We start from the raw sequence: 86370 nt of genomic DNA on the forward strand, positions 1-86370 counted from the left end.
AATGGTACAGCCTTCGCAGGCGGGCAGGCGGCCTTCCAGCGCCACCAGTTTCTTCACCTCCTCAGATTTATAGAGGTCGTACAGGTTGCCGGCAATGGGGAACTTCTGCGCGCCCAAATGGTAACAGGGCAACACCAATTCGTTCTCCGGTGAGATCACCAGCGTGGTGCTGGCCGCTTTACAGACCGGTTGGTTTATGTGGTTGCCGCCGTCTTTCCGCAGTTGCACGAACGCCTCGTTCAAATACACCCATTTCTGCTTACTGAACTTCACCAGATAGTCCAGTTCGGCTTCAGAAAGTTGCGCTCCGGTTTCTACCTGGTTGTACTCAAAGGCCGGGTTCAGGAGCAGCATGAGTTTATTGGGCAGGCAGATCTCCTGGTACACCCGCTCTATCTGGTGCAGGTTGTGCTTGAAGACAGTGAAGAGAATATCGGGCCGCTCGCCCAGGTTTTTGGCCACTTTGATAGATTCCAGCACGAAATCAAAGCACGCCACGCCCCGGCCGGTATCATGCTCGGTTTTGTCAGCGGAGTCCAGGGAGAAATGCAGCATATCCACTTTCCCTTTCAGCCGCTCGGCCCACTTGGGGTACAGCAGCCCGTTGGTGGTAAGCGTGGTGATGAAGCCCAGCTCCTGCGCCACCTCCAGAAACTGATCAATCTGGCGGTGCAGCAGCGGTTCGCCGCCTGTAAAATCCACCACGTTCACGCCCAGCCGGCGCAGGTCGCGCAGGTTCTGCTTCACGTCCTCCAGCTGGATGTACGGCGAAGGCTTCTCCCAAATGTCGCAGAACGAACACTTGGCGTTGCAGCGGTACGTCACGTAATAATTAGCCAGTACAGGATGATGGATTAAGCGCATGCAGATTCATTAACGAAGGCCTTGGCCGATGCAAGGTACGCATTGCTTACGGAATTAAAGCGGTAGCGGTGGCAAGGTCAACGTACGCCATGACTGTTTCTGAGCCATTTTTCAGAAAACAAGCGAAAAGCGCTATACACATTCCATCCCACTTTGAAGGGAGGGCCGTTACGTTCTAAAAATATGACTGGTTCAAGTTTTCTACTTGGATCTAAAATGAACTGAAGTTACAAACTTCAGTGAGGCTATTGCCTCAAATTACGTCAGACCGGCAATGGATTTCTCCGCCGTTTAAGGCTTTTATGTAGAACGTAACGGCCCTACCTCCCGGGAGGGGAGTTACTTTGAGGTACGCTTATGGTGGCGGAGGTTCTGTGGGGGAACTCTAGCTCTATCCATGCCCCATGATTGAATCCTAATAAGTTACAAATCCACCGCAACGTAGCAGATGCATTTCATAACTAAAGGTGGAGAATACGTACACCCACCCCTGCCCCTCCCAGGAGGGGAGTTATCTGCATGAGTATTGTCCTTATCAATCTATCATTATTGTCCCTATCATTCTATCATTCTTAAAACGCATTTCCTGATACTCCCCTCCCGGGAGGGGCAGGAGTGGGTTTGCACGCCTAAAGAAGCACCACACCAGCAACCAAAAGCAACTCCTGTTTCCGGTCTGTTTTGCAAAAAACAGTCCCTAAACACAACTCACTGGTCAATGCCTTTGCTGCGCACCTCGGCGTAGTAGTTGCAGAGGTCCTGCAAGACGCAGACCTCGCATTTGGGGGCGCGCCAGGTGCAGATTTTCTGGCCGTGTTTGAGTAGGTGGCGGTGCAGGTTGTAGAGCACCAAGGGGTCTTTGGGCAGCATGTCCAGCAGAAGCTGGTGGGCTTTGTCGTGGCTGACTTTGGCGCCGATGAGCCCCACGCGCTGGCTGATACGGTGCACGTGGGTGTCTACCGGAAACACGGGTTTGTGGAAGTTGAAGAGCAGCACCAGCGTGGCGGTTTTCAAACCCACACCGGGCAACGCCATGAGCCAGGCCATGGCCTGGGGCACGTCCAGCTCCTGCAGGAAAGCCAGGTTGAAATCGGGGTGCTCCTGCTGGATGATCCGCAGGGCCTTCTGGATGTTCACGGCCTTGGCCCCGGGGAACTCGGCCGGCGCCAGGCACTCGGTGAGTTCCTCCACGGGAGCCGCCATCACGGCCTCCCAGGTGGGGAACTTCTCTAGCATCTGGAAGTAGGCTTTCTCCTCATTGGCGTGGGTGGTGCGGTGCGAGAGCATGGTGGAAATTAGCTCCCGCATGGGATCACGCCGGGGGTGGCCAGAAAGTAGACCAAAAACTTCTTTTAGCCGTATATGAACTTGCCATATTTTTTCAGGGGGAGAAAGCTGCTGATTTGCTTCAGCCATAGTCTTTTATTTCTTCCTCTAAACGAGCCCTCAATGGTAAAGTTTACGTAAGGATTTCTTTCATCAACGCGCGTCAGGAATGATAACAAGTTTGCTTCATGGCTATGAAATTTAAGTTCTTGGGTACGGGCGGCGCCTTTGACACCGCTTATGGCAACTCCGCCGCCCTGGTGGAATACAAGGGCAACACCCTGCTGCTGGACTGCGGTTTTACGGTGTACCCGGTGCTGCGGCAGCACCAGCTGACCCGCGACCTGCAGTACGTGCTGCTCACGCACCTGCACAACGATCACACCGGCAGCCTGGCCAACGTGTTGCTGCACTGCCACTATTTCAACCCCGACTGCCGCCCCACCATCCTCTACCCCGACGATGATTTCCGCGATGAACTGTACGAGTTCCTGCGACTGCAACTGCAGAAGCCCGAGAAGTACGCCGACTTTATGCCCCTCTCAGAGTTGCCGGGCATTACGGCTATTGACACCTTTGGCCTGCACGCCGAGCGCCTGCAAACGTACGCCTACATCTTTGAGGAGAACGGCGAGCGCCTGGTCTACTCCGGTGACATTGGCCAGCCCGAGGCCCTGTTCGCCAACCTGCGGGGCCTGCCGCCCAAGGCCACCACGGTTTTCCATGACATCACGTTCTCTGAGCAGAACACGGCGCATACCTACTATAAGAAACTGATTCCGCTGGCCCAGGACTACCACATCTACGGCTACCACTGTGACCCCACCGCTAACCCCGTAGACAACCCGTTCCCCCTGGTGTACCACCACCCAGAACTACTGCTGACCCCCGTGTACCAGGATGCCGTGCATTAGTTCTTCCCCAACTACCCCATAATCCCTCAAAAGCAAGTACCCCAGGAGTGGCCGGCGCTCTCCCCCAGGCGCGCAATCCTGCACGTGCTATCTTGTATAGCTTTTAGCCCAGACCTGCATGACCTTCACTTACGCCACAGACCAGGAATTCTCAAGTTTTCGTAAAAATCCGCTTTTGATTGCCTATGTGCTCCTGTTCGCGGTATTCTGGACGTACGCCGGTTTCCACACGTCTGACCTCAAGAACTGGTGGATGGAGAACTCGCTCACCTTTACGGCCATCATCTTTCTGGTAAGCTTCTACAAGTACTTCCGGTTTTCAGACTTCAGCTATACCTGCATGTTCCTGTTCATGATGCTGCACGTGTACGGTAGCCAGTACACCTACGCAGAGAACCCCTTCGGTTTCTGGATGCAGGAAAAATTCAACCTGGAGCGCAACCACTATGACCGGCTGGTGCACTTCAACTTTGGCTTTCTGCTGGCCTACCCCATGCACGAGGTTTTCTGGCGCGCCACCCGCATGCGGGCTTTCTTCACCTATGTGTTGCCCATTGACCTGACCCTGAGCCTGAGCGCGGTGTACGAGTTGCTGGAGTGGGCCGTGGCCGATGTGTTTTTCCCCACCAAGGGCATGGCGTACCTGGGCACCCAGGGCGATGTGTGGGACGCCCAGAAAGACATTGCCCTGGCGCTGCTGGGGGCGCTCATCGCCATTCTTGCCGTGGTGGTCACCCGCAAGCGGCAACGGCGCTAGGCCGTTTTGAGGGCCATTTAGAGAAAACAGCCCTGAAACCATCTGGTGGCTATTGGTTTACCCGGGTGCAGGCGAGAATTAATCGTGCTTGATCTTCACGTCGTTGCCTTCAATTTTCACCTTGCCCAGGCGGGTTTCTATCTTGGTTTCCTCAGGGGAGATCTTGATTTTGGTGGGGCCAGACACGTACTTCACTTCTTTGGAGGCCCTGCGGTAATAGTGCTGCCGCTTCTGCCAGTAGTTCTTCAGCTGGGGCAAGCTCATTTGGTTAGAGCGCCGGGCATCTACGGCCAGGGCCTGCTGCAACTGCTTCTGAGTGGGCCTTACATATTTCTTCTTAGCGGCGGAGGTTTTACTAGTTGCCGACCTAGAAGTGGCAGTGGTGGCTTTTGAAGTTCCGCCGGAACCGCTTACCAGTTCTGATGGGGTACCCTCGGAGTTGGAGCGAGGTGCGGCCGGGCCACCGGTCTCTTCCGAACTTTCTTCTGAGGTTAGGTCTTCCTCAACGTCAATGGCGCCTTCCTCGGTCAGCGCGGTGTCTATTTCCAGGGTGTCTGGGGTGAGCACCAAGGTGTCTTCCACCGAGGTCTGGGGCAGGCTGGCCACCGCTTCTTTGTCCTTTACCTTTTCACAGCTTCCCAGGCCTAACACAAAGGGTAGGAAGAAGAGGGCTTTGCTAATTCTATCCATCGCTACAAACCGTTGGTACCTTCCCCTAAACGCGAACCAACCGCTTAGGTTAGCCCCGCCACCTGCCTCCCCGCGCCGCCAAAGCCTCTTGTTCCTGCCTTCCGGGGCCGGTTGGTTTTAGAACGTTTTCCCAGAAACGGCCCATTTTCAGCCTGGCCTTACCCTTCATACAACCCGCCCAAAAACAAAAAAGGCCAGCCCTGGGGCCAGCCTTTTGTAAGCGTTATTGTGGATCTTGCTTATTTGATCTCGCCGCGCTCCGCAGCTTTCTTCAGTTCTTCGCTGGCGAAGATGGCCACCTCTACCCGGCGGTTTTGCTGACGGCCGGCGGCAGTGGAGTTGTCGGCTACGGGCTGGGTTGAACCATAGCCACGGGTCTGGATGCGGCTTGGCTCCACGCCCAACGAAATGGCGTAGTTGGCCACCGATTGGGCCCTGCGCTCAGACAGGGGCTGGTTAATGGCGTCGTTACCGGTGTTGTCGGCGTGGCCTTCAATCAAGACGTTAGTGCCGGGGTACTTTTTCAGGGTCTCGGCCAGTTTCTGGATATCGGCACGGGAGTTACCTTGCAGTTCAGCGGAGTTGGTGGCAAACAAGAGGCCAGCGTCAAAGGTTACTTTGATGCCCTCGCCCACGCGCTCTACCTGGGCGTTCTGCATTTCACGCTCCAGCTCTTCGGCCTGCTTGTCCATGCGGCGACCAATGATGGCCCCGGTGGCGCCCCCAACGGCGGCCCCAATGATGGCCCCACGGGCGGTGTTACCAGTGGCTTTACCAATGATACCGCCCAGCACAGCCCCACCGCCGGCGCCCAGCAGGCCACCTTTAGTGGTTTTGTTCATGCCTTTTTTCTGGGTGGTGGAAGTATCTGTACCAGCCGTTTGAGTAGACTTGCAGGAAGAGAAGAATAAGCTTCCTACTAACAGGGCAGTGAATGTTCCTTTCAAAAATTTCATAGTTTTTGTTTTTTTGGGTGTTAACGTAGCTTAAAGTTGGTTAGTATCGGAAGTACATACTGAATTATCCACAAAATGTTCAGCAGGGCCTTCTTTCTGATTCTACTGCAATAATAATCGTGCCAGACTAGAAAAAGAAAAGACCGGGCGTTGGGGCCAGGTCTTTTATACGTTTTTATTCAACGCAGGGGCTTATTTCACCGGTACGGCTTTGCCGCTTACTGCCTCAGGAACCGGCACTTCTGCGGGCTGCAGCATGGTGATCAGGTCCGCAATTCTCTGTTTCAGGGCCTTGCGGTGCACAATAAAGTCCAAAAAGCCGTGCTCCAGCACAAACTCGGCGCTCTGGAAGCCTTTGGGCAGGTCCTTGCCAATGGTTTCCTTGATCACGCGCGGTCCGGCAAAGCCAATGAGGGCGCCCGGCTCAGAGATGTTGAAGTCTCCCAGCATGGCGAACGAGGCGGTCACGCCCCCGGTGGTGGGGTCAGTGAGCAGGGAAATGTACGGCACTTTCTCTTCACTCAGGAGCGCCAGCTTGGCCGAGGTCTTGGCCATCTGCATGAGGGAGTACCCGGCCTCCATCATGCGGGCTCCGCCCGATTTGGAGATCATCAGGAACGGGATTTTGTGGGCGCGGCTGTAGTCAATGGCGCGGGCAATCTTCTCGCCCACCACAGAGCCCATGGAGCCGCCAATGAAGTTGAAGTCCATACAGGCCACCACCAGGTCCAGGCCGTTGTTCTTGCCGTGCGCGGTGCGCACGGCGTCTTTCAGCTGGGTTTTGCGCTGGGTGGCCGCAATGCGGTCTGGGTACGGTTTGGTGTCCACGAAGTGGAGCGGGTCTGAGGAGCTCAGGTTCTCGTCCAGCTCCTGGAACTCATTGCCGTCAAACAAAATCTCAAAGTACTCATGAGAGTTGATGCGGTCATGGTGGTCACACTTGGGGCAGGTATAGAACTGTTGCCTATGCTCTGCCGTGCTGATGACGGTCTTACACTCGGGGCACTTGTGCCACAGACCATCGGGGGTTTCTTTTTTCTGCTCCGTTGGGGTGACGATCCCTTTTTCTACTCTTTTAAACCAAGCCATATGATGCTCTAAAGGTTTTTTTCAACAATGAAGCCTCCAGTGGGGAAACCGCAAGCAGTTACTGATAACCGTGCAAAGATAAAAAAGAAAAGGAAGCACCCTACTCTGCGGCACAAAACCCTGTTTGCTCCAGTCCCCCAGGGGTGTACTCGCGCGGCCAGGTTTTGTTGTGGCCCCTTAGGAACGGACTGCCCCAGCCAGGCCCAAGGCGCAAATAGGGCCGCAAAAGAAAGCCCTTTTTGGTACACGCGTTTCGGGCCCTTTTTCCTGAAAACTCCGCCAAAACAGGCTTTCGCCCAGGGGCAGTATCCAGTTCCGGCCGGTGCATTTTTGCGGCGTTGCCCAGGCGCGGCGCCTGGTTCAATGCTCCAGGGGGGTAGCACTTTGGCAACAGGCACTTGCACTCTCTTGCCATGTTATCACATAACCTAGGCTGCGTGTAAGAATTCTGCAAGAAAACCCTTATTTTTATACGGCTTTTAACGCACAGCAGGCCAGCCATTTGCACGCGGGCAAAAGTAAATTAGCTTTGCAAGGGCAATTATTCTTTATTTGTAGCCGTTTCCCTGGCAAGTTCTGCAAAGAACCGCCTTTGCTCCTGATGAGCCTTACCATTGTCACTAAAACCCTTTTATAACCGCTAATAACCAACCTATGAAGAAAACACGTTTCGCCTCTTCCGCCGCTGCCTTGATCCTGGGAGTAGCTGTCCTTGGTTCTTGTGTGTCGTCTAAGAAATACAAAGAGCTGGAAGCAAGCAAAAATGCGCTGGAACAAGAGAAAGCCGCGGCACAGCGCAGCCTGGAACAAGCTAACGCTGATCTGCGTGACCGTGATGCCAAACTGGCCCAGTACCAACAACAGATTGCCCAGAAAGAGAGAATTCTCAATGAGCTGAGAGCCTCTGTGAACGAAGCCCTGAAAGGGTTTGAGGAGCAGGGCCTCACCGTTTCTATCCGCGACGGAAAAGTGTACGTGACCATGCCAGAGAAACTCTTGTTTGCCACCGGCAGCACCAAGGTAAACCCCAACGGACAATCTGCCCTGGGCAAACTGGCCGCCGCCATTAAATCGCAGCGCGACACCGAGATCATGATTGAGGGCCACACCGATGACGTAGCCGTGGCCTCTGGCAACGTGACCTACAAAGACAACTGGGACCTGAGCGTGCTGCGCGCCACTGAGATCACCCGCCTGCTCATCAACAACGGGGTGCCGCCGCAGATGGTGGTTCCGGCCGGCCGTGGCCAGTACACGCCGGTAGCCATGACCCGCACGCCTGAGGCGCGCCAGAGCAACCGCCGCACGGAGATCATCCTGGCCCCTAACTTTGAGAAGATCCTGAAGCTGATCCAGACCAACGGGTAACGGCTTTCCTCAGGCCCTTCCGCGAGTGGGGTGCCTGTTCAAATAGCATAAATCAAAGAAGCCGGGCCCTCTGCCCGGCTTCTTTTGTTTTGGGGCTTTTTTGGGCCAGACGGCTCTAAAACACCGGGTTATATTTGGCCAGCAAGCGCTGCTGACTATCTTTGCAAGCCACCCCGCTCCAGAAAGCCGGGGTGCACCGGGCAGTTTTGTCCCACCCATAACCCTAAAACACCACCACCCTTTGAACCTGCTTATTTAACTTTATAAAGTTCTGCCATGTCAAAAAACTACTTTATCCGGTACGCCGGCGTAGCCCTGCTAGGCACCTGCCTACTGGGTTCCTGCACCACCACCAAGAAATACAATGCGCTCATGGCCCAGAAAGTACGGCTGGAACGGGAGAAAGCCGATGCCCAGAGCGCCCTCTCCAAATCAAAGAAAGAAGGCACCGACCTGGCCAGGCAAGTGGCCGACCTGACCGAGTACCGCGCCCAGTTGGCCGCCGACACGGCCTTGCTGGGCAGCACCCTGCGCAAGACCCAGGGCCTGTACGCCGACCTGAGCACCACCTATGACAAGCTCATCAAAAACCACGACCGGCTCATGGCCAACAGCGCCCTGGAGTCATCCAAGCTCTCCAAAGACCTGGCCCGCCGCGAAGATGAACTCAAAAAGCTGAACGACGCCCTCACCAAAAACCGCTCCCAGCTGGACCAGCTGAGCACCGACTTAAAAGCCCGCGAAGAGCGCCTCAATGAACTGGAGCGCATCCTGGCCGAGAAGGACAAAGCCGTGAACGCGCTGCGCACCAAGGTAAGCAACGCCCTGTTGGGCTTTAACAGCAAAGACCTCTCGGTGGATGTGCGCAACGGCAAGGTGTACGTGTCGCTCTCTGAGCAACTGCTGTTCAAGTCGGGCTCTACCAAGGTAGACGTGAAAGGCCAGGATGCCCTCCGTAAGCTCGCCACCGCCCTCAAAGACCAGCAAGACGTGAACGTGCTGGTGGAAGGCCACACCGATGACGTTCCGGTGGCCCGGGGCACTGCCGGCATGCAAGACAACTGGGACCTGAGCGTGCTACGCGCCACCGAGATCACCCGCATTCTTACCACCGCCGGGCTGGCCGGCACCAAAATCACGCCCTCCGGCCGCGCCGACAACGTTCCGCTGGATGCGGCCAAAACCGCCGATGCCCGCCAGAAAAACCGCCGCACCGAGATCATCCTCACGCCGAAGCTAGACGAGCTGTTCCAGATCTTGGAGGCCAACTAAGCCAACGTATTAGAAAACCGCTAAGGGGCCTTTGTCGTTTCCGGCCTGTTTTCTGAAGATACTCCCCAAAACGCCGGTTCCCAGAGCCGGCGTTTTGGGTTTTACCTTGTCTGGCATTTGCCCCATACAATAGCTACTGCTGCCCCGGTGCGGAGCCTGGTAACGGCGCCCCTCTGCTTCTCCTGCTGGCCTGCTTTTACAATCAAGGAAAAGAGGCTACCTTTAACCGCCCTCCCTTAGCTATGACCGAGGGCACGCTAACCCAATTATATTGTTTCCATGAGCAAGATCACCATCCGCAGCTTTGCCGACCTTCAGCACTATGAAGGCACCGAAATAGGCGTTTCAGACTACCATACCATCACCCAGGAGCAAATCAACCTTTTCGCCGATGCCACGCTGGACCACCAGTGGATTCACCTGGACGCGGAGCGGGCGGCCACTGAGTCGCCGTTCAAGAGCACCATTGCGCACGGCTACCTAACCGTATCGCTCCTACCTTACCTGTGGGGGCAGATTATCTCCATTGAGAACCTCAAAATGCAGGTGAACTATGAAATTGAGAGCCTCAGGTTTAACCAGGCCGTGGCGGTAAACAGCGCCTTGCGCCTGCGCGTGAAGCTTCTTTCGGCCAAAGACCTGCGGGGCGTGATCAAGGCGCGGCTAGAGGTAACCATGGAAATAGAAGGCAGCAAGAAACCCGCCTTCACGGGCATCATCACGTTCCTGTACCATTTCAACTAATATTTCCCCTTATTAACAGGCCCCGGCCTGGCATGAACCACCCGTTTTTGCATTGATTTTACCTAAACGCTGTAAAATCCATAGCAAAGGGTGGTTCATTTTTGTATATTAGTTTTTCAGATTGCTCAACCCCCAAACTCATTTCGCACCATGAACAAATTCTTAACCGTAGCGGCAGGTATAGCATGCTGCGTCTTTACCTGCACCTTAGAGGCAGTGGCCCAGGGAGTGGAGGTGTCTGCCAGCCCCCAGAACATAGGGTACGTGGGCAGAACCTACAACGGCATTGCGGGCAGTCCCTACCTGTTCCCCGACTGGGCGAACGGCCGGGTGAAAATGGCAAACGGAACCGTGTACGAGGGCCTCAAGCTACGGTATGACCAACTCAACGACGAGCTGATCTTTACCCTGGAAGACGGCCGCCCCAAAGCCTTCATGCACCCGGTGCAGGAATTCACCATCAAAAACGAGAGCACAGCCGGGGTAATTGATGAGCGCCTGTTCAGAAACGGCTTTGCCGCCATAGATGGGGCCACGGAGAAATCGTTCTACGAGGTGCTCCAGGAGGGAAAAACCTCACTGGTGAAAAGAACCACCAAGGCAATAGTGGAAGAACGGGCCGCAGGCAACCGGTACGCCACCAAGCAGATTAAACCCACCGAACGGTACTACCTGGCCATCGGCCCTACCCTTACCAAGATCAGGAAGGACAAAAAAGCCCTGCTGGGGGCCTTGCCAGACCAGGCCAAAGCCAAACAGGTAGAAAAATTCATCTCAGACAGAAAGCTCAACCTGAAGCATGATTCGGCACTGGCCCAGGCCGTTGCGCATTACAACTCCCTATAAGCCTGTAAGAGAACGCTACCCCGCCCACGCTTGGTAGCGTTTTTTGTTTCCTGGCCTTCAGGCGCCGGTAACGCCCCGCAGCGCAAGTCCCGGCACCCGCCGTTTGGGGGCCGTTTTCCCAAAAACAGGCGAAAACCCAGCACCTCGCCCCAACCCCGACTGGCTGGCCACCGGTAAACCCTTGGGGGCAGGAAGAAGTATGAAAAACCTGGCAAAAGACCCTATACCTATGAGCAAACTCTTCACTCCTCTTCAGATCAAAAGCATTCAGCTGAAAAACCGAATTGTGGTATCGCCCATGTGCCAGTACTCCAGCCAGGACGGCTTTGCCAACGACTGGCACCTGGTGCACCTGGGCAGCCGGGCAGTGGGCGGCGCCAGCCTGATCATCCTGGAGGCCACCGCCGTTTCGCCCGAGGGCAGGATCACGCCCGGCGACCTGGGCATCTGGAAAGACGAGCACCTGCCGGAGCTGAAACGGATTGTGCGCTTTCTGGAGTCGCAGGGGGCGGTGGCGGGCATCCAGTTGGCCCACGCCGGCCGCAAGGCCAGCCACCGCGCGCCCTGGGAGGGTGGCACCGCGCTTCACCCTGGTGAGGAAGGCGCCTGGACCACCGTAGCCCCCAGCGCTATCCCGTTTCAGGAAGGTGGCATCACGCCCCTGGAGTTAGACCAGGCGGGCATCCAGAAGGTAGTCTCAGATTTCAGGGCGGCCGCCGCGCGGGCCCTGGAGGCCGGGTTCAAGGTGGTGGAAATCCACGGGGCGCACGGCTACCTGCTGCACGAGTTCTACTCGCCGCTCAGCAACCACCGCACCGACCAATACGGCGGCAGCTTTGAGAACCGCGTGCGCCTGCTGCTGGAAGTGGTAGCTGGCGTGCAGGAAGTCTGGCCCAAAGAATATCCCTTGTTTGTGCGCATCTCGGCCACCGACTGGACCGACGACGGCTGGACCGAAGACGACTCCGTGGCCCTGGCCCGCCTCCTAAAGGAAAAAGGCATAGACGTGATAGACACCTCCACGGGCGGCAACGTGCCCAAAGTGCGCATTCCCATTGCCCCGGGGTATCAGGTTAGGTTTGCGGAGAAAATAAAAAGGGAAACCGGCATTATGACCGGCGCCGTAGGCTTGATCACCACGCCCAAGGAAGCCGAGATCATTGTTGCCTCGGGCCAGGCAGACCTGATCCTGCTGGCTCGCGAGTTCCTGCGCGACCCGTACTTCCCGCTGCGGGCCGCCAAGAGCCTGGGCGTAGAGGTAGAATGGCCGGTGCAATACCAACGGGCCAAGAACTAACCGCCTGGAACAGGATTGGGAAACCTCCCTGGCTGGGAAGCACCTTGGGAAAATAAGCGCTCTGCCCGTTTCGGGGCTGATTTTACGGAATCAGCCCCGAAACGGGCAGAGCGCTTTCAGAACTTCAGCATAAAGTCGGTGAGGTTGTCGCTGCGGTCCAGGTGGAGGCGTTTTCTGAGGCGGTACCGGCTTATTTCCACCCCGCGCACCGAGATGTTGAGCAGCTGGGCAATGTCTTTGGTGGTGAGGTTGAGGCGCAGGTAGGTGCTGAGCTTGATTTCCTGCGGCGTAAGGTCTGGGTAATGCTCCTGCAGGCGGTGAATAAAGTCGCCGTGCACGTGGTTGAAGTGCAGCTCAAACTGTTTCCAGTCTACCTCGCTGGTGATGTTCTGGTCAATGCTGCGGATGATCTTTTTGAGCTCTTCCTGCGGGGCGGTGCGGCCGCCGTTCTTCAGGATTTCCTGCAGCTCCAGCTTCACGCTGTTGAGCAGCTCGTTCTTGTTGATGAGGTGGATGGTGGAGTAGGTCAGTTCGCGGTTTTTGTGGTCCAACTCGGCCTGGAACTTCTCGTTGCGCAGCCGGTCAATCTCCTGCTCGCTCTGGTTGGTGATCTGCCTGATCTCAATTTCCTTCTGGCCCAGCTTGCGCTCTTTCTCCAGCAGGATTTTGCGTTTCTCGGTCTTAAACCGCTTGTCTACCTGGTAAAAGGCCGCCCCCAGCAGCAGGAGACCCAGCAGCGTGTACAGGGCATAGGCCCAGCTGCTGCGGTAAAATGGCGGCTCCACCACAAACGCAAAGGGTCTGGCCTCGCTCACCTGCCCGTAGATGTTGCGGGCCCGCACCTTGAACACATACTTGCCTTCGGGCAGGTTGGTGTACTCCTTCTCGGTTTTGGTGGTCCACTCAGACCAGCGGCTGTCAAAGTTCTCCAGAAAGTACTGGAACTGCGTTTTCTCGGGCTTTTCGTAAAAAGAGGCCGCATACACAAAGCGCAGCGAGTTGAACGCGTACGGCAGCTCCGTATGGGTGGCCTTGTCTAGCCGGCGGCCCGAGAGCAAGAGCGAATCTGCCTCCTGCGCGATGGAAAGCACCTGGGCCAGCCGCGTATGGAACGGCACCAGGCGCTTAGCCTTGCCGGCGTTGTAATGGATGAACCCTTCCTTGGCCCCGAAGAGCACATTGTTGAGGTCCAGCACCTGGATAAAGCTGAGGTCATCGTTCAGCTGCTCGCGCAGGTTCTGGAACAGCCGGTCTTCCAGCGTGGGTTTCCCGAACTGGTCGAACTGGATTTTGCCTACCCGCTGGTTGGAGATGAAATAGATGGTGCCCTGCACGTCTTCCTCCATCTCAATGATGTGCTCATCGGGGGCAAACAGGGCCGAGTACTGCGGGTCCAGCACAAACCGGTCTTTGCCCTGGTCAAAGCGGTACACGCCGTACAAGGCCGGGAAAATCAACTCGTTCCGGATCTTCTCCATGTTCACCAGTTGGTCTGAGGGCAGCCCGTGCCGGGAGTTGTAGAACTTCACCCCCACAATGTGCTCGTAGCTGGGGTCAAACTTGATCCTGAACAGGCCCTTGTAGCCGTGGGCCATCCAGAGCTCGCCGTTCTTGTCAAACTCCAGCACCCTGGACGACTCCTCCAGCCCTTTGTACTGCTTCCGGAAGGCAAGGCCGTCTGCCGTGACGTCAAACAGGCAAATGCCCTTGTAGGTGCCCACCATCACCTTGTCGGGGTGGTTGGGCACCGGCACAAACTCCCAGGCCCCGCTTTCAGGAATGACCAGACTGGCCTGCCCTTCCCTGAGCACGTACGGGCCGTTGTGGTGCCCCAGCAGAGTATGGCTTCCGATCTGGTTGAGGTGGTAAACCTGCCCGGTACTGTGGGGCACCGGCAGAAAGCTTTTCCTGGCCAGGGCTACGTCTGACCTGAACAGCCCGCTGTTGGTACCTAAATACAGCGCATTTCCCCGCTGCAGGGCGGCATACCCGGTGCCCGACAAGCCCATGGTTCCGTCTAGCCGACTGAAGGGCGAGCTTAGCTCTACCATGGAAATGCCGTTGTTCATGCCCAGCCAGAGGTTGTCCTGGGTGTCCTGGTAAATAGAATGGACGGTGTTGTCCAGCAGGCCCTCGCGCAGGGTAGTGTTCAGCAGGACCTTGCCCCTGGCATCCATCAGGACCAGGCCTTTGTTCTGCGTGGCCAGGGCAAAGGTACCGTCCCGGAGCAGGAGCGCCTGGTTAATGATCAGGCCGTCATACAAGGGGTCCTCGGCCAGCCTGAACGGGGTCACCGCGTGCTGGTCGTAGAGGTACACGCCATCTTTAATGGTAAAGATGATGAGCCGGGTTTTGTCATAGGGCAAGATGGAGGCAATCTGCCGGTGGGCGAAGAACTCCCCGCTGGGCAGCAGCCGCAGCCGGTGGTTCTCCAGCAAGGAAAGGCCTTTTCCCCACACCAGAGAATACAGCTCCTTGTTTACCTGAAACGAAAACTCCAGCGGGTGCGCGGGGGCAATTACCTGCACAGGCTTGCCGGGCCGGTAGGCGTAGATATTCTTGAAGGTGAAGAAGTAGGTGGTGCCACCCTGCTCATAGATGCGCCAGACCTCGTCAAAGTTGCGGTACTTCTGGGGCAGGCTGTCGGCCAGCGAGAAGTACTGCAGCAAGCCCCGTGGGTCGGGCTCAAAATACCCAAAATCGGCCTGGCAGCCTACGTAGATCCGGTCATTGGCCCCCACCAACACAGAGCGCACCTTGGTGCCCCGCTTGGGGCTGTGCAGGCTCCAGGTGGCCCCGTCAAACTCCAGCAGCCCGAAGTTATTGGCGATGTAAAGCAGCTCCCGGTCGTCTTGCACAATGCCCCAGCTCTGGATGCCTCCCTTGAACTCCTCGGGCTTGAAATTGCGGAGCATGGGGTTGCCAAAGAAGTAGTGCTGCGCCTGGCTTGTTGAGGTTAGTGCACCCAGCAGGCAAATCAGAAAAAGCCCCCAAAAAGCCCCTTGCTTTAGCATGACAAATACAAGTTTATCATATACAGGTTTAAATATAATGATGTAGTTGACAAATATTAATTGCTTACCGCATATTTTTAAAAAAACGGCATAAAAACGCTACACAAGGCATTTTACCGCCTTTGATGTAATCCTGATGTAGTGGTTTGCACCCATCTGATGTAGTATTGATGTATTCTAAGGTTAGGCAAGAAGCCCTCCTTCCGCCTACTTTTAGGGCAGCATACCCGCTAACTCCTAAAAACCTAACACATGAAGAAAAAACTACTTACCCTATTGCTGTCTCTCTGCTGGGGGATAGCGCTGGCCCAGACCTCCATCACTGGGCGTGTCACCTCGGCCAGGGGCGGCGAGCCGCTTCCCGGCGTCAGCGTGGTGGTAAAGGGCACCACGGCCGGCACCTCCACCGACGTGGACGGCCGGTTCCAGCTTCAGGCGCCCGCCACCGGCACCACGTTAGTTTTCTCTTATATAGGATATGTCTCCCGGGAAGAGCCCATTGGCGGAAGAACCACCATTGATGTCACCCTGCAAGACGACCAGCAGGCCCTGGAGGAAGTAGTGGTGGTGGGCTACGGCACCCAGTTAAGGAGAGAGGTAAGTACCGCTATTTCATCAGTATCTGCCGAGGAAATTACCCAGACCCCGGTTACTCGGGTGGAGCAGGCCCTGCAGGGCCGCGTGGCCGGGGTGCAGGTCACCAACCTCTCGGGCCAGCCCGGCGACGCGCCCACGGTGCGTATCCGGGGGATCGGTTCTACCGGCAACTCCAGCCCTATCTTTATTGTGGACGGATTTCCGGTGGGCGGCATTGACTACCTCAACCCCGGCGACATTGAGTCCATTGATGTATTGAAAGACGCCGCCTCTGCCGCCATTTACGGGGCCCGGGGTGGCAACGGGGTGGTGATCATCACCACCCGACAAGGCCGTCGAGACGGTACCATGCACGTGTCTTATGACGGCTACGTGGGCATCCAGAACCCCTGGCGCCGGCTGGAGCTGCTCAACGCCCGCGAGTATGCCACCCTCATGAACGAAGGCGCCGCCAATGCGGGCATGGCCCCGCCCTACGCAGACCCCAGCCAGTTTGGCGAAGGCACCGACTGGCAGGACGCCATCTTTGAGAAAAACGCCCCCATCCAGAACCACCAGATCACCGTGACCGGCGGCACCGAGAAGTCGGCCTACTCGGCGGCCCTCTCCTACTTTGACCAGGACGGGATTGTGGGCGGCGACAAATCTAACTTCCGGCGCTACACCGCCCGCGTCAACGCCGACAACCAGGTAAAAAGCTGGCTCAAGTTTGGCACCAACCTGGCGTACACCCATCTGAGGAGACGGTCCTTTGACCCCAACCAGGAGTTTGGCGGTATTCTGAACAACGCCCTCAACATAGACCCGCTCACGCCCGTTTATGAGACAGATCCTGAAAAACTGGCCCAAACCACGTACACCCTCAACCCCGTGGTGCGCGACGGCCAGGGCCGCGTGTTTGCCATCTCGCCCTACGTGTCGCAGGAAGTGGTGAACCCCCTGGCCCGCCTGCAGGTGATGAACGGCCTAACCAACGTAGACAAGTTTGTAGGCAACATCTACGGCGAGGTGAAACTGCTGGAGGGCCTCACGTTCCGGTCTACCCTGGGCATTGACCTGGCCTACGTGGTTACCACCAACTACAACCCGGTGTACTTCCTCAACGCCGCGCAGCAAAACGCCACGGCCCTGGTATCAAGGGGCACCGACCGCTACTACACCTGGCAGACAGAGAACTACTTTAACTACAACAAGACCTTCGGGGACCACAGCCTGGGGCTGACGGCGGGTACGTCTGCCCTCAGAACCCGCAACGAGACCCTGTTTGCCTCCAATACCGGGCTGGTGACGGAAGACCCTAACATGGCCTTTCTGAACAACGCCGTGGGCGTGACCAACGTGCGGGCCACTGGCGGCATTGGCGAACGGTCACTGCTCTCCTTCTTTGGCCGGGCAAACTACAGCTATATGGGCAAGTACCTCTTTACGGCCACCGTACGGCGAGACGGCTCCTCCCGGTTTGGCCGCAACAACCAATTTGCCACGTTCCCTTCTTTCTCAGTGGGCTGGATTCTTTCAGATGAGGCGTTCTTCCCGCAGGGCAATCTGGTGAGCCTGGCCAAGGTAAGGGCCTCGTGGGGCCAGAACGGCAACGAGGAGATAGGGGGCACTTTCTATCCCTGGGCCGCCCAGATAGGGGTAGGCAGAGGATACACTTTCTTTAACCCAGATGGCGGCAAAGGCTACATTAGCGGAGCGGCCCCGGTAGACGCCCCCAACCCAGAGCTGAAGTGGGAGACCTCTGAGCAGACTAACCTTGGGTTAGACCTGGCCTTCTTCAACAGCGCGCTTTCGGTTACGGCCGATTACTACATCAAAACCACCAAAGGCTTGCTGGTGCGGCCGCCCATTCTGGGGCATACGGGCTACAACGCTCCCTTCGTGAACGGCGGCTCGGTGCGAAACACGGGCGTGGAGCTGGCCATTTCTTACCAGGGCGAGGCAAGGGGCCTGGGCTACAACATTGGCCTGAACGGAAGCTTCAACAAGAACAAAGTCACCAGCATTGAGAACGCCGAGAAGAAACTGCTGGGGGCCAACTTCATCACCTACGGCACCGCCTCGCAAAGCACCGTGGGCCTGCCCATCGGGTACTTTTACGGGTACAGAACCGCCGGTATCTTCCAGAACCAGGCCGACGTGGAGGCTCAGTCTTTACAGCCCACGGCGGTGCCCGGCGACGTGCGGTTTGTGGACTTGAACAATGACGGCAAGCTGGATGAGACCGACCGCACCATGATCGGGAACCCCACTCCCAAAACGGTGCTGGGCCTAAACCTGGGGTTTGACTTCAAGGGCTTTGACCTGAGTGCGTTTGCCACCGGGGCGTTTGGGCACCAGATTTTCAACGGCACCCGGCGCTATGACATTACCCGGGCCAACCAGCAGTCCAGGTTCCTGAACCGCTGGACCGGCGAGGGCAGCACCAATGAATACCCCCGGTTCACCTGGAACGACACCAACGGCAACTACACCCGGGTCTCTGACCTGTTCATAGAAGACGGCGACTATGTGCGCCTGAAAACCTTGCAACTGGGCTACAGCCTACCGGCCGGAGTGCTTTCTAAGGTACACATGCAGAAACTGCGCGTCTATGTTTCGGCCGACAACCTGGTCACCTTCACCGATTACTCGGGGTTTGATCCGGAGATCGGGGCCCGGAACAGCTTAGACATTGGGTTTGACCGCGGGGTGTACCCGCAGTCCAGAACGTTCAGACTTGGAGTAAACGCCACTTTCTAAAAGACTTGACAGATGAAAAATATAGCAAAAAAGACCTCTACCCTGTTGCTGGCGGCCTTGTTTCTGGGGGCTTCTACCAGCTGCAACGATTTCCTGGACCTTGACCCCAAAGACACCAGAACCGAAGACAATTTCTACCGCACCCAGGCCGATGCCACCGAGGCCCTCATTGGCGTGTACGACGTGCTGCAGTGGAACACCCTGAGCGGCTTCCATCCTACCCCTATGGTGCTGGACATTCTCTCTGACGACTCCTACTCGGGCGGGCAGCCCAGCTCAGAGCCCAACCTGCTGCAGATGGACCGCCACCAAATGCTCACCACCAACGGCGAGATCTATGGCCTCTGGCGCCGGAACTACATTGGCATTGCCCGGGCCAACACGCTGCTGCATCGCATGCAAAACATAGACGCGCCCGAGGACTTCAAGAAAAGGACCATCGCCGAGGCGAAATTCCTGCGGGCCCACTTCTACCTGGACCTGGTGCGCTTTTTTGAGAACATTCCCCTGCACCTGGAGCCCCTGGCCCCCAGCGACTACAACCAGCCGCAGGCCAGCCCCAAAGCGGTGTATGACCAGATTGCCCTGGACCTGACCGAAGCCATGCCCGACCTGCCGGCTTCTGACCTGCGCGCCAGCATGGGCAGGGCTACCCGGTGGTCGGCCAAAGCGCTGCTGGCCAAAACCTACCTGTTCCACAAAGGCGTGTACAACCAGGACCTGCAAGCCGGGGGCACGGCCGTTACCGCCCAGGTGGCCCTGCAGCACCTCAACGACATCATCACCTCCAGCGGCCATGATCTGCTGCCCAATTACGCCGACAACTTCACCCGGGCCAATGAGTTCAGCATAGAGTCGGTGTGGGAAATCTCCTACTCAGACGACAACCCCTGGTGGGACTGGGGCTACGTGCAGGGCGGCGAAGGCAACATGCAGCCGCAGCAGCAAGGCCCCCGCATCAAGAACACGGCCACCGAGAATTACCTGGCCGGCTGGAGCACCGCCACCCCTACCCAGGAGCTGTATAACGCCTTTGAGGCCAATGACCCGCGCCGCGACGCCACCATCCTGGCCGAGACCGAACTGGCCGGCGGCAAGGACAACCTGAACATCGGCTACCAGCACACCGGGTACTTCAGCCAGAAATACACCACCTCCAAAGAGTACGCCCCGTCGGGCGGGCAGCTGGAGCTGAACTGGGGCAACAACTACCGCGCCATCCGCTTCTCAGACGTGCTCCTCATGGCCTCTGAGCTTATGCTGATGACCGGCACCGGCGATGCCCAGGCCCCGTTGACGAGGGTAAGAGCCCGCGTGGGCCTGGGCCCCGTGCCGGCCACGCTGGACAATATCTTCCGGGAGCGCCGGGTAGAGCTGGCCCTAGAGGGGCACCGCTACTGGGACCTGCTGCGCCAGGGAACGGCGGCGGCCAGTGCAGCCATCACCGTGAACAAGACTACCCTGCCAGAGAACTACGAAGGCTCCCTCACCGACTTCAACCTGCAGTTCAACACCGCCCGAAGAGGCTTCCTGCCCATTCCGCAGAGTGAGATTGACCTTTCAGCAGGAGTGCTCAAGCCAAATGCCGGTTACTAATTCCAAGTCCTAAACCAAACATGACCATGAAGAAATATATCCAGTATATCACGCTCCTGTTTCTGGCCTCTTTTGCGTGGGTGGGCTGCGAACTGGAAGACCCGGAGCTGGGCCTGCCGCCCACTCCCGAGCAGGTAACCTTCACCTATGCGTATGATGACGAGAACCCCAACATTGTGCACTTCAAGAGCACGGCGCCCGGGTTCAAGGCCCTCTGGGACTTCGGGAACGGCAAAACCGCCGAAGGCACCGAGGTAGAAGGCGCCTTCCCGCTCAAGGGCGACTACACCGTTAAACTCACCATCTACACCGCGGGGGGCTCGGCCTCCAACACGCAAACGGTGGCCATTGCCCAGACCAACCCGGCCATGCTCAACCGCGAAGACTACAACTTCCTCACGGGCGGTGCCAACCAGCTGGAGGGCAAAACCTGGGTGTTCAGCCCGGTGGGGCCCATGAACTTCGGCGGTGAGCCGGCCAACGGGGGCAACAACTGGTGGAGCCAGACCCTGGCCCAGCAAGACCCCTGCATGCAGGATGACGAGTACACCTTCTCGCTGGCGGGCTTCAAATTTGAGAACAAGAGCAAAGGCGCCATGTGGGGCATAGACAACGGCACCGAGAACGTCTGCGTGCCGCAGCCCGGCACACCGGTAGCCAGCACCTGGAACCTGTATGAGGCCAACGGCAAAGTCATGCTCTCCTTGAGCAACGGCGAAACCATTGCCTGGGACGACAACGAGGGCGTGTACGAGGTGATGGAACTCTCTGAGAACCGCCTGCACATCAGAAAAGTGTGCTGTGGCGGGGCGGGCGTGCGCAACTACGTGCTGGTGCCCAAGGGCTACACCCCGCCGGTGGTTGAAAAACCCTACAAAGCGGCCGACCTGTTTGACAACTTTGACGATGCGGGCAACTTCACCTGGGTTTTGGACCACGTGCTGTTCAATGAGAGCTTTGACAACCCCGCCCAGCTGGGCAACAACACCTCGGCCAAGGTGGCCCGCTACATCAAAGAAGCCGGTCAGGTGAACGAGTTCGCCAACCTCTCCATTGACCTGGGTTACCGCATGGACCTCACGCAGCGCCATGTCTTCAAGCTGAAGGTCTTCCTGCCCAGCTACAATGACTACGTGACCCAGAACGGTGAAGACTGGTCGCCCACCAAAAGCCTGGCCAAGCAGGTAGCCGTGAAGCTGCAGAACTCGCTCCTGGGCGGCAATGCCTGGACTACCCAGGCCGAGGTAATCCAGCAGGTGACCCAGCTGGACCAGTGGGTGGAGTTAACGTTTGACTTCGGCGCCCACACCGCCCGCACCGACTTTGACAAAGTAGTGGTGCAGATTGGCGGCGAAGCCCACTTCAACCCCGGAATATTCTACCTGGACGATTTCCGCCTCATGCCTTAATGTTTCACAAGGAGGCAGCCCCAGAGCCTCCGTTTTGGGGCTACTTTTCCTGAATCTTCCCTAAAATGCAGAAATTTTACTTTTTGATCTTCTTCCTCTGCCTGCCCTGGGGCTTTCAGGCGGCAGCCCAGACCCCCACCTTCAATGAGCTGGTCTGGAGCGATGAATTTGAAGGCGAAGGCGCCATTGACCCCACCTGGTGGAACTTTGACCTGGGCAACGGCGACAACGGCTGGGGCAACCGCGAGCTCCAGACCTACACCAACAAGCTGGACAACGTGCGCCGATCGGGCGGTAATCTGGTCATAGAGGCCAAGAAACAGAACGGCACCTGGACCTCGGCCCGGGTGAAAACCCAGGGCAAGTTCAAGTTCACGTACGGCCGCGTGGAGTTCAGGGCCAAGCTGGCGCCCGGCGTGGGCACCTGGCCCGCGCTCTGGATGCTGGGCGAAAAAATCACCACGCTGGGCTGGCCCGCCTCCGGCGAGATTGACGTGATGGAATACATTGACCGCAAGCCCGGCGTGGTGCAGTGCGCCCTGCATACCCCCTCCAGCCACGGCAATACCCAGCACGTGGGCGTCACGCCCGTGCCCGACGCCACCACCGCCTTCCATGTGTACGCCGCCGAGTGGACACAGAACGAGATCAAGTTTTTTGTGGACAACACGCTCTACTACACCTACGCCCCTGCCGTGAAAAACCCCAGCACCTGGCCGTTCCATGATGATTTTTTCCTCATCATGAACATCGCCGTGGGCGGAAACATGGGCAGCGAACCCACCCTGGAAACCGGCGGCCTCAAGAACGGCATAGACCCCAACCTCACCAGCACCCGCATGGAGGTAGACTATGTACGGGTGTACCAGCAGTTCAAGAGCCTGACCTTGACCGGGCCCTCGGTAGTGAAGCCTTCGGCGCAGAACCTCACGTTTAAGGCCAGCCGCCTGGCCAATGCCACCTACACCTGGACCTTACCTACCGGGGCCACCCTGGTGAGCGGGCAGAACTCGCCGGAGGTGGTAGTGAACTGGGGTACCAAATCTGGCCAGGTAAAGGTGCAGATGCAGCACAACGGCCAGACCTACACCCAGACCCTGGATGTGAAAACCAAACTGGTACCCAGCGGCAACTCCTTCCTGATTGAGGGCTTCACGCCGTTCCCAGATACGCGCCTCACCCCTTCGGGCGGCACCTTTGAGATGAGCCAGCACCAGGATGCCCTGCGCCTCAGGTACAACATCACCGCGCCCGCCAACCTGCCCCAGGTGGTGTACGCCCTGGAGAGCCCCCTGGACATGACGGGCTACCCGGTACTGGCCGCCGCCGTGAAAACCCAGAACAAAAGCCGAACCGTGGCGTTGCGGCTAGACTTGATGGATGCCGCCGGTAGGGTTACCGGCGGCAATCAGGTGTTTAACCTTAGCCCCCTCATTGATGACGGCGAGTTCTACACCTACTACTTCAACTACCAGCCCCAGTTTGGCACCGGTAACGGCCAGGTAGACCAGACCACCATTGAAAAGATCCGGCTCCTGGTCAACTACGGGCTGCTGGGCAGCCCGGGCCAGGACTCGGTCTGGCTAGACGATCTCCGCGTGTTACCGGCGCTGCCGGCCACGCCCAACCGCGCCTCGCACGTAGCCGCCTCCATGGCGGCTTCTGGCGTTCAGGTAGACTGGCGCGACAATGCCGCCAATGAGCAAGGGTTTAGGGTATTCAGGGCCAGCCAAAGCCACGGTGAGTACACCCAGATAGCTTCTCTTGCCGCCAACACCAGAACGTTTATAGATGCCGCCGGCACCCGCGAAAGTTTCTACAAGGTGCAGGCCTACAACGCCGCCGGCCCGGCCGCGTTCTCCAACATTGGTACGGTGGCGGGCATCATCAACGGCACCCAGGAGGAGCGGCTGGCCCAGCAGGTCCTGTTTTACCCCAACCCCGCGCTGGGGAAGTTCTTCATCGCGTTTCCCGCGGGCCTCAACGTAAAGGCCGTGCGGCTGTTCAACGCGGCGGGCCAGGAAGTTCCGGTGGCGGTTTCGTGGCGCCAACTGGGGAAAACCACCGCGGAGGTGCAACCCGCCGCAACGGTTGCCGGGGGCCTGTACCTCTGCCAGATCCAAACTGAAACGGCCCTGTTTACCAAACGCATTCTGTTTCAGCGGCAGCTGCTGTAAGCCTTTGAAACCCAACTTTCCTTTCTCCTTCCGGGGAGAACAGGATCTCTATTGTCTTTTCTCCACCCAAAACATGCTGTATGAAAAGGTTTCCCCTCTCTGTTTTCGCCCTTGGCCTTCTCCTGTTCACGTTTACCTCTTTCACCCCGCCGCAGAAAAAAGACCCTCCAGAAAAGCGCATTGAAGACTTGCTGGCCAAGATGACGCTGGAAGAAAAGGTGGGCCAGCTCAACTTTGTGGTAGGCGATCTGTTCAATACCGGGCCCACGGTGCGAACGGCGCAGTCAGACAAGTTCAATGAGGCCATTAAGAACGGCCAGATCACGGGCATCTTCAACATTCACGGGGCCGAGTACATTGGCAAGCTGCAGCGCATGGCGGTGAAAGAGTCCCGGCTGGGCATTCCGCTCCTGATTGGGGCCGACATTATCCACGGCTTTAAGACCATTTTCCCCATTCCGCTGGGCGAGTCGGCCAGCTGGGACCTGGCCGCCATTGAAAACGGCGCGCGGGTGGCAGCCCTGGAGTCATCGGCCGGCGGCATCAACCTCACCTTTGCCCCCATGGTAGACATTACCCGTGACTCGCGCTGGGGCCGCACCGCCGAGGGCGCCGGCGAAGACCCGTATCTGGGCTCCCTCATTGCGGCCGCCCGCGTGAAGGGCTTTCAGGGCAAGGACCTGGCCGACCCCAGAACCATTGCCGCCTGCGTGAAGCACTTTGTGGCCTACGGCGCCGCCGAGGCCGGCCGCGACTACAACACCACCGATATGTCGGAGTATCTGCTGCGGGATGTGTACCTGCCGCCCTTCAAAGCCGCTCTGGACGCCGGTTCGGCCACGCTCATGACGTCCTTCAACGAGCTGAACGGCGTGCCGGCCACGGGCAACATGTTCATCCTGCAGCAGATCCTGCGCAAAGAGTGGGGCTTTACCGGCACCGTGATCTCAGACTGGCAGAACATCACTGAGATGGTGCAGCACGGCTATTCCAAAGACCACGCCCAGGCTGCCGAGCAGGCCCTGCAGGCGGGTACTGACGTGGACATGATGGGCGAAGCCTACCTCAAATTTGTGCCCGGCCTGGTACGAAGCGGCAAGCTGGACCAGAAAATCCTGGACGAGTCTGTGCGGCGCGTGCTGTGGCTCAAATTCAAGCTGGGCCTGTTTGACAACCCGTACCGGTATTCAGACTCCAAACGCGAGAAGCGCGAAATCCGGTCCAGGGAAAACCTGGCCGTCGCCTTTGACATGGCCCGCAAATCTATTGTGCTGCTCAAGAACCAGGGCAACGCGCTGCCGCTTTCGGCCAGTACCAAAAAGATTGCGGTCATCGGCCCGCTGGGCAATAACAAAGCCGACATGAACGGCACCTGGTCTTTCTTCGGGGAGGAGCAGCACGCGGTGAGCTTTCTGGAAGGCATCAGGAAATACGCCAAAGGCGCCCAGGTGACCTTTGCCCAAGGTTGCGACCTGTACTCCAATTCCACTGCTGGCTTTGCCGAGGCCGTTACTGCCGCCCGCAACGCCGATGTGGTGATCATGGCCCTGGGCGAGAGCGCGGTGATGAACGGCGAAGGCGCCTCCCGCGCCGACATTGGCTTGCCCGGCGTGCAGCTGGACCTGGTGAAGGAAATCCACAAGACGGGCAAACCCATTGTGGCCCTGGTGAGCAGCGGCCGCGCCCTGGAGCTGACCTGGCTGGACCAGCACATTCCGGCTATTCTGGCCACCTGGTCGTTGGGTTCTGAGGCCGGAAACGCCGCCGCCAGCGTGCTGTGGGGCGAGTACAATCCGGCAGGCAAGCTGCCGCTGTCTTTCCCGCGCCACGTGGGCCAGTTGCCGCTGTACTACAACCACAAAAACACCGGCCGCATGTACGAGGGCGACCACTCTGAGCCGGGCAGCGAGCGGGTGTACAAGTCGCGCTACCGCGATGTGCCCAATACGCCGCTTTACCCCTTCGGTTACGGGTTAAGCTACACCACGTTTGCGTACGGCGCGCCCACCCTCAGCAAGAGCAGCATTACGGGCGCTGAAACCCTCACCGTCACCGTAGAAGTGACCAACACCGGCAAGGTCCCCGGCGAAGAAGTGGTGCAGTTGTACATCCAGGATCTGGTGGGCAGCACCGCCCGCCCCGTGAAACAGCTCAAGAAGTTCCAGAAACTAGCCTTCGCCCCCGGCGAGAAGAAAACCGTCACGTTTACGCTCAACGCCGCTGATCTGGCTTTCTGGCGCCAGGACATGACCTTCGGCGCAGAACCCGGCGACTTCAAAGTGATGGTGGGCGGAAACTCCAGAGACGTACAGGCCCTGCCATTCACCCTTACCTCACTATAGAACCCGGTCTGTTTTACGGCTCTTTTCCTGAAAACCCGCCCCAAACGCCCGCTATGGCTGCGGGTGCTTGGGGCGGGTTTCTTTTGTAGATGGCCGCCGTTTACCAAGGCCCGCGCTCCCTTGCTGCTGCCCCACCCTATGGCCTGGTCATGGAGTCGCCGGCAAGAACGCCGCTGCTGTTTTAAGCGTGTTTTCTAGGATTTAGGCCCAAAACGCATTTCGCCTCTTTGCATCCGCAGTTGGAGTTTGAACCAGATGCGGGCCGCATGTGCCTACAGCGTGAAGGGAGGTTTGTCCTGGGTCTTCCAGATGGTGTGGGCCAGTTCGTTCAGGGCCAGGCGGGCATCCCGGAAGCCTTCGGCCAACAGGCCGTACACCTGGGCCAGCTCCAGTTGATACGCTAGTTTATGGCTGGCCGCCGTTCTAAAGCTAGACCGCCCCACCGATTCGTAGAACGAGGGATCTGGCGCGCCGCGCTGCTGCCGTCGTTCAATCCAGGCGTGGAACATGCCTGACAGGAACAGCGCATAATTGCCGATGTGCACCCGGATGAGGAACGCCTCCGCCGCCGATGCCTTGGACAACGCCTCCAGCATTTCCACGATGTACTGGAACCGGTGCGGCAGCTTCTCATGGGGCGAGTGCATGCGCTGCACGGTGGAGAATTGCCAGAGCAGGGCCCCGATGTAATCGGCTAGTTCGCGGTCTTCTATGCCCTGCCGCCGTAGCACGGTGCGGGCCAGCACGTAGAAATACAACTGCTGCGACACGCCTACCTGGCCTTCCTTGGAGAGCAGGGCTTTGGGCAGGGCCTCATGGTCCAGCATCTCGTCGCGGCACTCGGGGTCGCTGAGCAGCTCCACCAGCCCGATGCTGGGCCCGCCCTGGCGGGACAACACGCTGGCCACAAACTCAAAATCGGTGGCGGTGAATTGGGCTCGGCAATTGGCTAATACCATCGTCACGCTCCTTTCTGTTGGTAAGACTCTGATTAGATTCTAATAAGCGCAGGGGGCTTCTGCTTCTTTCTTTATAGAAACGAAGTAGTATTTTAGAAGGTTATCACCCGAGGGGAAATGCTTGACGGCTTTCTTTTTTGTCTTTGTTTGAGGGGAGGGCGGATGGGTGCTTTTGGTTTGTCTGCCGTTGCTGGCTTGGGGTTATCGCTGGCGTGGTGCCGTTAGCCTATGCTTAGACTGCTAATTCATATATTAGGCCTTTGCTAGCGAAGTGGCGGTTTGTCTATGGACTTAAGGGCTGTGTTGTTTCATCTTCTCTGAAAAGCGCTCATGGCCGCGGGGCCCCGTCTTTGCCCCTCGCACTGCCCTTGCGGCCCACCTCTGTAGTTTGTGCTTAGCTTCTGTTCCTCAGGGGCCACAAGCGAGGCGCTCGAGCCAAAGACTGGAATCGGGATCTTCCAGCTGTGAACTTGCATAGCAGCGGTTTAGCTAATCATTACTTAAACCCTTACTTTCTATGGCGCGGATTTACTTCCGTGACTTACGTTCAAAAGTCACGGAAGTAAATCTACTCCATAGTTGTAGCTAGACCCTATATGCTTTGAAAACCTGTAGGGTCTCCCCCGATTTGCCACGCTGGTCAATTCAAATACCTCGCAGTGTCTTCCAGACCCGCGAGCGTCTATCCGCAATTACTTCTAATACCTTCACTCTTCCCATGGTTCAAGTCTGTGACTTGGCCCCATTCTGTGAGCAGTTTGTAACTGCCAATGCACGTTGTTCCCTTTTGGGCCAACTTTGAAAAAAACAGGCTTCAAACAGACGGTGATGCTATCACACAAAAAAGCCTGCCCGGCACACACCAGACAGGCTCTTTCAGCTATTCACAGGAATTCAGTGCTCCAAATTCACTCATTCACTCCATCACTCATTCACTCAATTTCACATTACCCAATCGCTTGCTCCAAATCAGCGATGAGGTCTTCTACGTCTTCGATGCCTACGCTCAGACGTATTAAGGAATCAGACAAGCCGCCTTTCAGGCGCTCTACCTGCGGGATGCTGGCGTGCGTCATGGTGGCCGGATGTCCGCAGAGTGATTCCACGCCTCCCAGCGACTCGGCCAGGGCGAAGTAGTGCAGTTTCTCCAGTACCTGGATGGCGGCCTCAATGCGGTCTTCCTTCAGCTCAAACGAGATCATGCCCCCGAAATCGCGCATCTGCTCCTGGGCGATCTGGTGGTTAGGATGGTCCTGGAAACCGGGCCAGAACACTTTGCCCACTTTGGGGTGCTGCCGGAGGTACTCGGCAATTTTGCGGCCGTTCTCGCAGTGACGCTGCATGCGCACATGCAGCGTCTTGAGGCCGCGCAGCACCAGGAAGCAGTCCTGCGGACCGGGCGTGCCCCCACAGGCATTCTGGATGAACGCCAGGCGCTCGGCCAGGGCATCTTCCTTCACCACAATGGCGCCCATGACCACGTCTGAGTGACCGGCCATGTACTTGGTGAGCGAGTGCATCACAATGTCGGCGCCCAGGTCCAGGGGCGTTTGCAGGTAGGGCGTGGAGAAGGTGTTGTCCACCACCAGCGTCAACTGGTGGCGCTTGCAGATCTCGGCGGCGCCTTTGATGTCAATGATGTTCAGGAGCGGGTTGGTAGGCGTTTCCACCCACACCATCTTGGTATTGGCGGTGATGTATTGCTCAATGGTGCCAATCTCGCCCATGGGCACGAAAGAGAACTTGATGCCGTAGTCCTGGAACACCTTGGTGAAGATGCGGTACGTGCCGCCGTACAGGTCGTTGGTGGAGATCACCTCGTCGCCAGGCTTCAGGAGTTTGATGATGCAGTCGGTAGCGGCCATCCCCGAGGCGAAGCAAAGCCCGTGCACCCCGTTCTCCAGGGCCGCGATGGCGCTTTGCAGGGCACTGCGCGTGGGGTTATGGGTGCGGGAATACTCATAGCCGTTGTGGTTACCGGGCGAGCGCTGCACGTACGTAGACGTCTGGTAGATGGGCGTCATGATGGCGCCGGTGGTGGGGTCTGGCATCACGCCAGCATGTATGGTCTTGGTTCCGAATTTCATAGCCTCTTATACGGTAGTAGCGGCGCAAGATAGAGAAATTGCCCACAAGTTTCCAACGCAACTTACGGGCAGCCCTGAAGGCGTTTTCCGCGTACTTTCCCCAAAATACCCGATATTCGGCGCTTATGTGGAAGAAACTCCTTAAACAAAATACCGGCACGCTCCTGTACTCGCTCCTGCTGGTGGTCATTCCGGTGCTGGCCAGCTCTGGCCTGGCGCTGTGGCTGTACCACAACCAGGACTTACTGGAGTCTCTTACGTGGGCCCAGCAGATCTTGTACTTCCTGGCGGTCTCGCTCACCATGGCTTTCGCTATCACGCCCACCACGTTTGTGGCGCTGGCCACGGGTTTCTTCTTTGGGTGGAACGCTTTCCCGGGGGTGGTGGTCTCGTACGGGGCCGCCGCCCTGATTGGCTACGCCATGGCCCGCCTCATTGACCACGGCAAACTGACAGCCTTCCTGCACCAGTTCCCCAAAGCCGAAGGGGTGATGAACGAGCTGCGGGAGCACAGCTGGAGCCTGATCATTCTGACGCGCATCTCGCCGGTGCTGCCTTTTGCGTTTATGACCTTTGTGCTGTCGCTGGTGCAGGTGCCGCGGGGCCGTTTCCTGCTGGCCAGCATGGCGGGCATGTTGCCGCGCACGCTGTTCTTCTTCTGGGTGGGCACCCAGGCCCAGGACCTGCTGGCCCTTCTGCGTGACCCCAATGCGGGCACCTCGGGCAAGCTTTTGCTGGGCGCACTGGTGGTGATTTCCCTGGGCGGGCTCTATGTCTTACTCAACCGGGCAATTAAAAAAGCCTTAGCCAGAGGCATATAGCATTTTTTTTAAGTTTTTTTCAGGCGAGTACTTGCGCAATTCAAACCGAGTATCTACCTTTGCAACACTAAATCAAACAATGGTCACGTAGCTCAACTGGATAGAGCATCTGACTACGAATCAGAAGGTTTGGGGTTCGACTCCCTACGCGACCACCTAAAAAAAGCCACTTACGAGATAAAACTTGTGAGTGGCTTTTTTCTTTGCACACATTTTGCACACGAAATCTTTTCAATTCTGTAATCCCAAGTGTTATGAGGCGAAGTGAATGTTGATGTTGTTAATGAGTTTCATTGCGTTAACCATCAATCCGGTCAATAAAGGATAACTTATCCTTCTCAAGCAGGGATTCACTTGTCAGAATTCAGCAAATCATATTCAACAAAAAAGTACTTACCAGGTTGTGTTAACAATTAAGTCAAAAGAGTCATAGTAGCAGTCAGATGTAAGAAAGCCATGTAGTTTGTGGCAGTTTTATCATACCTGGTTGCTATTCTACGGTAGTGTTTGAACAGGTTAAAGAAGCGTTCTATCTTATGGCACCGCTGCGCCCTATCCACAGCATTGCATTTACAAAGAGCCGGTTGTCTGCCGCACTCCGCCCTACATCTTCAGGCTTACCTGCAAGCAATGGCGCCAATCGCACCCATTCTTCATCCTTGGTCTCGTAAGGCCGCATATTGTTTTTAGCCCTAAAATACTACCGATACCTTTTATTCATTTATTTGTCAACACAGCCTAGTCATATCAACACCAATAACCAAAGTAGAAGCAACCTATTGCATCAAGAACAGCTTCAAAACCCTTCCTATTTATATCACTGCACAAGTATCTTTGAAAAGAAGCGGCCACTGTTTGTGTAAACGTGTACATAATAGAGCCCCTTTGAACAACCGGTTACATCCAGTTTGTCCAACAAAGACGCGCTCCCACTTTTTTCAAAAACCAACTTACCCACAGCATTTATTAGTTGGACTTTCTTTACGTTGTAAGTACCACTTGTGTGTATGTTGATAATGCCGGAAGTTGGGTTTGGGAAAACACGTACGCCGGTTGAGCTTTCCTCGTTGACCCCTAAGGGATTTCTCTCTAAGTAGCCGGTGATATTCTCTGCCACAATACGATCAAACATGATTTTATGGGCGGCATCATTCATGTGCACACCATCGCCACTATCAAATGCGGGCTGCATGGTATTGCCTGGGGTTTGAAATCCTGTCCAGAAGTCTACGGTGAAAACTTCTCCAAACTTGCCATAGGTAGCATCAATCATCCCCAGTTGAATCTGGACTTTGTCCTGTGAAAAGTTTCTGGGTTGTGGCGTTGTTACCCAAAGGGGTATGTTGGCTTGGGCTGCTTTTTCAATGATTATTTCATAATTTTTCATCTGATCCTCAACGGTCCGGCCCGCAGCTGCGTCATTAGAAGGCAAATTGACAATAAGAGCATCTGGGTTGAAGCCAAGGGCTTTTGTGATGTTGTGCTCTGGGTTATTTTCAGGAAGAATGCTGGCGGTGGTATATCCGCCCACGGCTAAATTAATCACATTGAATTCACTTGGCTGATGGTTTAGATAGTTTCTATACCTCCACACCCACGCACTGTCTGGTTTGGAAACTTTTGCTCCTGCCGCCGTTGAGGAGCCCAAAACCACAATGGTAAATTGTTTCGTGTTTCCCTGGAAAATAGAGAAAGGTCTGGCGCTGACATCATGCAGGCCAGGCTCACCAGCGTCAGCCACCCGGACTAACGCGTGTTCTGCAACAATGGTTGGAAGTGTCCAGGTGTACGCTTTGTCAGTGGCGGCAACCGATGCAACAATGGGCAACCAATTAACTCCGTTATCTACAGAATAATCCAGGCGCACAAAGACAACGTTGTCTGCTTTCCATTAAATGGAGGTCACCTTACCAGCCTTTAACTGCTCCTCGCCATTGGGTGATTGCAAGGTGATGGCCTTAGGTCCTGGGGCCACTTTGTTGACATAGGCTATTTTCATGGCGCCTAAGTAGAAAAAGACTGTCGCGTTGTTGTTGTTGTTGTTGTTGTTGTTGCTGCCCTTCTCAACCGTGATTTTTATGGTTCCGTCTTCCTTAGGAATAACCGGGATAGTTCTAACAACTTTGGAGGTATTTTTTGAGGCATTCAGCTTTACCACCACGGTAGTTTCCCCTTCAACAAGGTATTGGGTTTCTCTATTGTCGGTTACATTACCGCGGGAGGCAAAAAAGGTGAAAGAGTAAGCTGTCTCTAAGTGCAGGTTGGACAATGAGACTTCTGAAGAAGGCACTACAGCGCCATTGAATCTGGTTGTGTTTCCATAAAAACTATCCTTTGAGGCATTGGCAGGAATACCCAACGTATCATCGGCGACAAGGCCGTTAGGGTTGAAGGTGTTGAATGGTCTGGTGACAGCAATTGAGATACCGGTAGAGAGCTGCTTTGTATTAACCAAGTTTTCTATTGTGCCTGTCTTTGCATTGGTGACGTTGTTCCAACCGGCAGGAGAAACGGTGGCTGCCGCTCCGAAATCAATGTTAATGGTATCATTCTTCTCCTGGGCAAAGCTCCTATGCATACCAAGGAGCAACGAGAGCAATAGAAGCAAATGGAAGAGGGGTTTGTTTTTCATAATCTTGCAAATCTGGGTAGAGGGCTCTGGTGGGTTTTATGGTTGATTTTCGGAAAAAAGCCGGAAAACAGGCTGGGTGGAGGCAGTGGCTTTCCAGTCTGCCGAATTGCTCCAGCAGTTAGCTTGTATATTCTACAAAAGGCAATGGAAACGGGGCTTACCAGAACCCGCCTTACGGTGTGCTCTGGTAATACTTAGAATAATTTACCTTTAGTTTATCCAGATGTTGAATATTACTATTCAACCTTTTGAGGAAATCCTGGTAATTCTTCTGAGCCAGGGGGGTCCAGGTAATTTCTGCCAAGGCACAGATTCTGGGGAAAGACATAAATTCGGCGTGGTCGCTGGTTGGGATGTACTCCGTCCAGAGGTTTGCCTGCGCGCCTAAAACCAGTTTACCTTCTTCGGGCGTTAAACTCTTGGGGACCGGATTATACGAATACACTTTTTCTAACGGCAGGTAACGGCCAATTGCCAGGGGCTCCCCTTTTCTGCCTGCTTTTGTTTGGTAAGAATCAATGTACAAATGAGAACTTGGCGACATGATTACTTTATGGCCCTGTTTTGCCGCGGCAATTCCCCCCTTTTCGCCCCGCCATGACATCACCGTGGCGTTTGGTGCTAAACCGCCCTCCAAGATCTCGTCCCACCCAATGATAGACCGACCTTTGGAATTAAGGAACTTCTCCATTCTTTGAATGAAGTAGCTCTGCAGCTCATGTTCGTCTTTCAGGCCCTCTCTCTTGATGACCTCCTGCGCGTAGGCAGATTTCTTCCAGGCGTCTTTGGGCGCTTCATCGCCGCCAATGTGAATGTATTTGCTCGGGAAAATGGCCATTACCTCGGTGAGTACATCCTCCAGAAATGTGAAAGTGGCTTCATTGGGGCAGTAGATATCCTTGAATATGCCCCAATGGGTGGCTACTTCATAATTTGCATCTGGTGAGCAGCCCAGCTCTGGGTAAGCGGCCAGCGCGGCCTGCGAATGCCCGGGCATTTCAATCTCAGGAATAATGGTGATAAACCGGTCCTGGGCATATTTGACGAGCTCTTTCAGTTCTTCCTGGGTATAATACCCCCCGTAGCGTTTCCCATCGTACTGGCGGGGCTTGTCGTTGTTGTGCCCTATGAGGGTTTCTTTCCGCCATGCTCCTACTTGCTGTAACTTAGGGTACTTCTTTATCTCAATGCGCCACCCCTGGTCTTCGGTTAAATGGAAATGGAAGGTATTGATTTTATAGAAGGCAAGTAAGTCAATGTACTTCTTAATGAAGTTTAGGGGCATGAAATGACGGGCTACATCCAGCATGACGCCCCGGTAAGCAAAGCGGGGTTCATCCTGGATATGAACTGCCGGAATGGTGAAGCGCTTTAGGTTGGTTGAGGCTTCAATGTCTGCCGGAAAGAGCTGGCGGAGGGATTGCACAGCCAGGAATGCCCCGGCGGGCGTTTTCGCCTTGATTTGGATTGATTTACTGGAAACCGTCAGCTCATATCCCTCCTGGTGGGTAATGGAACTATCCAGGCTCACGTGAATAGAATTCTTTTTTGCTGCTTTGTCTGTGTACATCAACGGGTTTCCGGTAGCATTTCGCACCAAATCAGAAAGGAAATCAGTTGCCTTCTTAAGATCAGCAGTAGCACTGGAAAGGTAGATAGTGGTTTTCTTGTTTAGCGTAAACTCCCCTTCCCTCTCTTCCAGCTTCACCGGTTTAGGGATAATAGCATAGCGGTATTTTTCCTGTGCACTAGCACGAAGGTGCAGCATTAAGAAGCAACTAAAAGCAATGATTACTTGCACTGCAGTACGTCTGAACATGTTCCTTTCTATCATCATTTTAAAATTTACTTTTGATCAACTCAGGCTTTGTGGCTACCGCCCCCGCCTGAGGGGGCAGAAACTCAGCGTTTGCGTACCGCCTGGGGGAAAGTTGCCTTTTAGGCATGTTTTAAGAAAACTAGAGCAAAAACCCAGTAGCAACTAGTGATGCAAACCGCGCTTTCTTAAATAGGCAATCAGTTCTACCGGACGATCTGTTTGTATGATGTTAAAGCCCTGGTCAAGTAACCAACCCCAACTTTCCTCTACTTTTCCCTCTTCCACTGCCAGGTCATCATGGTGGCTTGCATTTAAACTAGGCCATAACGCATTTACCCAGACACGGGCACCAGCTTGTTTTAAAGCGCTCAACTCGTTTAAGATGGAGGAGGTATCTGCTCTGAACACAATCTCAAACGCTGCGGGCTTGAGTTCGCGCTGATACTCTCTGATGATCTGCCGCGCATTCTTGTTCCCCAAGTTCACTACCGGCATGAAGGGCACTTGATACATGATTCTGCCTTTTTCTGCCCGCACTTTTGCAAAAGTATGGCTGCTTTTGATGATGGTTTGCCCTGTAGTACCCGTTGCCTCTAAGATGGCCTGGGCTTCTTCAAAAAAGTCGTAGCCCTTGTCTAGATTCACCATCACCTTGCCTTTCATCAACCGCATGGCTTCTTCCAGGGTAGGAATACGGTGCCCGGTAGCAACGCCGTGACCACCTTTCAGGTAGAGCTGCCTGAGCTCGGCTAGCGTGTGGTCTTCTACCCTGCCCTGGCCCGTAGTGGTGCGGTCAATGGTTTTATCATGCATCAGCACCAGATGCCCGTCTTTGGTTCTCTGAATATCTATCTCCACGACATCTACTCCCATGGCCATGGCGTTCTTAATTGCCTGCAGCGAGTTCTCTGGGGCATTGCGCCAATCACCACGGTGCGCAACCACAAGTACCTGCTTTCCATTAGGTGCATGGTATTCTTTCAAAATCTCGGCCAGCGTATTGCTTTTAGGAGGCACTGCCCCCTGTTTTGAGGCGCTACAGCTCAGCACTAGAAACAAGGGTAGCAAGAAGTAAAAGGCTCTGTATTTCATGGTCTTTGCCAAGTTAACGATCAGCGACAACAGGTAAGGTGCTGGGAAAAGCGCTGTGCTTACCGTGAACCCCACCTTTGTAAAGGGCCACATGCCCTTCTTACTGCCTGGCTCTACCGAAGAATTTCTTCTTGCTGGATTTTGCAGGAAACAGGCCCAAAACGGCTTCCGCCACTTTAACCGGGTAATCCGATTCCAGAATATCGGCCCCACCCTGGAATACTCCCCGATACGCCTGGGCTTGCGCCTCTGTATCTGTAAGTTTATCATAACTGGGTGCCGCCGAAATCATACACATGACCCCACGCTGATGCAGCAGGTCAAAAAGCACTTTATTCTCTGGTTTATTCTGAGGGCCTATGTAAGCAATCATGTGTGACCAGGGTATTCCTGCCGCCTCATACTCTTCCAGGGCTTTTCTGGTCTTCACAAAGGCCGAAAACATAATGTCTTTGTTTCGGTCATAGTAGAATTTAGCTTGCGCGGCAGTATGCACCGTAACCATGACATGGGCTTCAGCTTTCTGCTTTTGTAGCAGGGCTGCCGTCATTTCAAGCGGTACATCTTTCTTGTCAAGGTTTAGGATGGTCTTGCCTTTGCTCCATGCAATGGCTTCTTCCAGGGTAGGAATTCTGTGTTCTGTCACATTCCCCTTTACATCTTTAAGCCGCAGTGCCTTTAGCTCCTCCCAGGTATGGTCAGATACTTTACCGCTCCCCGTGGTGGTCCGATCAAGGGTAGCGTCGTGCATCAGCACAATGACACTGTCTTTGGTGAGGCGGGGATCTACCTCAAAAAAGGCTGGTGTGGCGCGAAGCGTCTGCTCCATCGCCGCAATGCTATTTTCAGGAAATCCTTCCACCACCCCACCCCGATGCCCACTGATAATGGGAATGTCCTGGCCCGTGTACTTGAAAAAGGCTCTTATGTCTTTGGGTTTGCTGACTTTTATGGTATGTAGGGTTTGCTGGGCGTAAGTGTCGGCCCCCAGGAGAAAACCGGCTAACAAAAGAGCGGCACGAAAAGAGGTAGGTAATTGCATAAGAGGTTATCAATCAAGTACTGGAATGATTCTTAAAGGAAGTTCATTGAAGGACAGGCAGCTTAACTTTTGCCCATGGCCATGTAATTCACTTAAGCTCTACCCTGGCCAAAACCGGCAAATGGTCAGAGGGGTAAATCGTGTCTTTCGCTTCCTTGAGCACCTTATATGCTAACACGCGAAAGAGATTGTTAGTGAAGACATAATCTATGCGCCTATTCAATGGCCTGTTGTAGTCCATGGCATTGTAAGTTCCTTCCGGACCTTCCGGGGCAGCCATACTCACGTCTTTACTGTCCACCATAAATGATTTTAAAACCGTGATAGGCGCTGTAGCAGGGGTAGTATTCATATCACCCGCCAGAATAACTGGTTTTCCTTCTGCTATCTTCTGTATCCTCTCTTTTAAGAGTTCGGCAGATTTCAAGCGTGCTTCGCTGCCAACATGATCAAGATGCGTATTAAACACAAAGAATTCTTGCCCGGTATTCTTGTCGTGAAACTGGGCCCAGTTACAGATTCTAAGCACGGCCGCATCCCAACTTTTAGACGGCACCTCGGGGGTTTCAGACATCCAGAAATGTCCCCATTTCCTCACTGTGAACCGGGCCTTGTTATAATAGATTGCTACAAACTCACCACTTCCAGATGCTTTGCCCGTGTTTCTGGCCACGCCTACTTTGTAAAAACCGGTTGCCCGGCTGATATCTTCACCCTGGTTCTGGTAATCTTCCTGCGCACAAAGAATATCTACCTTGTTTATTTTAATCTGGGAGATGACTCGGTCTTTCCGTTCTGCCCAGGAATACCCTCTTGGCCGGCCGGAGTCATCTTGCAGTACATTATAGCTCATGACCTGAACAGCTGAACTCTTGGATGGGCCCTCCCCGGAATCAACAATAGGGGAAGGATCATGCTCTGAGCTGTTTTTGCAGGCATGCAGTGCCGTTGCCAAGCTTAGCAACATCAACAGCAGCAATCTTTGCAGAGGTAGAATACATCTACGGCTTTGCGTTTTAGTAAAGGGGAAGTAACAGATCTTGTAATTATTCACTGAAAGCAGTAATTAAGAGAAAGGACCAGACGGTACATCTTGCCCAGGGAGAAACGCTGCCAGCTATTGAGGTGGGTACCCATTTTTGATTCAGATTCCACCTCAATAGCTGGCAGATGAACAGGTGTCTTCAAACTACCACCGCGTGGTCCCCACCAGCGGGGGACAAGTTTATCTATGCGGGCTCCAGCACTTTTGCCTTACACCTTCACCTCCATAAACTTGTTCCGCTTACGACTTTCTTCTGCCATAAAGCCCATGATGTGGCTTTCAATAGATTCATCAATAGTAGAGGTCAACAAGGCAGGATTCTGCTGAGACACTGCCTGCACAAAATCACGCACTAACAGCCAATCTCCCCCTCCGTGGCCGCTGTTCTTGTAGCCTTCCACATCTTCGGCCTTGGGTTTGAGTTTAAGTTCTTTCCCTGTTCTGAAATCTTTCACCACCAACTCATTCATGTCGCCTACCATATCTCCCATGGCCCCCATTATACGGGTTCTTCTTCCGTGGTAAGAAGTAAAGGCCTCCATGGAGAAACTGGCGGTTACATTGTCTTCAAACTGAATGGTGGTTACATAATGGTCTGGCTGATCATTCTCCATTCTGTAAACACAACGCCCGTAATTCGTGGTTTTTAGGCGCTCCATGATCACCTCGCTGAGCTTGCTTTTATCAGCTGGCAGATCAAGCACAAACGTTCTTTTTCTATTGTCATGATAATGCCTGATTGCCGAATAAGGACATTCGCGTTCCACCGCACACCCGTCTGTACAACGAGCGGTACTTCCTGCCGGGGCATTCTCTTTACGGAACCATTTCAGGTCGCCCATGGCCGCAATGCGCTCACTTTTCTTGTTTATGACCCATTTCACAATGTCTAAATCGTGGCAAGACTTTGCCAAAATGATTGGGCTTGTTTCCTTGGAGTTATGCCAGTTACCACGCACGTAAGAGTGTGCCATGTGTAAATGCTCAATAGGCTCAAAGTGTTGCACGCTTATCACCTCGCCAATTGCTCCTGCGGCTATCAGCTCCCGCATTTTTACAAAGTAGGGCGCATAACGCAGCACATGGCACACAGCCACAATGCGGCCAGTTTTCTTTGCCAGTTTGTAGATATCGCGGCACTCCTTTTCTGTGGGTGCAATTGGCTTTTCCAACAATACATCATACCCCATGGCCAATGCTTTCATGCAAGGCGCATAGTGCAGGTTATCTGGCGTGGAGATGATAACAGCATCGGCGAACTTGGGCCGTTTGAACACATCTTCCCAGGTTTCAAATCTGTTCTCGTCTGCTATGTTGTGCTGTTTGGCATAGCGGTCGTTCCGGAATGGAAGAGGCTCTGCTACTCCAACAATATCTAATTGATCGGGAAATTTAGAGGCAAAGTTTCCGTAAACAGTTCCCCTGCTCCCGGCACCAAGTGTAATGGCAGTCACAGGTTTAGCAAGCGGCTTGTGTAAGGGATTAACCGGGAGCGTGTAAGCGTAGGTGTTATCCGCTAATTTAGCTAGTGCCTCCGTGCTGATAACGGCGGCACCTATACTCAGCCCCAATGATTTAAGAAGTTTACGGCGGTTCATGTACGTGTATTTTTTGTAATGCTTTGCTTTTAGTGGTTACCCAAGCCAACTCCCCTTGGGAAAATTAATCTAGAATGCTTTTATGAAGACCTTCCCCCTCCTATGACCAGCAAAGGAATAGTCTTTAGAGAGACAGGTACTTTCTGCACTTCTTTTCTAAAGTAGGTAGGAAACAGCGATGTTTCTCCGGCATTTGGAGGAACATCGCTTTGCCTGTGACATTATTTCCGGGTGATTCTAATCTCAGAAATTACCGGCTTTTTATTGTTCAGCACGTCCTCCTCACTCCCTACTGTATAACTTACCACTTCCATCTTTACCCCTAACCCTTCTCTGAACATGATGTGATCTACCACAAAGGCTGGGGCATTGGCAGGGAATGTTAACGTACATCCCAGGCAACCAGGAGTAAACTGGCTGTAGAGGGTTTGCATGTGGGGAGCGGTTTGTGAATCAAAATAGAAATTACCTCCCATGATGACAGGTAACTGAGTAGTACCTAAGATTTCCAGCAATCTCTGGGCTTGTAAGGGTTGGTCCCTGTTTCGGTTAGTAGCAGAGCCATCTTCCATCTGTACGGCTACAAACATTAAATCAAACCCTTCTACCACCTCAACGGTAGCGTACCCAAGCGGACGAGTTGTGGCTCCAGGCAAAAGAGTAGGCCCAAACTTCTCCTTGATAGGAAAACGAGACAAAAGTGAAGGACCATATTCCCCTCCTCTGTATGGCCACCCAGATGCAAAAAGATAGTTCATGCCCAGTTTATCTGCAATTACCTTCCCCTGGTCAATTGCTGGATCCGTTCGGGTATTGTAACTATCAATTTCCCGCAAGGCCACCAAATCTGGATTATACTTCCTGATCAATGCTTCAACCTCCTCTAGATTGGCCTTGCTGTTGGAGATTCCAAAAGACATTACTTTCAACGTGACATCAACGGGAACAGGCTTCTTGAGTACGGTAAAGCTTGCAACAGTAGTGCCGTCTCCGTTGGTGAGGGCAATGGGTTGCGCTCCTACCGCTGCATTGACAGGAACAGTTACTGTAATCTTGGAGGCTATAGAATCTAAAGTATATTCAGTGGCTTCTGTACTACCAATCATTACAGAGATAACATCTTTGAAGTTAAAACCAGTAATAGTCACTGTACTCCCCTGTACGCTTTCTGCGGGAGCAACTGAATAGATAACTGGTTTATAGATCTGGGGTGGTTCATAGTCTGCCCACGGCCCTGCACTGTCACATGAGGACACTAAAAGCAGAAGGAAGGCAAAAATTGTATTGATACTCAACAGCTTTTTCATACAAACAATTGAACAGTAATGGGGATTAATAATTGGGATTTTGCTCCATGTTGGGATTTGCCATTATCTCATTCTGAGGAATAGGCCAATAATAGTCCCTGTTGGCCCTGGCAGTTCTCTGCTCTACTAGTATGGCCTGTTCGGTTTCTGGGTGAACTGCACCGTATACAGGTCCATTCATCACCGCTTCAAAAATCCCCCACCTACGAATGTCAAAATAGCGCACTGCTTCAAAGGCTAGCTCAACTTGCCGCTCCCTTCTAACAAGTTCCCGCATTTTTTCCTGTGAGTTGTAGGCAGCTACATCCACATCTGGCATGCCAGCCCTGTTACGAATGGCATTCAGGTATTTCAAAACATCAGGATGATTCCATTCCCCCTCTTCTACCAGTGCCTCCACATAATTCAACAGAACCTCTGCGTATCTGATAATCATGTAGTCCAGAGTCCGGGAACCATTCCTGTCTTTCGGGTCCAGGTATTTGTTTATCCAAAAGCCTGTTGCTGTAGAATATTGATCGCCAATTCTGTCTGCGTTTTTAGGGTCAGAATTAAACGGATCCAAAACATTTGTATCATATTCTTGCCCTGGAAGTAGGACTGACGCGGCTAGCCGGGGGTCTCTGTTGTTTTTATAAGTAGGATCACGCTGATAAATGGCAGCAGAGTCAGGGCCTAATTCCCAGATGGTTTTGCCTTGCTTGGTCTCAAAACTATTAACAATGGCGGCGGTGGGCGACACAACGGTTTCCCCGCCTATCCCTTTCGGGGCGAAAGTGTTCCAAGCGCCTGAAGAGCCAGACTCCCGGTAGAAAATCCGTTCTTTGTTGAGCTCACCCGTGTAGGTGAAAAGATCAGCATAGCTGTTTTTTTTGTCTACACTCTCATACAACTCATATAGGTTAGAGTCAATTATCTTCCTGGCCGCCATTCTGGCATCATCATACTTATGATGGAACAGAGCCAATCTGCTGATCAACGCCCAACAAATGCCAGAAGTAATTCTGGTCCTGTCATTAAAGCTATACTCGGCAGGCAGATTGTTGGCGGCAGCAGTTAGTTCTGACACCACAAACTCGTATACTTCCTCTTTCGTGTTTCTTGGCAGTGCGCTCTCATTAGGAGTAACGGCCGAGGTTACAATAGGAACCCCACCGAAAAGCATCAGCAACTCCAGATGGTAATAGGCCCTAAGCGCCCTTGCTTCGTATTTATAGCGGGCTTTCAGAGATTCGTCCATGTAGACCTTGTCTACATGGTCAAGAAAGCGGGCTGCTCTCCTGATTGTTTTATAATTGTCTTGCCATATGTGCAACGACTTGTCAAAACTAGGACCTTGCAAGCCTTTTACATACGCTTCATAGTCACCCCGGGTGCTTTGCCTGGCCACCGCATCATCGCTCAAGGCAGATAAGAACTGCACTTGCCTGCCTGTTGCACCATGCGGAATTCCTACATATACACTTGCAAGGGCGGCCGTTGCATCTGCTTCGGTGTTCCACCATACTTCATCTGTCACGCTGGTAGGGTGGTCGTGGGTCAGGAAATCTTCACAACCAGAGAGTGACAGCAACAGCGCAGCACCCATTATATAGTAATACTTCTTATTCATTTTTGTGAGGTTAAAATCTTACACTCAGTCCTACTGTGTAGACTTCCATAATGCTGTATGTCCATTGATTACCACGGCTCTCAGGGTCTGTAAGCTTCAGGGAAGTGAAGGTTAAAGGGTTCTGCGCATTGACATAGAGGCGCGCATTGCTCACTCCCAGGCGTGCTAAAGAGGCGGGCTGCAGATTGTAGCCTAACTGTACATACTTGACCCGCAGGTAAGCCCCGTTCTGAAACCAAAAGTCTGATGATTCTCTATTGTTGATGGGAGAGGTACTGATTCTAGGAAACCTGGCATTGGTGCGTTGAGGGGTCCAGTAATTGCCGGCGTAATAAGTGGTAGGTACGCCACCGTCTCTGCTCATATCCAAAGGCAGGGCGAACATTCCTGTTAAGGGCACATCGCTCTTACCTGTTCCCTGGAGGAGGAATTCAAAATCAAAGTTTCTATAGGCAATCTGAAAATTAGAGAAGTAATTTAATCTTGGCACAGGATTACCAATGCGGGTCTGATCATTGGTGGCGTCAATCACGCCATCACCGTTGAGGTCCAGGTATTTGATATCACCAGGTGCCGCATCAGGCCGTAAGGGCACCAGGGGGTTTCCCTCAGCATCAAAATCACTTTCTTGTAAAAGACCGTTGGTTCTATATCCGTAGATGCTTCCAATAGCGCCACCCACCTCATTAATGGTAGTAGAAGTGGTACCCACAAAGTTGGGTACAAGGTAGGTTATCTCATTGCTGTTGTAGGTTACACCCGGCCTCACAGAAAAGCTGAGATGATTACTGATTTTATCATTATAGTTCAATGAGGCTTCCCATCCTCTGTTCCTTACTTCGCCCGCATTGATTGGCACCTCCCCTTGAAAACCGCCCACATCTGGTAACAGCGGGCTAAGGATGATATCCTTGGTTCGTTTGTCATAGACATCAACAATAAGTTCTACCTTATTATCATGGAATAAACCTATATCCAAGCCCACATTGAACATGTTCACCGTTTCCCAGGTGATGCCAGGGTTGCCATAGGTGCTCTCCAGACCGTTGGAGGGACTAATGATTGTCTGGTACCGGTATAAGCCAATGTTCTCGTTGCCTAACTGGCCATATGAAGCCCTAAGCTTCAGGTTATTGATCACATCTACCCCCTGCAGAAACGATTCATTGTGTATGTTCCAACCAACTGCCGCAGAAGGGAAGTAACCAAATTTGTGGCCAGGGCCGAATTTAGAGGAGCCATCCATCCGGATAGTTCCTTCCAACAGATACCTGTCTTTGAAGGAGTAGTTTAGCTTGGCATAGGCAGATACCATTGAGTTGATATTCCAGTCGCCTCTGTTGTTCTCCTCTTGAGAGTATCCGGCCATGGCAAAGATGTAATGGTCATCCAAATCAAGGGTGTAATCTGCATTGGCGGCCATGTAGTAATAGGTGGTCCTATCCATGGAAGCTTCTCTCTGCGTATCCCAGGTCCTCAGCAATTGGCCCGTGTAATAATCAAAGAAGTTTGTATTCTCGCGGGTAGTTCTGTTGGCGTCGCTGTTCAGCCTGAAACTGAATTGTCCGTTCAGGTTAAAGTTTGGAAACACTTCCCACTTGGGCTGCAGGTTAAGGCTAGTCTGGCTGTCTTCCGCTTTGATGGCACCGCCTCTTTCAGCAAAGGCCAGTGGGTTTACGATGTCAACATAATGTCCATAGTGGCTGACCCCGTTCACGGCCGGATACCTGGGCAGAATGGTTGGGGGTACTCTGTAGATATCTTCCAGCAGCCTGCTTCCCCCGGCCCTGGTAGCTTTGTTGGGCTGACTTGTGTTTCTTCTGATAGCCAGTAGATCAAGGTTAACCAAAAACTTATCACTGAGGGAGAAAGAAGAATTAGCCCGGATGTTGAATCTGCTCATGCTCGTATTGGGGAGCATTCCCTCCTGATCCATGTAATTCGCCGTTACGGCAAACCGGGCCAGGCTATTTCCCCCACTCAGTGAAAGCGAATGGCTGGTGATGGGTGCTGCCCGGTTTATCATCAGGTTTCGCCAGTTTGTATTTGGGTACTTCACCGGGTCTGCCCCAGATCTGGTGAGTTGGATATCTTCTTCTGTAAAATTGGGAGACTGCCCTGCGTTTAACTGCCCCTCATTGTACATGCTCATATAAGTAGGAGCATCAACTACTTCAGGCAAATTGGTAGGGCTCTGCACTCCATAAAACCCATCATACCCTACCGTAACCTTGCCAGGCACCCCTCTTTTGGTGGTAACCAGAATTACGCCGTTTGCGGCCCTGGCCCCATAGATGGCTGCCGCAGCCGCGTCTTTTAGCACCGTCACGCTCTCTACAGTGACCGGATCTATGTGGTTCATGTCCATAGGTACCCCATCTACCAGCACCAATGGATTGGAATTTCCTAATGTGCTTACCCCTCTTATCTTGATAGCGGCGGCATCGCCCCCCGGCAAACCTGAGCTTTGCGTTACCTGCAGGCCTGTCACCCCCCCTTGCAGGGATTGCGACAGGGTAGTTATGGGCTTGCCCACAATGTTTGAGGCAACATCTAAGGTGGCAATTGAACTGGCAATGTGTCTCTTCTTTTGCTCTGAAAGACCTACCACCACTACTTCATTCAGCGCGGCAACATCTTCCCTTAAGGAAAGAACAAAGTTGCTTTCATTCTTTTGCACCGTATATTCCTCGCCCACAAAGCTTACCATGGAAAAGGTGAGTACTTCCCCTTTCCTGACTTTGATTGAAAAGTTTCCATCTATGTCTGTCACGGTGCCTCTATCTGTACCTTTAACAATGACAGAAACACCTGGCAGGGCACCTGGCGGCTCATTAGTGTCAAACACCCGCCCCTTCACGGTGAGGGGTTCAGAGCTTTGTTCTACCTGTGCCTTGGGTTTCGGAGATTTGCGTACCACAATCGTATTAGGCAATACCGTAAATTCCAGTCCCTCCTTATCCCGCAGAAACCTTAGAACCTCACTTAGGGGTGCCCCTTTGAAGTCTATTATTGAAATTTTAGAACCCTCAAGGGAGGCTTTGTCGTAAGTAAAAGAAATAGCGGTTTGTCTGTTGAGCTCTTTGATGACCGTCTCAGCCGAAGTGTTTCTAAGTGTGATGCTTACTTTTTTCTGCAGGTCATGTGCCTGTGCGTGTAGTACCGCTACTGAGCCCCAAAGCACAAGCACGAACAGGAGGATTTTAAATCCCGCCTTCTGTAAGACAGGATATTGAAAAGAATTGGTTACTTTTATCATTACAGTAAAATGAAGGATAAGCGATAAAACCTGGCAGGGTCATATCTTTTTTGAATTCATGGAGAGGCATCGGTGCAACGATGCCTTTTTTTATTAGAGATTAGTTATTTCCAGTGCTCCCCCTTTCCTGACTAGTTTCAAATTGTGAAGTAGCAATATGGCCTCCAACGCTTGCTCGGCTTCAGCACTTTTGTACTCCCCTGTTACCTTTTTTCCTTTCAGGGAAAGAGCGGGGTCTATGTGTATAGTGAGGTGATGGAGGTGCTGCACCCGCTTTATGGCATCCAGCAGAGGGATGTCATTGAAGATGATTTTATTCTCCAGCCAGGCACCTATGTGCTGCCTGGCTACAGGCTGAATGGTTCCCAGCTGCCCGCTTCGGTCGTAGACCAACATTTGGCCGGGGTCCAGAGCATAATGCCGTTTGTCGGCGCCCTCTACCAGTACTTTGCCCCGGAGCAGCGCTACACGTACCTGTTCTTCTCCTTCGTAAGCCTCCACGTTGAAGGCGGTGCCCAGTACATGGGTGCTGGTGTGATGGGTTTCTACGATGAATGGCCGCTGGCTGTCTTTCTTCACGTCGAAGAAGGCCTCACCGCTAAGCCTTACTTTTCGGTTTGTTTTATTGTAGGTTTCATCAAACTCCAGCGTAGCGTACTTGTTGAGTGTCACCTGGGTGCCATCTGGCAGCGCCACCTTTCTCAGGTCGCTTCCATCTGATGCTACCACCGTAACAGCTGGGGTATTGAAGTATCTATCCCCTAGAAACAGCCCTAGCAACAGCAAGATAGAGGCTGCCACAGCCCTGAGCCATGTCGGGAAGGGATTTAACTTTCTAACTGGTGCTTCCGCAGGGCGGATACGGGCATGAATGTTTCGCTGTATCTCTTGCCGAACCTTTTCCTCTTCTGCGAAGTCCCGGAAAACAACCTGATCGCTCACATCAAGGTGGCGAACCCACTTTTGGAGAAGAATGGCTTCTTCCTCACTGGCCAGTCCTTTGAGGTATTGGTCCAGCAGATGCTCTAGTTGTTCTTTTTCAGGTTGCATACACTAGGTAGTGCCATGCCACGCTAAAAAGTACTATGCCTTTTGTGTTACCTTTATGTTACTTATTGAACACCAGAATCAGCAGCATACTCACGGGTAGTTCATATGCATGTTCCTGCACGGCCTTGCGCAGCCGTTGCATGGCTGTACCGGTCTGGTTCTTAACCGTTTGCGGAGATATATTCAGAGCTACAGCTACTTCGGCCACAGATCGTTCGCCAGACCTCATCATCTGGAAAACGTTCCGCATCTTCTCGGGCATCTCCTGGATTGCCTGATTGATAATCACTTGCAACTGTTCAAACTCTACCTCAAACTCGTGCTGTGATACCGAACCAGGAGCATACTCTTGCTGGGTGCTTTGTTGCGTAAACTCCTGGAAAATACGGATATGTTTGTCCTGTACCCCTTTGCTACGAAAGTGGTGAAAGGCTTTGTAGTAAAGGCTTGAAATAAGGTAGGTACTTAAGGAAGAAGTGATCAAAACCTTGTCACGCTTGTTCCAGAACTCCACAAACAGGTCCTGCACCAGGTCCATGGCATCCTCTTTACACCCTACCTTTTTTATGGCCGCTGCATACAGCTTTTTCCAATAGCGGTTATAAAGTTCATCAAAGGCCTCGTCATCTCCCCGGCGGATTTGCTGAAGAAGAGTCTGTTCGTCTATTTGCGCTAAACGTCCCATCCTGCCAAAATTAACGGCCTCGCTAAGCAGACACAACGGCAGAGGCATTATCAAATTATTAACATACAGTTTGTTCTGACAGGGCCCGCATTCTTGGAGTGAGGTAACTAGCTTGGTAGAGGTCTTTGATTCAACCCTTGTTACCACCTATGCTTTATGTAGTGTGTAAGCTTCCCGTATGATGAGCCATTGCAGAGTTGTTTTTCAAGTTGCCATTCCCTCCAGGAACTCCGCTGGGGACTCTAAAATTAAGCACCTGATGTAGCCGACGTTGGTCAATTCCTGTTTCTATCTACCTTCTGGCGCACGCCCCCAAGCAGCCACGAATTAAATTTAAAACAACCTATAAATAAGCAACTTACAGGCTGCTTTGCTTTTATACACACCTAAAAAGGTAAAGCTCCCCATCAACAGACCTCATAGAACCAATCTTCAAAGCTAAAGATTAGAAGCAGCTATCGGCAGCTACTCAACTTTATCAGCTTTTATCATAATCCCCCCTGTGGGCAACTAACCTCGGTAATGCCGCTTTCAGGGCAACATTGGACTGGTATGACATGCGATGGAGCCCGTCTACCATTTGTCTTATTAGCTTTTAAAACAAGGAAATAAAGATCCGGCGGTTCCCGGCTTAAGGTGACGTTGCACATACCCCAAGCAGGTGTTTCAAGCCTCTTTTCAGATTGGAGGATTGCTCAACTGCCCCATTGAAATACCTAATAGTCAAGGAGATACTTGGGCCCCTTGAATGCAGCTAAACCAGAGGCGGCCAGGTTTACCCACAACTAACGCAATTGCCAGTTATTCATAAGTGGGCGGCTATTGTTTCAGCCATTCAATGGCCGGTTCTACCTCTGAGAAGCTCTCGAACTGAATGGGAAGGTAATTGGAATTGAACACCTTGCTTACCAGGTGCTCCCTGAAGACGCTGGAGGAAACAACCCGGGCCACCTTCTGTACGCGCGTGGCCGCCAGGTCCTGCACAAATTTCGAAATCAACGGCGCAAACACGTCTTCCTGCACATCCACCTGGGTTTCGCGGGCATCAAACAGGAGTTTCTTTATGTCGTAGTTGCGGGCATGTTCCACAATAATGCCAAAGGACCGGCTAATCTCGGGGAGGAGAATATCACGTACCGGCGGCAAGTTAACCGAAAGAATATCTGTGCCGGGGTCAAACTCCAGGGTCAGGAACCCACTGTTGTAGAGGATCATGGTGGTATCAGCTGAGACACTACGCAAACGGCCCCAGGGGGCCAATCGTTACACCATGCTGCTAACAGGAAAGACTGGCACATACACTTTCCGGGGTTGACGCGCCCGGGCGGACTTCCCGGCCCCGAGCAAGGCTTGGGAGCCATGACGCAAAAAGGCAAGGCACAATGCCGGAAAGGCTTAAGCGCCTCTTGCGTACCGTCTCCTCCAGAATAAACGCTTCACGCCCAGCAGAACAGGCTTTTCAACCAGGAAAGTCAGGAAAGAAGATACCCCAATGGCGGTGGCGGTCATGAGGACGACTTGAAGGAGCATGGGCAACGCGTGCAGGTAAGGCTTCAGGAAGAAGGAACCCATCACGTTGTGGATCAGGTACAGACAATAGGAAACGGAGGCGAGGTACAGCATGGCCTTATTGGTGATGAAAGCAAGGCCTTTGTTGATGGCCAGGTAAAACACCGCGTAGTAGAGACCCGTCATGGCTACATGCTCCGGCATGAGCAGGTTCTGGGCGTGGTACTTACGGGTATAATGCTGGAACACCGCCAGGGTGGTGAAAAAGCAGAACGAGAGCAGGAGCCACCTCAGCCTGGTTGCGCCGTGGTACTTAAGCTTGTTGAAGATGATGCCGGCGTAAAAGGCGGGCCACACGGGCAACAACGGAAAGTACCCCATCAATTGCCAATGCACCTTGCCAAACCAGCCCAGGGGAACGGCACTGGCAACAAACAAGTACAGCAGCACCGCGGCCCCAATCCACTCCAGCTGTTTTACCCAACCCAGAAACAGGGCCGCTCCCATGGCCACGTAGAAGAGCACCTCTATCAACAGGGTCCAGTACACTCCATCTAAGTAAGGTATTTTGAGGTAGTAGTTGACAAACGTGAGGTTGGTGAGGTACTGCACCAGAAGGCTCCCCAGGGGCATGCCATAGTTGATCCTGTACACCAGAAACATCAAAAAGGTGATGGAAACACACAGCCAGAAGGTGGGAACCAGGCGCAGGAAGCGCTTTTTGAAGTAGTCAGAAACGGTGGGCCGGGCAGTCACCAAATTGTACCCCACAAAACCGCTGATGATAAAGAACAAATCGGTGCCGCTGGAGAATAGGTCTACGTAGGCCCGGTAAGGAGTGCCTTTGGTGAAATGGAAAATCACCACCAGGAAGGCAGTCAGCCCCCGGATGCAATCAAGCTCCACTATGCGCTTAGAGGCCGTGCTGGCCCTGGCGCGCGGGCGAATCTGAAATTCAGAAGCAATCTTAGGCTCTAGTACCGTTTGACTCATAGGCTTACCAAGAATTTGCCAACTACTTATTTTTACTGGCTCCTTTTCCGCAAAGGGAACCAAGGATTTGCTTTCGCCCCAGGCGTGGGCACAGGTAACCCTTTAGTCCTCAAGCTACTGCAAAGGAGCCCTAATATTAAATATTTTACATATAAAATCTAATTTCTCGCTCCCGACACTTTTTACCAACCCCAAATACTCCTACTTACCGGTCTCTGCCAGTCCCCAAAAGGGCCTCTCCCGAAAGCGGCTTGATTTCTGAAAAACAGACCAAAAACACTTGCTCAAAGAAATACTTCTGCTCTGAATGGAGAGAAAAGAGGGCCATTGGGTCTAAATTCCAAAAGCGGAACTGGTCTATTGCAAACAGGCCGCTTTGGGGAGAAACAGGAGACCGCGGCCCCTCAGAATTGAAATTTTACAACAAAAAATTTTTACTGGACCCTAAAATGGTAAGATGCCGATGGCCCCCTTCCGGCAAGGATACCCTTGGCACAAAAAAAGGAGGGCTCTGGGGCCCTCCTTTTTCTGTGCACGCACTCTTATATCGTGCTCTCGTGTATGGAAGTATGTTCTGGTAACCAGGCTTTTATTGGTAGGCGTATCCTAAAGAAAACGAAGCAACCGATACATCACCGGTTCTGTTTCTGGCCAAGCTGCTTTGAGGCAGATTTCAGGAAAAAGGGCAGAAAATAGCCCGTGATGCTACAACCTGCAAAGTGCCGACTGGATTGTACGGCAAGGCGCAGGGGTGTACTGGCGGTTAATGATACTCAAAGGCGGCCAGGGCCGGGGTTCTTTTGCTGATGCGGTTGCCCTGCAGCCATCTTTCGGCGGCCAGAATGCTGTCAAAGATGCAAACGTTCACATTCTCCACATTCAGCCTTCTTACGTAATCGGCATCCATGGTACTCATGGGCGGCTTCACCCAAGCGAAACACTTGCAGGTGGTATTGTCCAGGGCCTTGAACCCGTCGGTGAAGGCCCATTGGGCGGTTGCTTTCCAGTGGCTGTGTACGCGGGTATTGATGTTCAACACCTTGGTGCACTTTTCCTGGTCCAGCATCTGCAGCATGAGCGCACTCCCATCCAGGACATTCTGCTTGGTCACATCGCCCCACCAATCAATGTACATGGTATCCAAGTCGGCGTCTACCCCAATGGTCAGGTAAGGCTCAATCAACAAGATCGTTTTGGCCATAAAATTGAGTTTATGGAGGTGGGGGCCTCTGGTTTGAGTATTATTTAAAGAATAGTTTACAGGTACATACAGCAAACGGGTGGCTAGGGTTCCTGTTCGCAGCCAATAATTTAGAGATTCAGGCGCAGGAATGCAAAGGATTTTGGGGGCATTTTTTTAGAACTAAGCGTAAAACAGTCCTACTTCCCACCAAACTGCTCCAACTTGGCCTAGGTGATAAGTACGCTCTAAGCAGATCCGTTTTTACCGCAAAACAGTCTTACAGCAGGCAAAGCCGTACCTACCCCAACACTTGGGGTTTCGCCCTAAGTCCTGTTAACAATTACTTAACACAGCAGTAACATTCAGGCAATACGCTTCCTCTACTTTTGCAGCAGAAAAAAATAAGGGAAGAACTATTTACAAGAGATTACAGAACAGCTCTTCTCCTATTTTCATCTGGCAAATGATTCTGACTAAATCTATTACCAGAGACTAACGTTTACCTTGTTTAGGTTGCTGACTACTTCCTAAAGATTGTAGACTGAACATCCACCTTTTAACACCTGTTATGTTCTCACCCATAACAAAGAGCTTCTTGCTACAAAGCAAGTACACCAGGTATGCCTTTTTATTCGCCACCGTTTTCATGCTATTGACAGAAACCGTGTGCGCGCAGTCTGTAAATAAGACCAAGGGAGGCAAGGGACTTCAATTTGTTTCCGCGGACTCATTATTTTCTACCAAAATCAACCTCCGCATTCAGTCTCTGTATGTAGGGGAGTATAATCTAGATTCAGAAGAGTATACAGACCAGGTACAGATCAGGAGATCGCGCCTCAAGTTTGAGGGGTTTGCCTATGGCCCACAGTTTGAGTATAAACTGGAACTAGGGCTTAGCAACTCAGATATTGGCGGGGGCAACCAACGCGCCAATAACAATACCGCCAACATAATCCTGGATGCCTTCGTCAGATGGAACATCACCAGTAATCTGGGACTGGTCTTTGGCCAGACCAAATTGCCAGGCAACCGCGAACGAGTAATCTCCTCCCAAAAGATGCAGTTTGTAGACCGAAGTTTGCTGAACGCCCGCTACAACATTGACCGTGATGCCGGGGTGCAACTGCACCACCAGTTTGCGGTGGGGCCAGTGGTGTTCCGCGAGGTAGCGGCCGTTTCTATGGGAGAGGGACGCAACATCACCGCAGACAATGTGGGGGGCTATGATTTTACTGGCCGCTTTGAGGTGTTGCCATTTGGGGAGTTTGAGGGGGACGGTGACTACGTGGGCGCAGACCTGGCCCGGGAAGAAACCCCCAAGTTAGCAGTTGGAGTAACGTATGACTTCAACAAAGGCGCATCGCGTGAAAGAGGCCAGTTGGGAAGTTTCCTCTCCCAACAACGTGACCTCAAGACTTTCTTCGCCGACGCCATGTTCAAATACAGAGGTTTCTCTGCCATGGCCGAGTACGCCGACAAGCGGTCCTCAGGCTCTCCGGTGGTGGAGACAGACCCTGTAACCGGCGATGTCACCGATGCTTTCTTCACAGGCACTGGGTTCAACATCCAGGCAGGCTATCTGTTCAAGAACAACTTTGAAATAGCCGGTCGTTACACCTCCATCAACCCCGAAGCCCTTACACAGGACGCGGAAAACAAGCAATACACTTTAGGCTTATCTAAGTACATTCTAGGACACACCGTTAAAGCGCAAACAGATGTAAGTCTGTTGCGTGAGCAGCAAGACTGGAGCAACCTGATGTACCGCTTTCAATTTGAGATTGGCTTCTAACCTATTTTGGACCAAAAGCCAGCCCCTTACCTCACAGAGTTAATTTGACCAACCATACCAATATGAAAAGCAACATTCTAAACCTATCTTCACTCAAAGCAGCCCTCCTGATCAGCGGAGCCTTATTCCTGGGCGCTTGCGGCGGCGATGCCAAGAAAGAGAACACCGAGGCCGACAAGGGTTCTTCCGGCGCTGCCGCGGTCACCATCAAAGGCAGTGACACGGTGCTTCCCCTGGCCCAGCAGGAGGCTGAGCGGTTCATGGCCAAAAACCCGGGCGCTTCCATCACCGTGGTGGGCGGGGGTACCGGCGTAGGCCTCTCGGCCCTGCAGGAAGGCACCACCGACATTGCCATGGCTTCGCGCGAGCTGAAGACCGAGGAAAAACTGAAGCTCAAGGGAGCCAAGAAAGACGTAAAAGAGGCGCTTATTGCCTATGACGCCCTCTCAGTGATCGTGCACCCCAACAACCCGGTTACCCAGCTTACCCGCGAGCAGCTGGAAGGCATTTTCACCGGCAAAATTGCGAACTGGAAAGAAGTAGGCGGGAACGATGAGAAGATTGTGGCTTACTCCCGAGAGACCAGCTCAGGCACGTATGAGTTCTTCCGGGAGCACGTACTGGATAAGAAAAACTACGCCAACGGCATTCTCATGATGCCCGCCACCGGCTCCATCGTACAGTCGGTGGGCCAGACCCAGGGCGCCATTGGGTACGTGGGCCTGGCCTATGAGACCAAAGAGGTAAAGCCCCTGGCTATTTCCTATGACCAGGGCAAAACGTTTGTGGCCCCCAGCGTAGAGGCCGCCATGGACAAGACTTACCCTATCTCCCGCCCTCTGTTCTTCTTCTATGATGCCACCGCTGAAAGCAAAGTGAAGCCGTTCATTGACTATGTGCTATCAGAAGAGGGCCAGAAAACAGTGCAGGAGATTGGCTACATTCCCCTGAGCAAGTAATATTTACCGCCTAATTGCATTCTCTTGAAAAGGTACTTCAACAACTTTGGCGAAAGAGTAATAGAAGGAATAATCACGCTCAGCGGCACGGTGACCAGTATTACCGTGCTGTTGATTGTTTTTTTCCTGTTCAAAGAAGGCTTGGGCGTTTTCAGTCAGACGCCGGTAGCGGAAGGCTCCGTTATTGCCGTGAACAAGCAGAACCCGGTCAAGGAACTAACCGCGCACCAGGTTAAGGAAATTTGGGACCAGAACATCACCAACTGGAAACAGCTGGGCGGCCAGGATGCTCCCATCAAGCTGTTTGAGGTGGATGACATCACCGACTACTACACCGACGAGCAGATTGGCGCCGAGTTTGAGTACCTGCCCCAGCGCCTGAGTGAACTGGTGGCCAAGGAACCCCATATCCTGGCCTTCTTTCCAGACGAGTACCTGCCCAAGGAGTTTGCCGGCCGCCAGATCAAGTTGGACAACGTCTCCCCGGGCAGTTTTCTGGGCGGGCGCGAGTGGTACCCCACCATTCAGCCGGCGGTACAGTTGGGCGTCTTGCCCCTTATTCTGGGCACGCTCTGGGTAAGCCTGGGCGCCATTCTGATCGCATTGCCCTTGGGCCTGGCCACTTCTATCTACCTGGCCGAGATTGCCAACCCCAAAGTAAGGAACTTCCTGAAACCGGTGATTGAGCTGCTGGCGGGCATTCCGTCGGTGGTGTACGGGTTCTTTGGGCTGGTAGTGGTGGTGCCCCTCATCCAGGATGTGTTTGGCCTGCCGGTAGGCGAGACAGCCCTGGCCGGCAGCATTATCCTGGGCATCATGGCCCTGCCTACCATTATCTCGGTGTCTGAGGATGCCATGCGCACCACGCCGCGAGCCATGAAGGAAGCCAGCCTGGCGCTGGGGGCCAACAAGTGGCAAACCATTTACCGGGTCATCATTCCGTATTCCATCTCGGGCATTTCCACGGCGGCCATCCTGGGCATTGGGCGCGCCATTGGCGAGACCATGGCCGTGCTGATGGTCACCGGCAACGCCTCGGTAATTCCGCACACGTTCCTGGAGCCGGTCAGGACCATTCCGGCCACCATTGCCGCCGAGTTGGGCGAGGCCCCGCAGGGAGGCATCCACTTTCAGGCGCTTTTTGCCCTGGGCTGCATCCTGTTCCTGATGACCCTGGCCATTAACATGACGGTAGATTTGGTATCGGCTAAAAAGAAAGCAAACAGATCATGAGTTTCGGCAACACTCCCTCCGCGCACAGAAAGAAGCGCCTTACGCAAAACATCGCCTTCTTTATCTTCCGGCTGCTCAGTTTCTCGGTGGTGGCCATTCTGGTGGTGATCCTGGGTTTTATCCTGGTGCGGGGCATCTCGGTGATCAGCTGGGAATTCCTCTCCGAGGCGCCCCGCGAGGGTATGACCGAGGGCGGTATCTTCCCGGCCATTGTGGGTACGCTGTGCCTGGTGGTGGGCAGCATGCTGTTCGCCTTCCCCATTGGCATTCTCTCTGGCATTTACATCAATGAGTACGCCAAGGACAGCTGGTTCAAGCGGTTTGTGAAGCTCATGACCAACAACCTGGCGGGCATTCCGTCCATTGTCTTCGGTCTGTTCGGGATGGCCTTGTTTGTGCACCAGTTTGGGTTTGGCGACTCTATCCTGGCGGGCTCCCTCACCCTGGGGCTGCTGGCCCTGCCCGTGGTGATCAGGACCACCGAGGAAGCCTTGAAAGCCATTGACAACTCGTTCAGGATTGGCTCCCTGGCCCTGGGTGCCACCAAGTGGCAAACTACCCGGCGCGTGGTGCTGCCCATGGCGTTCCCCAACATCATCACCGGCCTGATCCTGTCCATCGGGCGGGTGTCGGGTGAGACGGCGCCCATCCTGTTCACGGTGGCGGCCTACTTCCTGCCCAAGCTGCCCAGCAGCGTTTTTGACCAGGTCATGGCCTTGCCGTACCATTTGTACGTAATCTCCACCAGCGGCACCAACATTGAGGCCTCCCGGGCCATGGCCTACGGTACCGCCTTCGTGCTGATTGTGATTGTGCTTCTGGCGAACTTGCTGGCCAACTGGCTCCGGCGGTATTTCGGGAAGAAAGTGAAAATGAATTAACCGGCCGTTTTAGGCCCCTTTTTAGAGAAACAGCCCCAAAAGGGGCCAAAGGACTCCTCAGCGCTGCCTCTTTTTGACTGATATGAATAGTGTAGAAACCAAAGACGTTCACCTTTACTACGGCGACTTCCACGCCCTCAAGGGCATTACCATGGCCATGCGCAAAAACCAGGTCACGGCGTTCATCGGCCCCTCGGGCTGCGGAAAGTCCACGTACCTGCGGTGCTTCAACCGCATGAATGACCTTATTGACGGCGTGCGCATTGAAGGCGAGATCCTGATTGACGGGGTTGACATCTACAAGAGCAGCATTCAGGTAGATGACCTGCGCAAGCACGTGGGCATGGTGTTCCAGAAGCCCAACCCGTTCCCCAAGTCTATCTTTGAGAACGTGGCCTACGGCCTGCGCGTGAACGGCACCAAAGACCGGCAGTTCATTGAAGAACGGGTAGAGCGCTCCCTTAAACAGGCCGCCCTCTGGGACGAGGTGAAGGACAAACTCAAGAAAAGCGCGTTTGAGCTTTCGGGGGGGCAGCAGCAGCGCCTGTGCATTGCCCGCGCCCTGGCCATTGAGCCCTCGGTCCTGCTCATGGACGAGCCCACCTCGGCCCTGGACCCGCTCTCCACCGCCAAGACCGAGGAGCTGATCCACGAGCTGAAGGAGAATTACACCATTGTGATTGTGACGCACAACATGCAGCAGGCCGGCCGGGTGAGCGACTACACCGCCTTCTTCTACCTGGGCGAACTGGTGGAGTACGCCAAGACCAAAACCCTGTTCACCAACCCCAAAGACCAGCGCACCCAGAATTACATCACCGGCCGCTTTGGTTAAGGGTCCTGGCAGGTAGCCGCGCCGGGTTTCAGGCCCTTTTTCAGGAAAAAAGCCTTAAAACCCGGCGCGCCGCTCACGCCCAACGAACCAGCCCCGGGCAGCGGGTAGTAAAATTGCGTAACTTAAAGTACCTTCCTTATCCAGAACCAGGTTGTATGAATCAATTAGATAAAGAGCTTCTCCGGATTAAAAACAAAGTGGAAGAAATGTGGGACTTGGTGGACTTCCAGCTGCAGTCTGGCCACGAAGCCCTGCTCAACCCCGACCCTGACCTGACCAAGAAAATCATCAAGAGCGGCAAGAAAGTAAACGCCTACGACATCAAGATTGACCGCATGTGCGAGAACATCTTCGCCCTGTTCAATCCGGTGGCGGTAGACCTGCGCTGGGTCTTGGCCATTCTTAAGATCAACGCTAACCTGGAGCGCATTGGCGATTACGGCGAGAGCATTGCCCAGATGCTGAAGGAAGCCACCCCGCCCATTGAGCCCAACCTGCTGGAGAACAGCCGGGTGCTGGAGATGTACGAGGCCACCACCGCTATGCTGCGAAACATACGGCAGGCCTTTCTGGAAGAGAACACCGAGCTGGCCCGCCAGGTGATCAAGCAAGACAAGCTCCTGAACAAGATCAACGCCAAGACCGACAAAATGCTCCTGAAGTATTTCCAGGAACACCCCACCAACATTCACCAGAGCCTGAAGGTGGCCGGCATCATCCGGAAACTGGAGCGCATTGGCGACCACACCACCAACATAGCCGAGGAAATTGTATTCTACGTAGACGCCAAGGTAGTAAAACACAAACAGAAGAAAAAGAAGAAAGACAAAGGTCAGGAAGACAAAGCCCAGGAGTAGACCGCGTCTCTTTTCCCAGCCCCAAACTGCAAGCGCCCGGCCCATTGCCCGGGCGCTTGCGGTTTAGGGCGTTCTTGCCGGCCTGATTCTCACCTGTTTTGCCGAAAATGGCCCCAAAACGTCTTTGCCTCCGGGAGCGTCCAGGAGCGGGCGAAGGCGTACCCCGCAAGTTTACGTTTATTTAATACGAGTTTCGGCAACATTCTTATTCAAAGAAAGGGATGGTTCTTACCTTTGCAGCTCAACAGTCTTTCTTCTCATGATTAAAAACTTACGCTCCCTCCTGACTGCCGTCCTGTTGGGCTGGCTTGGCATTTCTGCCGCCCTGGCCCAGACGGCCCCTCCGGCAAACCTTAGCGGCAGTACCCTCAGGTCCTGGCTCCGGCAGAACTGGTATGACGGCAAACGCGTGGTCCTGGATTACAGCACCGCCCGCGGCCGGATGTACAACTTCGTAGACAACTACAACAACAAGGTCACCTGCGTGTACTCGGGGTACGAGCAAACCCAGCCGTACAGCGAAACCAATACCTCGCCCAGCATTGCCTCCATCAACTGTGAGCACACGGTTCCCCAATCCTGGTTTAACCAGGTGGAACGCATGCGCACCGACATCCACCACCTCTTCCCTACCGTGGAGCAGTGGAACAGCGACCGGGGCAGCGATCCGTTTGCCGAGATCCCAGACAACCAGACCGTGAAATGGATCAGGTTGCTTTCTGCGCAGTCTACCATCCCTACCAGCAACATTGACGAGTACAGCGAGGACACCAACACCCACTTTGAGCCCCGCGAGGTACACAAGGGCAACCTGGCCCGCGCCATCTTCTACTTCTACACCATGCACGAGGGGCAAACCTTTGACCCCGGCAAGAACACCATCAGCGCCGTGGCCGACATGCAGACCCTGTACCAGTGGCACCTGCAAGACCCCGTAGACGCCCGCGAGCAGGAGCGCAACAACCGCGTGGAACGCGCGCAAGGCAACCGCAACCCGTTCATTGACTATCCGGAGTTGGTGGCCTCGGCCTGGGGCTTTACCCCGGCGGTCTGCTCGCCTGCCACGCAGGCCAGCCAGGTAGCCATCACAGAGGCTACCCAAACTTCTTTCAAGGTTAGCTGGGCCAACGGCAGCGGTAACCGCCGCCTGGTGGTGGTGCGCGAAGGCAGCGCCGCCGCTTTCAGCCCCTCGGGCAGCTACACCGCCGGCATCAGTGCAGATTTCTCTCAGGCCACCGACCAGGGCACCGGCCACCGCATTGTGTACAGCGGCTCGGGCAGTTCAGTGGTAGTGACCGGCCTAACCGCCACCCGTACCTACCATGTGCAGGTATTTGAGTTCTGCAGCACAGACAATACGTACAACACCACCGCGGCACCCGCTGCCCAGACTACCTTGCCAGACTACACCTGTTCTGGGGTTCCGGCGCAGGGCGTGACCAATCTGGTGGCCTCCAGCGTGAATACCAGCGGCTTTACCCTCACGTTTACCGCCGGGGCCGGCGACAACCGCCTGGTGCTGGTGAAAGAAGCCAGTGCCCCAACGGCCACGCCGCAGACCGGCACCAGCTATGCCACCGCCACTGCCAACTTCGCCAGCGCTCCCACCCTGGGCGACGCCAAGGTAGTGTACAGCGGCAGCGGCACCACGGTGAACATCATCGGCCTGAAATCAAACACCGAGTACTACGTGGTGGCCTTTGAAAGCTGCTCCAACGGCTGGCAGTACGCCACCGGTTCGGCAGCCCTGCTGGTGAAGACCGAGGTGGCCGGGGGCAACCTGCCTACCGGGGTTGTGGCCAGACAAGACTTTGAGAACAGCGCCGATGACGGATGGGCAGTGGCTTCGGGCTTCAGCAGTTCTACAGACAACACCGGCGTTCCGGCTGGGCAAAGAATCCGGGGCGGCGCCCGGTCTTTCCAGCTGAACCCTGCCGAGAACATGCCGGTAACCGCAGAGCTAATCTTTGAAAGCGTGAACACCACCGGTTACCAGGACCTGGCGGTGGAGCTTTTCAACAGCTCTATCTCCAAGACCTCTGGCAACGGCATGGACCTGGGCGACTTTGTGGAGGTCTATGTGGCCTTGAACGACGCCGATTTCTCAGCCACCCCTGACATCCGGATCGCGGCCAGCGCGAACAACAGCAACATCCGCTACGGCATGAACGGCACCGGTACGCTGGAGACCACCGCCGGCACGACCCTCACCAAAACGTTTGACGTGATGAACGAGGTAACCGGTGATGCCGCTCCCTCGCGCCTGCTCATTCGTATCCCCAACGGCACCTCCTCGGTACAGCTGAAAGTGGTATTGAAGAACAACGCCAGCAATGAAATACTCAACATTGATGACGTAACGCTGTACGGCACGTCTACCGTGACCGGTATCTCCAAAGAACTGGAGGAGCAGTTTAGCCTCTTCCCGAACCCTACCACCGGTACCGTCACGGTGAAAGCTCCGGCCGGCTTGCGTTTGCAGGAAGCCACCGTATTCAGTGCGCTGGGCCAACTGGTTGCCACTAGGAAAGTAACCAACGCCCATCAGCCCGTTACCATCAACCTGCAGCAGCTGCCCAAAGGCATCTACTTCATTCAGTTGAAGACCGACAAAGGCACCCTGGTGCGCCGCGTAGTGGTACAGTAACCTAATACTGTTTTAGGGCTGTTTTCCCCAAAACAGCCCCAAAAGCAAGGCCGTCTCTGCAGAGAGACGGCCTTTCTTTTTTAGTATCGCTCATGAAATATTTTTCCTGGACAGCTCCTGTTAGCTATGGTTGGCGGAGGCCGGGGAGGTTTGACCGTCGGTTTGGCCTTCGTCCAGCCCCAGGCGCTGCAGGTACAAGGCCTTTAGGGCATTGAGTCGGGCCTGCGAATACCTGGCCAACTGCTCACCCGTCAGGAACCCGTCTCCTTCCGTAGACGCCTCTTGCGGCAGGGAAACTACTTCCTGGCTTACGCTTTGTTCCTCCTTTTCCTGGTACAGCATGCCTTGCGGGTTTAAATCTGGTTAAAATTAGCTGGTGCCGGAAAACCTTGCCTGGAATTTAGGCCTATCTGCCCAACCAGCCGCCGAATGCCCCAGAATGCCGGCCAAACCTTAAAAGTACAATTACGGCCACTTACGGCTGACCGCTTTTGCGCCTGGCCCTTAAAAGTGTTATTTTTGCAGGGCTTACCACCGCCGCTGCTTCCCATGCCTTTACTTCCCAGCCCCGACTACCGACCGCCGCGCTACATGCTCAACGGGCATTTGCAGACCATCTTTCCCAGCACCCTGCGGCGGACCCCGGCTTTCAACTACAGGCGGGAGCGCATCCAGACCCCCGACAAGGATTTCCTGGACCTGGACTGGTCCACCGTGGGGTCTTCTGACACGCTGGTGGTGCTGTGCCACGGCCTGGAGGGCGATTCGCACCGGCCGTACATGAAGGGCATGGTGGTGGCCCTGAACAAAGCCGGCTGGGACGCCCTGGCCTGGAACTTCAGAAGCTGCAGCGGCGAGCCTAACCTGCTGTTGCGCTCCTACCACATGGGGGCCATGGATGACCTGGACCTGGTGGTGCGCTACGCCCTCACGCAGAAGCAGTATCAGAGGGTGTTTCTGGTGGGCTTTAGCATGGGGGGCAACCTTATCCTGAATTACCTTTCGCAGTGGCCCGCCAAAGTGCCCGAGCAGGTGAAACGGGCGGCGGTGTTCTCGGTGCCCTGCCACTTAAAGAGCGCGTGCCTGCAGTTGGCCAAGCCCCAGAACCGCATCTACATGAAGCGCTTTTTGAAAAGCCTGCACCTAAAGCTGCAGGAGAAAGCCCAGCGCTTCCCCCTGGACCTGGCCGACTACCACCTGATCACCACTTTCCAGGAGTTTGATGACCGGTACACGGCCTCGCTGCACGGGTTCAGGAACGCCGATGAGTATTACCAGAAGTGCAGCTCGGTGCAGCACCTGCCTAAGATCACGGTGCCCACCCTGCTGGTAAACGCCAAGAACGACCCGTTTCTCTCGCCCCAATGCTTCCCGGTGGAGCAGGCGCTGCAGAACCCTAACCTGTACCTGGAGATACCCAGCGCCGGCGGGCACGTGGGGTTTTCAGAGAGTTTTTTCAAAAACCTGTATTATTCAGAACGCCGGGCGGTGGAGTTCCTGCAGGGCGAGTCTTAACCTTGTTTCAGGGCTTGTTTTTGAAAAACAGGCCAAAAACCGGGTTTCTGCTTAGAGAAAGCGGCCCTAATGCTCCAGAAACAATTTTAGGTAGCCAACTCTTTGAGAGTCAAAAGCCTATCTACCAACCCGGTTTGGCTTGCATTTTTTTGGATACTGATTTAATATTGAAGGCGTTACCATAGGGGTTACCGGTACCTGGGGTGTCTACAGAATACTTTTCCAGCGTGCGGGTGCAGGAGCGGCAAGGTTGGAAACTCATAAAAAGAATTGATTGCTCTACCATTGACAGAACAGAAATATGCGTTGCCAGAAAGTAGCTTTAAACCACGTCACTAAAACCTATTCCTTCTTTCTTTTCAGCCTGATGGTCTTTTTAGGCTCCTGCGGAAAATCCTCCTACTCCACGTTCAGCAAACCCAATGAGGAATACCGGTCGGCCAGGGAAATTGCCGAACTCAAGAAAAAAGAGCGCCGTGCGCGCCGGGGTGGCAGCTACGCCGGCACCCGCAAACCCCTCAAAGAAATACACCTCTCCAGCAAGGGCAAGAAAAGCCCCCGGTCTATCCATATTTCCAGCGGCAGGGCCAGCGCCGGTAGCCGGGCCGTTCGGCGCGACATTGAGACCGTGATCTCCACGGCCCGTTCGTACACCGGCACCCCGTACCAATTGGGCGGCACCAGCCGCTTTGGCATGGACTGCTCTGGCCTGTTGTGCACCTCTTTCCAGGCCATTGACGTGCAGCTTCCGCGGACCTCCAGTGAGCAAAGTCTGTTTGGCCCCGCTATCTCTACCCGTGAGCTGCAGGCCGGCGACCTGGTGTTCTTCAGCTCCTCCAAAAGCGAATACAACATCACGCACGTGGGCATGGTCACTGAGGTAAAGAACGACAATGAGATCTATTTCATCCATGCCTCCACTTCTTTGGGCGTGAAGGAAGACAACCTGTTTACCCCCTACTACCAGAAGATATTTGTGAAGGCGGTACGGCCCAGTATTTAATACACTCCCTCTAAGAGGCCTTTTCCAGCGCATCATGAAACAGGAAAGCCTCCCTTCTCTCAAGCAAAGATCAACGCTTGGGAGAAGGGAGGCTTTTTTATACGCAACAAAGGTCTGTTCAAGACGCTGGCTTACCGAAGCGTACATGTTAGACCGATGCCTTTCAATTGTGCTGCCGCCAACTTTCTGGGCTGCGGAGGAGAGTTCAATCTATTCTCTTGGTCCGTGTTTATCCCTTTTGGCTATATTCCTTTCAGCATCACAGCAGCGGTTTTACCAAGCGTAATAACCACAATAGTTTAGGGGGCTACCTTTACTATCAGCAGGCATTATTACTTTGACGGAGAAATCGGAAAAAGGCATAAAAAAAGCTCCGTCATGGTGACGGAGCTTTTCTATCAGGAGTCAGTTTGGTTACTTAACTTCCTCGTAATTGCCAGATGCTTTCTTTTCAAAGGTAGTGAGTACGGTGGTGTTGCTTCCTCTGTAAACGATGTAGCTTAACTGGTACTTCTGTCCTACCTCGGCGTTCGGGAACTTAACTTTCAGGAGTTCCGCCAGTCCGGCTTTGATCTGGGCATCTGTCCAGTATCTGCCGTCGGTGCTGCTTCCAGCCTGGTAGAAGTTTCTGAACTGCTTCAGGTTGGCTCTGTTAGACTCCGTTCCTACATTGGTGAAACCGGCAATGGTCTCGTAGTCTGCCTGCACCAGCGTGTATTTGATGGTTAAGTCAGGCACAAACTTGCCGTTCTTCTTGGCAAACAACAAGGTGACAGGTCTTACGATGTCCTGCTTCAGCTCATACCAGTTGGTGCCGTTAAACGCCATGGTCATGATTCGTTGTGAGTTGCTGCCAGAAGCGAAGTAGTTGTAGCTTACGTACTGCACATCGTTCACCTTGGCGCCGGTAATGGCATTGCTCAGGAATCTGTCAAAGTAAGCGGGCAGCAGCTCGTTGTCAATGGCCTCAAAGTTGTTGTAACGTCCGCGGTTCACGGCAGTGTAATCTGCAGGAGTAACATGGTAGGCGTTTCTCCAGGCACCGTTCTTATAGTAGTAAGAATCTGTGGTTACAGCGGCAGTGCCGCTCACGCGGCTGTTGTAGGCATTGAAAGTGAAAACTACCAGTTGGTTCTCTACCGGGGCAGGATACTTGTAGTTCAGGAATTTGATCACGTCTCCATCATTGTTGGAGATGTTCAGACGGGTGTTTGAGACACCAATGTTGGTGTAGTCCTCGTCAGTAAGGGTGTAGATGGGCAGCGGCGTGGCAGGAGAAGTCTCAGTAGCGGCCGTGGTGGCTACGTTGTTGTTGGTGTAATCAAACACTAACTGGTTGTAGGTCACCGCCACAGAAGATCTCTCATCCAAATGCGGGTACGTGGCATCTAAATAAAGCGGGATCAACTCCCCGGCCTGCTCTTCACTGATGAAGTAAAAGCTGGTGTTCACGTAGGAAGGAACCCCGGGCTTGTCTTTCAATGACTGGTAGTTGGCGTTGGTCAGGGTAATGGCCAAATCCCGCACATTGGTAGCGCCTCTGGCTTCATCCAGCTCTTTGTACGTGTCTTCCAATGGATCACATGCACTCACCAGCACGGCCATCATGGAGAAGAATAAATAAAATACCTTTTTCATCTTAATCTTATTAGAAAAATCTTATTAGAAGTTAATTCTCAGGGTTGTAGTCCATGATCTACCTGTACCGAAGTACACCCAGGTGTTGCTGGCGTTGCTCACGTAAGGCTGGTCTGAGGTAGCACGCGTGTAGTTAGACAAAGCATCTGAAATGTACTCAGTGTCAAATACGTTGTTCACATTCCCGATCAATGACGCGTTCAGGCCGGCAAATTTGAATTTGAATACACCTGTCAGGTCAAGCAGTGAGTAGTTTGGAACTTTCCAAGGGTCATTGGCTCTGTTTTCCTGCAGGGCGGTTGGGTTAAAGTCTGAGTGGAAATTAGCGTAGTAGTTGTAGTCAGCGCCAATTTTGAAGTCATCAGTCAGGTTAATGTCAAGACCCAGGGCGGCAGTGGTCTGCGGAGCATCTCCCACTTTCAGGCCAGCCATGGTGATAGGACCTACGGTACCTACTCTGGTCTGGTTCTGGTCAAATACTTCTACCTGGTCCAGGTTGTTCAACCAGGTCCAGTCGCCTACAGACACCATACCGGTAAGGGCAACTCTTCTAATAGGCTCGTATCTGAAGTCAACCTCAATCCCTTGGTGCAGGGCGTCAACTCCTAACAGGTTAGCGTACACTGGGGTACCGTCCTGGCCGGGGATTGATCTGGTGAAAGATCTGTCTTTCCAGGTAGTTCTGTACAGGTTTACGTTACCAGAAAGTTTGCTGCTTCTGTAGCCGTAGCCTAACTCGTAGCTCAGGATTTTCTCATTCTCAGCGTTCACGTTAGGGATGTTCTGGTTGTTGATGAACACGGCGTTGAAGAAAGGAGCCTTCTCAAAGTAGCCAATGTTGGCGAACACGTTGTGGTTCTCGTTCAGGTTGTAGTTGGCACCACCTTTTGCCTGATAACCGAAGAAGTTTACTCTTTCGCTTTCACGCAACGGATCAGACTCTAAATATCTGAAGTAGTCAATTCTCTTGTAAGAGGTGTTAGAGGCGGCAAGGGATACGAAAGCGGCCAAAGGACCGGTCTTGTATTCTGCCTGCAGGAATCCGCCGCCCCAGCCTACAATACCATCATTGTAGAAACCAATCTTGTCGCCGTTCTGGGCTCTGAAGTTAGGGTTGTTCACGTTGCCGCTGTTGAGCACATACTCGGCACCCAGCAGGTTTTTCACAGAGTTGTAGTGAATGCCTTTGTAGTATCTCAGGTCAACCCCGGCCAACAGGTCAAGATTCTCGGTTAATGACTTCTGGTAAGTGCTCAGCATGCCGTACCATCTGTGGTCATTGCGGTTAGACTGCAGGTACGCCACGGCGTTACCGTCTGGGGAGGCCACGTTTTGGTCTACCAGTTTGTCAATGTCAACGGGTGAGTACTCATCACCGGTTCTGGTGCCCAGGAACAGGTTGGCGTTGTTAGGGAACTCGTTACCGCCGGTACCGAACGAAGCGTAAAGGGCAGTTGACAGGGAAGAAGTCTCGTCAATGGTCCAGTAGTGGTTCAGAGAGAACTGTGGCTTGTGGTAGAAGTTACCGCTGATGGTTTTGTTTTCCCCGTTCAGGATACCCCAGTTAGGGTTGAATCGGATGCCTTGCGGAGCATCTCTGTAGTACTGAATGTTCTGGCGCTCAAATCTTGAACCGTGGTACTGTGGCGCACCAAAGCCAGTCAATGAAAGCGTATGCTTGGCGTTGATGATTTTAGAAATGTTGAAGAAATAGCTGTACGCTTCAAACGCTAAGCCTTCAAACCAGCCATCGCCCTCGGTTCTGGAACCAGCTAGGGAGAAAGCCCATCCTTTCTCGGTCAGGCCAGAAGACAAAGAGAAGGCCGTTTTAGTAAAGTTGTTGTTACCGATAGACTGCGAAACGAAGCCACCTTTCTGGGCATCGGTAGATTTGGTAAGAATGTTGATGGTACCACCCACGGAAGGCACAGCTACTTTAGAAGCACCTAACCCTCTTTGGGTCTGCATAGAACGGGTCACATCTGTTAAACCAGCCCAGTTAGACCAGAACACCCGGCCGCTTTCCATATCGTTCACCGGAATACCGTTGATCAATACGGCAATGTTAGCGCTCTGGAAACCACGCATGTTGATACGGGCATCACCGTATCCGCCGCCGGTTCCTCTGGTGGCATACACCCCAGGGGTAGACTTCAACAGCTCAGGGAATTCTTGCTGGCTGGCCTTCTCAATGATCACGTCACTGGTGATGGTTGACATAGCCACCGGCGTCTCTCTCTCAATGGCGTAGCTGTTAGCAGTTACAACTACCTCGTTGATACTGTTAGCCGTTGCCTGCATTCTGATAGTACCCGCGCTGGAGCCTGTAACAGTCACTTCTTGCTGTACATAACCAACGTAGTTTACCACCAGGGTGACGGCGTCACCGTTTACCTTGATGGAAAACCCACCATCAAGATCAGTGGCCACACCGTCACTTGTGCCTTTTACAGCTACGGAAGCACCAGGCAATGACTCCTGGGTAACCGCATCAATCACTTTTCCGCTAACTGTTCTCTGTGCAAAAACAGATAGGGTGCTAAAAAACATCAGGACAACTATTATGAATAGTTTCCGTTGTAAAAAGTTTTTCATATAAGGTTGGTTGTTCTTTGCCGCAAAGGTAAGAACGAATTCATAATTTTTTTAATCAACATATTAAGTTTATGTGAACAAAGTAACTCCGTTTCAATGATTTATAGCAAACCAAGCGCATCATGCCACCTGGTTCTACTAAACTTTTAAGAAAGTATCAAAGAAGCTTTTAAAAATTAACAAAACCTTCTTGATAGCGTATTTCCACTATCAGTATCTTATCTTTCAACAATCAAAGGATTACCAGAAAAAAATTTTTTGGCAAATATTTTATTAGAAAGTTTATATAAAATATTTAAACCTAAACTCACCGTAGCAGCTTCAGTTCCAAGCCTTACCACATTTCAATTCTACAACCTTGCTGATACAGCCTGATGGAACTTTTACAGCTTAAAGCAGGAGAATAAAGAGACGCTTAGGACCAAGCCCCATCCAGAAGCACTGAACCAATTAATAGTTGCAGCACGGCACCTTCTTGCTCTTTCCACGGCACCTCACAATGCTTAACCCAGCTTTGCCATCTGGTAGAAAACGGCCGAACACGCTGGCTTCAACACCCCAAATCTGGAGCGCCTACTTCCTGCCTAATGCAGGTCCATATTCTCGCTTAAACTCACCCCCTCTCCTTGCAACCAACTTGGGCCAGCCACCGCCATACTTAAAATGGTAACTCAATGATACTCTTGTGGTAAGAACTCGCATGTAGCAATTCCGTACAGTATACCGAATTGTATTAAGCGCCTTTCTATGGCTTCTGACCCTAGGTGCGCCACTTGCCTGCTCCCCGCACCAGCCCTGCTGCTGGTTGCCTCCCCATCTACTCCGGAGGAGTACATCTGCTTCACCTGCTGACTACCTGATTTGTTCACCCTGTTCTCTCTCATTGTAAGCTTACCACCAGTTTTGACCAAAACTCCCTTCTATGAAAAAATTATTTACTCTCTTCATGATTTGTTTGGCGGTGTGTGCATTGGTTCACTCCAGTTTAGGCCAGGGCGCCACCACGGCCTCTATGACCGGGGTGATCAATGACGCGGGCGGGGGTGGCCTGGCCGGGGCCACCATTGTGGCCGTACACACGCCTTCTAATACACAGTATGCCGCCTCTGCCGATGAAAACGGCCGGTTTAACCTGTTGAACCTGCGGGTGGGCGGACCTTACACCATCACGGCCAGTTACATAGGCTACCAGGACCAGCGCCGCGAAAATGTGTTCCTCGCCCTTGGACAGACACTCAGGCTGGACATTAACCTCTCGGCCAGCGCGGTAGGCCTGAGCGAAGTACAGGTGGTCTCAGAAAGAGGCGCCGTGATCAATGCCGACCGCACGGGGGCAGCCACCAACGTATCACGGGAACAGATTGAACGGCTGCCAACCCTGAACCGGTCATTGCAGGACTTCACCCGGCTTACCCCCCAGGCCTCTGGTAACTCGCTGGGTGGGAGCAACAACCGCTACAACAACATCACCATTGACGGGGCGGTCAACAACGACGTGTTTGGCGTAGGCAACACGGGTACTCCCGGCGGGCCGGCGGGCACCCAGCCCATCTCCCTTGATGCCATAGACCAGATTCAGGTGGTGTTGGCCCCCTATGACGTGAAGCTGGGGAACTTCACCGGAGGGGGCATTAACGCCGTTACCCGCTCAGGCACCAACAACTGGGAGGGGTCTGCGTACGCGTTTGGCCGAAATGAAAACACGGTGGGCAAAGACCCTATCACCGAGCAGGAAACCGCCGAGTTCAAAGACTACCAGACCGGTTTCCGGATTGGCGGGCCCATCCTCAAAGACAAGCTCTTCTTCTTCCTGAACGGGGAGATCACCCGCCGTACCGAGCCTCTGTTGTTCAACCTGGGCGATCCTGGGTCTATTGTTCCGGCCGAAGACGTACGCCGGCTGGCAGACACGTTGCGCATCAAGTATGGCTATGACCCGGGCACTTTTGGGCCAATCAACCGGCGCACGGAGAGCAACAAGATCTTCGGTCGCCTGGACTGGAACATCACCGACCGGCATCAGCTGACCCTGCGCCACAACTTTGTAGATGCGTTTGATGACAACATCACCCGCACCAATACTACCTTCCGGTTTGGCGGCAACGCCTACAAGTTTGAGAACACCACCAACAGCACCGTGGCCGAGTTACGGAGCCGTTTCTCTGAAAACCTGTCCAACAACCTCATTGTGGGCTATTCAAGGATCAGAGACATCCGCACTACCCCGGGTGCCCTTTTTCCGCAGATAACCATCCGGTTCCTGGGAAGCGGCAGCAATACCATCACCGCGGGTACTGAACGGAGCTCGGCGTTCAATGAGCTGGACCAGGACATCTTTGAGTTTACCGACAACTTAACCATCTTCAGCGGGCGGCATACGTTCACGGTGGGCACCCACAACGAGTTCTTCAAATTCAGGAACCTCTTTATCAACAACTGGAACGGCTATTACCAGTTCAGGAGCATAGAAGACTTCTACGCCGGCAGGCCTTTCCAGATTGAGCAGATGTATTCGGCAGACCCGGCCAATCCTACCCCGGCCGCTGAGTTCAAGGCGGCCCAGTTAGGGTTTTACGTGCAGGACGAGATAGACCTCACCGAGAACCTACGGGTGACCCTGGGCTTACGGACCGACGTTCCAATTATCCCGGATGAGCCGGGGCGCAACCAGGCCGTGGAAACTGCCTTCGCCAACACCCCGTATGCCGGCCTGCGGACCGATTTGACCCCAGGCGGCCAGCTGCTGTGGGCTCCCCGCCTGGGCTTCAACTGGGACGTAAGGGGCGACAAGACGTTCCAGGTGCGGGGCGGTACGGGTATCTTCACGGGGCGGGTGCCGTTTGTGTGGCTGGCCAACCAGTACACCAACAACGGCATTACCTTCAGCTCTTTGCAGCTGCGCAACCAAACCCTGCCCAACAGATTTCAGACCGACATCAGCCAGATCCGTAACCTGGGCCAGGCCGCCACTACAGCTGAGATCAACCTGATCACGGAGGACTTCAAGATTCCGCAGACGTTCAGGACCAACGTAGCCGTGGACTACACGCTTCCGCTGGGCATTATTGCCACGGTAGAAGGGATCTACTCCAAAACCATGAACGACATTGTGTACCGCGACATTAACCTGCTGGCCCCCACCGGCAACCTGACCGGGCCAGACCAGCGGCCCCTTTACTCCTCGGGGCGTGTTTCCTCTGCCTTCACCAACGTGATCTTGCTGGACAACACCAGCCGGGGGTACACGTACTCCTTAACCGGGCAACTGCAGAAGAACTTCAACAATGGCATTACCACCATGGTGGCCTACACCTACGGCAAGTCTGAAGATGTGAACAGCGGCACCAACAGTACCGCCCGCTCTAACTGGCAATTCAACCAGATCTACTGGGACCCAAATGACCCGGAGCTTTCCTACTCCCGCTTTGACATCCGCCACCGCATCATTGCCTCGGGCGGGTATACCGTGAAATGGCTCAACAACTTCTCTACTTCCATTTCCCTGTTTTATGAGGGCCAGTCTGGTCTGCCGTTCACGTACCTGTACGCGGGCGACGTAAACAATGACGGCAGCGTTGCCAACGACCTGATTTACGTGCCCCGCACCTTTGAGGAAAGCGGTTTGATAGACCTCACCAACTCGTCTGGGGCGGTCACGCGCACCGCCGCCCAGCAGTGGAACGACCTGAACGCCTTTATTGAGAATGATGATTACCTGAGAAGCCGCCGCGGCACGTACGCCGCCCGCAACGGGGCCCGCACCCCCTGGACCCACCGGGTAGACCTACGCATTGCCCAGGATATTTTCACCAACCTTGGGGGCAAGGCCCATACTCTGCAGCTCACCTTTGACGTTTTCAACGTTGGCAACCTGCTGAACAGAGACTGGGGCCGCAACTACTTTATCAACAACTCGGCGGTGGAGCTGATCCGGTTTGAAAGCCGCAACCAGGATAATCGCCCGCTCTTCACCTTTGCCAACCCTACCACCGATGTCTGGACCACCAGCTTCTCCTCCAGGTGGCAGGGCCAGGTAGGGCTGCGTTACATTTTTGAATAATTGATTCTGGGCCGTTTTTCAGAAGATCGGGCCAAACCATCTGGTGGCCCGATCTTCTGTTTCCAACTAAAATTTTTTCTCGCGGCCAATTTCCGCGCACGCACCAAGGTATCAACCACTTACCTGCTTGTCACTCCCATTCTATCACCCTTGGTCGGAAGAAAAATAGAGAAATGTGCAAAAAAGTTTTTGTAGTTACCAAAACACGTTATACATTTGCATCATCAAAACGGGGAATTAGCTCAGCTGGCTAGAGCGCTTGCATGGCATGCAAGAGGTCATCGGTTCGACTCCGATATTCTCCACAGTGATTTAGAGGCACTTACAAACAATTTGTAAGTGCCTCTTTTCTTTTGGGTCACACATTAGTACACACAACATTATAAAAGGCCTAATTTTAAATACTCGAGCAGACCATAACTAGCTTAATCCTATAACAAGAACGGGTAAGCAACTGACCGCATTGAAGTATAGTAAAATGATTAGCCTTACATTCTCCCAATGGGGCTTTTCCACCAATTACCTTTGTATGTTGACTAGAGAATGCCCAGAGCATTCCTTAAACCCTTGCTCGCTTCGCTACTTGGATTATATCAAATAAAGCTTTACCAATAACCAATGCAATGGGCTTGAACTCTGCTTCAGTAAAAAAGTTTGATTTGGCGTTGTTACACCAATAACAACACCAAACAACATTATTCAAGTCATCATATGGAAGAATAGGGTTCTTCCTGTCTAATTCAAGTCTTCTGCCCCTTTTACCTCCCCTAGTAGCGTTTGGTCGAAATCCCTCAATTTGCAAATCGAAGAGAATACGACTTTCTACATTCGTGAGACCGCAATAATTACAGCCTTTGTTGAATACTTCCTCATCAAACCATACTTCGAAATCCTCTAAGGTAGTATTAACAAAACCTGGGGTTATTTTAAGAGTCTTCTTATCTACTTTCTGCCTTTTCCGATTATAAATAGTTTCTCTTTCCTTTTTTGTTAGCATATGTTCCAATAAATAATTACCTAGAAAACTTTAGTACAGATATCATTACCAGTAAAATTATACAAGCACCAGTTAAAATTACTAAAGTCAAAATTTTTAAATGAACTTAATAGAACTTAAACCGGTCGGCAAAATTATCCTGAATGAGAAAACACCCGACAGAGAACTACGATTTGAACATTACCTAATCCCATACTATCAAAGAGGCTATAGATGGGATGTGGAACATGTGTCTGCTTTACTGGATGATATTCATAACTTCATGCAAACAGACGAAAAAAAGTACTGTCTGCAACCTATCGTAGTTGTGCCAGCAATAGATAAAAACGGGTTTAATATTTGGGAAGTAATTGATGGTCAACAGCGTTTGATTACAATGAACATCATATTTAACTATTTAAAGCGCCCTAGATATACTATAATATTTGAGAAGAGAGGGAAAAGCACAGAATTCTTAGAAAACCTTTCACCGGCAACTTATAATGATAAAAGCCCCGACTTCCATTATATGAGCCAAGCCTACCGAGTAGTCAAAGAATGGTTTGAAGACAAAACCAAGAATGACGTAGGCTATATTGATGAATTTAATTCCACTCTGACTAAAAGGGTAGAGATAATCTGGTATCAGATAGAAGAGTTGAAGGGCGTTGAAGATTTGGATGAGGTTGAAAGCAAAAAAATCGACATCTTCAACCGTTTAAATATTGGCAAAATCCCACTGACCGACGCAGAGCTAATCAGAGCATTGTTACTTTCAAAAATCAAATTTGGATTAAGTGACAGGGAAGCAATACTAAGGCAGGCGGAAATTTCGAATGACTGGCACCGGATGGAAATGGAGCTCCGAAACGAAGAATTTTGGTATTTTATAAACAATAAGCCACTAGACGAAACCTCATCCACAATAGAATTCATCTTTAAACTCATAGCAAAAGACAACACAAAAAAATACTCAACCTATTTATGGTTCGAAAAGCAAATCAAGTCGGAGAGCCCAGATGTTGAAAAAGCCAACGCAATTAAGTTGTGGAACCAAACTAAAGAACACTTTAGCAAATTAAAGTACTGGTTTGAAAATGATTTCCTGTACCATCACTTAGGGTTCATCCTTGCCTTGGATGACAATCCAGTAAAGGCAATACGCAAGATCATTGACAACTCAAATTGCAGTAAAACAAAATTTAAAGAATACGCTTTTGGAGAGGCAAAAGCAAAAGTTTCCAACATAGACTTAAACCACCTTTCCTACGACAGCGGCAAAGAAGACCTTAGAAAGATATTCCTACTGCATAACATCGTAACTTCTACCACATCTATTACCTCTCAGAAAAACAGGTTCCCCTTTAACCTTTATAAAGGAATAGATAATAATGGCGGCTGGAGCATTGAGCATATCCATGCACAAGAATCAAAACAGATGAAGGATCAGAAAGCGATTAGAAAATGGCTTGAAGACACTTTTGAAGCAATCAAGGATATAAAGAAAATAGACTTTGAATCAGAAGAACCAAGGAATCAGGAGCAAGACTCCCACGAATTGAACGAGGAATACAAAACGAGGATATCCGACTTACTAAGTCAAGACAGGATTGATGAAGATTTATTCAACCAATTAAAAAATGATTTAATTCTATTATTCGATTCCGGATCAGTCCATATCTTGGACAATCTCGCCCTTCTGTCAGCAAAAAATAACTCTTCCTTAAACAACTCAATATTCCCAGTAAAGCGGAATAAAATTCTCCAGTTAGAGAAAAATGGGGAATATATCCCCTTGACGACTAAGAATGTTTTCCTGAAATACTATACTGATTCGGATTTACAACCATATTACTGGAGTAAGACTGACAAGAAGAACTACTACCGGGACATTGATGAAAAACTAAAGCCATACTTAAAATCAGATAGCAAATAGATATGAGCAGTAAATATACTTTTTGGGAATTATGCAAGTCTTATGATAAGATTGAAATACCGATTATACAGAGAGATTATGCGCAAGGAAGGAATACCCATGACGTGCAAATATTACGCGACAAGTTTATCAACGAGTATTTGATAAAGTCGATTTTAAGCCTTGAAAGTATAGAACTTGACTTTGTTTACGGTTCTATTCTATCAGAAGACAAAAACGATAAAAAACAAAATATATTCATTCCATTAGATGGACAGCAAAGGCTTACAACCTTATACTTACTTCATTTCTTTTTAGCAGTTAAAGAGAACAGGTTGGTTGAGATAAAAGATACCTTGTCCAAGTTTACTTACGAAACCCGGCCTTCAGCTCATGATTTTTGCAGATTCCTTCTAGAAATTGGAGAGGTCAAAAGTCTATCTGGGATAAAATCTGAAATAGAAGATTCAGTTTGGTTTAATGAAGAGTGGAAAGATGACCCGACGGTATCAGGCATGTTAAATATGTTGGATACTTTAGCCAAGAATGAAAGCTTAGCAAATTCCGAAGAGGAGATTTTAAGCAAATTAATTGACCGAAAAAACAACCTAGTAACCTTTTACTTTACCGACCTAGACCAATTTGGCTTAACGGAGAATCTTTATATAAGAATGAATGCCAGGGGCAAAATGCTTACTGAGTTCGAGAATTTTAAATCTGAGTTTTCAAAAATAATAAGATACAACCACGGATTACTTGAGACGGTAAAAGACAGAATAGAATATGAGTGGGTAGATAACTTATGGGACTTTAGGGATAATGGCTCCTATATTATTGACAGCCCATTCATGGCCTATCTAAGCTTTTTAACTGAGATGCTTTATTTTAAAGACGCTGAGTTTAGAGCTAAATCGTATGAAAGCAACTTCCTAGATTTTAAGATCTTAAAAGAAATTTATTCCAAAGAATCAAACCTTCGGTTTTTAATATTCTCGTATGACTTCATAAGTGATGCAAAAAATTACAATGGGAGCATTCTATGGGAAGGTGAATCACTACACAGTATTTTAAAAGATATTTTAAGCAATAAGCGCGACATAAACCAAATTTTCATATTCTTCCTAACTCTTATATATTGCTTTGAAGGTAAACCAAAGAATGGCCTTAATGATTTTATAAGAGTAGTTAGAAACCTTATTGAGAACACGGATGACAAGTCACGTCGTGAATGGCCGAGATTAATTGCATCCTTGCAAAACCTAGTCTCAGATAAAAATGTCTACGCATTGCTTTCCGAAGGAATAGATGACAATAAACTGGTTGGATTTAATGTAGAACAAAGAAGAGAGGAGGTTTTCAAAGCGAAGCTAGTACAAGCATTTGAAGACTATAGAAACTTGATCTTTGCAATCGAAGACAATAAGAATCTCAAAGGTAAAATCACAAACATTCTACTAACCCCGCATATTGACTCCGAAGAACAATTCGATGAAACAATTTTAGAGTCGGTTATTTATGACACCGAACAATTAAAGCTACTTAAAGAGGTCTTCGATGGATACGTTGAAATTTCCCAAAAAGACTTCAATCCAATTTGGGGAAACTTGTTAGGAACAAGTCTATATACCCAAACATATGAATCAAGGCTGATTTTTTCAGGCTCTTACCGAAGACATCCTGCGGTTCTCCTATTTGCGAAAGGATATGCAAAGTCTAATATAGGCTTATCTGGTTACATAGAGCAATTCCAAAAAAGCTATATACTGGGTTTGGTTAATGACTATGCAAACTTCTCAGAAATCAGAAATGTCAAAGACCAATTATTACTTTACTATATCATAAGCGAAAGGATTTACAATAAACCATACTGGGAGTTTTTCAAAAACCATAACTTCAATTTTGGCTGGCTTACAAAAGAGCCAGGTTATAAATCATTATTTTCCAATGGAATCTATGGCTGTCGATTTTTTGAAGATTATAACCCCATTTTTCAAGTATACAATCAACAGTTCCGATTTAATCTAGGGCTTAACCAAAACAACACACTTGATATAGAAATCATTGGCGGGAATAAAAGAAGGAATCCGTTTGATCTAATTAAAGATTGGGCAAATGACAATCAATTTAAAAACTAAAAATAATCACATGGGCTAAAACCTGCTATTCGTATGGAAAAGCCCATGTGGATTATCTGTTGCATACCTTTTACTATATTCAATTTCTCTTCAATGTTTTCAGACTCTATTGTAATCGTTTCATAATTCTGGATGGTTGAAATTCTCAAAGGTCTGAACTGAAGCTCTAGTTGTTAGTAGCTTCATTAGAATACTTAAGAAGGGAAGTATAAATGGGGTTTCATTGAAGCTGTAAGTTTTAATGAATATTGAGCCACCATAGAGTAGGTTTTTCAGGTTACAATCACTTCCAATAATCCAACAGGAGTTCTGAAATTTAATGCCTGGAGCGGCCAGTTGTGGTTGTATTTCTGCATCCATCACTGACCGCACTTCAGAAAGGGTTCTCATAAGCATTGAGCACCTCTCTACTAATACTGCCATTGCATCATTAGATAGCTGTTTCTGATTACTCTTGCAGCCTTGCAAACCTAGCGCACGCATACCCCGTGATCCATCACCAGAAGCTCCAGCAACTTCTTTTTCTCGCTAGGCTTCAAATATTTTTTCTACTAGAACCTTTAGAGCGTGTTAAACCAGCGAGAGCTCGGCGAACAATTTATCAAGGCGGACGTTCTCCAGTTCTAACTTTTTTATCCGAACCAGCTCTATTTTATCCAAACATGAGGATTAGCGCTGGCGGAACTTGTTGTAGGCAGCTGTAATGATGCCTAACTCACCGCAGAGCTCCTAGATGTTTTAACCATTCTCATGCCCCATGATGGCCTTGATGATCTTTATATCTATAAAACTTATAGTCTTCATCACAATATAAAGTTATAGGTTTTACTAACTTTACAATTGCCCACCTTAAGGGAGGTATACAAACAAAAAACTATGCAGAGAGAAAAAGAAAATTTTACGAATGTACCTGAGGATGTAATAAAGCTTATAAAGCGAATATTAACTCATACACTTTTATCCAATAAACTTGAAGTGAAAGATAAAGAACTTGTAAGCTCTGCTTTATCAAATTTAGAAAGCCACCCAAAGTCTCCGTCATTATCTTTATCAATCAATGTTTCAGATGAAAATAAATCTTTAGAAATAAAATATTCTGATACAACAATAGAGATTACAGATGAAACTTTTTATGATACAGGCGTAGGGATTGACCGTGAGTTAATATCTAACTTCTCTTATGAGATTGATGGTGAAATTAAAAAAGTAGGACATTTAAATTATTTTGAAAGGACATGGCATGATCTTCTAGATGAAGAACATGCTACTATCAAAATATATGATGAATTATAAAACAGGTTCTAGTTAACTAGATAATTAAAGGGTTAAGCTACCACTTAACCCTTCAATTATCTATTATGTATTCACACACCACCTTAAAACTCATGAATATAACTGAAAGAAAATAGGTTCTTTGATATTGTGCAAAGTATCTAACTTATTTATGTCAACTTATTCCCATTAACAAAATAAAGATCATCCATCCAGTTTGTGGAGCCATGTACACCATTGAGTTGTAAAAAATCAGCATGGTTTTCTTCCATTGTTTTTTTTAGTTTGTTACTAAACTTCCCATTCGTTGTATTCCCATTAACTTCAACCTTTTCCCAAGAAACTATTTTCCCACTAAATGAAGAATAAGGAGTGAAAGGAAAATTAATCAACTTGTACAAGCTATCATTCAACTCATAATTAGCAGAATAAGAATCTCCCTTTGCATCTGTTATTCTTATTTGAATTACTTCTCCACCAGCTATTACCACCTTATACTCTATAGAGGAATGGATAAGTACTATTTGTTTTAAAATGCGTATAACTTGCTTTATCTCTTCTTTATACCTTTCGACGCCTACATCAGCATGACTAAGCGGATTCAACAAGATTCGCACATACTTTTTGAGCTCTTTATACTCAGCACAATTGATTCCAAAAGATGGCCAAAACACATTTAAAGCTGTTTCTAAAATATTATGTAGAGCAATTTTGTTGTTACTCTTATCCCTGCTTTCTTTATCCTTCCAGCAGAATTCAGGCAACCAATTACAAAGTATTTCTTCAGAGTATTTTCTTAAATAATTAGCGGCGGCAGGATAATCATGATTTTTGTAATGCTTAACTGCTATTGCTAGATCACTCTCATTATAGAAAATATTAGGCTTTTCTATACTGTTTGGATCATTATCATCAATATCATCTGCATACATTTCGATCAACTTCCATGTCGCTGACTTATCTGGTGGTAGATTTGATATATCATTTTTAATGAAAGTGAATAATGACCTGTCATGTGTTAAGATAAAAGTCTGATGACCTTTGTCATTTCCTCCCTCGTCTTTACAAAAAGCATATTCTTCAAGAATCAGCCTTACAATCTTGTCTCGGTTCGACATATCAAGGCTAATCATTAAGTCGTCGAGAACAAGAATCTTTACAGGAGCATCTTGAAGCCTTACTTCCATTATTGCAAGCCTTATTGACAAAGCTATTGCAGAAAGACGAGCTTCATTTAAAAAAGATTGTGGCTTCAACACAGGACCTTGGCCATTGAAATCCTCGATTACCAATCTTATTGCGTACTGGGGCTGGGAATAATTAGCTTCAGTTAATTTGTGTTTAGAAATTAATTGAAAAATAAGTTTACATGTAATATTGAAGTTAAGCTTACCCTGGATAATAGGATTTACACGCTCATTTATATTCTGTATAAGCGTACCAAGGTCAGTTTCGAACCGTGAGACTAAATTTGTAAACTCTCTATATGAAGAACTATGGGCAGCTTTTTGGGGATAGCCAAGTGCTCCATTCAGTTTAGGATATGTTTTATCAGGGCCAGACTTAACAACCTTATAAATCGAGCTAGCATCATTTAAGATGATTGCAACTCCTGAAGCATCATGCCAGCTAGTAGGATTGAATTGAATATAGTTGAAAACAGCTTCATCAAATAAAGGTAAAAGGTCAATTTCTTCACTATGCTTTACTGAATGTGCCCTTTGAAGTAAACGATAGTTTAGGAAATCACTAGCTAATAGACTTTCTTCTGCTCCTTGATTTTGATTTATAGAGGTGTTGTTATGGCTTACCTCAAAGAATGAATTATCATTTAGAGTGATTTTAATGAAGCTATTGCTAATTCCCTGAGGATCTGCTTGAGCATGAATGTTTACTAAGCTTTCAGAATTTAATTTATTGAAATACTTTTTTATCTGGCTAGGGTTAGGTTTGATTGAGCTTTCCAATAAAGTATAAAGTGCCCAATAAAATGATGATTTTCCAGAACCATTTTCTCCATACAACAATATATTTTTCCCATCTATTTCAATTGGTTCTGCATCAGGAAAAAATTTAAAGTTATTGATATGTACTCTCGTGATTCTTTTCATACCTATACAGTTGCAGCATTAACCCTTGCAATAGTCTCACTTCTAGTATTTGCAACTAGTAACCTATTTCTGACCGGATTATCTTTTTGCTGCAACTCAAAATATACTTTTCGGATAACCGTTTTTTGTTCTTCTAAATTTTCTAACTGAGAAATGTTAGGGAAGTTAATAAACTTTAGAATGTCAATCTCTTTAGATGTCATTTCTTCTCCAAAGTATATCTCGTATACCATTAGGTTCAGAACATCCTCAAATAATTTATTAAGGACCTCATTGCTCGTTTTTTCAAGAATATTCCCGTGAGTGGGATCATTTAGATGAATGAGATAATCAGTCAGCACCTCAAAAGGCATCATTACATCTTGGCTAACTTTAGGAATAGGAAGAAGCTCTACATATTGTTTAGTATAGCGCTTTCGGCCACCTGCAATTTGAGCTGTATTCTGAAAGTGATAAAAATCCATTACTCTACTATTTAGTACAGCAACTAAATATTTCAGATTTTTTCCTGTCAAAAAGTATGCTGAATTAGTTAAGTAGTAGCCTGAATTATCTAAACAATAATTAGCTCTATCAGAAATTTCAATCCAGACAATCTTTTCTTTTTCAAACTCATCTAGGAAAGCACAATTCCTAAGGTTTGTCCAATGATCGCCTTGATCTTTGCGGTCTACCATTGTCTGGTAGCTTCCATTAGGCAATAAAACAGCTTTGGGGCTATTTTTATCGTAAAAGTCTAAAAAGTGGGAATAAATGGATGGGTAATCTTTTTCTACATTGATGGGAGGAATATTTTTCTCACGAATACCATTATGGGAGTTTATTAGATACCATGATTTGAAAGTATAAGTCCATCTTTTGATATCCTTACCACGAAGCATCGGTTTGATAATTTCTTTATTCCTTGTATCAATCTTTATAAGTTCATTCTTACGTTCTTCTGGAATATGAAATGCAGGATTCATAGCTGTCTTGATACCAGCATTAAATTGTACATCCCAGTCCTTCAATTTGGTTCCTATAGATTCTAACCGATTTTTTATAATATAGTCTTGTTTATCTACAACTGTCCAATTATCTTCATTTAATTCCTTTATAAATATTTTCTTTTCATTAATGTAAGTGCTTAGATGATCTCTACCTACTTTGTAATCTTCTTTAGCTTTAACCGCCCAGACACCTCCATCAAAAGCTTCACTTTTAAACATTAGAATATTGACAAAGACAACAGCTGTAGGGAAAATAATTGCATCTGAAAAATCTATTAGAAGAGTTGGATTTGTTTTTTCAGTTAAAAATTTTCTAAAGTTCTTACCATAGGCCGCACTCATCCATTTATTAGAAGTTATATAAGTCAAAATGCCTGATTTTTCCTTTAGAAGTTGATTTCCCTTCTCATAAAAAAGGCAATAAATATCACCAGTTTTAGCAAAAGTATCAAAGTCAGCACTTTCAAGAGCAGCAGCATCCTTGCCCATACTTTGGAGTTGGATATAAGGTGGGTTTCCTATTACTATATCGAAACCACCTTGTTCAAAAACATCCATAAAGTATAAGTGCCATAAAAAGTATGGTCTTTCATCTGTCTCTTCAAATTCCTGCAGACGCTTACGTGCAGCCGACTTAGATTCTAACTGCTCTTGTCGCTTCTCTATTTCCTTTAGCTCCTTGCTTTTCTGTAGAAATAACGTTTTTTGAGATTCTGGTAAACTCTTAGTTTTAGAATGCAAATGCTTTTCATAAGTAGCAATTTCAATTAACAATCTGTTTTCGAAGAACTCTAATGACTTATCAATGTGTTCCATCACAATTTTATCTATCTTTTTGTGAATGGAGTTCTTCTGTGATTTATCTTCCACTATATAATACTCATCAAGTAGCTCCTTAATAGTATTTCTGTTAGATTCCGAAAAACCATATTCTTGGTTAGGTTCTGCAAACATATCTGCCTGATAAAACCTTACCTCGGGTTCTTTAAAGTTAGCAACTCTACTCAGGTCAATACCTTCGTACTGCTCAAGTAAACTATTACCTTGCATTATCTTATAATCAAGGTTAGGCAGTGGGTGTGGGTTAAGCTCTTCAACAACTAATGATAACCAGAAACGAAGTTGTGCTATGTCTACAGCACCCTTTTCCAGATCTACCCCATATATAGAGTTCTGAATTATCCTTTTCTTTACTTCAGCTGGTTTGAACTCCTGATTAGTTTTTAAATGAGGGTATATGTGACGTTTTGTCTCAAAAATCTCCTGCAACATTCCTATTGGGAAAGCCCCAGAACCTATTGCTGGATCACACACCTTTATATCATCTAGTTTCTGATTAAGTAATATGGCATTTTCTCTTTGCGCCAAGAATGGAGATATCGAATTTTGTCTAACAAAGAGTTCAATATCTTTCTGAGCTGAAAAAGTATTTAGCAAGTACTGTATTAGGCTTTCCTGACACATGTACTGCACGATTTCCTTAGGTGTATAGAATGCTCCCTTTTCTCGATTTTCTTCTAGTAAGTTTTCAAAAATATGACCTAGCATTTCAGGGTCAATACCTACTTCATGGTCTTCTGGACTGTTTTCATCAACAGTAAAGTTGTATTGCTCAAAAAAATCAAAAAGCTCCTTGAAATAGTCAACTGGGAAGTCAACTTCTAGAGTTGCCCTATTCTTGTCTGGCTCAAATAATCCACCATTCAAATAAGGTACTCTAGAGCCATACAGTTTGCCATGTAAACCTTCTACTTTAAATCTATCATTAGTTCGTTTTGAATTTAAAGTATTGAAAAAAAGCTTAGTCAAACATTGGCTATGAAACTTCTCTGGTTGAGAGAAGCTATCAAACAGTAACTGCATAAAACGTGGCTCACCATCTAACCAATCCCCATTAGTGTTCGAACAGCCCATCCATCCTTTCTTCTGTAAAAAGTGAAGGAAAACAATACGACCAAGCAATTTCTTAACAAAATCTCGGATTGGCTTTTCTTGCAGTGCCTTTTTCTTATCTTTTGGAAGGTCAAGACCTTTAGCAGCATCTATTAACCTTTCTCTGTAGATGTTGTCTTCACTGGCTAAGTGTTTCCAAAATTTCTCGTAATGTGCTTTATAAGATTTGAAAAAATCCTTATTTAGTGTTTCAACTGAGAAAACATCCTTTAACTGATTGATATCAATCTTACCACTGTCTCTTTTGTCAGCAAGCACCAACATCCTTTTTGCAGGGGTGGTACAAGCTTCGTTAGGCCCGAGTAAATAGGTGTAACGCTTTGGCTTGGTTTCTTCTTTTATTAGCTCCCCAGTTTCAAAGTTGATACTTGCTTCCTTAGCAATAAATGAGAATCGATAATCCGCCTGCTTTTCATTAAAGAAGAAAGCAAGAGCACCATGAATAATGTTTTGATCAATATGCTTTGCCGCAATGTCCCGTAAATCTTTGCGATTACGAACAATATTTACATTGTCTTTTACCTCAATAGTGAATATTGCTAATTGTTTTCCATCATCCAGTTTTATAGTCCCTACCTGTCTGCCATCGACAACTCTATCTGTATTAGTGAAGAGGTGTTCAGGCCTACTAAAATAATCTATCTTTTTAAAGAACAATGGTAATATTTCTTTCCAGTTCTCAAGCTGAAAACGTTGCTTTAACTTAAGCTTAAGCTCTTTCTCTTTCATTAGTTAATTCTAATATGACACTTTTAAAGGTGTCACTTTACTTTGTTTACTATTAAAGTTTGAAGCTCTCAGAAATTATAATTTCTGGATTAGCAGACTTAACTTTTACCACTATTGGCAGTGACTCTTGTTCAGGCTCTTCATTCATCAAAGGATACCCTCTAAGGATTTCAACCATCTTTTCAAGTATTATGGCTGCCTTCAAAGGAGTTTTCTTTACAGCTCGCTGAAACTTGTTAATGTCACGCTGTAAGTTTTGAAATTTGCCTAATCGTATAGCTTCCTTCGCTTTAATAATTAAATTCTTTTCTTCTTCATTTACTAAAGGGATAAGCATAATAGCATCAAGATAGGCATTAGCCTTCTTTTCGTTAGGACCTTGGGTCACATCTATTTTCCTGTCTTTAGCCTTATCTCGTTCTAGTAAATCGGAGAACAAAAGAACACCTGCCTGTACTTGTTCATGGTGCTTGAAATGTAGCCCCACTCCTTCTTCAGTAGACACAGCCTCAAATATTTTTACTGTTTCCAAAAAGGTGAGTTCTTCTACTTCTTCATTACCTTTAACATGTATGAAGGCATCTCTCCTATTGTCCTTTATGTAGCAAATTGTACTTTGATCAAGCTCCTTGTTTTTACGACCTACTCTAGCCCTTAATGGCATGTCTTTTATCTTTTTGAATAGCCCAGGTCGATTAGACTTTAAATCTCTTATCAACATTAGATAAGCAAGCTTCTCATCCTTCTCTTCTTCAGCTTCTTTATCGAAAAGACCAAAAGTTTCGAATTCCTCATCAGGAGAATAGATTTGACTATCCTCACCAAGGGCTGCATGAAATGCTTGCAATTTCATAATAGCTTTCTTCTCCAGCTCTATGTCATTATTTACTTTTGCTGTAGGATAAAAATTAAAAACATATACTTGATTAGCAGTAGACCCTATTCTATTTACACGTCCAATCCTCTGCATAAGGCGAGTAGAGTTCCAAGGGGTATCATAGTTAACAATAACATTAGAACGATGTAGGTTAACACCTTCGGCCAAAACCTCTGTAGTTAAAATGATACTATAATCGTTAACTTGATCATCTTTAGGAAGATTAGCATCAAAGTTCTTCCTCACTGTCGGCATTAAGTCTTTCCGAGTCTTACTATTAACTGATATAATATTTTCTGATACATATTTTGGAAGCTCCTGAGCCAAATAGTCAGTTGTTTCTTTGCTCTCAGAGAATACAACGAGCTTAGACTGAGGATTAATTTTCTTTGATAACAACCTTGTTTGCAAGTATTCCACAAAGACTTCTAGCTTTGGATCTTCTTCTACTAACTGCCAATCCTGATCAAGCTCTTTTAATAATTTCAGATCGTGAACAAGACCTGGAAAGAAATCATATTCAAAATCGTCTGGCTCACAGATTTCAATGGTAGGGTCTTCAATAGACTGCTCAAGTATTATTTCCAACAGCTCTTCTTCCCTTCCTTCATTTATAAAATCTGAAACTGGTAGATTTGGTGCAATATAAATCTTGCCATTCTCAAACATTGTCACCATAGCTTCAGTAGCTCTCATAAATCTATGAAGAGACTGCTTGAAGGCATAAAAACTACTATCGATGCGCTTTACCAGAAGCGTCTTCATGATTTTAGCAAGTTGAGCTGAAATCATGTCTGCTTGTTTATACTTAGCTTTTTTGTGTGGCTTCAAAAAACCAATAGCTCTATACCGATTATACCTTAATCCTTTTATTTCATGGCTTAGGACATAAATAGTTTTATCGTATAAATCTTCTAAATGAGGCTCTAAAGCATATAAGATTTTTTCAGGCTTCTTCACCTCAGGGAATTTTATGCCTTGTTTTTCCAAATCTTCAGCGTAAAGCTTATGTGCCATCAAGTCTGTTCGGGTTCTCCTAACAGTAAGAGGTTCTATCACCTTAGTTCTGATCTTTTCATAAATCAGCTTAACTCCCTCCTGTACCTTTGCAATGTCTTTCTCCGTTTTTAGCTTCTTATAAGCATCAATTCGTACTCTAAAGAAATGCTGTAGATTACCTGTTTCGAGTGTTGAATCTTTACTGTTTTGAAATAGATAGACAAGATTAGCTATGTCTTCTGGTTTATTATTTAAGGGAGTAGCTGAAACAAGAATAATTTTCTTTTGAATTACTGTGCCATCAGGCATAGTTCTTCTTGTTGGTGTTTTACAAATCTTCTGCAGCTGATTGTACATGGCAGCCGTATCCGACCTAAATTTATGGGCCTCATCAACTATTACAAGATCATATCTGCTAGCATCATTTATTTTATGAAGGCTACCATTGGTAATGATTTTAACATTGTCTAGGTTAAATTTATCTATTGTTTCAGCCCAGTTATCGTAAAGAGCTGGAGGTACAATAATCAGTGTTCTGGAACGGTGCTCTGGGAAGCCATTTGAATAAAAATACTTTTTCGCAATTAGTGTAGAAACAATAGTTTTTCCGAGACCAACAACATCTGCCAAGAAGAAACCACCATGCTTCATCATCTTAGCATAACCATCATTAACAGCATCTACCTGATAAGAAAGCCTTTTGAACCCCTTTGGAAGGTCCGCAATAGAGTTAGGGTTAAACTCTATACTTTTACCAAAATACTCAATCAGAAATTTTAGGTAAACCTCGTAAGGAGTATAGTCATCATTAATATAGGTGTCTTTTTTAAGCCTATCTATATAATCACTGTCTACAGGAACAGCTTCTTCCCAAAGTTTATCAAAGGTCTCAGTAGCAAAATCAATATCAGAGTTGTCCCTAAGTTCTACGTTGAACTCAAAGTTCTTCGAGAGCCCTGCATCTGTAAGATTACTTGAACCTGTTATTACGGAGCCATAACCATGATCATGCTTAACCTTTTCTCTGAAGATGTAAATCTTAGCGTGTATGTTTTGTTTGGGATGAACTTTGACTATAAGCTTTCCTGTAGAAATGTCTTTGATAAATTGAAGCATACCTTCTTCAACCTCTTTATCATAAGCTGCTTCTTGAATATTTTTTTTTACTTCCTGAAAAAACTCCTCCTGTGCTTTTTCTGAATCTCCATCAAATAATAGCCCTTGTTGATTTGCTTTATAAACTAAAGAGTCGATATTAATACCAACAAGTATTCTGATCTCCTCTGCACTCTCAACGAATTTCCGAATTTGGAAGTAACCAGAAGCCCTAAAATATCCAACTAAGGCATCTAAAAAGTAGATATTCTTATGTTTAAAGATGCCCTCGATTTTATTTAGAAGTGTATTATGATCTTCGTTTGTAAAAAATTTTGTACTCATATTTAAAATAATATTGCCACATCTTCACAAAGTAGCGAAAAAGACAAAGAAGATTGATTAACTCATTAAAGCTATTAGCTATGACATAGGCTCCAGCAAAAGTTCAAAACGCTCCTTACCTTGGAGCGTTTTAATTAGTTAACTCAAGTTGCGAGATATTTCACACGTAATAAAAAAATCTGTTCTGCCAGCGGCCGGAGTACGTTTTAAAGTTTGGACACTTTTAAAATGCAACAGCCATGACAGAACAGACCATTACAATATAC

General features: G+C 50.4%; 56 protein-coding genes, 2 tRNA genes and 2 pseudogenes (1 of these 60 cut by a window edge). 28 read left to right on the forward strand and 32 right to left on the reverse strand.

The annotated features are described in order from the left end of the window. Both JT718_RS16015 and JT718_RS16020 read right to left on the reverse strand, forming a co-directional pair. Positions 1-864 carry the 5' portion of a radical SAM protein gene (locus tag JT718_RS16015; protein WP_205503731.1) on the reverse strand. It extends 117 nt beyond the left edge of the window, so 864 of the gene's 981 nt are visible here — the first part of the coding sequence; it begins with the start codon at positions 862-864; its stop codon lies beyond the left edge, outside the window. A 708-nt stretch (positions 865-1572) separates the two neighbouring features. Continuing rightward, the gene (locus JT718_RS16020) at positions 1573-2172 is read right to left on the reverse strand and encodes an endonuclease III domain-containing protein (protein ID WP_240337132.1); all 600 of its coding nucleotides are present in this window, start codon (positions 2170-2172) and stop codon (positions 1573-1575) included. Between the two features lie 212 nt (positions 2173-2384). Here JT718_RS16020 and JT718_RS16025 point away from each other — a divergent pair, with 212 nt between their 5' ends. Both JT718_RS16025 and JT718_RS16030 read left to right on the forward strand, forming a co-directional pair. Next, a complete protein-coding gene (locus tag JT718_RS16025) occupies positions 2385-3104 on the forward strand; it encodes an MBL fold metallo-hydrolase (RefSeq protein WP_205503733.1) in 720 nt (239 codons plus the stop codon). A gap of 118 nt (positions 3105-3222) precedes the next feature. After that, on the forward strand, positions 3223-3861 hold the full coding sequence (locus JT718_RS16030; protein WP_205503734.1) for a DUF2238 domain-containing protein: 639 nt from the start codon (positions 3223-3225) through the stop codon (positions 3859-3861). Positions 3862-3939: 78 nt separating this feature from the next. On the opposite strand, the gene JT718_RS16035 is transcribed toward JT718_RS16030, so the two are convergent. The 3 genes from JT718_RS16035 to accD all read right to left on the reverse strand — a co-directional run bounded on the left by JT718_RS16035 (position 3940) and on the right by accD (position 6596). Beyond that, the gene (locus JT718_RS16035; protein ID WP_205503735.1) at positions 3940-4551 is read right to left on the reverse strand and encodes a hypothetical protein; all 612 of its coding nucleotides are present in this window, start codon (positions 4549-4551) and stop codon (positions 3940-3942) included. Between the two features lie 239 nt (positions 4552-4790). Next, positions 4791-5507, reverse strand: coding sequence for a YiaD family glycine zipper/OmpA-like lipoprotein (locus tag JT718_RS16040; RefSeq protein ID WP_205503736.1), 717 nt, complete (start codon positions 5505-5507; stop codon positions 4791-4793). Positions 5508-5699: 192 nt separating this feature from the next. Further along, positions 5700-6596: an acetyl-CoA carboxylase, carboxyltransferase subunit beta gene (gene accD, locus JT718_RS16045; RefSeq protein ID WP_205503737.1), complete on the reverse strand. Its 897-nt coding sequence runs from the start codon at positions 6594-6596 to the stop codon at positions 5700-5702. 654 nt (positions 6597-7250) lie between these two features. Between accD and JT718_RS16050 the strand changes: the two genes are divergently transcribed. From JT718_RS16050 to namA, 5 genes are all read left to right on the forward strand, one after another. Beyond that, positions 7251-7964 carry an OmpA/MotB family protein gene (locus JT718_RS16050; protein WP_205503738.1) on the forward strand — a complete coding sequence of 238 codons (714 nt, stop codon included), beginning with the start codon at positions 7251-7253 and terminating at the stop codon, positions 7962-7964. A gap of 276 nt (positions 7965-8240) precedes the next feature. Beyond that, a complete protein-coding gene (locus JT718_RS16055; RefSeq protein WP_240337133.1) occupies positions 8241-9236 on the forward strand; it encodes an OmpA family protein in 996 nt (331 codons plus the stop codon). 279 nt (positions 9237-9515) lie between these two features. Then, positions 9516-9980, forward strand: coding sequence for a MaoC family dehydratase (locus JT718_RS16060; RefSeq protein ID WP_205503739.1), 465 nt, complete (start codon positions 9516-9518; stop codon positions 9978-9980). 150 nt (positions 9981-10130) lie between these two features. Beyond that, positions 10131-10826 (forward strand): hypothetical protein, encoded by a 696-nt coding sequence (locus JT718_RS16065; RefSeq protein WP_205503740.1) that lies wholly within the window; start codon positions 10131-10133, stop codon positions 10824-10826. A 229-nt stretch (positions 10827-11055) separates the two neighbouring features. Further along, positions 11056-12123: an NADPH dehydrogenase NamA gene (namA, locus tag JT718_RS16070; protein ID WP_205503741.1), complete on the forward strand. Its 1068-nt coding sequence runs from the start codon at positions 11056-11058 to the stop codon at positions 12121-12123. Positions 12124-12239: 116 nt separating this feature from the next. Here namA and JT718_RS16075 read toward each other — a convergent pair whose 3' ends face one another. After that, positions 12240-15038: a triple tyrosine motif-containing protein gene (locus JT718_RS16075; RefSeq protein WP_205503742.1), complete on the reverse strand. Its 2799-nt coding sequence runs from the start codon at positions 15036-15038 to the stop codon at positions 12240-12242. Positions 15039-15389: 351 nt separating this feature from the next. On the opposite strand from JT718_RS16075, the gene JT718_RS16080 reads away from it, so the two are divergent. From JT718_RS16080 to bglX, 5 genes are all read left to right on the forward strand, one after another. Beyond that, the gene (locus tag JT718_RS16080; RefSeq protein ID WP_205503743.1) at positions 15390-18476 is read left to right on the forward strand and encodes a SusC/RagA family TonB-linked outer membrane protein; all 3087 of its coding nucleotides are present in this window, start codon (positions 15390-15392) and stop codon (positions 18474-18476) included. Between the two features lie 12 nt (positions 18477-18488). Next, positions 18489-20072 (forward strand): RagB/SusD family nutrient uptake outer membrane protein, encoded by a 1584-nt coding sequence (locus JT718_RS16085; RefSeq protein ID WP_205503744.1) that lies wholly within the window; start codon positions 18489-18491, stop codon positions 20070-20072. 26 nt (positions 20073-20098) lie between these two features. Beyond that, positions 20099-21481 (forward strand): PKD domain-containing protein, encoded by a 1383-nt coding sequence (locus JT718_RS16090; RefSeq protein ID WP_205503745.1) that lies wholly within the window; start codon positions 20099-20101, stop codon positions 21479-21481. Between the two features lie 65 nt (positions 21482-21546). After that, entirely contained in the window at positions 21547-23658 is a 2112-nt protein-coding gene (locus JT718_RS16095) for a family 16 glycosylhydrolase (protein ID WP_205503746.1), read from the forward strand. 80 nt (positions 23659-23738) lie between these two features. Beyond that, positions 23739-26000, forward strand: a complete 2262-nt coding sequence (gene bglX / locus JT718_RS16100) for a beta-glucosidase BglX (RefSeq protein WP_205503747.1) — start codon at positions 23739-23741, stop codon at positions 25998-26000. 272 nt (positions 26001-26272) lie between these two features. Here bglX and JT718_RS16105 read toward each other — a convergent pair whose 3' ends face one another. Both JT718_RS16105 and JT718_RS16110 read right to left on the reverse strand, forming a co-directional pair. Continuing rightward, positions 26273-26965: a hypothetical protein gene (locus JT718_RS16105; RefSeq protein ID WP_205503748.1), complete on the reverse strand. Its 693-nt coding sequence runs from the start codon at positions 26963-26965 to the stop codon at positions 26273-26275. A 941-nt stretch (positions 26966-27906) separates the two neighbouring features. Further along, positions 27907-29046, reverse strand: coding sequence for a cystathionine gamma-synthase (locus JT718_RS16110; protein ID WP_205503749.1), 1140 nt, complete (start codon positions 29044-29046; stop codon positions 27907-27909). 125 nt (positions 29047-29171) lie between these two features. Here JT718_RS16110 and JT718_RS16115 point away from each other — a divergent pair, with 125 nt between their 5' ends. Together JT718_RS16115 and JT718_RS16120 are read left to right on the forward strand one after the other, a co-directional pair. Then, positions 29172-29867, forward strand: coding sequence for a TVP38/TMEM64 family protein (locus JT718_RS16115; RefSeq protein ID WP_205503750.1), 696 nt, complete (start codon positions 29172-29174; stop codon positions 29865-29867). Between the two features lie 81 nt (positions 29868-29948). Continuing rightward, positions 29949-30022: transfer RNA gene (locus tag JT718_RS16120), tRNA-Arg, on the forward strand. A gap of 258 nt (positions 30023-30280) precedes the next feature. Here JT718_RS16120 and JT718_RS16125 read toward each other — a convergent pair. The 17 genes and pseudogenes from JT718_RS16125 to JT718_RS16200 form a co-directional block, all read right to left on the reverse strand. Beyond that, positions 30281-30400 (reverse strand): annotated as a pseudogene (locus JT718_RS16125) (IS5/IS1182 family transposase); the annotation flags it as partial. A 5-nt stretch (positions 30401-30405) separates the two neighbouring features. Further along, positions 30406-30546: pseudogene (locus JT718_RS20570) on the reverse strand (transposase); the annotation flags it as partial. 138 nt (positions 30547-30684) lie between these two features. After that, positions 30685-31734 (reverse strand): SGNH/GDSL hydrolase family protein, encoded by a 1050-nt coding sequence (locus tag JT718_RS16130; protein ID WP_205503752.1) that lies wholly within the window; start codon positions 31732-31734, stop codon positions 30685-30687. Between the two features lie 24 nt (positions 31735-31758). Beyond that, positions 31759-32499 (reverse strand): hypothetical protein, encoded by a 741-nt coding sequence (locus JT718_RS16135; RefSeq protein WP_205503753.1) that lies wholly within the window; start codon positions 32497-32499, stop codon positions 31759-31761. A gap of 172 nt (positions 32500-32671) precedes the next feature. Next, positions 32672-34267, reverse strand: coding sequence for a beta-N-acetylhexosaminidase (locus JT718_RS16140; protein WP_205503755.1), 1596 nt, complete (start codon positions 34265-34267; stop codon positions 32672-32674). 213 nt (positions 34268-34480) lie between these two features. Continuing rightward, positions 34481-35440 carry a glycerophosphodiester phosphodiesterase family protein gene (locus JT718_RS16145; protein WP_205503756.1) on the reverse strand — a complete coding sequence of 320 codons (960 nt, stop codon included), beginning with the start codon at positions 35438-35440 and terminating at the stop codon, positions 34481-34483. Between the two features lie 70 nt (positions 35441-35510). After that, positions 35511-36452 (reverse strand): glycerophosphodiester phosphodiesterase family protein, encoded by a 942-nt coding sequence (locus JT718_RS16150; protein WP_205503758.1) that lies wholly within the window; start codon positions 36450-36452, stop codon positions 35511-35513. Between the two features lie 88 nt (positions 36453-36540). Beyond that, on the reverse strand, positions 36541-37431 hold the full coding sequence (locus JT718_RS16155) for an endonuclease/exonuclease/phosphatase family protein (protein ID WP_205503760.1): 891 nt from the start codon (positions 37429-37431) through the stop codon (positions 36541-36543). A 275-nt stretch (positions 37432-37706) separates the two neighbouring features. After that, the gene (locus JT718_RS16160; RefSeq protein WP_205503762.1) at positions 37707-39095 is read right to left on the reverse strand and encodes a Gfo/Idh/MocA family protein; all 1389 of its coding nucleotides are present in this window, start codon (positions 39093-39095) and stop codon (positions 37707-37709) included. 221 nt (positions 39096-39316) lie between these two features. Next, complete coding sequence (locus JT718_RS16165; RefSeq protein WP_205503769.1) at positions 39317-40402, reverse strand: endonuclease/exonuclease/phosphatase family protein; 1086 nt, start codon at positions 40400-40402, stop codon at positions 39317-39319. 25 nt (positions 40403-40427) lie between these two features. Continuing rightward, positions 40428-42014 (reverse strand): RagB/SusD family nutrient uptake outer membrane protein, encoded by a 1587-nt coding sequence (locus JT718_RS16170; protein WP_205503771.1) that lies wholly within the window; start codon positions 42012-42014, stop codon positions 40428-40430. Positions 42015-42024: 10 nt separating this feature from the next. Beyond that, positions 42025-45273, reverse strand: coding sequence for a SusC/RagA family TonB-linked outer membrane protein (locus JT718_RS16175; protein WP_205503773.1), 3249 nt, complete (start codon positions 45271-45273; stop codon positions 42025-42027). Positions 45274-45366: 93 nt separating this feature from the next. After that, positions 45367-46323 (reverse strand): FecR family protein, encoded by a 957-nt coding sequence (locus tag JT718_RS16180; protein WP_205503774.1) that lies wholly within the window; start codon positions 46321-46323, stop codon positions 45367-45369. Between the two features lie 58 nt (positions 46324-46381). Then, a complete protein-coding gene (locus tag JT718_RS16185; protein WP_205503782.1) occupies positions 46382-47008 on the reverse strand; it encodes an RNA polymerase sigma factor in 627 nt (208 codons plus the stop codon). Positions 47009-47827: 819 nt separating this feature from the next. Continuing rightward, on the reverse strand, positions 47828-48223 hold the full coding sequence (locus tag JT718_RS16190; protein WP_205503784.1) for a hypothetical protein: 396 nt from the start codon (positions 48221-48223) through the stop codon (positions 47828-47830). A gap of 180 nt (positions 48224-48403) precedes the next feature. Next, the gene (locus JT718_RS16195) at positions 48404-49510 is read right to left on the reverse strand and encodes an acyltransferase family protein (RefSeq protein WP_205503789.1); all 1107 of its coding nucleotides are present in this window, start codon (positions 49508-49510) and stop codon (positions 48404-48406) included. A gap of 763 nt (positions 49511-50273) precedes the next feature. Then, a complete protein-coding gene (locus JT718_RS16200) occupies positions 50274-50711 on the reverse strand; it encodes a hypothetical protein (protein ID WP_205503791.1) in 438 nt (145 codons plus the stop codon). Positions 50712-51288: 577 nt separating this feature from the next. On the opposite strand from JT718_RS16200, the gene JT718_RS16205 reads away from it, so the two are divergent. The 7 genes from JT718_RS16205 to JT718_RS16235 all read left to right on the forward strand — a co-directional run bounded on the left by JT718_RS16205 (position 51289) and on the right by JT718_RS16235 (position 59897). Then, positions 51289-52485, forward strand: coding sequence for a porin (locus JT718_RS16205; RefSeq protein WP_240337134.1), 1197 nt, complete (start codon positions 51289-51291; stop codon positions 52483-52485). Between the two features lie 62 nt (positions 52486-52547). Continuing rightward, positions 52548-53444 carry a phosphate ABC transporter substrate-binding protein gene (locus JT718_RS16210; protein ID WP_205503793.1) on the forward strand — a complete coding sequence of 299 codons (897 nt, stop codon included), beginning with the start codon at positions 52548-52550 and terminating at the stop codon, positions 53442-53444. Between the two features lie 24 nt (positions 53445-53468). Further along, complete coding sequence (gene pstC / locus JT718_RS16215; RefSeq protein ID WP_205503795.1) at positions 53469-54677, forward strand: phosphate ABC transporter permease subunit PstC; 1209 nt, start codon at positions 53469-53471, stop codon at positions 54675-54677. Then, positions 54674-55558 carry a phosphate ABC transporter permease PstA gene (pstA, locus tag JT718_RS16220; RefSeq protein WP_205503797.1) on the forward strand — a complete coding sequence of 295 codons (885 nt, stop codon included), beginning with the start codon at positions 54674-54676 and terminating at the stop codon, positions 55556-55558. The genes pstC and pstA overlap by 4 nt, the downstream gene beginning before the upstream one ends. 82 nt (positions 55559-55640) lie before the next feature. Continuing rightward, positions 55641-56393 carry a phosphate ABC transporter ATP-binding protein PstB gene (gene pstB, locus JT718_RS16225; RefSeq protein ID WP_205503799.1) on the forward strand — a complete coding sequence of 251 codons (753 nt, stop codon included), beginning with the start codon at positions 55641-55643 and terminating at the stop codon, positions 56391-56393. A 155-nt stretch (positions 56394-56548) separates the two neighbouring features. Then, positions 56549-57250 carry a phosphate signaling complex protein PhoU gene (gene phoU, locus JT718_RS16230; protein WP_205503801.1) on the forward strand — a complete coding sequence of 234 codons (702 nt, stop codon included), beginning with the start codon at positions 56549-56551 and terminating at the stop codon, positions 57248-57250. A 259-nt stretch (positions 57251-57509) separates the two neighbouring features. Then, positions 57510-59897, forward strand: a complete 2388-nt coding sequence (locus tag JT718_RS16235; RefSeq protein WP_205503806.1) for an endonuclease — start codon at positions 57510-57512, stop codon at positions 59895-59897. Between the two features lie 120 nt (positions 59898-60017). Here the strand turns inward: JT718_RS16235 and JT718_RS16240 are convergent, their stop codons facing one another. Next, entirely contained in the window at positions 60018-60239 is a 222-nt protein-coding gene (locus JT718_RS16240) for a hypothetical protein (protein WP_205503808.1), read from the reverse strand. Positions 60240-60446: 207 nt separating this feature from the next. On the opposite strand from JT718_RS16240, the gene JT718_RS16245 reads away from it, so the two are divergent. Both JT718_RS16245 and JT718_RS16250 read left to right on the forward strand, forming a co-directional pair. Continuing rightward, a complete protein-coding gene (locus JT718_RS16245; protein WP_205503810.1) occupies positions 60447-61412 on the forward strand; it encodes a YheT family hydrolase in 966 nt (321 codons plus the stop codon). A gap of 367 nt (positions 61413-61779) precedes the next feature. Beyond that, a complete protein-coding gene (locus tag JT718_RS16250) occupies positions 61780-62415 on the forward strand; it encodes a C40 family peptidase (protein WP_205503812.1) in 636 nt (211 codons plus the stop codon). Positions 62416-62829: 414 nt separating this feature from the next. On the opposite strand, the gene JT718_RS16255 is transcribed toward JT718_RS16250, so the two are convergent. Beyond that, the gene (locus tag JT718_RS16255; protein WP_205503814.1) at positions 62830-64053 is read right to left on the reverse strand and encodes a hypothetical protein; all 1224 of its coding nucleotides are present in this window, start codon (positions 64051-64053) and stop codon (positions 62830-62832) included. Positions 64054-64077: 24 nt separating this feature from the next. Further along, on the reverse strand, positions 64078-66648 hold the full coding sequence (locus JT718_RS16260) for a TonB-dependent receptor (RefSeq protein ID WP_317195518.1): 2571 nt from the start codon (positions 66646-66648) through the stop codon (positions 64078-64080). A gap of 922 nt (positions 66649-67570) precedes the next feature. Here JT718_RS16260 and JT718_RS16265 point away from each other — a divergent pair. Together JT718_RS16265 and JT718_RS16270 are read left to right on the forward strand one after the other, a co-directional pair. Beyond that, positions 67571-70708: a TonB-dependent receptor gene (locus JT718_RS16265; protein WP_205503817.1), complete on the forward strand. Its 3138-nt coding sequence runs from the start codon at positions 67571-67573 to the stop codon at positions 70706-70708. A 231-nt stretch (positions 70709-70939) separates the two neighbouring features. Next, positions 70940-71013: transfer RNA gene (locus tag JT718_RS16270), tRNA-Ala, on the forward strand. A gap of 254 nt (positions 71014-71267) precedes the next feature. Here the strand turns inward: JT718_RS16270 and JT718_RS16275 are convergent. Then, positions 71268-71705, reverse strand: coding sequence for a hypothetical protein (locus JT718_RS16275; protein WP_205503819.1), 438 nt, complete (start codon positions 71703-71705; stop codon positions 71268-71270). A gap of 100 nt (positions 71706-71805) precedes the next feature. On the opposite strand from JT718_RS16275, the gene JT718_RS16280 reads away from it, so the two are divergent. The 3 genes from JT718_RS16280 to JT718_RS16290 all read left to right on the forward strand — a co-directional run bounded on the left by JT718_RS16280 (position 71806) and on the right by JT718_RS16290 (position 77027). Continuing rightward, on the forward strand, positions 71806-73620 hold the full coding sequence (locus tag JT718_RS16280) for a DUF262 domain-containing protein (protein ID WP_205503821.1): 1815 nt from the start codon (positions 71806-71808) through the stop codon (positions 73618-73620). Positions 73621-73622: 2 nt separating this feature from the next. Next, on the forward strand, positions 73623-75734 hold the full coding sequence (locus JT718_RS16285; RefSeq protein ID WP_205503822.1) for a DUF262 domain-containing protein: 2112 nt from the start codon (positions 73623-73625) through the stop codon (positions 75732-75734). 876 nt (positions 75735-76610) lie between these two features. Then, on the forward strand, positions 76611-77027 hold the full coding sequence (locus tag JT718_RS16290; RefSeq protein ID WP_205503824.1) for a hypothetical protein: 417 nt from the start codon (positions 76611-76613) through the stop codon (positions 77025-77027). 149 nt (positions 77028-77176) lie between these two features. Here JT718_RS16290 and JT718_RS16295 read toward each other — a convergent pair whose 3' ends face one another. Genes JT718_RS16295 through JT718_RS16305 form a run of 3 tightly spaced genes read right to left on the reverse strand, consistent with a single transcriptional unit; the run spans position 77177 to position 86104 of the window. Beyond that, a complete protein-coding gene (locus JT718_RS16295) occupies positions 77177-79117 on the reverse strand; it encodes an AAA family ATPase (RefSeq protein ID WP_205503830.1) in 1941 nt (646 codons plus the stop codon). Positions 79118-79119: 2 nt separating this feature from the next. Continuing rightward, positions 79120-82788, reverse strand: coding sequence for an Eco57I restriction-modification methylase domain-containing protein (locus JT718_RS16300; RefSeq protein ID WP_205503835.1), 3669 nt, complete (start codon positions 82786-82788; stop codon positions 79120-79122). Positions 82789-82840: 52 nt separating this feature from the next. After that, a complete protein-coding gene (locus JT718_RS16305) occupies positions 82841-86104 on the reverse strand; it encodes a DEAD/DEAH box helicase family protein (RefSeq protein ID WP_205503837.1) in 3264 nt (1087 codons plus the stop codon). Positions 86105-86370 lie beyond the last annotated feature (266 nt).

Source organism: Rufibacter psychrotolerans (assembly GCF_016924645.1).
In the GTDB taxonomy this organism is placed as follows: domain Bacteria; phylum Bacteroidota; class Bacteroidia; order Cytophagales; family Hymenobacteraceae; genus Nibribacter; species Nibribacter psychrotolerans.

Coding starts and splice junctions, on each gene's coding strand:
- JT718_RS16275 (WP_205503819.1), bottom strand. CDS start 71,705: ATGCTAACAAAAAAGGAAAGAGAAACTATTTATAATCGGAAAAGGCAG.
- JT718_RS16020 (WP_240337132.1), bottom strand. CDS start 2,172: ATGCGGGAGCTAATTTCCACCATGCTCTCGCACCGCACCACCCACGCC.
- phoU (WP_205503801.1), top strand. CDS start 56,549: ATGAATCAATTAGATAAAGAGCTTCTCCGGATTAAAAACAAAGTGGAA.
- JT718_RS16305 (WP_205503837.1), bottom strand. CDS start 86,104: ATGAGTACAAAATTTTTTACAAACGAAGATCATAATACACTTCTAAAT.
- bglX (WP_205503747.1), top strand. CDS start 23,739: ATGAAAAGGTTTCCCCTCTCTGTTTTCGCCCTTGGCCTTCTCCTGTTC.
- namA (WP_205503741.1), top strand. CDS start 11,056: ATGAGCAAACTCTTCACTCCTCTTCAGATCAAAAGCATTCAGCTGAAA.
- JT718_RS16235 (WP_205503806.1), top strand. CDS start 57,510: ATGATTAAAAACTTACGCTCCCTCCTGACTGCCGTCCTGTTGGGCTGG.
- JT718_RS16195 (WP_205503789.1), bottom strand. CDS start 49,510: ATGAGTCAAACGGTACTAGAGCCTAAGATTGCTTCTGAATTTCAGATT.
- JT718_RS16085 (WP_205503744.1), top strand. CDS start 18,489: ATGAAAAATATAGCAAAAAAGACCTCTACCCTGTTGCTGGCGGCCTTG.
- JT718_RS16150 (WP_205503758.1), bottom strand. CDS start 36,452: ATGCAATTACCTACCTCTTTTCGTGCCGCTCTTTTGTTAGCCGGTTTT.
- JT718_RS16210 (WP_205503793.1), top strand. CDS start 52,548: ATGAAAAGCAACATTCTAAACCTATCTTCACTCAAAGCAGCCCTCCTG.
- JT718_RS16200 (WP_205503791.1), bottom strand. CDS start 50,711: ATGGCCAAAACGATCTTGTTGATTGAGCCTTACCTGACCATTGGGGTA.
- JT718_RS16260 (WP_317195518.1), bottom strand. CDS start 66,648: ATGAAAAACTTTTTACAACGGAAACTATTCATAATAGTTGTCCTGATG.
- pstA (WP_205503797.1), top strand. CDS start 54,674: ATGAGTTTCGGCAACACTCCCTCCGCGCACAGAAAGAAGCGCCTTACG.
- accD (WP_205503737.1), bottom strand. CDS start 6,596: ATGGCTTGGTTTAAAAGAGTAGAAAAAGGGATCGTCACCCCAACGGAG.
- JT718_RS16115 (WP_205503750.1), top strand. CDS start 29,172: ATGTGGAAGAAACTCCTTAAACAAAATACCGGCACGCTCCTGTACTCG.
- JT718_RS16165 (WP_205503769.1), bottom strand. CDS start 40,402: ATGAAAAAGCTGTTGAGTATCAATACAATTTTTGCCTTCCTTCTGCTT.
- JT718_RS16295 (WP_205503830.1), bottom strand. CDS start 79,117: ATGAAAAGAATCACGAGAGTACATATCAATAACTTTAAATTTTTTCCT.
- JT718_RS16055 (WP_240337133.1), top strand. CDS start 8,241: ATGTCAAAAAACTACTTTATCCGGTACGCCGGCGTAGCCCTGCTAGGC.
- JT718_RS16250 (WP_205503812.1), top strand. CDS start 61,780: ATGGTCTTTTTAGGCTCCTGCGGAAAATCCTCCTACTCCACGTTCAGC.
- JT718_RS16110 (WP_205503749.1), bottom strand. CDS start 29,046: ATGAAATTCGGAACCAAGACCATACATGCTGGCGTGATGCCAGACCCC.
- JT718_RS16030 (WP_205503734.1), top strand. CDS start 3,223: ATGACCTTCACTTACGCCACAGACCAGGAATTCTCAAGTTTTCGTAAA.
- JT718_RS16175 (WP_205503773.1), bottom strand. CDS start 45,273: ATGATAAAAGTAACCAATTCTTTTCAATATCCTGTCTTACAGAAGGCG.
- JT718_RS16170 (WP_205503771.1), bottom strand. CDS start 42,014: ATGAATAAGAAGTATTACTATATAATGGGTGCTGCGCTGTTGCTGTCA.
- JT718_RS16050 (WP_205503738.1), top strand. CDS start 7,251: ATGAAGAAAACACGTTTCGCCTCTTCCGCCGCTGCCTTGATCCTGGGA.
- JT718_RS16190 (WP_205503784.1), bottom strand. CDS start 48,223: ATGATCCTCTACAACAGTGGGTTCCTGACCCTGGAGTTTGACCCCGGC.
- JT718_RS16040 (WP_205503736.1), bottom strand. CDS start 5,507: ATGAAATTTTTGAAAGGAACATTCACTGCCCTGTTAGTAGGAAGCTTA.
- JT718_RS16080 (WP_205503743.1), top strand. CDS start 15,390: ATGAAGAAAAAACTACTTACCCTATTGCTGTCTCTCTGCTGGGGGATA.
- JT718_RS16065 (WP_205503740.1), top strand. CDS start 10,131: ATGAACAAATTCTTAACCGTAGCGGCAGGTATAGCATGCTGCGTCTTT.
- JT718_RS16255 (WP_205503814.1), bottom strand. CDS start 64,053: ATGAAAAAGGTATTTTATTTATTCTTCTCCATGATGGCCGTGCTGGTG.
- JT718_RS16180 (WP_205503774.1), bottom strand. CDS start 46,323: ATGCAACCTGAAAAAGAACAACTAGAGCATCTGCTGGACCAATACCTC.
- JT718_RS16090 (WP_205503745.1), top strand. CDS start 20,099: ATGAAGAAATATATCCAGTATATCACGCTCCTGTTTCTGGCCTCTTTT.
- JT718_RS16300 (WP_205503835.1), bottom strand. CDS start 82,788: ATGAAAGAGAAAGAGCTTAAGCTTAAGTTAAAGCAACGTTTTCAGCTT.
- JT718_RS16135 (WP_205503753.1), bottom strand. CDS start 32,499: ATGAAAAACAAACCCCTCTTCCATTTGCTTCTATTGCTCTCGTTGCTC.
- JT718_RS16060 (WP_205503739.1), top strand. CDS start 9,516: ATGAGCAAGATCACCATCCGCAGCTTTGCCGACCTTCAGCACTATGAA.
- JT718_RS16035 (WP_205503735.1), bottom strand. CDS start 4,551: ATGGATAGAATTAGCAAAGCCCTCTTCTTCCTACCCTTTGTGTTAGGC.
- JT718_RS16245 (WP_205503810.1), top strand. CDS start 60,447: ATGCCTTTACTTCCCAGCCCCGACTACCGACCGCCGCGCTACATGCTC.
- JT718_RS16185 (WP_205503782.1), bottom strand. CDS start 47,008: ATGGGACGTTTAGCGCAAATAGACGAACAGACTCTTCTTCAGCAAATC.
- JT718_RS16025 (WP_205503733.1), top strand. CDS start 2,385: ATGAAATTTAAGTTCTTGGGTACGGGCGGCGCCTTTGACACCGCTTAT.
- pstB (WP_205503799.1), top strand. CDS start 55,641: ATGAATAGTGTAGAAACCAAAGACGTTCACCTTTACTACGGCGACTTC.
- JT718_RS16140 (WP_205503755.1), bottom strand. CDS start 34,267: ATGCTGCACCTTCGTGCTAGTGCACAGGAAAAATACCGCTATGCTATT.
- JT718_RS16160 (WP_205503762.1), bottom strand. CDS start 39,095: ATGAACCGCCGTAAACTTCTTAAATCATTGGGGCTGAGTATAGGTGCC.
- JT718_RS16285 (WP_205503822.1), top strand. CDS start 73,623: ATGAGCAGTAAATATACTTTTTGGGAATTATGCAAGTCTTATGATAAG.
- JT718_RS16290 (WP_205503824.1), top strand. CDS start 76,611: ATGCAGAGAGAAAAAGAAAATTTTACGAATGTACCTGAGGATGTAATA.
- JT718_RS16280 (WP_205503821.1), top strand. CDS start 71,806: ATGAACTTAATAGAACTTAAACCGGTCGGCAAAATTATCCTGAATGAG.
- JT718_RS16265 (WP_205503817.1), top strand. CDS start 67,571: ATGAAAAAATTATTTACTCTCTTCATGATTTGTTTGGCGGTGTGTGCA.
- JT718_RS16075 (WP_205503742.1), bottom strand. CDS start 15,038: ATGCTCCGCAATTTCAAGCCCGAGGAGTTCAAGGGAGGCATCCAGAGC.
- JT718_RS16240 (WP_205503808.1), bottom strand. CDS start 60,239: ATGCTGTACCAGGAAAAGGAGGAACAAAGCGTAAGCCAGGAAGTAGTT.
- JT718_RS16095 (WP_205503746.1), top strand. CDS start 21,547: ATGCAGAAATTTTACTTTTTGATCTTCTTCCTCTGCCTGCCCTGGGGC.